General features: G+C 48.1%; 100 protein-coding genes and 4 tRNA genes (2 of these 104 running past the window's edge). 69 read left to right on the forward strand and 35 right to left on the reverse strand.

The genetic code is table 11. The annotated features are described in order from the left end of the window. The 7 genes from B7990_RS03420 to B7990_RS03450 form a co-directional block, all read left to right on the forward strand. On the forward strand, window positions 1-284 hold the 3' portion of the coding sequence (locus tag B7990_RS03420) for an FtsX-like permease family protein (protein ID WP_088639622.1). It extends 964 nt beyond the left edge of the window; 284 of the gene's 1,248 nt are visible here — the last part of the coding sequence; its start codon lies off the left edge, out of view; its stop codon occupies window positions 282-284. Next, window positions 277-957, forward strand: a complete 681-nt coding sequence (locus tag B7990_RS03425; protein ID WP_088639623.1) for an ABC transporter ATP-binding protein — start codon at window positions 277-279, stop codon at window positions 955-957. The genes B7990_RS03420 and B7990_RS03425 overlap by 8 nt, the downstream gene beginning before the upstream one ends. 14 nt (window positions 958-971) lie before the next feature. After that, window positions 972-3,488 (forward strand): ATP-dependent Clp protease ATP-binding subunit, encoded by a 2,517-nt coding sequence (locus B7990_RS03430; protein WP_088639624.1) that lies wholly within the window; start codon window positions 972-974, stop codon window positions 3,486-3,488. 170 nt (window positions 3,489-3,658) lie between these two features. Next, window positions 3,659-4,255, forward strand: coding sequence for a nucleoside monophosphate kinase (locus tag B7990_RS03435; RefSeq protein ID WP_014547240.1), 597 nt, complete (start codon window positions 3,659-3,661; stop codon window positions 4,253-4,255). 179 nt (window positions 4,256-4,434) lie between these two features. Beyond that, the gene (locus tag B7990_RS03440) at window positions 4,435-4,905 is read left to right on the forward strand and encodes a DUF4423 domain-containing protein (protein WP_254917299.1); all 471 of its coding nucleotides are present in this window, start codon (window positions 4,435-4,437) and stop codon (window positions 4,903-4,905) included. A gap of 1 nt (window position 4,906) precedes the next feature. Further along, the gene (locus B7990_RS03445; protein WP_088639625.1) at window positions 4,907-5,140 is read left to right on the forward strand and encodes a hypothetical protein; all 234 of its coding nucleotides are present in this window, start codon (window positions 4,907-4,909) and stop codon (window positions 5,138-5,140) included. 229 nt (window positions 5,141-5,369) lie between these two features. Beyond that, window positions 5,370-6,314, forward strand: coding sequence for a hypothetical protein (locus tag B7990_RS03450; protein ID WP_088639626.1), 945 nt, complete (start codon window positions 5,370-5,372; stop codon window positions 6,312-6,314). Between the two features lie 271 nt (window positions 6,315-6,585). Here the strand turns inward: B7990_RS03450 and leuB are convergent, their stop codons facing one another. Beyond that, a complete protein-coding gene (gene leuB, locus B7990_RS03455) occupies window positions 6,586-7,677 on the reverse strand; it encodes a 3-isopropylmalate dehydrogenase (protein ID WP_088639627.1) in 1,092 nt (363 codons plus the stop codon). Window positions 7,678-7,941: 264 nt separating this feature from the next. On the opposite strand from leuB, the gene B7990_RS03460 reads away from it, so the two are divergent. Beyond that, window positions 7,942-8,400, forward strand: coding sequence for a hypothetical protein (locus B7990_RS03460; protein WP_088639628.1), 459 nt, complete (start codon window positions 7,942-7,944; stop codon window positions 8,398-8,400). Window positions 8,401-8,405: 5 nt separating this feature from the next. Continuing rightward, window positions 8,406-9,482 carry a TIGR04133 family radical SAM/SPASM protein gene (locus B7990_RS03465; protein WP_088639629.1) on the forward strand — a complete coding sequence of 359 codons (1,077 nt, stop codon included), beginning with the start codon at window positions 8,406-8,408 and terminating at the stop codon, window positions 9,480-9,482. A gap of 33 nt (window positions 9,483-9,515) precedes the next feature. Here B7990_RS03465 and B7990_RS03470 read toward each other — a convergent pair whose 3' ends face one another. Together B7990_RS03470 and B7990_RS03475 are read right to left on the reverse strand one after the other, a co-directional pair. Further along, window positions 9,516-10,427 (reverse strand): tyrosine recombinase, encoded by a 912-nt coding sequence (locus B7990_RS03470; protein WP_088639630.1) that lies wholly within the window; start codon window positions 10,425-10,427, stop codon window positions 9,516-9,518. Window positions 10,428-10,446: 19 nt separating this feature from the next. Continuing rightward, the gene (locus tag B7990_RS03475) at window positions 10,447-12,444 is read right to left on the reverse strand and encodes a hypothetical protein (RefSeq protein ID WP_088639631.1); all 1,998 of its coding nucleotides are present in this window, start codon (window positions 12,442-12,444) and stop codon (window positions 10,447-10,449) included. A gap of 149 nt (window positions 12,445-12,593) precedes the next feature. Between B7990_RS03475 and B7990_RS03480 the strand changes: the two genes are divergently transcribed. The 7 genes from B7990_RS03480 (at window position 12,594) to B7990_RS03510 (ending at window position 17,877) form a co-directional block, all read left to right on the forward strand. Beyond that, window positions 12,594-12,666 (forward strand) — tRNA-Lys (locus B7990_RS03480). A gap of 146 nt (window positions 12,667-12,812) precedes the next feature. Next, window positions 12,813-12,885, forward strand: a tRNA-Lys gene (locus B7990_RS03485). A 146-nt stretch (window positions 12,886-13,031) separates the two neighbouring features. Further along, window positions 13,032-13,104 (forward strand) — tRNA-Lys (locus B7990_RS03490). 184 nt (window positions 13,105-13,288) lie between these two features. Next, a complete protein-coding gene (locus B7990_RS03495) occupies window positions 13,289-14,209 on the forward strand; it encodes a sugar phosphate nucleotidyltransferase (protein WP_088639632.1) in 921 nt (306 codons plus the stop codon). A gap of 69 nt (window positions 14,210-14,278) precedes the next feature. Further along, window positions 14,279-15,376, forward strand: coding sequence for an exo-beta-N-acetylmuramidase NamZ domain-containing protein (locus tag B7990_RS03500; protein ID WP_088639633.1), 1,098 nt, complete (start codon window positions 14,279-14,281; stop codon window positions 15,374-15,376). 57 nt (window positions 15,377-15,433) lie between these two features. Beyond that, window positions 15,434-16,513 (forward strand): ABC transporter permease, encoded by a 1,080-nt coding sequence (locus tag B7990_RS03505; protein ID WP_074208624.1) that lies wholly within the window; start codon window positions 15,434-15,436, stop codon window positions 16,511-16,513. A 281-nt stretch (window positions 16,514-16,794) separates the two neighbouring features. Then, complete coding sequence (locus B7990_RS03510) at window positions 16,795-17,877, forward strand: ABC transporter ATP-binding protein (protein ID WP_254917300.1); 1,083 nt, start codon at window positions 16,795-16,797, stop codon at window positions 17,875-17,877. 126 nt (window positions 17,878-18,003) lie between these two features. Here the strand turns inward: B7990_RS03510 and B7990_RS03515 are convergent, their stop codons facing one another. Beyond that, complete coding sequence (locus B7990_RS03515; protein ID WP_176407181.1) at window positions 18,004-21,009, reverse strand: hybrid sensor histidine kinase/response regulator; 3,006 nt, start codon at window positions 21,007-21,009, stop codon at window positions 18,004-18,006. A gap of 464 nt (window positions 21,010-21,473) precedes the next feature. On the opposite strand from B7990_RS03515, the gene B7990_RS03520 reads away from it, so the two are divergent. Both B7990_RS03520 and B7990_RS03525 read left to right on the forward strand, forming a co-directional pair. Then, window positions 21,474-23,186 (forward strand): EAL domain-containing protein, encoded by a 1,713-nt coding sequence (locus B7990_RS03520; protein WP_088639635.1) that lies wholly within the window; start codon window positions 21,474-21,476, stop codon window positions 23,184-23,186. A 3-nt stretch (window positions 23,187-23,189) separates the two neighbouring features. After that, window positions 23,190-23,534, forward strand: coding sequence for an Hpt domain-containing protein (locus B7990_RS03525; protein WP_088639636.1), 345 nt, complete (start codon window positions 23,190-23,192; stop codon window positions 23,532-23,534). Window positions 23,535-23,628: 94 nt separating this feature from the next. On the opposite strand, the gene B7990_RS03530 is transcribed toward B7990_RS03525, so the two are convergent. Together B7990_RS03530 and B7990_RS03535 are read right to left on the reverse strand one after the other, a co-directional pair. Beyond that, complete coding sequence (locus B7990_RS03530; RefSeq protein ID WP_088639637.1) at window positions 23,629-24,318, reverse strand: NAD-dependent deacylase; 690 nt, start codon at window positions 24,316-24,318, stop codon at window positions 23,629-23,631. Window positions 24,319-24,327: 9 nt separating this feature from the next. Beyond that, window positions 24,328-25,701: a M20/M25/M40 family metallo-hydrolase gene (locus B7990_RS03535; protein ID WP_088639638.1), complete on the reverse strand. Its 1,374-nt coding sequence runs from the start codon at window positions 25,699-25,701 to the stop codon at window positions 24,328-24,330. 203 nt (window positions 25,702-25,904) lie between these two features. Between B7990_RS03535 and B7990_RS03540 the strand changes: the two genes are divergently transcribed. The 4 genes from B7990_RS03540 (at window position 25,905) to B7990_RS03555 (ending at window position 29,485) form a co-directional block, all read left to right on the forward strand. Further along, complete coding sequence (locus tag B7990_RS03540; protein ID WP_088639639.1) at window positions 25,905-26,876, forward strand: Rpn family recombination-promoting nuclease/putative transposase; 972 nt, start codon at window positions 25,905-25,907, stop codon at window positions 26,874-26,876. Window positions 26,877-26,955: 79 nt separating this feature from the next. Further along, on the forward strand, window positions 26,956-28,131 hold the full coding sequence (locus B7990_RS03545) for a dihydroorotate oxidase (RefSeq protein WP_088639640.1): 1,176 nt from the start codon (window positions 26,956-26,958) through the stop codon (window positions 28,129-28,131). Between the two features lie 50 nt (window positions 28,132-28,181). Then, window positions 28,182-28,694, forward strand: a complete 513-nt coding sequence (locus tag B7990_RS03550; RefSeq protein ID WP_254917301.1) for a hypothetical protein — start codon at window positions 28,182-28,184, stop codon at window positions 28,692-28,694. A gap of 23 nt (window positions 28,695-28,717) precedes the next feature. Further along, complete coding sequence (locus B7990_RS03555) at window positions 28,718-29,485, forward strand: thioredoxin-like domain-containing protein (protein WP_088639642.1); 768 nt, start codon at window positions 28,718-28,720, stop codon at window positions 29,483-29,485. A 121-nt stretch (window positions 29,486-29,606) separates the two neighbouring features. On the opposite strand, the gene B7990_RS03560 is transcribed toward B7990_RS03555, so the two are convergent. The 4 genes from B7990_RS03560 to B7990_RS03575 all read right to left on the reverse strand — a co-directional run bounded on the left by B7990_RS03560 (window position 29,607) and on the right by B7990_RS03575 (window position 33,452). Then, window positions 29,607-29,682, reverse strand: a tRNA-Asp gene (locus tag B7990_RS03560). Window positions 29,683-29,855: 173 nt separating this feature from the next. Then, window positions 29,856-32,132 carry an HD family phosphohydrolase gene (locus B7990_RS03565; protein WP_088639643.1) on the reverse strand — a complete coding sequence of 759 codons (2,277 nt, stop codon included), beginning with the start codon at window positions 32,130-32,132 and terminating at the stop codon, window positions 29,856-29,858. Between the two features lie 11 nt (window positions 32,133-32,143). Beyond that, window positions 32,144-33,106, reverse strand: a complete 963-nt coding sequence (locus B7990_RS03570) for a PhoH family protein (protein ID WP_088639644.1) — start codon at window positions 33,104-33,106, stop codon at window positions 32,144-32,146. Then, a complete protein-coding gene (locus B7990_RS03575; protein WP_088639645.1) occupies window positions 33,096-33,452 on the reverse strand; it encodes a hypothetical protein in 357 nt (118 codons plus the stop codon). The genes B7990_RS03570 and B7990_RS03575 overlap by 11 nt, the downstream gene beginning before the upstream one ends. An 82-nt stretch (window positions 33,453-33,534) precedes the next feature. Here B7990_RS03575 and B7990_RS03580 point away from each other — a divergent pair, with 82 nt between their 5' ends. The 5 genes from B7990_RS03580 (at window position 33,535) to B7990_RS03600 (ending at window position 43,151) form a co-directional block, all read left to right on the forward strand. After that, on the forward strand, window positions 33,535-34,911 hold the full coding sequence (locus B7990_RS03580) for a Xaa-Pro peptidase family protein (protein ID WP_088639646.1): 1,377 nt from the start codon (window positions 33,535-33,537) through the stop codon (window positions 34,909-34,911). Between the two features lie 49 nt (window positions 34,912-34,960). After that, window positions 34,961-38,386 (forward strand): MFS transporter, encoded by a 3,426-nt coding sequence (locus B7990_RS03585; protein ID WP_088639647.1) that lies wholly within the window; start codon window positions 34,961-34,963, stop codon window positions 38,384-38,386. A gap of 114 nt (window positions 38,387-38,500) precedes the next feature. Next, window positions 38,501-39,466, forward strand: coding sequence for a hypothetical protein (locus B7990_RS03590; RefSeq protein ID WP_088639648.1), 966 nt, complete (start codon window positions 38,501-38,503; stop codon window positions 39,464-39,466). Between the two features lie 115 nt (window positions 39,467-39,581). Beyond that, a complete protein-coding gene (locus tag B7990_RS03595) occupies window positions 39,582-41,912 on the forward strand; it encodes a DUF6055 domain-containing protein (protein WP_254917303.1) in 2,331 nt (776 codons plus the stop codon). A gap of 162 nt (window positions 41,913-42,074) precedes the next feature. After that, complete coding sequence (locus tag B7990_RS03600) at window positions 42,075-43,151, forward strand: sialate O-acetylesterase (RefSeq protein WP_088639650.1); 1,077 nt, start codon at window positions 42,075-42,077, stop codon at window positions 43,149-43,151. Window positions 43,152-43,273: 122 nt separating this feature from the next. On the opposite strand, the gene B7990_RS03605 is transcribed toward B7990_RS03600, so the two are convergent. Then, window positions 43,274-44,653 (reverse strand): TrpB-like pyridoxal phosphate-dependent enzyme, encoded by a 1,380-nt coding sequence (locus B7990_RS03605; RefSeq protein ID WP_088639651.1) that lies wholly within the window; start codon window positions 44,651-44,653, stop codon window positions 43,274-43,276. A gap of 347 nt (window positions 44,654-45,000) precedes the next feature. Here B7990_RS03605 and tgt point away from each other — a divergent pair, with 347 nt between their 5' ends. Beyond that, complete coding sequence (gene tgt / locus B7990_RS03615) at window positions 45,001-46,149, forward strand: tRNA guanosine(34) transglycosylase Tgt (protein WP_088639653.1); 1,149 nt, start codon at window positions 45,001-45,003, stop codon at window positions 46,147-46,149. A 126-nt stretch (window positions 46,150-46,275) separates the two neighbouring features. On the opposite strand, the gene B7990_RS15070 is transcribed toward tgt, so the two are convergent. Both B7990_RS15070 and B7990_RS03620 read right to left on the reverse strand, forming a co-directional pair. Further along, entirely contained in the window at window positions 46,276-46,410 is a 135-nt protein-coding gene (locus B7990_RS15070; protein ID WP_254917304.1) for a hypothetical protein, read from the reverse strand. Between the two features lie 362 nt (window positions 46,411-46,772). Then, entirely contained in the window at window positions 46,773-47,351 is a 579-nt protein-coding gene (locus tag B7990_RS03620; RefSeq protein ID WP_088639654.1) for a DUF2806 domain-containing protein, read from the reverse strand. A gap of 319 nt (window positions 47,352-47,670) precedes the next feature. On the opposite strand from B7990_RS03620, the gene B7990_RS15190 reads away from it, so the two are divergent. Both B7990_RS15190 and B7990_RS03630 read left to right on the forward strand, forming a co-directional pair. Next, complete coding sequence (locus B7990_RS15190) at window positions 47,671-47,952, forward strand: type II toxin-antitoxin system RelE/ParE family toxin (RefSeq protein ID WP_088639655.1); 282 nt, start codon at window positions 47,671-47,673, stop codon at window positions 47,950-47,952. Window positions 47,953-47,961: 9 nt separating this feature from the next. Next, on the forward strand, window positions 47,962-48,258 hold the full coding sequence (locus B7990_RS03630) for a HigA family addiction module antitoxin (RefSeq protein WP_088639656.1): 297 nt from the start codon (window positions 47,962-47,964) through the stop codon (window positions 48,256-48,258). 42 nt (window positions 48,259-48,300) lie between these two features. Here the strand turns inward: B7990_RS03630 and B7990_RS03635 are convergent, their stop codons facing one another. Then, window positions 48,301-49,506 (reverse strand): GIY-YIG nuclease family protein, encoded by a 1,206-nt coding sequence (locus B7990_RS03635; RefSeq protein WP_088639657.1) that lies wholly within the window; start codon window positions 49,504-49,506, stop codon window positions 48,301-48,303. A gap of 306 nt (window positions 49,507-49,812) precedes the next feature. On the opposite strand from B7990_RS03635, the gene nirJ1 reads away from it, so the two are divergent. The 4 genes from nirJ1 to hemC all read left to right on the forward strand — a co-directional run bounded on the left by nirJ1 (window position 49,813) and on the right by hemC (window position 54,593). Next, entirely contained in the window at window positions 49,813-50,985 is a 1,173-nt protein-coding gene (gene nirJ1, locus B7990_RS03640; RefSeq protein ID WP_088631244.1) for a putative heme d1 biosynthesis radical SAM protein NirJ1, read from the forward strand. Window positions 50,986-51,098: 113 nt separating this feature from the next. Beyond that, window positions 51,099-52,256 carry an Lrp/AsnC family transcriptional regulator gene (locus B7990_RS03645; protein ID WP_088639658.1) on the forward strand — a complete coding sequence of 386 codons (1,158 nt, stop codon included), beginning with the start codon at window positions 51,099-51,101 and terminating at the stop codon, window positions 52,254-52,256. A 24-nt stretch (window positions 52,257-52,280) separates the two neighbouring features. Beyond that, a complete protein-coding gene (gene hemA / locus B7990_RS03650) occupies window positions 52,281-53,564 on the forward strand; it encodes a glutamyl-tRNA reductase (protein WP_088639659.1) in 1,284 nt (427 codons plus the stop codon). A gap of 12 nt (window positions 53,565-53,576) precedes the next feature. Next, on the forward strand, window positions 53,577-54,593 hold the full coding sequence (hemC, locus tag B7990_RS03655; RefSeq protein WP_088639660.1) for a hydroxymethylbilane synthase: 1,017 nt from the start codon (window positions 53,577-53,579) through the stop codon (window positions 54,591-54,593). Window positions 54,594-54,741: 148 nt separating this feature from the next. On the opposite strand, the gene B7990_RS03660 is transcribed toward hemC, so the two are convergent. Further along, complete coding sequence (locus B7990_RS03660) at window positions 54,742-55,299, reverse strand: CMP deaminase (protein ID WP_088639661.1); 558 nt, start codon at window positions 55,297-55,299, stop codon at window positions 54,742-54,744. A gap of 54 nt (window positions 55,300-55,353) precedes the next feature. On the opposite strand from B7990_RS03660, the gene cobA reads away from it, so the two are divergent. The 8 genes from cobA to B7990_RS03700 all read left to right on the forward strand — a co-directional run bounded on the left by cobA (window position 55,354) and on the right by B7990_RS03700 (window position 63,455). Next, window positions 55,354-57,093, forward strand: coding sequence for a uroporphyrinogen-III C-methyltransferase (cobA, locus tag B7990_RS03665; protein WP_088639662.1), 1,740 nt, complete (start codon window positions 55,354-55,356; stop codon window positions 57,091-57,093). After that, window positions 57,093-58,064, forward strand: a complete 972-nt coding sequence (locus B7990_RS03670; RefSeq protein ID WP_088639663.1) for an NAD(P)-dependent oxidoreductase — start codon at window positions 57,093-57,095, stop codon at window positions 58,062-58,064. The genes cobA and B7990_RS03670 overlap by 1 nt, the downstream gene beginning before the upstream one ends. Before the next feature lie 69 nt (window positions 58,065-58,133). Next, on the forward strand, window positions 58,134-59,273 hold the full coding sequence (locus B7990_RS03675; protein WP_088639664.1) for a DNA cytosine methyltransferase: 1,140 nt from the start codon (window positions 58,134-58,136) through the stop codon (window positions 59,271-59,273). Beyond that, window positions 59,260-59,865, forward strand: coding sequence for an Eco29kI family restriction endonuclease (locus B7990_RS03680; RefSeq protein ID WP_088639665.1), 606 nt, complete (start codon window positions 59,260-59,262; stop codon window positions 59,863-59,865). The genes B7990_RS03675 and B7990_RS03680 overlap by 14 nt, the downstream gene beginning before the upstream one ends. Window positions 59,866-59,919: 54 nt before the next feature. Then, the gene (gene hemB / locus B7990_RS03685; protein ID WP_088639666.1) at window positions 59,920-60,885 is read left to right on the forward strand and encodes a porphobilinogen synthase; all 966 of its coding nucleotides are present in this window, start codon (window positions 59,920-59,922) and stop codon (window positions 60,883-60,885) included. A gap of 74 nt (window positions 60,886-60,959) precedes the next feature. Next, window positions 60,960-61,772 carry a mechanosensitive ion channel family protein gene (locus tag B7990_RS03690; protein WP_088639667.1) on the forward strand — a complete coding sequence of 271 codons (813 nt, stop codon included), beginning with the start codon at window positions 60,960-60,962 and terminating at the stop codon, window positions 61,770-61,772. 9 nt (window positions 61,773-61,781) lie between these two features. After that, entirely contained in the window at window positions 61,782-63,068 is a 1,287-nt protein-coding gene (gene hemL, locus B7990_RS03695; protein WP_088639668.1) for a glutamate-1-semialdehyde 2,1-aminomutase, read from the forward strand. Window positions 63,069-63,167: 99 nt separating this feature from the next. Further along, a complete protein-coding gene (locus B7990_RS03700; protein ID WP_141099207.1) occupies window positions 63,168-63,455 on the forward strand; it encodes a hypothetical protein in 288 nt (95 codons plus the stop codon). A gap of 195 nt (window positions 63,456-63,650) precedes the next feature. Here B7990_RS03700 and B7990_RS03705 read toward each other — a convergent pair whose 3' ends face one another. Genes B7990_RS03705 through fabF form a run of 4 tightly spaced genes read right to left on the reverse strand, consistent with a single transcriptional unit; the run spans window position 63,651 to window position 67,573 of the window. Then, the gene (locus B7990_RS03705) at window positions 63,651-65,384 is read right to left on the reverse strand and encodes an AMP-binding protein (RefSeq protein ID WP_088639670.1); all 1,734 of its coding nucleotides are present in this window, start codon (window positions 65,382-65,384) and stop codon (window positions 63,651-63,653) included. 18 nt (window positions 65,385-65,402) lie between these two features. Next, window positions 65,403-66,173, reverse strand: coding sequence for a polysaccharide deacetylase family protein (locus B7990_RS03710; protein ID WP_088639671.1), 771 nt, complete (start codon window positions 66,171-66,173; stop codon window positions 65,403-65,405). Window positions 66,174-66,176: 3 nt separating this feature from the next. After that, window positions 66,177-66,308 carry a hypothetical protein gene (locus B7990_RS15075; protein WP_254917305.1) on the reverse strand — a complete coding sequence of 44 codons (132 nt, stop codon included), beginning with the start codon at window positions 66,306-66,308 and terminating at the stop codon, window positions 66,177-66,179. A gap of 14 nt (window positions 66,309-66,322) precedes the next feature. Next, window positions 66,323-67,573, reverse strand: a complete 1,251-nt coding sequence (gene fabF, locus B7990_RS03715) for a beta-ketoacyl-ACP synthase II (RefSeq protein WP_088639672.1) — start codon at window positions 67,571-67,573, stop codon at window positions 66,323-66,325. A 203-nt stretch (window positions 67,574-67,776) separates the two neighbouring features. Here fabF and B7990_RS03720 point away from each other — a divergent pair, with 203 nt between their 5' ends. The 14 genes from B7990_RS03720 to B7990_RS03785 all read left to right on the forward strand — a co-directional run bounded on the left by B7990_RS03720 (window position 67,777) and on the right by B7990_RS03785 (window position 79,493). Beyond that, window positions 67,777-68,130, forward strand: coding sequence for a hypothetical protein (locus B7990_RS03720; RefSeq protein WP_088639673.1), 354 nt, complete (start codon window positions 67,777-67,779; stop codon window positions 68,128-68,130). Window positions 68,131-68,351: 221 nt separating this feature from the next. Beyond that, window positions 68,352-68,702: a hypothetical protein gene (locus tag B7990_RS03725; RefSeq protein WP_088639674.1), complete on the forward strand. Its 351-nt coding sequence runs from the start codon at window positions 68,352-68,354 to the stop codon at window positions 68,700-68,702. Window positions 68,703-68,842: 140 nt separating this feature from the next. Further along, the gene (locus B7990_RS03730; protein ID WP_088639675.1) at window positions 68,843-69,163 is read left to right on the forward strand and encodes a hypothetical protein; all 321 of its coding nucleotides are present in this window, start codon (window positions 68,843-68,845) and stop codon (window positions 69,161-69,163) included. 95 nt (window positions 69,164-69,258) lie between these two features. Further along, complete coding sequence (nirJ2, locus tag B7990_RS03735) at window positions 69,259-70,248, forward strand: putative heme d1 biosynthesis radical SAM protein NirJ2 (RefSeq protein WP_088639676.1); 990 nt, start codon at window positions 69,259-69,261, stop codon at window positions 70,246-70,248. Between the two features lie 139 nt (window positions 70,249-70,387). Continuing rightward, window positions 70,388-70,708, forward strand: coding sequence for a hypothetical protein (locus tag B7990_RS03740; RefSeq protein ID WP_088639677.1), 321 nt, complete (start codon window positions 70,388-70,390; stop codon window positions 70,706-70,708). A gap of 1 nt (window position 70,709) precedes the next feature. Further along, complete coding sequence (gene tadA / locus B7990_RS03745) at window positions 70,710-71,309, forward strand: tRNA adenosine(34) deaminase TadA (protein ID WP_254917306.1); 600 nt, start codon at window positions 70,710-70,712, stop codon at window positions 71,307-71,309. 23 nt (window positions 71,310-71,332) lie between these two features. Beyond that, a complete protein-coding gene (locus B7990_RS03750) occupies window positions 71,333-72,172 on the forward strand; it encodes a hypothetical protein (RefSeq protein ID WP_088639678.1) in 840 nt (279 codons plus the stop codon). Then, a complete protein-coding gene (locus tag B7990_RS03755) occupies window positions 72,169-72,885 on the forward strand; it encodes a right-handed parallel beta-helix repeat-containing protein (protein ID WP_088639679.1) in 717 nt (238 codons plus the stop codon). The genes B7990_RS03750 and B7990_RS03755 overlap by 4 nt, the downstream gene beginning before the upstream one ends. A 9-nt stretch (window positions 72,886-72,894) precedes the next feature. Further along, complete coding sequence (locus tag B7990_RS03760; RefSeq protein WP_088639680.1) at window positions 72,895-73,812, forward strand: hypothetical protein; 918 nt, start codon at window positions 72,895-72,897, stop codon at window positions 73,810-73,812. Window positions 73,813-73,819: 7 nt separating this feature from the next. Further along, on the forward strand, window positions 73,820-75,664 hold the full coding sequence (locus B7990_RS03765; RefSeq protein WP_088639681.1) for a fimbrial protein: 1,845 nt from the start codon (window positions 73,820-73,822) through the stop codon (window positions 75,662-75,664). Window positions 75,665-75,666: 2 nt separating this feature from the next. Then, window positions 75,667-76,317 carry an OmpA family protein gene (locus B7990_RS03770; protein ID WP_088639682.1) on the forward strand — a complete coding sequence of 217 codons (651 nt, stop codon included), beginning with the start codon at window positions 75,667-75,669 and terminating at the stop codon, window positions 76,315-76,317. Beyond that, window positions 76,317-76,982 carry a hypothetical protein gene (locus B7990_RS03775; protein ID WP_088639683.1) on the forward strand — a complete coding sequence of 222 codons (666 nt, stop codon included), beginning with the start codon at window positions 76,317-76,319 and terminating at the stop codon, window positions 76,980-76,982. Before B7990_RS03770 ends, B7990_RS03775 begins: the two co-directional genes overlap by 1 nt. A gap of 39 nt (window positions 76,983-77,021) precedes the next feature. Beyond that, a complete protein-coding gene (locus B7990_RS03780; protein WP_088639684.1) occupies window positions 77,022-78,326 on the forward strand; it encodes an FISUMP domain-containing protein in 1,305 nt (434 codons plus the stop codon). A gap of 342 nt (window positions 78,327-78,668) precedes the next feature. Then, entirely contained in the window at window positions 78,669-79,493 is an 825-nt protein-coding gene (locus tag B7990_RS03785) for a TIGR02172 family protein (protein ID WP_254917307.1), read from the forward strand. Between the two features lie 6 nt (window positions 79,494-79,499). Here B7990_RS03785 and B7990_RS03790 read toward each other — a convergent pair whose 3' ends face one another. The 3 genes from B7990_RS03790 to B7990_RS03800 form a co-directional block, all read right to left on the reverse strand. Further along, window positions 79,500-80,816, reverse strand: coding sequence for a glutamate-cysteine ligase family protein (locus tag B7990_RS03790; RefSeq protein ID WP_088639685.1), 1,317 nt, complete (start codon window positions 80,814-80,816; stop codon window positions 79,500-79,502). Window positions 80,817-80,932: 116 nt separating this feature from the next. Then, window positions 80,933-82,435 (reverse strand): RimK family protein, encoded by a 1,503-nt coding sequence (locus B7990_RS03795; RefSeq protein WP_074208927.1) that lies wholly within the window; start codon window positions 82,433-82,435, stop codon window positions 80,933-80,935. Between the two features lie 186 nt (window positions 82,436-82,621). Next, a complete protein-coding gene (locus B7990_RS03800; protein ID WP_088639686.1) occupies window positions 82,622-83,632 on the reverse strand; it encodes an Rpn family recombination-promoting nuclease/putative transposase in 1,011 nt (336 codons plus the stop codon). A 224-nt stretch (window positions 83,633-83,856) separates the two neighbouring features. On the opposite strand from B7990_RS03800, the gene B7990_RS03805 reads away from it, so the two are divergent. Further along, on the forward strand, window positions 83,857-85,260 hold the full coding sequence (locus B7990_RS03805; protein ID WP_088639687.1) for a hypothetical protein: 1,404 nt from the start codon (window positions 83,857-83,859) through the stop codon (window positions 85,258-85,260). 31 nt (window positions 85,261-85,291) lie between these two features. Next, on the forward strand, window positions 85,292-88,690 hold the full coding sequence (gene mfd / locus B7990_RS03810) for a transcription-repair coupling factor (protein ID WP_088639688.1): 3,399 nt from the start codon (window positions 85,292-85,294) through the stop codon (window positions 88,688-88,690). Here mfd and B7990_RS03815 read toward each other — a convergent pair. After that, the gene (locus B7990_RS03815) at window positions 88,655-89,410 is read right to left on the reverse strand and encodes a TatD family hydrolase (RefSeq protein WP_088639689.1); all 756 of its coding nucleotides are present in this window, start codon (window positions 89,408-89,410) and stop codon (window positions 88,655-88,657) included. The two genes, mfd and B7990_RS03815, sit on opposite strands and share 36 nt — an antisense overlap. 142 nt (window positions 89,411-89,552) lie before the next feature. On the opposite strand from B7990_RS03815, the gene B7990_RS03820 reads away from it, so the two are divergent. Then, complete coding sequence (locus tag B7990_RS03820) at window positions 89,553-89,750, forward strand: hypothetical protein (RefSeq protein ID WP_088639690.1); 198 nt, start codon at window positions 89,553-89,555, stop codon at window positions 89,748-89,750. A gap of 237 nt (window positions 89,751-89,987) precedes the next feature. On the opposite strand, the gene B7990_RS03825 is transcribed toward B7990_RS03820, so the two are convergent. Next, complete coding sequence (locus B7990_RS03825; RefSeq protein ID WP_088639691.1) at window positions 89,988-91,526, reverse strand: SPOR domain-containing protein; 1,539 nt, start codon at window positions 91,524-91,526, stop codon at window positions 89,988-89,990. 120 nt (window positions 91,527-91,646) lie between these two features. Between B7990_RS03825 and B7990_RS03830 the strand changes: the two genes are divergently transcribed. The 6 genes from B7990_RS03830 to B7990_RS03855 all read left to right on the forward strand — a co-directional run bounded on the left by B7990_RS03830 (window position 91,647) and on the right by B7990_RS03855 (window position 97,021). Further along, a complete protein-coding gene (locus B7990_RS03830) occupies window positions 91,647-92,726 on the forward strand; it encodes a hypothetical protein (protein ID WP_254917308.1) in 1,080 nt (359 codons plus the stop codon). Continuing rightward, window positions 92,719-93,168, forward strand: a complete 450-nt coding sequence (locus B7990_RS03835; RefSeq protein WP_088639692.1) for a hypothetical protein — start codon at window positions 92,719-92,721, stop codon at window positions 93,166-93,168. Before B7990_RS03830 ends, B7990_RS03835 begins: the two co-directional genes overlap by 8 nt. An 8-nt stretch (window positions 93,169-93,176) precedes the next feature. Continuing rightward, window positions 93,177-94,175: a hypothetical protein gene (locus B7990_RS03840; RefSeq protein WP_173465894.1), complete on the forward strand. Its 999-nt coding sequence runs from the start codon at window positions 93,177-93,179 to the stop codon at window positions 94,173-94,175. Window positions 94,176-94,308: 133 nt separating this feature from the next. Further along, complete coding sequence (gene gatB, locus B7990_RS03845; protein WP_014544977.1) at window positions 94,309-95,766, forward strand: Asp-tRNA(Asn)/Glu-tRNA(Gln) amidotransferase subunit GatB; 1,458 nt, start codon at window positions 94,309-94,311, stop codon at window positions 95,764-95,766. A 119-nt stretch (window positions 95,767-95,885) separates the two neighbouring features. Then, window positions 95,886-96,209 carry a hypothetical protein gene (locus B7990_RS03850; RefSeq protein WP_254917309.1) on the forward strand — a complete coding sequence of 108 codons (324 nt, stop codon included), beginning with the start codon at window positions 95,886-95,888 and terminating at the stop codon, window positions 96,207-96,209. Window positions 96,210-96,286: 77 nt separating this feature from the next. Beyond that, complete coding sequence (locus B7990_RS03855; protein ID WP_088639694.1) at window positions 96,287-97,021, forward strand: IMP cyclohydrolase; 735 nt, start codon at window positions 96,287-96,289, stop codon at window positions 97,019-97,021. A gap of 96 nt (window positions 97,022-97,117) precedes the next feature. On the opposite strand, the gene B7990_RS03860 is transcribed toward B7990_RS03855, so the two are convergent. From B7990_RS03860 to glgC, 6 genes are all read right to left on the reverse strand, one after another. Further along, window positions 97,118-98,509 carry a GntR family transcriptional regulator gene (locus B7990_RS03860; RefSeq protein WP_088639695.1) on the reverse strand — a complete coding sequence of 464 codons (1,392 nt, stop codon included), beginning with the start codon at window positions 98,507-98,509 and terminating at the stop codon, window positions 97,118-97,120. 3 nt (window positions 98,510-98,512) lie between these two features. Continuing rightward, entirely contained in the window at window positions 98,513-99,844 is a 1,332-nt protein-coding gene (gene trmFO, locus B7990_RS03865; RefSeq protein WP_088639696.1) for a methylenetetrahydrofolate--tRNA-(uracil(54)-C(5))-methyltransferase (FADH(2)-oxidizing) TrmFO, read from the reverse strand. Between the two features lies 1 nt (window position 99,845). After that, window positions 99,846-100,301 (reverse strand): hypothetical protein, encoded by a 456-nt coding sequence (locus B7990_RS03870; protein WP_014544981.1) that lies wholly within the window; start codon window positions 100,299-100,301, stop codon window positions 99,846-99,848. A 17-nt stretch (window positions 100,302-100,318) separates the two neighbouring features. After that, window positions 100,319-101,371 (reverse strand): IMP cyclohydrolase, encoded by a 1,053-nt coding sequence (locus B7990_RS03875; RefSeq protein ID WP_088639697.1) that lies wholly within the window; start codon window positions 101,369-101,371, stop codon window positions 100,319-100,321. A gap of 123 nt (window positions 101,372-101,494) precedes the next feature. Next, a complete protein-coding gene (locus B7990_RS03880; protein WP_088639698.1) occupies window positions 101,495-102,316 on the reverse strand; it encodes a NifU family protein in 822 nt (273 codons plus the stop codon). Between the two features lie 325 nt (window positions 102,317-102,641). Further along, window positions 102,642-103,892: a glucose-1-phosphate adenylyltransferase gene (gene glgC / locus B7990_RS03885; RefSeq protein ID WP_014544985.1), complete on the reverse strand. Its 1,251-nt coding sequence runs from the start codon at window positions 103,890-103,892 to the stop codon at window positions 102,642-102,644. A 286-nt stretch (window positions 103,893-104,178) separates the two neighbouring features. Between glgC and B7990_RS03890 the strand changes: the two genes are divergently transcribed. Further along, window positions 104,179-106,041, forward strand: a complete 1,863-nt coding sequence (locus B7990_RS03890) for a phosphoenolpyruvate carboxykinase (GTP) (protein ID WP_088639699.1) — start codon at window positions 104,179-104,181, stop codon at window positions 106,039-106,041. A 143-nt stretch (window positions 106,042-106,184) separates the two neighbouring features. Here B7990_RS03890 and B7990_RS03895 read toward each other — a convergent pair whose 3' ends face one another. After that, window positions 106,185-107,051, reverse strand: a complete 867-nt coding sequence (locus B7990_RS03895; protein WP_088639700.1) for a hypothetical protein — start codon at window positions 107,049-107,051, stop codon at window positions 106,185-106,187. Between the two features lie 360 nt (window positions 107,052-107,411). On the opposite strand from B7990_RS03895, the gene B7990_RS03900 reads away from it, so the two are divergent. Then, entirely contained in the window at window positions 107,412-110,231 is a 2,820-nt protein-coding gene (locus tag B7990_RS03900; protein WP_254917310.1) for an alkyl/aryl-sulfatase, read from the forward strand. Window positions 110,232-110,286: 55 nt separating this feature from the next. On the opposite strand, the gene B7990_RS03905 is transcribed toward B7990_RS03900, so the two are convergent. After that, complete coding sequence (locus tag B7990_RS03905; RefSeq protein ID WP_088639702.1) at window positions 110,287-111,171, reverse strand: DMT family transporter; 885 nt, start codon at window positions 111,169-111,171, stop codon at window positions 110,287-110,289. Window positions 111,172-111,301: 130 nt separating this feature from the next. Here B7990_RS03905 and B7990_RS03910 point away from each other — a divergent pair, with 130 nt between their 5' ends. Continuing rightward, a complete protein-coding gene (locus B7990_RS03910; RefSeq protein WP_088639703.1) occupies window positions 111,302-112,798 on the forward strand; it encodes a glycoside hydrolase family 30 beta sandwich domain-containing protein in 1,497 nt (498 codons plus the stop codon). Between the two features lie 213 nt (window positions 112,799-113,011). On the opposite strand, the gene B7990_RS03915 is transcribed toward B7990_RS03910, so the two are convergent. Then, complete coding sequence (locus tag B7990_RS03915; protein ID WP_088639704.1) at window positions 113,012-113,503, reverse strand: DUF3368 domain-containing protein; 492 nt, start codon at window positions 113,501-113,503, stop codon at window positions 113,012-113,014. 2 nt (window positions 113,504-113,505) lie between these two features. Beyond that, complete coding sequence (locus tag B7990_RS03920) at window positions 113,506-113,778, reverse strand: UPF0175 family protein (protein WP_088639705.1); 273 nt, start codon at window positions 113,776-113,778, stop codon at window positions 113,506-113,508. 322 nt (window positions 113,779-114,100) lie between these two features. On the opposite strand from B7990_RS03920, the gene B7990_RS03925 reads away from it, so the two are divergent. Next, window positions 114,101-114,832 carry a homing endonuclease associated repeat-containing protein gene (locus B7990_RS03925; RefSeq protein WP_088639706.1) on the forward strand — a complete coding sequence of 244 codons (732 nt, stop codon included), beginning with the start codon at window positions 114,101-114,103 and terminating at the stop codon, window positions 114,830-114,832. 346 nt (window positions 114,833-115,178) lie between these two features. Here B7990_RS03925 and carB read toward each other — a convergent pair whose 3' ends face one another. After that, window positions 115,179-115,343: the 3' end of a carbamoyl-phosphate synthase large subunit gene (carB, locus tag B7990_RS03930; protein ID WP_088639707.1), read on the reverse strand. 3,099 nt of this gene lie beyond the right edge of the window; 165 of the gene's 3,264 nt are visible here — the last part of the coding sequence; its start codon lies off the right edge, out of view — the gene reads right to left on this strand; its stop codon occupies window positions 115,179-115,181.

A 115,343-nucleotide genomic window follows, 5' to 3' on the forward strand; every position in this document is an offset into this window, starting at 1 on the left:
CGGGCGTCATGCGCGTGTTCATGCTGATGGGCAGTTTCATTGGCGTGGGCGGTACCGTTGTGGGAGGGACTATTGGTCTTGTGCTTTGCAAGTTGCAGGAGGCCTACCACTTCATTAAGCTTCCGGGCGATGTGTACGTGATTCCGTATTTCCCGATTTCGGTGCATGCGATTGACGTGATTTTGATTTTTGTGATTGGTATTGTTTTGTGCGTGTCCGCGACGCTTTTGCCGGCATGGAAGGCAAGCCGTTTGGATCCTGTGGGGGCGATTAGACATGAGTAGTTTATTGCAAACTGTTGACCTTCGCAGGGTTTTCTCCGAGACGGGTGAAGAACTTGAAATCCTTAAGGGCGTGAACTTCTCGATGGACGCGGGCGAGCTTGTGGCGCTCACGGGTTCGTCGGGTTCCGGTAAATCGACTTTCTTGAATTTGGTTGGAATGCTCGATACGCCGACTTCGGGCGAAATTTTGTTTAAGGGAAAGCCGCTTAGTAAGTTCAATAGCGAAGAGCGCGATATGTACCACCGTTCGCATGTGGGATTTGTTTTCCAGTTCCATCATTTGCTCACTGAATTTACGGCGCTCGAAAATGTCTGTGTGCCGGGCCGCATTCTCGGGACTCCCGAAAAGGAATGCCGTGAACGCGCCGAGATGCTCTTGGAAACGGTTGGCCTCAAGGAACGCCTCAAGCATTTGCCGCGTGAACTTTCGGGCGGTGAACGCCAGCGAATTGCAATTGCGCGCGCTCTCATGAACAATCCGTCGCTTGTATTCGCGGACGAGCCGAGTGGCAACCTGGACGAGGCAAATTCGATGAAATTGAACGAACTCTTTGGTGAACTCAACGAAAAGTTCCATCAGGCGTTCTTGATTGTGACGCACGATGAAAAGCTTGCGCAGTTTGCCAAACGTCGTGTGATTATGCATAATGGCGTTATTCAGAATGCGGAGTAGGCGGAAGGTAATTTATGGCAGATATCAACGGTATTTTTTCAGCTAAGGCAAAAGCCGCGCTTCAGGCGGCACGAATTGCGGCCCGTAATCTAGGGAGCGATAGCGTTACAGTTGAACATTTATTATTTGGTTTAGTTCGCGAAGATTCGGGCTTTGCTTCTGAAACATTGAAAGCCTTGAAGGTGAATCTGACGGATTTGAGCGAAACGATCCAACGTGCGCTTAGCACAAGTGGCGGTCTGATGACTGTTGGAGGGGATGCTCATGGCGGCCTTCTGACTTTTACTCCACAGTGCAAGGCGGTTCTTTACAATGCTGCCAAGATTGCAAAAGAGGAAGGTGTTCAGTTTATTGGTCCTGAACATTTGATGCTTGCCATTTTGCAACAGACTGATTCTCCGGCTGCGGCAACGCTTTCGACGTACAACGTGACGTTTGAAAACTATCAGGAAATGCTGATGCAAATAAAGCATCAGGCTGATGGTCAGCCGATGGATGAGGGTCAGCCTGAAGAGGAACCTCGTGAGCGTTATACGCAGACGCGTCAGGCATCTCCGCAGTCCCGCTCCAAGACGCCGATTCTCGAACATTTCGGTCGTGACCTCACGGCAATGGCTCGCGCAGGCAAGCTCGACCCGATTATTGGTCGTGAAGAAGAAATTGAACGTTTGATCCAGATTCTTTGCCGTCGTAAAAAGAACAACCCGGCGCTCATTGGCGAACCGGGCGTGGGCAAGACTGCAATTATTGAAGGGCTTGCACAAAAGATTGTGCAGCGCAAAATCCCGGATTTGCTCGCGAACAAGCGCGTGGTGACGCTTGACGTTGCCGCAATGGTGGCGGGTACAAAGTACCGTGGCCAGTTCGAAGAACGCGTGAAGGGGCTCATCATGGAACTCCAGCGCGTCGGCAATTCCGTGATCCTCTTTATTGATGAACTCCATACGATTGTGGGCGCAGGCGGTTCCGAAGGCAGCCTCGATGCTTCGAACATATTCAAGCCCGCTCTTGCTCGTGGTGAACTCCAGTGCATTGGCGCAACGACTTTTGACGAATACCGCAAGTACATCGAAAAGGACCCGGCTCTTGAACGCCGCTTCCAGACGATTGTCGTAAATCCGCCGACGGTTGAAGATTCCATCCAGATTCTCGATGGACTTCGCCCGAAGTATGAACAACATCATAATGTGCGTTATACGCCAGATGCGGTGCGAGCTGCTGTTGAACTTGGCGAGCGCTATATCAACGAGCGCTTCTTGCCGGACAAGGCAATTGACGTGCTCGATGAAGCGGGCGCTCGCGTACGCCTGAATTCCATCAAGATTCCGCAGGACTTGCAGAACATGGAAGACGAGCTTGGCGAATGCCTCCAGAAAAAGGAAGAAGCTGTCGCCAATCAGGATTACGCCTCTGCTGCGAAGTTCCGCGCCCGCGAAGAAGAATTGCAGAATAGCATTGCTGAACGCAAAAAGCAGCTTCAGAACGAGGTCTCTGAAACGCCGATTGTCGATGAGAACGTGATTCGCGATGTCATCAGCAAGATGACGGGAATCCCTGTCCGCAGGCTCGGTGGTGAAGAAGCGAAAAAGCTTTTGCATCTCGGTGATGAAATCAAGCAGCGCGTGATTGGCCAGGATCAGGCGGTAGATGCGATTGTGAAGTCCATCCGCCGTAGCCGTGCAGGCATCCGCAACAACAAGCGTCCGATGGGTAGCTTCTTGTTCCTTGGTCCGACGGGTGTCGGTAAGACCGAATTGGCGAAGGTCCTCAGCAAGGAACTTTTTGGAAGTGAAGATTCGCTTATCCGTATCGACATGAGCGAATACATGGAAAAGCATAGCGTGAGCCGCTTGATTGGTGCGCCTCCGGGATACGTGGGCTTCGAAGATGGCGGTGGCCAGCTGAGCGAAAAGGTGCGCAAGCATCCTTATTCTGTGGTGCTGCTCGATGAAATTGAAAAGGCTCATCCGGATATTTACAACTTGCTTCTCCAGATTTTGGACGATGGCATCTTGACCGATAGCTATGGTCGCAAGATCAACTTCAAGAATACGATTATCATCATGACGAGTAACGCCGGTGCCCGCGAAGTCCGCCATAGCAGTGGCATGGGCTTTACCAAGATGGGCGAGACTGACGATTACGAACGCATGGAAACCGCCATTCGAGAAGAAGTCAAGCGTGTGTTCTCTCCGGAATTCCTGAACCGCGTGGACGAGCAAATCGTGTTCCGTGCGCTTTCCAAGCATGACCTCGTTTCTGTCGTGGACATCCAGATGGGATTCTTGCAGAAGAATCTTTCCGATCGCGGAATCCTCTTGGAAATGAGTCAGGAGGCAAAGGAATTTGTTGTAAACCACAATTACGATTCTTCGCTGGGTGCACGTCCGATCCGTCGCTCGATCCAGAATCTGGTGGAAGACGAAATCGCCGAAGGGCTTTTGCTCGGAACGATGACGGACTTTTCCACGATTTCCGTGGGCGTCGAAAACGGCAAGCTTTCTTTTAAATGTGAGAAAATAAAATCTTAGAGCTATGGGCTATGAGGTCGGCACGTTGTGCCTCTGAGCACACTCCGCTTTGGGCTTTTCTTATTACAATAGCCCATAGCCCATACCTCAAAGGGGCGTAAGCCCCGCGCCCATACCCTAATTTTTCTATATTTGTCGCGAAAATTAACAATCAACCTATGAGGTTATAAATGTCTCAGATTTCTGCTGTTCTTATCTTCGGTGCTCCGGGTTCTGGCAAGGGCACTGTGGGCGCAAAGCTCGCTGCAACGACCGCTCTCAAGCACCTCTCCACGGGCGACATCTTCCGTGGCATCGCTCCGTCTAGCGAATCCGGCAAGCTCCTTGCTTCTTACTCCAGCAAGGGCCTCCTCGTCCCGGACGAAGCTACCGTTGAAATCTTCGGTCGCTTTGTCGAAGGCCTCGTGAACACGAACAAGCTCAACCCGGAAAAGGACACCCTCCTCCTCGACGGTATTCCTCGCACGGTTGCCCAGGTCGATCTCATCAAGCCGATCGTTGACGTGAAGCACATCTTCGTTCTCGACATCAAGGACGAAGCTACTATCGTTGCTCGCCTTCTCAACCGCGCCAAGATCGAAGGCCGTAAGGACGACGCTGACGAAAACGTCATCAAGAACCGTCTCAAGGTTTACAAGGAATCCACCGCTAAGGTTCTCGAAAAGTACGATCCGAAGATCATCAGCCACATCGTTGGTGACAACACTCCGGACGAAGTCTTCCTCGACGTGCTCAAGGCTTACGTGGACTTCACGAAGAACGCCTAATCCGTTCACTGAAATTTGTTCAGAATGCACCTTGCCCCGCGGCAGGGTGTTTTTTTTTTGTGTGGGTGAGTCATATACGAAAAATCTTTAAATTTGACATCGCGAAATTGGCGGGGCTTTCTTCACCGACTTACTTGCGGCTTGTGAGCGAAGGCTAGAGCAACTTGAGTCGAGTGTCGATGAACCGTATGATTTCGGCAATGGGGCTTGCGGGTTTTGAAGCGGACTACTTTAAGGCGCTTGTCAATTTTTGCAATGCCAAGGGTGATGATGCCAAAATGCCGTATTGGAAAGAAATGCGTCAGATTGCTAAACTGAAAAAAGGTGCGGACGGCTCGTATCGTGAGACCGAAAAGAACGTGACCGCGTCAAAGGAAGGCTTGGCCTATGCCGTACACTCTATGCAACGCCAAATGTTGCGACTTGCCAGTGAATCCATCGAACGATTTGAACCGCAAGATCGCAGCGTGTCAAGCGTGACCCTTACGGTCAACCGCGAATGTTACGAACGTATTGCTCAAGAAATCGATGCGTTACGCAAAAAGATTGTTGCAATGGCTTCGGAAACAGAAGATGTCGATCAAATCTATTATTTGAATGTGCAACTGTTCCAGATGACCTGGAAATTAAAAAAAGATGAGGAGGCTTAATATGAATAAAAAGCTCTATACTTTATTTGCTCTCGGAACGCTTCTCTTTGCGGCATGTTCCGACAATGCATCGATTTCGGGATCGACGAATGTCCCGAATATGGTAAATCCTGACAATGTAATAGTTCCCCGTTCAATGGTGCTATGCAGCCAAAGGGGAAAGTCTGCGGATTCATCGCAGGATTGCTGGGATGGCGAAATGTGGAACTCTACTTTGCGGGTAAAGATTCTTTAGGTCATGTCCAAAGTGCAGATTTGAGTGATTTGAATGGACTTTGTATTGAATATTCGGGAAAGTTTGCTCATTTAAAAGGCTTGCGATTCGTGATTGAATCTATGCATGAGACTGAAGCCGATTTGGAATATGACTTTAATATATTGAGCTTCGGTCACTATTTTTATAGTTGTTTTTTGTATATAAACTTTATATATTATGTTACATAAATAACATAAAGGAGTTTTATATGAATTATAAAAAGATCGGTCTTGGCCTTTCAATATCTGTGGCCATGTGCTTTATGGCGTGCGGCGAAAGTTCCTCTCCGAACGGGCCTGAAAATCCGAGCGATCCGGAATCTTCAAGCTCTGTTAAGTCCTCTCCGGCATCTAGTTCTGATGTAGCAAGCTCTTCGAGCGTTGCCGAAACTCCTTCGAGTTCTTCAGTTGAAGAAGCAAAACCTTGCTCTTTTGTTGCAACGGATGATGCCTGGACCGTTTCGTATAAGGGTAGCGATAGCAAGAATAATGCAAAAATTACGACCGTCTATGAAATTAGCGGCAAAGATCTCGTTATTCGTGATTCTGTCCGGTACACGGGCAGCATGACAAGCATGATGTGCAGCATTGATCCTGAAGCTACTTATAAATCTGATGATGGAGTCTTTGCTGGCGGGCGTACCTGCGATAGCGATGGAAATACCGTTGTCGAAGTGACGACTACGACTCAGAAGGACTTCTTTGCGACCATTTCCCGCGAAGAGTTCTTCAATTCCGTTCAGAAAGCTTGCAAGGCCGCTGTCGATGGCGGCAGTTTCGAAAAAGTCACTTTTAATGTGCTGACGAAATGTAGCTTTACCATGGACGATGATGAATGGAGCTATTTCTATAAGGATGAAGATATTAAGGGCGATTCGATTCCCATGAAAAAGCTTCTGTTCCCAGACCCGGAAGATGGCCGTTATGTCAATATGAAATACTCGATTTATCCGATGTCGCATATTGAATGCGTTTCCAAGAACTTTGCCGATTTCAACGGTATCCACTACTGCTCTGCTGATGCTTACTTGAACATCGCTTCTTCTAGCACGACGTTTGATAAGCAAACGCTCTACGATATCGAATTGAAGGCTTGCAGGGACCATTTATCGCCAGATGTCGGCGTTCCTGATGATAATGGCGCTCAAGATTAATTGATGGAACTTCGTTCATAAAAAATAGGCTCCCTTCGGGGAGCCGTTTTGTATAAAGAAAGCCACTGGCGATAAACCAGTGGCAAATCTTTTGCAATTAAGCGAGTGCTTTGATCTGTGAGCCTCAAGCGACTCGTATTGCGATTTCATCGCATAAATCGGCGCCTCAACAATAGAAACAAGCAAGCTTGTTTCTGCTGTACTCGGCTTGGGTTTATTTAACGAGTCGTGGAGGCGAAAGCACTTGCCTGTCGTAGGTTCTTAGTTACACTTAGGCAAGTGCGGCTATGATAGCGTCACCCATTCCAACTGTGCCGACCTTGGTGCAGCCTTCCTGGTAGATGTCGCCAGTGCGGTAGCCCTGGGCAATCACCTTTTCGCAAGCAGCTTCGATAGCCTTTGCAGCTTCTTCTTCCTTGAAGGTGTAGCGGAGCATGAGGGCCACGGAGAGGATCTGTGCGAGCGGGTTAGCAATACCCTTGCCAGCGATATCCGGAGCGGAGCCTCCTGCCGGTTCATAGAGACCGAAGCTTCCTTCGGCGATAGAAGCGGACGGGAGGAGACCCATGGAACCGGTGAGCATGGCGCATTCGTCGGTGAGGATGTCGCCGAAGAGGTTCGGGCAGAGGAGCACGTCAAATTCACGCGGGCGCTTGAGGAGCTGCATGGCAGCGTTGTCCACGTAGAGGTGTTCGAGAGTCAGTTCCGGGTAGTCCTTGATGACTTCGTTCACGACTTCGCGCCAGAGCACGCTCGTGGTGAGCACGTTGGCCTTATCGATAGAAGCGACCTTCTTGTTGCGGAGCATAGCGGCGTCGAAAGCGAAGCGAGCGATGCGTTCGACTTCGTAGCGGCTGTACTTCATGGTGTCGAAACCGATTTCTTCCTTGGAACCCGGAACGCCTTCGCGGCCCTTCGGCTGGCCAAAGTAAACGTCACCCGTCAGTTCGCGGACGGTGAGGATGTTGAAACCGTCGCCAACGATGTCAGCGCGGAGCGGGCATGCGCCTGCGAGTTCCTTGTAAACGCGGGCCGGGCGGAGGTTGCAGAAAAGCTTGAAGTGCTTGCGGAGCGGGAGGAGAGCGCCGCGTTCCGGCTGGAGGTTCGGCGGAAGGTGTTCCCACTTCGGGCCACCGACAGAACCGAAAAGAATACAGTCAGAAGCTTCACCGAGCTTGAGGGTGCTTTCCGGCAGCGGAGAACCGCTTTCGTCATAGGCGGCACCACCGACATTTGCCCATTCGGCGTTCACGTCGAAACCGAACTTCTTGGAAACGACGTCCAACACGCGGACAGCTTCTTTCATCACTTCCGGACCGATACCGTCGCCCGGGAGCACTGCAATCTTGTAATTCTTGCTCATTGTTAATCCTTGTTTAAATTTGAACGAGGTAAAGATAGCAATTTAGAGCGTAGAACTTAGAGCCTTGTGCTTAGAAAAGTTGTTTTATTTGATTCTGGCTTTATGATAATTCGTTGGCTATATTATACACCAAATAAAAAAATTGCCTTTTTTCTGGCTCTAAAATCGAAAAAACGCGTTGATTGGATTTGTTGAGGGATTGTAGAATCTTGTTGAATTACATATATTAAGAGGGTATGGTCAGTAACTTTTGGAGGGCTTATAATGTATAATCACTGGAAAAAGCTTTTGCTTGCTCTGACGGCGTTCTTCTGGAATGCCTGTGATAATAATTCTTCTCCGACGAAATCCAATGATGCCCCTGATTCCAGTTCGAGTTCATTGACCGATGTGCCTGTTTCTAGTTCTTCTGTCTCTGAAAGTTCGAGTAGTGATGGGCTTTCCGAGGCCGCTCCTCTATATGGAATATTGATGCAAGCTATCTGCACAAGGACAGAAGGTGATTCTGTCTTAAAGTGTTCTGACGGTGTAACCTGTGTTGAGTCTGTTAGTGAAACGGAAAAGAATAGTTCATGTTCTGAAACTGGGTTGTGCGCCAAATACGGTGTTGTTATCATCAAGAATAAAACCTACAATTGCGATGACGGCATGGTCTATAATGAATCGGAATTTAGGGCCCTTTACGAAACGATGACGGTTGCACCAAATTTGGATCGTGAATAAAAATTGTGCATCTTGGCCTAAAAAAGAAACTTGCGCTTGAGGCGCACCGCCTTTATCGTCATAGCGAAATCAAGGCGCATAAGCTCTCGTATTTTTTCTGGGAATGTACACTGCGGTGCAATTTACATTGTCTGCACTGCGGTAGCGATTGCGTTTCTGAGGCAATCCCTGATATGCCCCGTGAAGATTTTTTCCGGGTCCTGGATAGCCTAGCTCCGCATATTGATCCGGCTGATTTTGCTGTTGTGATTACGGGCGGCGAGCCTTTGATGCGCGCAGATCTTGAAGAATGCGGCCGAGAAATCAAGAAGCGTGGTTACCCGTGGGGGATGGTAACAAATGGACTTGGGCTAACTCCCGAGCGCTATACAAGGCTCTTAAATGCTGGGCTGAAATCGCTTACGATCAGTCTTGACGGTCTCGAAGATAATCATAATCTGTTTCGAGGGAATCCGCATAGCTTTGAACGCGCTGTACGGGCGATAAACATGGCTGCGCATACCGACGGCATTACGTTCGATGTCATGACTTGCGTGAATCGTAAAAATTTAAAAGAACTGCCTAGTATTTTTAATTTGTTATTGAATCTGGGCGTCAAGCGTTGGCGTGTTTCAAACGTGTTTCCCAAAGGCCGTGCCAAGGATAATCCGCTGTTCATGCTCTCGAATGATGAGTTTAGGCAGGTGTTTGAATTTATCCGTGAAGCGAAATCGAAAAAGCTCATGAATGTGAATTACGATTGCGAAGGATTTCTCGGAAGTTACGAGCATGTTGTTCGCGATTATCCGTTCTTTTGCTGGGCTGGCGTGAATATAGCTTCTGTACTATGTGATGGGAGCATTTCGGCATGCCCGAGCTTGCGGGGCGATTACATCCAGGGGAATATCTATACGGATGATTTTTGGGATGTATGGCAGAATCGCTATCATGTCATGCGGGACCGCAGCTGGGCTAAAACTGGCGAATGCGGCGATTGCAAGTATTGGCGCTATTGCGAAGGCTCCAGCCTGCATCTCCGCGACGAGAAAACCAAAGAATTAGCTTATTGCCATGTGAAACGGCTTGAAGCCACGGGTGTTTGATCTTCTGTCTTGGATGGCTTTAAAGCTTATTTGTTAGCTATGATTGTTGTTGGTGTGCTGCGCTAGTTCTCGCGGGTGGAAACTGCGGTGTTCGACCTTGATGAATTCTTTGTCGATGTGCGTGTAAATTTGCGTGGTGCCTATGTCGGCGTGTCCGAGCAGTTCCTGCAAAACGCGCAAGTCCATTCCCGCTTCCAGGCAGTGCGTGGCAAAGCTGTGGCGGAACGTGTGAGGGGACACTTGCTTGTTCAAGTGCATCGTATGTTGTTGTACGATTTTCCAGGCCCCCATGCGGGTCATCGGTTTTCCGTGCGCGTTGAGGATGATGTTGTCTGTAGAAGGGTGGGTGAGGGGGCGGCCCTCTTCGATCCATGCGCGGAGATTTTCTTTCGCCTTGCTGCCGAGCGGCACTAGGCGTTGCTTGTTGCCCTTGCCAATGGGCATGAGCCAATCGTTTTCAAGGTCAATCTGCGAAAGCTTGATGCCAAGCGCTTCAGAAATGCGCAATCCGCCGCTGTACATCAGCTCGAACAAAGCGGTATCGCGGAGCGGGTTCTTGCCGTTCGCGGCACTTTCGAACACACTATCGATTTCTTCACGGGTCAGGTACTGCGGCAGGTAATGCCCAAGCTTTGGCGTCGAAAGCATGGATTCTGTGCTGTAGTCGTACTCGCCCTCCCTCTGCATGTACTTGAGGAACCCGCGCAAGCTTGAAAAATGCCTCGCCACCGATGTTGGGGAATATTCTTCCTGCCCCGCAGTAAGCGTCAGAAACTCATCGAGTTTTTCGGGCTTTAAGTCCTTGAGGTCAATTCCGTTCTCGTCCAGCCATGCGACAAAATGACGCAAGTCTTCTTGGTAGCTCTGTATCGTCACCGGGGAAAGATTCCGCTCGACTCCCAAGTGCGAAAGAAAAGCGTCCAGACGGTTGGAATTGAGGCTCATTTTAGCACGCTATGTAAATTTAATCTTCTTCGTCTTTTTTTGAGGGCTTAGCGCAGCGGTCTGTAGCCCAGTTGGTCGACTTGAAGCAGGCACTTCTGGTGTAGCAACATCCGTATGCATTTTTATTGCCAAGATCTTCGCAATGGCAAGCAATTCCGTCACCTTCCTTCTCTTCGTCAACAAGTTCACCGTTAGCGCAGACCACCATGTATCCGCCAGTGTGATAACTTGTGTTGATGCAGGTTTGGAGGGTATTGTGGCAAACTCCGAAGTAGGTACCCTGGATATTGCATGTTACGTGTCTCGTCTCGTTTGTAAGGTCGAATTCGAAATCTTCCACGCGTTCATCAGGAGAGGAGACTGGTTTGTGATTATTCCAGTTGTACCCGTGAACGGTTTTGGCGGCCATCTTTTTACTAGGAATCAGTTCCTTCCATTTCTGTTTCGTCTCGAAACTTCTGAACGGCGGATAGTCGGGGTCTTCTTCGGCAAGGATTTTCTTGCAACGTTCCTCGTCGTAGCAGGGGTTTGGATTGGAAGGCGCTATGCCCATTGGCTCACCCCAGCAGGGATCACAATCAGAACATTGATCCGTGTCGCATTCGTTCTCCATCTTCTGTGGATCGGTGCCTTCTCTACAAGCGACGGGACATTTGTAATACTCCTTGTCGAGCGGGTCGAACTTGTTATGGAGCCTTTCCCATTGCCCGTCGACGCACCTGTACATGACAGCGTTGTTGTTGATGTCATTGTCGCATCTCAGTTCGCCGTTAAGACATTCGCCGCAGATAGCCTTGTCGGTACGGCACGACTTGTTGCCGCATATGGAAACGGCCTTCTTGGCTTCGCCGGCGACGCACTCGTAGACGGTTCCCTTTCCGGCTTCATCGTTGGTGCATGTGTGTTCGTAGTTCGTGCACTCGCCGCAACCGTTGTCGCGCGGGTCGCAGGATTTTCCGTTACAGCTCTCGGTCACCTTCTTGCCCTTTTCGCAGCGGGTGACTGTCGCCTTAAAGTTTTTGTCCTCGGTACAGGTCTGCACGTCGTTGAGGCATTCGCCGCAATCCGTGCCCTTTTCGTTACAGGAGACCAAGCCACACGAGCGGTTCACAAGTACCCCCTTCACGCATTCCTTGACAATACCGATTCCCGTGGGGCTGTCGGAGCAGGAGTTTGTGAAACTGTCGCTGCACTCCTTTTCAAAGACATCCTTATTTGCACATTCCTTGCTTTTAATATTGCAAAGAACGCCCTCGTCACAAGTAGTTCCCTTGCAAACGCAGGCTCCGTCTTTCGCGGTACCGCCAGAAGCCTTGCACAAGTCGGCGAATGTCGGGGCGGATGCCGCAGAAGATGAGCTGAGCTTGGGCTGGTTTCCGCAAGCGCCCGTGACCGTGTTGCAGACGGCTCCTTCATCACAGACATCTTCCTTGCAAACGCAGGCTCCGTCTTTCGCGGTACCGCCAGAAGCCTTGCACAAATCGGCGAAAGTCGGTGTTGCAGAGGAGGAACTTGATTTAGAGTTTGAAGAAGCTACAGAGGAAGAACTTTTTTTGGATGCCGAAGATATATCGGAGGGCTTGCTACGGTTTCCGCAGACACCCGTGATTGTGTTACAGACGGCACCAACGTCGCAGAGTTCTTTTTTACAGACGCAAGCTCCGTCTTTTGCGGTACCACCAGAAGCCTTACAGAGTTCCGTAAAATTCGAGAGTTCGTCCTTACCCTTGGACGAGGAACTGGCCCTGCTACTAGATGATTTTGCAGAACTTAAAGAATCTTTCTTGGAAACAGGAATCCAGTTTTCGTTGTGGCAGTAGTAATCGGCGTCTTCTTTTTGGGCGTAGACGGTATCGCCTTCGTTTTCATCGCCGCATTTCCCAAGTTCATAGATCGAGTTGACCTCCGTAATGATTTCCCTTGGAAGTGTCTCGTCGCTGGATTCATCGCTGCAGGCGACTAGAACCGTCGCAACTGCTGTGGCAACGAACAAAATGTTTGAAAGAACTTTCTTCATGATTCTCCCCAATGATCAGGATAAAGAAATTATTGACAAAAATTTAGATAGAAAAGCCATGCATGTCAATTTTTTTGAAAAAAAATCGCCCTATCCCCTTGCCAATCGCTTTTAATATTTCTAACATTGAGCGCGTCCTAAGCGACTATGGATGATTAGCTCAGTTGGTAGAGCAGCTGACTCTTAATCAGCGGGTCGCAGGTTCGACCCCTGCATCATCCACTAAGCACTAAACCGCAAGGCTAGGTGCTGCAAATACAAAAGCGTCAGACAAAGCTAAGCGTTTTTGAAAGCGAAAGCGGAATCTAACGAACTTTGAAACTGCGGCTTTTGATTTTTGCAAAAAGACATTGCTGAAAGGCGACTATGGATGATTAGCTCAGTTGGTAGAGCAGCTGACTCTTAATCAGCGGGTCGCAGGTTCGACCCCTGCATCATCCACTAAGCACTAAACCGCAAGGCTAGGTGCTGCAAATACAAAAGCGTCAGACAAAGCTAAGCGTTTTTGAAAGCGAAAGCGGAATCTAACGAACTTTGAAACTGCGGCTTTTGATTTTTGCAAAAAGACATTGCTGAAAGGCGACTATGGATGATTAGCTCAGTTGGTAGAGCAGCTGACTCTTAATCAGCGGGTCGCAGGTTCGACCCCTGCATCATCCACTAGACTCCATCTAAAAAGGTGGAGTCTTTTTTATATGTTGTTGTAATTTTTTTTCACATGATGTGTATGGAAAAAGACTTAGGGGTTGTTTTTATATTAGAAACTGGATTATTTTAATATATTTTTTTTATATTTAACCTCAAGTAAGGGTGTTTGAATACACTATATAAAAAGGGTTTTTGAATGAAAATTGTTCTTCCCGTTGCTGGCAATGGCATCCGCCTGCGTCCGTATACGGAAAATATGCCGAAATGCTTACTTCCTGTTGCTGGTAAGACAATCATAGATTGGATTGTTGAAGGTGCTCTTTTTTTGAAGCCTTCCGAGACGATTTTCATAACGGGGTATAAGGCATCCGTTGTTGATGACTTTTTGAAACGGAAACCGGAATGGGGCGCTGTGCGTACAGTGCTCCAGTCGAATCCGCAGGGGTTAGGCGAAGCGATTAGCCTTGCTCTTCCGTATGTGAATGATGATGAACCGCTCTTGATTATTCTAGGGGATACGCTGTTTGAGGCAGACTTGTCTATTCTGGACAAGGCTACGGAAAATATTCTCTACACGTTCAAGGTTGCAGACCCGAAGCGTTTTGGCGTGGCTGTGACGGATAAGAATGGCCATATTGAACGTCTTGTAGAAAAACCGCAGGAATTCGTTTCGGACGAAGCTATTGTTGGTATTTATTATATCAAGGATGTCAAGGCTCTTAAGGATGCCTTGAACTACCTCATGCAGAACGACATCCGTACGAAGGGCGAATTCCAGTTGACGGATGCGCTTGAGCGTATGATCCAGGGCGGCTGCAAGTTCCGTACGGCTCCGGTCGAAAAGTGGCTGGATTGCGGCCTTGTCGAGACTTTGCTTGAAACGAATGCGCATGTTCTTGAACGCAATGAAAAGGTGGCTCCGAAGTTTGAAGGGTCTGAAATTATCATGCCCTGCCACTTTGGCAAGAACGTGGTCGTCAAGAATTCCAAGGTCGGTCCTAACGTGTCGGTTGGGGATGGCTGCGTGATTGAGAATTCTGAAGTCTGCAATGCGATTCTCTGGGACAGCGTGAAGGTTCTGGACAAGAAACTTGAAAAAGTTGTGGTCCACGAATAAAATCAAAATAGACGCAATATAAGTCTTTGTTTATAAGCCCCTTTTGGGGGCTTTTTCTACTTTTAAAATATGGTTACGTTAGCTCTTTCTCATTTTGAAAAAAGTTTCCCGGCGGCTCTTCGTGGCAAGCGCCTGGGTGCGGTTCTCCATCCGGCTTCGGTCTGTGCCGATTTGAGTTATACGCTTGACTTGCTCAAGGATTTGGACGGCAAGCTCTTTAAGCTTTCGGCTTTGTTTGGCCCGCAGCACGGCATCAAGGGACACACGCAAGACAACATGATTGAATGGGAAGGCTACGAAGATCCGGAATTGCATATTCCGGTTTACAGCCTTTACGGTGAACATCGTGAACCGACCGCAGAAATGCTTTCGCATGTGGATGTGATGCTTGTGGATTTGCAGGATGTGGGCGCGCGTTACTACACGTTCATTTGGACGCTTTTCCTCTGCATGAAGGCTTGCGAAAAGGCGGGGATTCCGGTTGTTGTTGTGGATCGCCCGAACCCGATCAACTGTGTCGATGAAGAAGGTCCGGTACTTGACCTCAATTACACGAGTTTTGTGGGTTTGCATAGCATCCGTACGCGCCATGCAAAGACGATTGGCGAACTTGCCGAACAGTTCAAGGCCGAACGATTCCCGAAGTGCGAACTTTACGTGATGCACATGGATGGATACGATAAGCGCATGTGGTTTGATGAAACGGGACTCCCGTGGATTTTGCCGAGCCCGAACATGCCGACGCTCGATACCGCAATTGTGTATCCGGGCATGTGTTTGTTTGAGGCGACCAACGTGAGCGAAGGTCGTGGCACGACGCGCCCGTTCGAAATTTTCGGAGCGCCGTTTATCGATGCGGTTAAGCTTTGCAAGTACATGAACGGGCTCAAACTCCCGGGCGTGTATTTCCGCGAAAACTACTTCCAGCCGACGTTCCACAAGGGGGCGGGGCAGATTTGTGGCGGTGCGCAGATCCATGTGACCGACCGCAATTCGTTCCGCAGTTTTGAAATGGCGGTGAAGCTGTTGCAGTACATTTTCAACGAATACCCGAAGGACTTTGCGTGGAAGCAGCCTCCGTACGAGTACGAGTTCCACAAGCTGCCGATTGATATTTTGCTTGGCAACGGGACGTTCCGCAAGGAATTTATCGAGTCGAGTATTTAATGCTTGTTGGTACTGCCACAAAAACAATGCGAAAATGTGCCGAACCTTGTTTAATCTATGAAACTTAGACTTTCGACAGAAACTTTGAATCGCCTAAAGCGCTTCCGCAAGAACAAGCGCGCCTTTTGGTCGCTTGTAATTCTGGTGGTGGCTTACCTGCTTTCGCTCACCAGCCCGTGGACGGTAAATGACGAGCCGTTCTATTTGCGTTACAACGGCAAGAGCTATTTCCCGGCGTTTGCGCGTTACAGCGAAGCGGACTTTGGCGGCGAATACAAGACGGAACAGGATTACGCAAAGCTCTTCGCTGATGTCGCTGAATGCAAGCAGGACGAAGAAGACGGATTCCCGCGAGCTGGTGGCTGCCCCGAGATGTGGACTCTCATGCCGCCTGTGCCGCACGATCCGCTGAAGGCGGATCTGAGCGAGGAGGGAACCCCTCCATTTGCGCCGAGCGCAAAGCACTGGCTCGGAACGGATAGCAATGGGCGAGATGTCCTCTCGCGCTTGATTCACGGGTTCCGCATTTGCATCAGCTTTAGCTTGCTCTTGACCGTGCTTGGAACGTTCCTTGGCATTGTGATTGGCGGTATCCAGGGCTATCTCGGGAAGTTCTGGGATACGGGCATGCAGCGTATGATTGAAATCTGGTCTTCGCTCCCGATGCTTTACGTTGTGATTCTCATTGGCAGTATTTACGGCCGCAGTTTCTGGCTTTTGATTTTGATTATGGCGGCGTTCAACTGGCTTTCGCTCAGCTATTACATGCGTGCGGAATTCCTGAAGCTCCGCAGCATGACTTACGTGATGTCGGCGAAGGTGCTTGGGCTTGGACATCGCCATATCTTTTTCAAGGAAATCTTGCCGAATGCAATGACTCCCGTGGTGACGCTTTTCCCGTTCACGCTTATCGGTGGAATCGGAAGCCTCACGTCGCTCGACTTTTTGGGCTTTGGGCTCCAGCCGCCGACGCCGAGTTGGGGTGAACTCATGAGTCAGGGCCTTAACAATCTTTACGCTCCGTGGATTTCCGTGAGCACTGTCGCGGCGCTCTTTGTGACCCTCCTCCTTACGACTTTCGTCGGCGAGGGGGTGCGAGATGCAATGGATCCGAAGTCGGGGGATAGGTATGTATAGAGGTTTGAGGTCGGCACGGTGTGCCTTTGAGGTATGAGGTCGCGGCGTTGCCGCTTTGAGGTATGAGTGTCGTAGGACAAATGCGTAGGTCGAGTGTCGCGGCCAAGCTTGCTTGGACATGACCGAGGCCAGCATTTGGTACTTGAGCGAAGCGAGAGTACAAGTAGGCAGTAGGAAGTGTCATCCTGAGCGAAGGGCGAAGCCCGAAGTCGAAGGATCCAGGGAAGTGGTTAGTGATTAGTGGTTAGGATGTGATGGATAATGTAATGAGAGTTTAGCATATGAGCAATGCAGTTTTGAGATTACATGATGTTTCGGTGGCGTTCGGGTTTGACAAAAACGGCAATTCTCGTGACGGCAAGCAGCCGTTGCAAGTGACGGATCGCGTCTCGTTCGATATTTTCCCGGGTGAATTTTTTGCGTTGGTGGGCGAGTCCGGCTGCGGAAAGAGTGTGACCGCGATGAGTATTTTGCGCCTGTTGCCGTGGCCGAGCGCAAAAATTGTGAACGGCGAGATTTTGTTCGATGTGGGGGCGAATGATGCGCAGACTCAAGATGCGCGCGACCTCGTGAAGCTCCCGCTCAAGGACTTGCAATCCGTCCGCGGTTCCGAAATTGCCTGCATTTTCCAGGAACCGATGCAAGCGTTGAACCCTGTCGTCACTATCAAAAAGCAACTCCTCGAAGTTTTCAAGTTCGGCGCAGTCTCGAAAAGTGCGCAGTCCCAGAATGCGCCGTCTAAACAGGATTCCGCGCCATCTCGGGGTGCGCAAAACGATCTCCTCGACCTTATCCGCGAGCAGCTTCGCTTGGCCGGTTTCACCGATCCCGACCGCGTCTTAAATTCTTACCCGCACGAACTTTCGGGTGGTATGTTGCAGCGCGTTTGCATTGTGATGGCTCTTTTGCCAAAGCCAAAATTGATTATTGCTGATGAACCGACAACAGCTTTGGATGTGACCGTGCAGGCTCAAGTTCTTGCCGTGCTCAAGGAAATGGCGGAAAAAACGGGAACTGCCGTTTTGCTGATTACGCACAACATGGGTATCGTTTCGCAGTATGCCCATCGCGTTGCCGTGATGTACGCGGGACGCATTGTCGAAGAAGGTCTTGTCCGTGAAGTCATCAATCATCCGATGCATCCGTACACGCAAGGACTTTTGGCGGCGATTCCCGAAAGCCATAGCGACTTGCGCACACTAGCGTCTATTCCTGGTTCCGTGCCGCACCCGAAAGACTTTGCCAAAGGTTGTCGCTTTGCCGACCGCTGCTCGCATTGTGCTGATGAATGTAAAACAGAAACGCTCCCGCCGAAAGTGGCAGAAGCGAATCACTTTGCTTATTGCTTTAATTATGAGAAATAACTGGACCTTTCAACCCTAGCGGGTTTCAAGGTGACGGAGAATCGGCGCGTCTTGGAGTGTTCGTGAGTCGGCGCATGTTGGGTTGCGCTCGACTCTCGTGGCGCTTGCGATTCCTGTAATTCTTGATTACAGCATTCCCTCTAGCGTTTCGAACAAGATTTCCGGTTTCACGGGCTTGCTCAAGTGTGCGTTCAGGCCTGCTTGCAAGCTGCGCTGCACGTCTTCATCGAATGCGTTTGCCGTGAGAGCGATAATCGGAATTTTTTTGGCGTCGGGACGATCCAGTTTGCGGATTGCCGCTGTCGCTTCGAGACCATCCATTTCGGGCATTCGCATGTCCATGAGAATGGCGTCGTAATAGCCGATTGGTGATTTTTGGAACATCTCGACGGCTATTCTTCCATTTTCTGCATGTTCAGTAGTCACTTGACGCATTTTGAGGATCTCGATCATAATCTGGGCGTTCACTTCCATGTCTTCGGCAAGGAGGATGCATCTTCCAGAAAGTTCAGCCTTCGTTTTTTGCGGTGCGGTGTGCTGGCGTTTCTTTTTGAGGATGTCCTTGAGTTCGTCCAAGAGATTGTCGGTCAATATAGGCTTTGCGATAAAGCTATCGACGCCTGCGGCATGCGCTTCATCCAAGACATCGTCCCAGTTGTATGCTGTGAGCACGATGATTGCTGTATCGTCGCTTGTAACTGCACGAATTTGTCGAGCCGTTTCCACACCGTCCATTTCGTTCATCTTCCAGTCCAAAACGACAAGGCTGTATGGGTTGCATCTTGCGTGGCGGAGTTTAACCATCTCGACGGCTTCTCGTCCTGATGGGGCTGTTTCGACAGCAATTCCCGACTTTTCAAGAACAACCTTGGCGTGCTGCAAAGCGACGTCGTCATCATCGACGACGAGGACGCTCATTTCGCTCGGACGGATTTCCACATCATTGCTTTCGACAACATCGGAATGGCCAGAATTCAAAAGCGTGAGCGTAATCGTAAATGTCGTGCCCTTGCCTTTTTCACTATCGACTTCGATCTTGCCGTTCATCATGTCGACAATGCCCTTGGTAATGGCAAGCCCAAGTCCACTACTGCCGTACTTGTTTGTCGTTCCCGAGTTTTCCTGGCTGAACGGTTCAAAGAGCTTGGGTAAGTATTCCTTGCTCATGCCGATGCCGGTGTCGCTAATCTTGAAGGTGAGCGTTGAATTCTTATCGAATTTAGCGGTCTTTTCAATACTGAAGTTGATGCTACCGCCCTTGGGTGTAAATTTGACGGCATTTCCGAGGATATTGATGAGAACTTGTCTGATCTTTATGCCGTCGCCAATGTAATAGCTATCGAGTTGTCTTCCGACATTGCAACTGTACTTGAGTCCTTTTTCTTCGCATTGGCCGTTGAAAATGGTGTTTACTTGTTCAAGAAGCTTGGAGAAGGAGAATTCTTCGTTTCTGATGGTCATGCGTCCGCTTTCGATTCTGCTCATGTCTAAAATTTCATTGATGAGGCTCAGAAGGTGTTCTGCAGAAGAACCTATCTTTTCGAGATAGTCGCGCATTTTAGGGCTGATGTTTTCTTCGTGGAGTGCGAGACTGTCAAGGCCGATGATGGCGTTCATCGGGGTGCGGATTTCGTGGCTCATGTTCGAGAGGAATACGGTCTTTGCCTTGTTTGCTTCTTCGGCGACTTTGAGCGCGTCAATGAGCGTCTGGTTTCTGGCGAGGGATTCGTGCATTTCTTCGTCTATGTCTGAGAATCCGACGCCGATAATGCGGAGCGTTTCGCTGTTCTCGTCATCTCGTACGCCTGCCATGCGAAGCATTTCGTAGCTTTCCTTGCCGTCGCGGATGACCATGTAGCGTAACGCAATGAGTGCGTTTTTCTGCAATCTCCTGACAATGTTTGCCGGGTCGATAAATTCAAGAAATTTCTTTTGGTATTCCGGAGCGACGTATTTATGGGCGTATTGAGTAAACGATTCGCTGAATTTAAACTTGTCACCCTTCTTGAATGGTGTTGGAACGGAATCGTTTTTGCGATAGCAAATAGAGATGTCCTCTTCCAGGTCTACATAAAAAACGCTTTGGTAATCTGATGCCATTGCAGTAATCATGTAACTTTGTTCGTTACGCTTGCGCTCCTGGTCGATGAGTTTTTGCTGGAGTTCCAGTTCGTCTTCGAGTTTCTTTTGTTTGATTCTGTTTTCGGCATCGGCGACTTCGCGTTCCATCTTGAGCTTTGCCGTGCGTTGCGTCTGTATAAGGAAGAATACGAATAAAATAATTATAGCGAGCAAAACTATAACAGCGATGATGAGGTTTCTTTCGAGAATACCTTCTGAAATGGAACTCATCTGTTCTGTGGATACGTTGTTACGGACAAGGTATGTAAGCATCCAGTCTGTAGATTTGACAGGCATGTAGTAAACGGTTTCTTGCATGCCGTTGTATGTAAATGATGTAGAACCTTGCTTGTGGGCAGCGAAATCTGCGCGAATCTTGTCAATGGTATAACCGTCTTCAAATGTGGCGTGTTCCATGGCTGTGAACAAGTTTTCATCGTTGGTGAGTCCGCCGAGAACCATGCTCTTAAGCGATTTGCCGTCTTTTGTATAAATGTTGCAGGAGGCTGCGCTGTTTGTGTCTAGCTGTAGGGATACTCCTTCAAGTAGACGTGCGATGGTAATTTCCATAAAGGATACAACAAGCTTTTTCTTGTTGTAATACTTGTTATTAATAGGGATCGCAACGATAAGTGTCTTGTTTTCGTCTTCGGCTTTTTTTAGTGAGATTTCTGGTTTGGAAAGATTTTTGTAATCGAAATCGTAAAGATCAATGTCGTTACGTATTCCGTTGGATGTGTAAATGAGACCGTTTGAGTCGACGAAGGCAAATCTTTCCAAACCATAGACGTGCTTTAAACGATACTGGTATGATTGAAAGTTTTTTTCGCTTGATAAATTTTCTGTTGTCAAAAGTTCAACGGCGAATTCAAGGCTGTTGATATAGTCTTCAAGTTTTGACTCGACAAACTGTTCTCTACGTCCGGCTAGTTCTTCCATGAACATAGAGCTTATATTTTGTACAGCGCTATAGCCTAGGAATATAACACCGACGATTAGGGCTATAGCCATAATGATATTTCCAATGGCTGTTTCTTTTACTCCGTTGCCTTTTTTCCACACCATATAAACAGTCCCTTTAAAAGTTAGATTGTTTTTGTATTAAGTATGCGCAAATATAAGTAACGTTGTGCTAAAAGTTGTCATTGTAATAAAATAAACAGCAATATTACATAAATGTAAGAAATTTTAATGCAATGACATAATTTGTCACGTAATTTTTTTGAAAAAATAATAAAAAAGAAATACTCATACGGGATTTTAATGTTTAAATTTGTCATGCCTTTTAAAAAAATGGCCATTGTGGATGAAAAAATTGAAATGAATTGTGCTTTCCGATGTCGAAATTTATGTGATACTACCAACGTCCTATAAATGAATCTTTATAGTGAATAAAATGTAACTAAAAAAACATAATCTGGTTTTTTGTCTAGTTTTTACATTTAGACATATAAATTGGATTGGAGATTGCCCACATGGATTTTGTTGGACAACAGGGTGTTTTAAAACGTCGTGTACTTGTAGTGGACGATGAAATGGTAAACCGTGAAATTTTAGGGAATTTCCTTTCAACGGTTTACACAGTCGATTATGCGAGCAATGCGAAAATCGCGCTTGGGATGTTGATGAATCCCGATGTCGAGTATTCACTTGTGTTGCTGGACTTGATTATGCCAGTTATGAGTGGCATCGAGTTCCTGGAACATCGCATTGAAAGCGATCGTCTCAAGTCGGTTCCTGTTGTCGTAATGACGTCAGAAAAGGCTTTTGAAATCAAGTGCCTAAAGCTTGGCGCTGCGGATTTTATCACAAAGCCATTCAATTTGCCCGAAGTTGTATTGGCGCGTTGTGAACGCATTATTGAGCTTTTTGAAAAGAAAAGTATCATCCGCAATACCGAAAAAGATGTACTTACAGGACTTTTGGCAAAAGACTACTTCTTTGAGTATGTACGCCGTTCAGAACTATTGGGTAAACAGATTCCCCGTGATGCCTTGGTCTTCGATATTGAGCGTTTCCATTTGGTGAATGAATTTTGTGGTCGCGTTTTTGGCAATATGCTTCTTTCCAAAATCGGAGAAGCCTTGATTTCGATTCTTTCGAAGATGAATGCATTTGCATGCCGCGCCCATGCGGATACGTTCTACATTTTCGCCGAACATCAAGAAGATTATTCGGAATTGCGTAAAGCTTTGGATTCTGTGATTACAAGCTTCTTCCATATTAGCAATATTCGAATTCGTTACGGAATTTGGGAAAATGTCAGCCGCGAATTTGAAATTGAGGTCTGGTTTGACCGCGCAAAGATAGCCTGTGATTCCAATCGAGGCAATTCATCGAAATGTATTGCTCGTTACAATAATGAGCTACATGCAAAGTATATTTTCGAAGAAACGCTTATTCACGATTTAGATGAAGCCATTGCCAATAGGGATTTGAAGGTTTACTATCAGCCCAAGTATAGCGTTGTGGGTGATGAACCACGTTTAACGAGTGCTGAGGCGTTGGTGCGTTGGATACATCCGAAACTTGGTTTTATTAACCCTGGCGAATTTATTCCTTTGTTTGAGTCAAATGGGCTTATCCGTAAAGTGGATAATTATGTATGGAAAGAGACTGCTGCGCAAATTCGCCGCTGGAAGGATTTGTATGGTGAATCTATCCCTGTGTCAGTAAATGTTTCTCGTATCAATATTTTGGATCCTGACCTTGAATCAAAACTGGAAGAAATTTGTTCAAGGTATGAAATCTCTACGAACGAAATCATGCTGGAAGTCACTGAAAGTGCTTATTCCGAAAATACGAGTAGACTCGTCGAAGTTGTGGACAAGTTGCGTAAAAATGGATTCCGCATTGAAATGGATGACTTTGGTGCCGGATATTCATCGTTGAATATGATTACCACAGTGCCGGTTGATGTTTTGAAAATAGACATGTCTTTTGTTCGTAACATGGAAAAGGACGAATGCAACTTGAAACTCGTTAAAATCATTATCGAAATAGCGAAGTTCCTCAAGATTCCATCTGTTGCCGAGGGCGTTGAAACAGAATCTCAGCTGAATATGTTGAAAAGTATGGGCTGTGACATTATCCAAGGGTATTACTTTTCTAAACCAGTTCCCGCAATGGATTTTGCATCGTTTATTGAACATGAAATAAAAGTCAAAAATACGAAAAAGGGGGATTAACCTGTGATTACTATTGAAAAATTGAATTCTTTTGGTGCTGATACTACAGATGGCCTTGAACGTTGTTTTGGAAATGAATCTCTGTATTTGAAATTGGTGACTACAATTCCTGAAGATTCTACTTTTGAAAGGTTGAACCAGAAAATTGCTGAAAAAAATCTTGATGGTGCGTTCGAAGCGGCACATGCGCTAAAAGGTGTGCTCGGAAATCTTTCGCTAACTCCGCTTTATGAGATTGCGGTAGAGATTACGGAACTTTTGCGTAATCGTACGCAAATGGACTATAGCGAGCTTTTGGCCAAGTTTTTTGCCAAGAAAGACGAACTTGGCAAGCTCTGTGCTGAATAAAAATAGTCAATGGTCATTGGTCAATAGTCGTTAGAATTATAATCATGAAATTCGTCAAACTATTAACTAATAACTAATGACTAATAGCTAATAACTACTTAAATTCTTCGCACCACTTGGGAACGACTTCGGTCGCTTTCCCTTGAATGACGACGTCCGTGTACGGGTCGCCATAGGGCGCTTCTAGATTTAAGCAAGTGACTTTTGCGCCGTACGAGTGCGCAAAGCTCTTGAATCCTGCCGCTGGATACACAACGCTGCTTGTGCCGATGTAGGCGAACTCGTCGCAGTTCATGAGCGCTTCCTGAATTTCGTCCATGTACAAAGGCGTTTCGCCGAAGAACACGATGTCCGGGCGCACGGGGCTTCCGCAAATCGGGCATTTGGTGTCCAACGTTTCTTCACCTGTGAATTCAAATTCATGCTCGTTCTTTGTGCAACGGAGTTTCATCAAGTCTCCGTGCATGTGCAAGACTCGCTTGCTTCCTCCACGTTCGTGGAGGTCGTCGACGTTCTGCGTTACGAGCAAGAATTCGTCGCCGAGGCGCTCTTCGAGCTTGGCAAGCGCGATGTGCGCCGCATTCGGCTGGTGTTCGGGGAGTCCCTTTCGCAAGAAGTTGTAAAAGTCCTTGACGCGCTTCGGGTCGCGCTTTAAAGCTTCCGGTGTGCAGACGTCTTCGATGTTTTCGTGTTCCCACATGCCGTCGTTTCCGCGGAATGTGCGGAGGCCAGATTCCGCGCTGATTCCAGCGCCTGTCAGTACGACGAGTCTTTTACGTTTCATAGATCCTCCTTACGAAATGGAAACAAAGAAAAGCGCTTCTGCAACGATTCCGCTTTCGAAATCGGGCAGGTAAAGGCTTTCATTTTCGCCGTGGGCGTTGCATTCCGGGTCTTCGAGGCCCGTGAGTAAAATCGGAACGTTGCCGAGCGTGTTGCGGAAAAGTTCTGCGCCCGGGATGCTTGCGCCGCAGCCGATGAACTTGGTGGGGGAGGCGTAAGCGTCCGCCATGGCGTCGCTCATCATCTTGAAGAACGGGTGATTCGTGTCGGTGACAAACGGGTTCGCGCCGTCTTCCTTGTCGATGGTGATTTCCATGTTGTTCGGAACTTGGGCCTTGAGGAAGTCGGCGAGCATGTCGGTGCATTTCACGGCGTCCATGCCGGGAGCAAGGCGGATGCCGATTCGGGCATAGGCGCTGTCTTGCAGCACGTTGCCGGCATTTACGCGGGAGCCTGATTCAATCGTGCTCACGATGATGCTTGGGCGGCGCCACAGCGAAAGCAGAATTTCGTCTTCGGGAACGTTCAATTTCACTTGTTCAAGAACGCCGCCGTCGTTGCGGAAAATTTCTTCGGTCATGCCGAGCGACTTGTAAGATTCGAGTTCTTCCTTTGTCGGCGGGATAATGTCATCTTCGTAATGCGGGATGAGGATCTTGCCGTCCTTGTCGGTGAGGCTTGCAATCATGCGGCATAGCGCCTGGGCTGGGTCGGGGATCGGGCCGGACCAGGAACCGGAATGGAGCGGTGCCTTTGTCGCGCGGAGCGTCACGTTGATGGCGCTCATGCCTCGGAGTGTCGTCGTGATGGAGGGCGTTCCCTTCGCGAAGTTTCCGAGGTCTGCGATAATGACGGCGTCGCTCTTCAAAAGTTCTGCATGTTCCGTGAGAATCTTTTCGAAGCCTGCACTTCCTGATTCTTCTTCGCCTTCGATGATGAACTTGAGGTTTGGACCATTGCCCTTGAGTTCGCGGCGGACCTGTTCAAGTGCGGCGAGGTGCACGATGATGCCTGCCTTGTCGTCAGCTGTGCCGCGTCCAAAGAGGCGGTCGCCTTTCTGCGTGGCTGTAAACGGAGGCGTGTCCCACAAAGCTTCACGCATTGGCGGTTGCACGTCGTGATGGGCGTACAAAAGAATGGTCGGCTTGTCCGGGCTGGTGAGGCTTTCGGCGTAAACGCTCGGACGTCCGCTTGGTGGCATCAAAAACTGGATGTTGGTGAGTCCTGCCTTCGCAAACATTTCCTTGACGGCGTTCGCGGAGTCCAAAACAAATTTCTGGTCAAAATTGTCGAAACTGATGGACGGAATGGCTACCAGGCTCGAAAGCATGTCGATATAGCGAGGCATGTTTTCGTGAATATCTTTCTTGATTTGATTTTGCATAATTTACTCTCTTGTCTAGTAAGAATTATAAAATTTTTCGTGGCATGGCAATAGGTGGTTTGTTGGCTTTCTACAGATACTGCCTTTAAATAATTTCTTGTATTGTTTAAAAGATTTTACGAAATAAACCTGGAATAAAATTGCGAAAAAAGCGTGTTAATAAAGCGGTTTGAGATGTTCTCGACCGTAAAAAAGGACATGCTATGACATTGGAGAATGAACAGGTTAAAAATGAAATTCCAGATTCTGTGACACGTGACATTGCCCACGAATTCAATGCGATCGTGGATTCTGTTGATGAACAGAGCGACTTTATTCATGATAGGTACTTTAGATTTGCTTTTGCGGATCCTGAGCGAATGGCTGAACTGCTGAAGCTTTTTTCGCGGCGAAACGCTTCGCTTAGAGAGTTCTTGGACACCATAGATCTCAAAACCCTTCGTGGAACTCCTGAAAACTTTTCAAGCGACAAGCATACGGGCTCTGCAGACCTAGTTTTTGAGGTCAATCTTAAGGATGGCGGTGTTACGGGACTCTATGTAGGGATTATTGCAGAGCATAAGTCTACAAGTAAGGATAAGGTGCTTCTTCAAATTTCTGAATATTATCATCATTTGTTCTTGGAACGCAAGAAGGATGTTCCTGTGGTTGCCTTCATTGTCTATAATGGTGAAGATGAATGGAATCCGTTGGCGAAAACTCATTATGCTGAATATCCCAAGTTCTATCATGATATCGGCTATCCTTTTAAGGCTGTATTTTTAGATGTTGGACATGCCATTGATGATGCTGAACTGAAGGAATTTTCACCGTTCACACTTGTCGCTCTGACTGCGATGAAGTATATTTTTGATGTAGAGAAGTTTTCCATATCTTTTCGTGAGGCGGCTGCGCACTTGCTTAGGCTGCAGAATACCGATGAAGGTAGGGATTTTATTAAACAGTCGCTTTCGTACTTTTTCTGGAAGTGGCCTTACAAAAGCGAGGTAATCAAGATGGATAGTCCAGAGGCTTTGAAAAATAAGGGCTACGAATCCTTTGGTGAACACTTTTTTAATGAGGGTGTCAAAAAGGAACGTGAAAGGATTGAGGCTCTAGATGCCAAGAGGGCGGATTATCTTCGTTCAATTGGTGTTTCTGAAGAAAACATTGCTACGATGCTTGCTCTCAAGTAGCGATGTTTAGATAGCCTTATTAAGTCTATAGCTTAAAGGCTCCTCGTCAGGGGAGTCTTTTTTTTCTATTTTACTACACATGAGTAATAATTGCATCAACCACGAATATTACATGCGTCCTAGTGACCGTGTTCTTGCGCTTATTCGCCGCATTTTTCACAACAATCCCGAATTTCGCCATGATTCTTTGAAGCATGTGGCTCGCTTTGCCCCGATTATTCCGTTCATGGGTGGTCGCCCGGACTTGAGCAAGACTCTGAATCGCGTGGTGACATTTGCGGACGGTTCGAATCCGCTCCATTTCGGTTGCCCGATTATGCTTGCGGCTGGTGCAAACAAGACGGCGAAACGCATTTGCGATTTTGCCAACATGGGCTTTGGCGGCATCTCCGTCGGAACGGCAACACGCCACGTCCGCGTGGGAAACACGTACAGACCGCGTATCGGTTTTATCGAGAATGACCGTGCAATTCATAACAGTATGGGCCTCAACAACGATGGCGTTGATGCGGTGACTCGTCGCGTGAATACCCAGATTACTGCAGCTCACAGGGCTGGCATGTGCGTGGGCATCTCTGTTGCTGAAACGCCGGGCATTACGGACGAAAACGAAAAGCTTCAGGACATCGTCGAAAGTTTCTCTATCGCTTACCGCGTGGCAGATTACGTTGAAATCAACTTGAGCTGCCCGAATACGGGGGAAAACCGCCTCGATCTCGACATGACACTTGTCAATAAGATTTTTACGGCCATCACGGATTACCGCAACAAGCAGCCGGTCCGCAAGGCCATTTATGCTAAACTCAGCCCAGATATGCCCGAAAATCACACGGCGACGATCATGGACATGCTGGTGAAGGTGGGCGTGAACGGCGTCGTCATGGGCAATACGTACCCGACAAAGAAGGTCACGGATCTCCCGGTCCACGTGAAGTACGACGATTTGACGCCACTCCGTGCCGATAACGATCGCGGTGGCATGTCTGGCCGTCCGCTTTACGAAAATACGGTGCGTAACGTCAAGTTTATTCGTGAACATTACCCGCAGATGAGCGTTATTGCTTGCGGTGGCATTGATCACGGCTACAAAATTTACGACCTCATCAAGCTCGGTGTCGATGCTGTGCAGTGCTACTCTGTGGTGGCATTCCGCTGGATGGCGGCCCATGCGATGCGCAAGGAACTTGAAGAAGCTCTCTCGAAAGACGGTTACAGGACTCTCGCCGATTACGACGCCAAGAATCCGAAGGGTTAATCACGTTGATGTTCCGGAGCGTTAAAATATTCCTCGTAGCACTCTTGCTTATGTGTGTCCAGTCTTTTGCTGGATACTTTATTGAGCAGCCCTACGAAGATGCTTCGGCGTCAGATTCGCTCTCGTCGTTCTCGTTTGGCGGTGAGCTGGAACTCGTTTACTACCTAGGTTCCGTGCATCCTGGCATTTTGCTGAGCGGAGAGTATCGCTTTCATAAGCGCCATTCGGTGGATCTGTTTGGCGTGGCGATGTTCTCGGGTGATTATCTTGAAATTGGTGCGGATTGGAGATTTTTTTTCCGTGGCACTCGCGAAGATGATTTTTTGCGCTTGGGCGTTTCTTTTATCTCGTTTGAACGTGATGACCAAAGCTATTTTCCGCCGCGTGTGACGCTTGGATATGGCCGCGATATTCTGTTTTTCAAAAATGCGAGTTTCTTAAGCCGAATAGAGATCTCTGCAAGTTACATTATCGGCAAGCCGCTTGTTGAAAAGGGTGGTGAATTTGTCAATCGTGAAGCCCATTTTACAGCCGGCCTCAATATTGGTTTTTACCTGTTCTGATAAAGCTCTATAGAGGATGTTTTATGTCTAAAGTCGTTCGTGCAATTCTTGCAATTTCTTTCTTGTCTGTTTCTGCGTTTGCTGGGCCTTGGCTTGGGCTGATTTATAAAAAGTCTCTTTACGAAAATCATTTGGCGCTTCTTGTTTCGGGGGTGCATCCTGAATCGGGCTGCCTCTCGGCTGGCGTTGTTGCGGGTGACTTGGTCATTGGCTTTGACGGCAAGGATCTGGTCAATGTGGCTCAGATGCAGAATGTCCTGAAAAGCGCGTCCGTAGGTTCGCATGTGGCTATCGAGATTTTACGCGATGGCAAGCGCATCCCGCTCACGGTAACGCTTACGGAACGCCCGGATGATATCTCGAGTCTCACGGGTTCTGCGATCGGAAGCAAGATGGCTGAATTCGGCAAGAACTTCTACAAGAACGGCGAAAAGAGGCTTGAGGCCCCGAAGGCAACGCTTCTGGATTTCTGGGCGACCTGGTGTGGGCCTTGCCGCAAGACGCTTCCTGTGCTCGCACAGATGTACAACAAGTATTCTAGCCAGGGACTCGAAGTCATTGGAATCTCGTCCGAGCAGACAAAGCCGCTCCTTGCATTCTACAAGAAGCAGCATGCTTCACCGTATCCGCTTTATCGCGATGCGGACCAGGGACTCTGGCGCCGTTACGGGATCCATGCTGTTCCGACGCTTATGCTTCTTGATTCTAATGGTTATATCAAGCGCGTATGGAGCGGTGCGCCGAGTTTCGAAATGCTTGAAAAGCTTGTTCTTGAAGTTCTGGAAAAGTAGTTGGTTTCAGATTAGTAATTGGGGCGGACGTGTCCGCCTTTTTTTGTAGTAATCTTGATTGAATCGTGCTAATGTATTCTGGAAATAAAAAAGAAAGCTTCTCATCGAGAAGCTTTCTTCGCGGGATAGACGAGGCTTGAACTCGCAACCTCCGGCGTGACAGGCCGGTGCTCTAACCAAAATTGAGCTACCACCCCAGTGGTCTTGTTCTGGTCTTTCAACCGAACGAACCAAATATAAAAAGAATTAATTCATGTGTCAAGGGATAAGGATGCTTTTCTTTAATTTTTTTCTTTAAAAAAGGAGATGCCCTGTCGGAGCAGGGCATGACACTTTAATTAACTAATAACCAATGACTAATGACCATTGACTATCTCTGTCCAGGGTATTTGACACGCGTATGGTATGTGCCGTCGAGACTGTGGAGGAACGCTTCCTCGAGCTTGGAAAGTTCCTTTACAGACAAATTGCTTTCGTTGAACTGCCCGTCCATGAACTTGTCGAGAATCGTCTTGTGGATCATGGATTCGAGAGCTTCAGAAGATGTATCTGCCATGGAGCGGCTTGTGGCTTCGATGACGTCTGCCAGCATAAGAATTGCGGTTTCCATGCTTTGCGGACGCGGTCCTTTATAGCGGAAATCCTCTTCCTTGACTTCTTTACCCGTTTCTTTTGAAAGTTCCATCGCCTTGTGGTGGAAGAACTTGATGAGTGTTGTGCCGTGGTGTTCCTGGATGCCTGTGGCGACAAGTTCCGGAATCTTGTATTCCTTAGCAAGAAGGATTCCCTGGGTGACATGCCCAGTAAGGATCTTGACGGACTGGTACGGGTCCAGGTTGTTGTGCGGGTTGACGCCTTGCTTTTGGTTTTCCGTAAAGTATTCGGGGCGCATCGTTTTGCCGAGGTCATGGTAGAGCGCCATCACGCGGACGAGGAGCGAGTTTGCGCCAATGCTTTCGGCGACGCCTTCGGCGAGGTTTGATACCTGGATGCTGTGGTGGAACGTGCCGGGAGCGAGTTCCGAAATGCGCTTGAGGGCCGGGCGGTTGAAGTCTGACATTTCCATGAGCGTAAGCACGGTCGTGATGCTAAATACCTTCTCGACGACATGGATCAAGAGCACTGATGCGACTGCGGTGAAGATGATGATGTTTGCGCTTGCGGCGATGAGTGTCTGGTAGAACGTCGTGAAATTGAATCTGTTGCGCAGGAGAAGCATGATGCTTATGGAGGCTGCGGCAGCAATGACGCCTGCAATCATGCTCCAGGCAAACTGTACACGGTAGCGCATGCGGAAAAGCGGGGCAATCACGGCGATGTTCACGACCAGGCTTGTGAGTGTTGCTGCAAGGTCGTAGCCGTTCAGGATTCCGTAGAAACCGGCGGAGAATGTGGCAAACGCAAGGCCCATGCGGGCATCGTAGAGCACGACGGCGATCACGGGGGTAAATGTAATGGGGTAGAGCCACATGAAGTCGATGGCGTCGGGGAGGATGCTTTCTGGCCTGCTGAGTGTACCCGAGAGGTTGTGGATAATCCAGAAGGCGAGGAGCTGCAACAGCGTAAGGAACATGAGACTCCACAGCTGGCGCGGCGTTTTGAACATGGTGCGCGTCGGAGTGTAGAGCCAGAACATGATAAGAAGCGTAATGATGATGACAAAGACGAGAACGTTGCCGTAAGGTGCCGTGAGCATCTTCGAGTTTTCTTCGTTCTGCTGGGCCATCTGGAGCGCATCGATCTTTTCAAGGATCTCTTTGGTGATTGGGGCGCCCTGCGTTACGATTTCCATACCGCGAGGAACCATGCCCTTGATGAGCGTGACCTTGTTGCTCGCGTCGAGCTTGCGGGCTTCGGTTTCTTTCTCGAGATAGAATACGTTCGGGCTTGTGAAAACGTAAAGCGCTTCGTAGAAGGCGCTCTGTAGACCCTGTTCCGAGGAGAATGAACTCTGCAACTGGCTGAATGCTTCGTCGATACGGCGCTGCATTGGCTGGATTTCGCTAATTTCAAGTGTACTTTCTTCGTTGTCCTTGATGAGCGAAATGTTTGGCTTGTTGTAGATGAGGTTCTTGATCTGCTTGATGTTGTAGCTGTTGCAGAATAGAGTTACTTCAGTTTCTGTTTTGGCAAGGAGCGTGTTCGAAACGCCCTTCTGCATCATCTGGTAGAACACGGACATCAAGGAATCGCGGGCGACGGCATTTGTGCTGAGCGGCTTGATGGCAGTGATGGAGAGTCTCTGCTTGAGCTGATCGTAGATGCTCGAGGCTTCCTTGATTTTTTCTTGCATGGAGGCGCTTCCGTCATCCCTGCTACTGCTGATGATGGCCTGCATCTTGCCGTACTGCTCGAGCTTCTTGAGGTACTGCTGTAGTTCTCTCAGCTGTCGATTCGTTTCGTCGGCGTTGAACTCAAAAATGGCGTTGATCTTGTCGGCGGCGCGGGCCTTCTCGTTCTGGATTTCCTGCTCGGTCTTCGGGACTTCGAACTTGAACGGGGCGACAATCGTCCTTGTACTGAGCTGTCCCAAGTGCGGGCGCTCGGCGCGGAGTGCGATATTCTTGTCCGGGAATAAGAGAATGGCGATGAGGATTAAAAGAATCCAGCCAATAAACAGATGAATTTTTTTCTCTTTCTTGTTCATTTACTTCTCTTCTATTTTTTTTGCTCGTTCTGTTCGTAAGCTAGCAAAATGTCCTTGACGAGATGATGACGAAGGACGTCGGTGGCGCTAAATTCGACTTCGGCAATTCCCCGAATCCCTTGGAGTATTTTCATCGCGTGTTCAAGACCGGATGTTTGGCCTTTGGCAAGATCGATCTGGCTTGTGTCGCCTGTGATAATGGCCTTGCTGTGGGGGCCGAGTCGGGTGAGGAACATCTTCATCTGGGCGATGGTTGTGTTTTGCGCTTCGTCCAGGATGATGAAAGCTCGTTTGAGTGTACGGCCGCGCATGTAGGCGAGCGGGGCGACTTCGATGGCGCCCGTTTCTTCGTAGCGCTTGAGCTTTTCTGCGGGCAGGAGTTCGGATAGGCTGTCGTGGATCGGGCGGAGGTAGGGGGCGATTTTCTCTTTGAGGTCGCCAGGCAGGTAGCCGAGCGATTCGCCAGCTTCGACGGCGGGGCGCACAAGGCAGATGCGTTCGGCTTCGCCGCGTTCAAGGCTTGCGACGGCAAGCGTTACGGCAAGGAATGTCTTGCCTGTACCTGCGGGTCCCTTCGCGAATATGATATCGTTTTTCTCGACGGCCTTGACCAGTTCTGCCTGTGCGGGCGTCTTCGCGGAAACGCTGATGCCGAACCTGTTCCTAAAGACAGGGCTGTCGGGAATGAGTTCGGTGTAGCTCGTTTCTGCCGCTTCTTTAGGGCCGAGCATGCGTTCAAGCTGGCTTGCGTCTAGAATTTCGCCGTTGCGCGCGGCGATCTTGAGCTGGTCGAGTACCGAGAGTACGCCTGACATGTCCGCACCCTCTTGAGGAACTAGATCTAGCCCCGGAAGTCTTGTGCGTATTTCAACGCAAAAACGGCTCTCCAATAACCGGAAAACCGTTTCACGTTCGCCTGAAATAACTCGTTTCAGGTTGTCAGACAGTGAGTAATGCCTTATATTACTCTTCATCTGTAGAAGGTTGCTGAATTGGGAGACCGAGCTTGGTCTTGGCCTCGAAGATTTCCTTGCGGAGCTTGTGGTTGTCTTCGTTTGCTGCAACGGCTTCGTCCTGAGTCTTCTTCAGAGTCTTTTCGTTGATGACTTCCTTGGGCGGTTCCTTCTTGGCCTGTGCTGCCGGCTTGGCGGCTTCAGCCTGGTTTTCGTTGTAACCCGTGTAAGAAGAGGATTCAGAAGCGGATTCATTGCTTCCCGTATAGCCTGTATCGCTGCTGCCAGAGTTGGAAGAACCTGCGCAAGCCGTGAAAAGTGCTACAGAAAGAGAGGCGAGAACTAAATTCCATTTTTTAAGAGACATTATTAAGCTCCATTCTAGTCTTTGATGGCTAAAATATATATAGTTGTGGCAGAAAAAATGTTAAAAAAGGTAAAATTTGACTATGCAATCACGAAAAAATGACGCTCAGGCCTACTCTCAGGTCTTTTTGTCGTCCAAAAATTACGATTCCAAGAAAATTTATGCGAAAAGGCGTTTGTCCTTGATGAAAAAATTGGATTCGTTCTGTGTTTTTGCCGGGATGGCCGTTGAACCGGGGGGCGAGGAAGCCTTTGTTCAAACTTGGACGCGCTTTGTGCAGGATCCGGCTTTTTTGTACCTGACGGGTGTGAACCAGGCGGGGTGCTATCTGGTGTTTGACCCGCGCGCTTTGCGTTCGACGCTTTTTGTGCCGCGTAAGGACCCGTTCAAGGAATTCTGGAACGGCAAACGCCTTGGCTTTGTTGAGGGCGAGAATGTTGTTGCCCGCTTGACTGGCGTAGAAGATGTCCGACCGGTTGAAGAACTTTGGGATTTCGTCGAGTCGCTTGCGAAAAAGTATGCGAACGGCAAGAATGCGGTGGACCATGCTTATGCGTTCTATTACGAGAAGTTCAAGGGCGATCACAACGAAAAGCTCAAGAATGATTTGAAGAAGGTTCTCCGCCGCTATAAGTTGAGCGTCAAAAGCTGTGCCGACATGCACTTCGAAGACCGCCTGGTGCTGGAACCGGAACGTATCGCCGATGCCCGCGTGGCGCAAGAGATCACGGACGAGGCTTTCCGTGCGCTTTTGCCCGAGATGAAGAACATGAAGACCGAGCGCGATGTGGCTCTGTTCCTCAACTACGAGATGCAGCGCCGTGGCGATGGCGATCTCGCGTTCCCGACGATCATTGCGGGCGGCAAGAATGCCTGCTGCCTGCATTACGTGAAGAACGACGAGCCATTGCGCGATGGCGAACTTGTGCTCTTTGACTTTGGTGTGAGGTTCGGGACGCTTCACAGCGATATCTCGCGTACAATCCCTGTAAACGGCAAGTTTGACCCGCTTCAAAAAATGTTGTACGAAATCGTGCTCGAGTCTGCGAAGGTGTACCAGCGCGTGGTGCGTCCGGGCGTTGCGCTCAAGGAAATCGGCATGATCTGCTGGGAGTTCATCATGATGGAACTCGACCGCCGCCTTGTAAAGGGGGCGAAGGGGAGTTTCAAGCTCTTGTACGACAAGAGGCCGCATGGGGTGAGCCACTTTATCGGGGAGCATATCCATGAGGGCGACCCGGGTTCCCGTTCCCTGGATGTGGTTCTTAAGCCGGGGATGCTCATCTCTTGCGAGCCGGGGCTGTACGGAGATTTTACGGCGACAATTGACGGCAAGCGTTACCGCGAAAGTATCGGCATCCGCATCGAAGATGATTTAATTATTACAAAAAGCGGTTTTGAAAATATTTCAGAGCATATTCCGCGCACTGTAGGGGATATTGAGGCGCTAATGAAGTGATTTTTCTATCTTTTGACAAAAGGACATTTTGCAAAAAAGGGTTTTGTAAATGTGGAAAGTTAAAGGTTCTGTAAGATTCTTCTTATCTATCCTTGCAACAGCTTTTGTTCAGGCGGGTGTGTTTATTTACGCCCAAAAAATTCTGTCGGGATCGTTCTTTGCGAAGGATGGTATCATCTGGCAGAACTTCATGCTTCAAATATTCTTCCTCGCGCCATACGTGCTGATGGTGTTCTTTGCGGGGTTCTTCACCAATAAGTTCTCGAAGAACAAGGTGATGGCGTGGTCGTCACTCATGATGACGCTGTTTGTGATCGCGCAGTCTGTGCTCGTGACGGTCGATTACCCGCGAATCGCATTCTGGCTCTCGATCGGGCTTAGCTGCGGATTTGCGATCCACAGTGCGGCTAAGTACGCCATTATCAAGGAAATGTTCGGTGTGCGCAATTTGAGCTATGCGAACGCATTCCTCCAGATCTTCAGCATTAGCGGTATTATCGCGGCGTCCTGGCTTGCGATTGTCGGCGTGAACCTCATTAACCTCGACCAGCTCGTTTCTTACGAAGCCGTGCGTCGCATTACGGAAAAGTCCGTCGTGATTCCGTGGATCTTGACGGCGGTGAGCGTACTTGGTACGGTTGCGAACTTCATGATTCCGCGCGTGAAGTTCGAAGACTTGAACGTGAGCGTTGACAAGGTCAAGCGCCACTTGAGTCTCGGTTTCCGTGTGCCGACGCTCCGTGCCTCCATCATCGCCCTTTCGATGTTCTGGGCTTTGGCTCAGGTGTTCGTGCTGATTTACCAGGACGTGTCCGGTTCTTCGACCGTGAACATGATGCAGGACTACATGTCGTTTGCGATTGTGGGACTCATGGTTGGTACGATTGTGGCTGCTCACTTCTCCAAGGACTTTATTGAATCCGGCTTTGTGCCGCTTGGCATGTTTGGTGCTTCGATCTGCATGTTCCTCGTGCCGTTCCTTGTGCATCCGGTCGCCCTCGTGCTTCTTTACTCCTTGACCGGTTTCTTTGGTGGACTTATCCTTGTGCCGGTGAATGCGCTGTTGCAGTACAACACACGTCCGAACAACTCCGGTTCCGTGATTGCTCTTGCTAACTTGATCCAGGCTGTGGTGCTTGTGGCGTTCCTGTTCGTGTTCACGATGATGGTCCGCAACACCGATATTCGTCCGCAGTATTACTTCATTGGTCTTGCCGTGATTTCTGTGGGTGTGTTTATCTGGTCGATTTACAATTTGCCGCAGGCTATGCTGAGAACGCTCCTTCGCTTTGTGTTCAGCCGCTATAGAATCCGCGTGTTGAACGTGCAAAACATCCCGAACGAAGGTCCGATTCTCTTGGTCGGTAACCACCACAGCTTTATTGACTGGGCTATGGTGCAGATGGCTTCTCCGCGTCCGCTTTGTATTGCGAGTAACAAGGACCATTTTGACAAGTGGTACTTGCGCGCCGTGCTCAAGCGCTTGGGCATGATCCGTATTGATAACCGCAATCCCAAGGTTGCGATGGATAAGATTCATGCTGCCCTCCTCGCAGGTAAGGCTGTCGTGATTTTCCCGTCGGGCGAAGTTTCCAAGTCTCCGCACGTGGAACCGTTTACGATTGACTATTCCTCCGCTGTCGATGGCACGAAGGCTCAGGTAATTCCGTTCTACATCCAGGGCTTGTGGGGCACTAACTACAGTTACAGTTCTTCGAACATGTTTGGAGCCTCTGCGGAGCGTTCCGTGACTGTTGCTTTCGGCGATGCGCTTCCGGCCGATACTCCGCCGAACGAGATTCGCGCAATTCTCCGCCGCATTTCCATTGATGCTTGGAATTACGCTGTTTCGTTTGTGCACCCGATTGCCGATAGCTGGATCCGCACATACAAGAAGTATGTGAAGAACGGTCCTGCAATTTATAGCCCGGATGGCGCTCACTTCTCGGGTTACAAGCTGATGGGCGCTGTGATGGCATTCCGAGGCTACCTCAAGAAGACGCTTGGCAAGCATGAACAGAACGTAGGCATTATGCTTCCGCCGAGCCCTGCCGGTGTGATCGTGAACCTTGCACTCTGGGTTCTCGGCAAGACGAACGTGAACTTGAACTATACTTCGTCTGTCGATAACGTGAAGTTCTGCTGCGACCGTGCTGAATGCTCGACGGTTATTACGAGCCGTCAGTTTGTGCAAAAGCTTAAAGGGCGTGGCAACGACTATTCGCAGGTGGCTTCGGACAAGGTGCTCCTGCTCTATGCTGAAGACATGATGAAGGAAATCCCGAAGGTGAAAATTGCGGCTTTCCTCGTACTTTGCATGATTATGCCGAGCTGGTTGATTCGCCTTCTTTTCGTGAAGCATCGTTCTATGGATGACAATGCTGTTATCGTGTTCAGCTCAGGTTCCGAAGGAACGCCGAAGGGCGTGGAACTCACGCAGCGCAACATGATGGGCAACATCCAGCAGCTCGCCTGTATCTTGAATGTGAGCCGTGGCGACGTGATGCTTTCGGAACTCCCACTGTTCCATAGCTTTGGCCTTACGGTGACGACGCTCTTGAACCTTACGGAAGGCTGCCCGATTGTGGCTGTGGCTGACCCGACTGACGTGAAGACGATGTCCCGAGTCTGTGCGGAATTCAAGGTGACGATCATGGTGGCGACCCCGACGTTCTTGCGTGCATTTACGGTGAGCCGTTATGTGCATCCGTTGATGTTCAAGTCTGTGCGTATCATTATTGCCGGTGCTGAAGCGCTCCGTCCGGAACTCTCGACGGCGTTCCGCCTCAAGTTCGGTAAGGAAATTTACGAAGGTTACGGCTGTACAGAAACAGCCCCGGTGGCTTCTGTCAATACTGAAAATACGTTGTTCGACGACTACACCACGTTGCAGGTGAACAACAAGCCGGGAACTGTAGGCCCTGCACTTCCGGGAACGCAGTTCCTGATTGTGGACCCCGAGACGAATGAACCTTTGCCGACGGGCGAAGCGGGCATGATCCTCATTGGTGGTTGCCAGGTGATGAAGGGCTACCTCAAGGATGCAGACCGCACGAAGAGCGTGATTGTGCTGAAGGATGGCGTTCGTTACTACCGTACGGGTGACAAGGGCTATCTCGATGAAGACGGTTTCTTGACGATCGTGGACCGCTACAGCCGCTTTGCAAAGCTTGGTGGCGAAATGATCAGCCTCGGTGCTGTCGAAAAGAAGATCCAGGATACGCCGGTATTGCAGGGCTGCGATTACGTTGTTACGGCTATTCCGGATGCCACGAAGGGCGAAAAGATTGTTCTTTTGTACCAGGGCGAAAAGGATCCGAAGGACGTGCTTTCGGAACTTCGCGCAAGCGGTATGCCGCCTCTCATGCTCCCGTCCGCGGCGTTTAACGTCGATGTGATGCCGAAGCTTGGTTCTGGCAAGGCTGACTTCGTGACCGCAAAGAAGATGGCGAAGGAACTGGTGGAGAAGAAGTAGGCGGCGGAGCCGCAGTTATTAGTCGGTAGTTGTTAGATTAAAGTTAGGCGGCTACGCCGCGATTATTAAGACTGATGACCATTGACTAATGACCAAAAGACAAGAAGGAAAAAAATGAAATCGTTTACTCCCATACGCACGGTGCGTTTCATAGCTTCGCTTATTGCGATTTTTGGCATGATTCTTTTTGCCTTTGAACGCGTGTTGACCATGGTTTATGGTATTGCCGCTAACGCCGTGCGGACGGGGAACGGACTCACCGATTCGTTTATGGTGCGCTTTGCATCTGAAAATTTTTCCGGGGTCAAGAAGCTTTTGGGCGTTTTGGATCAAGTCAAGGATTTGCTGCCACTTGCAAATAAGGGCTTGCTTGTCTTGTTTATTGTAAGTGTGACTTTGATGGTGATTGCCGCATTTGGTTTAACTTTCCCGCGCCAGTTTGGCCATGTGCTTGTGGCGATGAAACTCCTCAAGTGGCAGGGGGGCTTGGCTGCTGTAACCTCTGTGGCTAGCGATGCTCCGCATCCTGTCATTAGTGGAAAGGGAGTCTCGAAAAAGTTCAAGAGTGTATCGAAAGGTATCAAGAGGCTGTGGGGCAAAATAGTTGCTTGGTGCAAAAAGGCTGTAGCTGCGATAAAAAAAGTTCAGGTGAAATATTGGATTTTTATTGGATGCTCGATTGTTTTTATTCTTGTTCTCGTATTCGGTGTCCGCGGTTGCTCGACGGTTAGTGTTTTTGGCGGCTCGCAGGCCGTGACCGATGAACTGACGGAACAGGCTTTGTTTTACATTCGTGCACAGAAATCGTATTTTGCAAAGAATAAGGCAATCGGTGGCCCGAAGGCGCTCCAGATGTCGGATTCCCTTACAACGGATTATTTTACGTATCGCGTAAATGCAAGCCGCTTTACGGCGACATTGAACAAGGACGTCAAGGATTGCCCTGCCGGGAGTCGCTGGTCGGTGAGTGCAAAGACCGAGGGCTTCTTTACGGTTGATTTGAAGCTTTATCGCGCAGCACCCAAAGACACCAATTGCGTGTTTATTCATCCTGACTTCAAAAATCTCGGACGAAAGTAACCCCAAGCGGGTTGTCCCAAGACAACAATTTGCTAGTTGATTCTTGCGCATGAGGGGGCGAGAATATATATTAGTAGTACCCTAGAATGTTCTAGGGTTGTTTATGGGTGGTGGTATGAAATTTCCGCAGATTATTTGTGTCGCGGCCGTTATGTCGTTTGCTGATGTGACTTGGGTCCCGCAGTGTGAAGACAACGGCTTTACGTTGATTCGTTTTTCAGAACATTTTGAAGTATGTAAGAAACCGACGACAGATGATGGCTCGGTAAACAATGTCTCAATCCCGACTTCGGATGCCGACGGCGTACTCCAATCGCTTGAAAAGGTGTATTCGTTCTACATTGATTCGCTTGGCTGGATGCTGCCTTTCCCGAAAAGCCCGGATAAGAAACTCAAGAGCAACATCTACGTGTTCGACAACTCCGTGATGGCGGCGCTCTACGGCGGTCAGGATTATGTGAAAGCGTTGAATGGCGAGTATGGACCTGGCATGTGGATTGGCGTGGGTTCATTGAAGGATTACTGGGGCACGTCGCATGAATTTGCGCATGGATTGCAAGGTGTTGCTGGCTGGCTTGGCAATAATAGCCATTCAGGCTGGATGGCGGAATCGCATGCAAACTGGATGGCGCACCAGTTCAATCCGAATGATGCCCATTGCGCAGAATACTTGATCAATTATCCGTACCTCTATTACGGTTCTACGCGCGACCGTTATTGCAATTGGCAGTTCCTGGAACATTTGAAGGAGGAATTTGGCGGTGGCAATAAAGGCGCTCACGAAGTCAACCGCATCTGGATGGAATCGATTCGCGATGGCGAAGACGGTCGCATGGAACAGACTCCGTTTAGTGCGATGATGATGGTTTATGGCTGGACGCTGGAACAGCTGAATGATCAGTTTGGCAAGTTCGCGATGAAGAACGCCACGCTTGAGTACACCCCAGCAAAGAAGACTTTGTACAAAAAGTCCTGGGGCGATTATGAGTTCAAGACTCGTCGAACGCACGATGGCTGGGGCGATCTGTATCGCAGGCATTCGCGTGTGACCATGCTGAATAAGATGAAATGCGAGGATGCAGTCGGAGATTGCGCGGACCGTTACATTTCGCCGAGCTACTGGGCGCCGCAGCGCTGGGGGTACAACCTGGTGCGCATTTATCCAGATTCGGCAGGGAAGGTGACGGTCAAGTTCCGTGGCATTGTGCAGGAAAAGCCGACGGTCAATGGCTACACTTGCTTTGGCGATAACACGGACTATTACAAGGGCAAAACTTACAAGTGGTGCAATTACGCACCGGACAAATTGCCGAATCCAGCTTCGGGTTGGACGGTTGGCTTGGTGGCGGAAGGTGCTGATGGTACGCCGCGTTACAGCGAAATGAAGCACGGCACAGGATTCAATCTTGAAATCGAAACGAAGGAAAGTGATAAGGCTTTGTGGCTTGCCGTAACGGCGACTCCGACCGAGATGCAGACGATTTTGTGGGACCAGTTCTATTACAGCATTTATCGCTATCCGTACATGATTGAAGTTGTGAACGGCGCGCCTGAAGGTTATACGAAAGATTTCTGGAAACCGGCTGGATTTAACGGAACGACGGCTTCGGGGTATGCGCAACACGCCAATGGCGGAGGCTGGGTCAGCAACAAGGCTAAAGTTGCAGCTACGGCTTATGTGGGTCCCGATGCGGTCGTGAACGGCGGTACAGTTTCAGGAAACGCCCGAATCGAAGATTTCGCCGTGATAAACGGCGGAACGATTAGCGATAACGCCGTGGTTCGCGGTCGAGCGCTCGTGACTGCGGGAAACATCAGCGGCGATGCCGTGCTCGAAGATGATGCCTGGCTTGTGAGCGGCACGATTAGCGGCAAGGCTAAAGTCGGTGCGATTTCGATTATCGTGAATACGACCGTGACCGACAACGCTCAAGTCTATGGCGTGATGTGGGCGGTAAACGGCAAGAAGCTTTCCGGCACGGCCCAGCTTCGCGGCGACCTCGAAAACAACTTCACGAAGGAACTTGTGAAGGGCGTGTTCTACGGCATGGTCGATGACGGCATGCTGAACAATGCGAACTACGGTGCAAACCTCACGACGCCCCCGACCGATGCGACCGCAAGCATTGAAAATGCCAAGTGGTACGCAGTTGCGGATGATTCGACACAGACTGATCCGGGACCTACAACAGGTATTGCTTCTGGAAATGCTTATAAAATGCAGCGCGGGTTAGGAACTCTTTCGCAAAATGCTTCGAATGAATCTCTTGATGTGTTTGATTTGAACGGTAGACACCTTGGTCTTGTGAAAGTTCTTGCGTCTGAAAACGGTGCGCTTGGCAACAAAACATTGCAAAAATCGCTCCGTGCTGCGGGATTCAACGCGGGTATGTATCTTGTTCGTGCAAAACATTCGCAAAGATTAATTCGTGTAAACGTGCGTTAAATGCTTGATATTGCATAGATTGAGTAAACACATTAAACCCTTGCAGTTTTGCAATAAAATAAAAATAGGAAACCTCGAAACGGGGTTTCTTTTTTTGTTATAATTAAAGATAAGGGTTGTATAACTTGTCACGTTAGTGACAGCTTTTTGTTTGGAGGACAAATGCTAAAAAAAATCCTTAAGTCCGTTGTTGTTACAAGTGCCGTACTCGGTGCGGTAAGTTTTGCACAGGATCCGAACTTGCATATTTATCTTGCTTACGGGCAGTCGAACATGTCCGGGCAGGCGACAGTAACCGATAAAGACCGTGTGCAGGACCCGCGATTCTTGGTGTTGCGAGCCGCAAATCATTCCAACCAGAAGGTGGGCGAGTTCTATCCGGCCGCACCACCGATGGGGCATAGCCAATCCAAGGTGGGGATTGTTGATATCTTTGGACGCAAAATGGTGAAGGAACTTCCGGACAGCATCAAAATTGCCGTTGCGAATGTCGCCATTGGCGGGCAGAGCATCGACTTGTTTGACAAGGACCGCAACAAGTCTTACGTTCAAAGCGCAAAGAACAAGGGCGATACCTGGTGGATTCAGTACTTGGACGAATATGGCGGTGATTTGTACAAACGCATTGTGGAGATGGGCAAAATCGCAAAGCAGAAAGGCGTCATCAAGGGCTTCTTGTTCCATCAGGGTGAAGCGGACTACCAGATGAACGACTGGCCGAAACGCGTCAAGAAAGTTTATGACGACTTAATCAAGGAACTGGAACTGGACCCGGAAAAGACTCCGATTCTCATTGGAGAACTTGCTCCGACTGGCGATTTGGGCTGGCGCAATGAAGCGGTAAAACAAGCGGCTGACTTAATTCCGAATGGTCATCTGATTTCGGCTCAGGGTTGCCCGGCGCTTAAAGAGGCGAGCTATACTTTGCACTTCACTCGTGAAGGGTATGAAAAATTTGGCGAACGCTATGCGGAAAAAATGCTTGAAATTCTTAAATCGCAGGAACCAGCTCCGGATTCTTCTAAAATAGATTCCTCGAAGGTCGTGCGTACAGATTCGACAAGTCGCGATTCTACATCATCGGACAGTACGAACTCTATTCGTAACATGGCTGTTGTTCGTGCCGTAGATTCGCAATCGCCAAGACTTTTCTATGATGTTTATGAACAAAGTTTGTTCGTGCGCTTCAAGAAAGACGGCGTAGAACATCGCTACCGCTTGACCGGGCGGAAAAAATAGAATTGACGTGATTGTAAAATGAAAAACGTCCAGCGAGCGCTGGACGTTTTTGCTTAGATTCCTGGATCCTTCGGCGTTGCCTCAGGATGACTCAACTAAGGCAACAGAGTTGCCAAGTTTCGTTACACCTTCGGAAGCTGGGCGAGGCTCTTGGCGATGTCTTCATCCGTCGGGATGTAGTCGCTCATTTCGCCGTCGTTGAACTTTTGGTAAGCCACCATGTCGAAGTAACCCGTGCCGGTAAGACCGAACACAATGTTCTTGGCCTGGCCGGATTCCTTGCACTTGAGAGCTTCGTCGATTGTTGCACGGATAGCGTGGCTGGATTCCGGAGCCGGGAGGATGCCTTCGGTCTGTGCGAAGAGCTTTGCAGCTTCGAAAACTTTAGTTTGTTCAACAGACGTTGCACGCAAGAGACCCTGATCGTAAAGTTCAGAGAGAATGCTGCTCATGCCGTGGTAGCGCAGTCCTCCAGCGTGGTTTGCGGACGGAATGAAGCTAGAACCGAGCGTGTACATCTTGGCGAGCGGGCAGACCTTACCGGTGTCGCAGAAGTCGTAAGCGTACTTACCGCGAGTGAAGCTCGGGCAGCTTGCCGGTTCCACAGCGAGAATATCGTAGTCGGCTTCGCCACGGAGCTTTTCACCGATGAACGGGCTCACGAGACCACCGAGGTTAGAACCACCGCCTGCGCAACCGATGATGAGGTCGGCCTTCACGCCGATCTTGTCGAGTGCGGCCTTCGTTTCGAGACCGATGACGGACTGGTGGAGGAGCACCTGGTTCAGCACGGAACCGAGAACGTAGCGGTAACCCGGCTGCTTCACAGCGGCTTCAACAGCTTCAGAAATGGCGCAGCCAAGGCTACCCGTGGTGCCCGGAAATTCGGCGTTGATCTTGCGGCCGATGTCGGTCGTCATGGACGGGGACGGGGTAACGGAAGCACCGTAGGTGCGCATGACTTCGCGGCGGAACGGCTTCTGTTCGTAAGAAACTTTCACCATGTAAACCTGGCAGTCCAGTCCGAAGAAAGCGCTGGACATCGAAAGGGCGGTACCCCACTGGCCTGCACCCGTTTCAGTCGTCACGCCCTTGAGGCCCTGCTTCTTAGCGTAGTAGGCCTGAGCGATAGCGGAGTTGAGCTTGTGAGAACCCGAAGTGTTGTTGCCTTCGAACTTATAATAGATGTGTGCCGGAGTGCCGAGGGCCTGTTCGAGGAAGTAAGCGCGAACGAGCGGGGACGGACGGTACATCTTGTAGAATGTGCGGATGTCTTCCGGAATTTCGATGTAAGCGGTATCGTTATCGAGTTCCTGCTTGATGAGTTCATCGCAGAAAACTGGCTGCAGGTCTTCGAAAGTCACCGGCTTGCCGGTACCCGGGTTCAGAAGCGGAGCGGGCTTCTTCTTCATGTCGGCGCGGACGTTATACCATGCCTTCGGAAGTTCATCTTCGTGGAGATAAGTCTTGACCTGACCATCGATCTTGAGCGAGTTTCTCATATTGTATCCTTTAAATTTGTGTAACCGCATCCAATTATATTAAATCGAATTTGCGTTGACAACAGCACTTGTGCAAAATGACCAATGTATATGATTAACATTGATTGGCTGTGGTGCTTTCTTGAAATTTTAAAATTTTTTAATATATTGTTTCTATCACCATCATAAACATTAGGAGCTCCTATGGCCATTGACCACAATCTCTTAACGGGACAGTTTCGTCCTCTTGGCGAAAACAAAATTGAGCATACCCTTTCTGCTAGCCAGAAGGTTTTGCCCACACATACGGGGAAAAGCGCAATGCGCCATTTGACCCCGCGAAACCGAAAGCCGAAACTTGAAAAGTCGTGAAGCTTAACGAAAATCCTTTTGAACTGTTAAAGAAATCTGCAAAGTCCAAGGCGCGTCTTGGCGTTATCCATACGGCGCATGGCGATGTGACGACACCTGTTTTTATGCCGGTGGGCACTGCCGCGACGGTCAAAGGGCTTACGAGCCGCGACATCCGCGAACTCGATGCAGAAATCATCTTGGCGAATACGTACCACCTCTATTTGCGACCGGGCACAAAGCTCATTGCTGAGGCGGGCGGCGTGCAGAAATTCATGAGCTGGAACAAGCCGATGCTTACGGACAGTGGCGGATTCCAGGTGTGGAGTTTAAAACAGTTCCGAAAGATTACCGAAGAGGGCGTCCAGTTCAAGAGTTTGCTGGACGGTTCTCGTCATTTGTTCACGCCGGCGAGCGTGATGAATGCGCAACGCGAAATCGGTGCGGATATCATCATGGCTTTTGATGAATGTACGCCGTACCCGAGCACGGTTGATGAGGCCGAAAAGTCGCTTGCGCTCACGCTCAAGTGGATGCGCGAGGCGAAGGAATGGCTTTTGGCAAATCCGCCGATTCACGGTTATCCGCAATTTTTCTTTGGAATTGTGCAAGGTGGCATGCACAAGGAATTGCGACAGAAGTCTATCGAGGCGCTCAAGGAAATTGAGCCGGATGGTTATGCGATGGGTGGGCTTTCGGTTGGCGAGCCTGTCGAGACGATGTATGAAATCGCAGACTTTTGTACAAACTTGTTGCCCGAAGATCGTGCCCGCTATGTGATGGGCGTGGGAACGCCGTGGAATTTGCTGGAGCTTGTGAAACGTGGCGTAGATATGTGCGATTGCATTTTGCCTGCGAAAAATGCACAGGATGGATTAGTTTATACGAGCCGAGGCGTGCTCCGCTACAAGGGCGCAAAGTTTGCACACCAACACGATTTGCCGCTCGACCCGAACTGCGATTGCTATTGCTGCCGTAACTATAGCCGTGCGTATTTGCGCCATCTGTTCAAGGAAAAAGAACCGCTTGGCTGGACGCTTGCGGCGATTCATAATTTGCATTTCTACATCCACTTGATGAAGTCCGTGAAAGCTCATATCGCAGACGATACTTTTGAAGATTGGGCCGAGGAACAAGTGAAAGTGCTGCAGGGGAATGCGGGGTAAAAGGGCGGAGAAGCACAAATCTTTAAACAGTTTTGTGCTTTGAACAATGAAATGTGATGAATTAGGCAGGGCTTACTGTTATTTGTCTACAAGGCCTTGATTTCTTCGATAGTAAATCCGGTCTGCTTAGAGATAATGTCCAAAGAAACACCATCGTCGCGAAACCCCTTTGCCATCGCTTTTTTTCTCTTCGAATGCCTTAGCCTCGGCTTCCTTTCTTCCTTCTTCCTTGCTTTCGTGAAGATCAAATTCGTAAGTCATATACTTATTCCTTATGAAAGTATCGGTCTTGTAAAAGGACACCTGGTTGTTTGTTGAACGAAAAATGCAAAATCAGTTTTCTTCGATTATGTCTATATTCTCGATGTTGCTAAAATTTTTCCAATTGCTGTACACATAATTGAATATTTCATCTGAATAATTTGGGCTACATATTTTGAGTAACTCTCTACCTGATTGAGTAAGGATTGCCTGTCCGCATTGAATTTTGTTTTCTTTTGGAAATTTGAAAGAAATACGTACTTCTTTGTTGTTGTAAAAAGCGGATGTGTTTTGAGGTAGCTCAGAACACATATAACCAAAGGTTGCTCCACAAGAAAGAAGACCTAAAGTATTCAGTCTATTTACGGATCCAAAAGATAGGCCAAATTTTTTACAATTTCGTCATCGAATTCATATAAGAAAATGTGATCGCTGTCATCTATTTTGAATGCAAATGATGCAACTTTCATAAATGTGGTCGCGTCCTCTTGGCTCATTTCACTTAAAATTCGTAAAGTCGATTTTGAAAAACTCCCGTGATTGTTGGTTTCTCCCGCTAGAATCTTGGCCCAGATTGTTTGTAATTCGTTGTCAGAAGCGCATTTTGCACGTTCAAAAAAGAATAGTAACCATTCGTTGCTAAGTTTACTTGGATCTGCAGATTCGCTGATTTCAGGGAATGTTTTATCAAGTATGTTTTCTATATTGGTTTGCTTAATCGATTCTTCTATAATAAATCTTTTCAATGCTCTTCGAGAAAGATCGTTAAGCTTTAATTGGTTTGTTGCTGTAATAAGTTCTGCGTCAGCTTCAGCTCTCGCTTTTCTCCTGATTCTAGTCGGTTCGTATAAGATTCCTGCTGCATTTGCAATCTTGGTGATGAGTGTGTTTATCGGCTCTGCAAGTTTGCCAAGATTTACGAGTGAAAATCCTTCTGCCATAATTTGACTCCATAAAAAGTTTTGCTATTTAGAATCCTCGTCGGAAATATAACCTTTTTTTCTAGTGATGTTGGTGTCTAACCCACACTCTGTATTTCCCAAACTGGAGTCTGTGGCACTGAGGTTCGATGTGATTTGTATAATAGAATTGCTTGTATGCTGAAATACGCCCTATTTGAAAAAAAATCACAGTTCATGCTAACGGTTGTTTGCAAAATTTGGCAAAAATGCGTTTTTGCTGGTCTTATTTAGTAAATTGTATTATGTCACATATGTTTATACCCACTTGACATATACATATTAAATAGGTATATTAAGGATGATTCAAAGTTTTGCGGATCGAGAAACTGAACTCGTCTATTATCAAGAATTTTCTAGACGATTGCCGAGTACAATACAGAAGGTAGCTTTAAGAAAATTAATGATGATAGACAATGCGAAATGTCTTGACGATTTACGAATCCCGCCAAATAATCGTTTGGAATTGCTCCATGGAAGTCGAAATGGGCAATATTCAATACGCATTAATGATCAATGGCGAATTTGTTTTTTGTTCAAAGATGGACATTTTTTCGATGTAGAAATAGTTGATTATCACTAGGAGCAAATTATGAGTAAGCATATTGAAACACCGACTATTGGGGAAATTCTTAACGAAGAATTCTTTATTCCCATGGGACTGTCTGCTTATAAGGTCGCTCAGGCAATCAATGTCCCGGTTTCAAGGATTCAGGATATCCTTCATGACCGTAGGCGAATTACGGTTGATACATCCTTAAGACTTGCCAAGTTCTTTGGAGTTTCCGACAACTATTTTATTTCTTTGCAAGATGATATTGATATCCGTAATCTTAAAGTTAAATTGGCTGAAGAACTGGATAAAATCAAGACTTTTGTAGTTGCGTAGATAGATTACTGGGAAAATATATTCTTTCATTTGAAAGATCGGCTAATCCAATGAGCGTAATTCGATGTTTTTGTGTTTTTTGAATTCTTTTACGACATCATTCCATGGATCTTCTATTTCACCACAATAAGGAATGATGCATAATGTATCAGGATATGCCTGAGCAAATTTTAGGATGTTTTCATTTAGTGAAAAAACTACTTCATGTGCATTTGGATGTTGTTTTTGTAAGGGTCGAAATTCTTCAATGATGAAATCGGGATTCCATTGAAATAAATTATAGAATCGCTCATTGAATGTAAAGCCTGTGTGAACTTCGTTGCAGAATTGTATTTCGTCGCAATACTGGAAACAGTTTAATTCTATTTTCCCATCATTTAAACTCGTTAAACAAAGGGCTTTATCATCAAGTTGACTTTCGAAATTAGCCAGCCAATTTAATCTGTCTTTAATTTTATTGATTTGAATATAATTTGATTCGTTTAATATGTACTTTGAAAAAGGATCGTTTATTGCGTCCTGTATACCATAAGCAAATGATCCCATGGTATGTTTTGCAAAATAATCAAATCCAGGTAAATCGTTAAGATAAATTGGTTCTTTGCAGAGGAATCTGGAGCCATCTAAGGAATATTCCTGACCATGCATTGATTCTGTGAATGAAACTTCTTCGATTTGGGTGTATTCCCACAAAAAGAAATCTTTTTTCTTATGACCATATTGTTTTATACCAACTATTAAATAAATTTTCTGGCCTTTCATATTTAAGCAAACTCTTTTTCTTGATACGGTATGCGAAACGTCGTCTTCAGTTTTGTATAAAAAAGAGTCTTCTCCAGGTAAATAGCCTAAAGCATCATAATTGTGATATTGTACATAGCAATGTTGTTCATTTAAATTTTCTTTACGAGGCCACATCCTGTCTGGACTTGGCGGGCACATCATTCGATTGTATTCTGGTTGTAATTCTTCTATTTTGGCGTATTCGTTTTCTGTTAAGCTTTCTTTATCGCATTCCAAAAGAATTTCAAATTTGAAATTCCCATAAATTCCAGGTTGTGAAACCTGTTGGGTCAGACCGTATTTACAGAATGCTCTGCGGAGCGGATTTTCTTCATCAATATTTTTGATTTTATCAAGTGATTGTGTATGCTGCTTCCAACGGTTGGAAATATTGATAGACTGGCCGATGTAGCTTTTGCCATTAACCAAGTTTGTGATTTTATAAATTCCGCAGATTGATTTCATAGATCTTAAATTACATTTTTATTTAGGAAATAAGGGAATCTTTTGCAATTTGCGTTAGGGATAGTGACCCCTTGGGGCGGAGACTTGCTTGCAAGGCTCCGTTGCAAGAGTGGCACGGGTGCACCGGTTGTGCGCACGAGACGCCTTGCAATATAGCCCGACCTGTGCATGCACGGGGAACGCTCAAAGCGTAAAAAAGATATTTGAAAAAGAGAATCGATTTCTCCGCCGTATAACAATAATTTCAACTTAAAAACACAAGTTCGGTTTTCTGAGAGTGTGTCGAAAATTTCTAAATTTGGGCGCATGATCAGTATTACTAAGCTTTTGATGGACACCCCGAATTTTGGGGATTCTCTTCGTTATCAACCTCATGCGCACAAGGCGACAAATGGTGTGGGCGCAGGACGTGGCCCGGTGGTGGTGTGGAATTGCACCAAGACTTGCAACCTGAAGTGTGTGCATTGCTATGCCCGTTCAGAGGCGATTAAGTACCAGAACGAACTTACGCACGAAGAGGGAATCAAGCTTATTGATCAGCTTGCGGATTTTCATGTGCCGGTGATTTTGTTCAGCGGTGGCGAACCGCTTTTGCGCCCGGACTTTTTTGAACTCGCAAACTATGCGGCAAGCAAGGGCATCCGCCCGACGATTTCGACGAACGGCACCTGCATCACGCCGGATGTGGCTCAGAAGCTCAAGGCGATGGGCGTTGGCTATGTGGGCATCAGCTTGGATGGTTGCGAAGAGACTCACGACAAGTTCCGCGGCAAGCAGGGCGCGTACCAGATGGCTTTGCGCGGAATCCGCAATTGTGTGGCGACGGGCCAGAAGGTTGGGCTCCGCTTTACGATTACGAAGTACAACTATCAAGACTTGAACGCCATTTTCGATTTGCTCGAAGCGGAAAACATTGATAGAGTTTGTTTCTATCACCTTGTCTATAGCGGTCGCGGAAGCGCAATGGTCGATAACGACTTGAATCACGAAGAAAGTCGCAAAGTGATGGACTTGATCATTGATCGCACTTTGGACTTTAAGAAGCGCGGCGTGAACAAGGAAATTTTGACGGTCGACAACCATGCCGATGCCGTTTATCTGTACCAGCGCATGAAGCGTGAAGACCCGGAACGCGCCGAAAAGATTTTGGATTTGATTAAGATGAACGGTGGCAACCGCAGTGGCATGGCATTTGGCAATATCGATAGCATCGGTAATGTGCATCCGGACCAGTTTACGCAATATATCACGCTTGGTAACGTTCGCGAACGCAGTTTCGGAGACATTTGGACAGACTTGTCAAATCCGATTATGGCTGGCCTCAAGAACCGCAAACCGCTTTTGAAGGGGCGTTGTCCGAAGTGTGCTTACTTGAATTTGTGCAACGGCAATTTCCGCACGCGTGCCGAAGCCGTTACTGGTGACTTCTGGGCTGAAGATCCGGCTTGCTATTTGACCGATGAAGAAATTGGATTATAAAAGTCGGCAGTAGACAGTAGGAAGTAGGCAGAATAATTCGGAGTTAGGAATTGTTTATGTGTCATCCTGAGCGTAGAGCCGAAGGCTCGAAGTCGAAGGATCCAGTTATTTTAATGAATGATTTAAATCAAAAGCTTCTCGCGATTATTCAAGACGGCTTTCCGTTGGTGGAACGCCCGTATTTGCGTTTGGCGGAAATGTTAAATGTCTCGGAACAAGAAGTTTTTGATGCCGTAGAAGGTTTGCGTTCGTCTGGCTTAATTCGTCGCATCGGTGGCGTTTACGATTCCAAGAAACTTGGCTTTATTTCGAGACTTTGTGCAGGGAAAGTACTGACTTCGGAAAATGATTTTTCGGCAGAACATCATGCGCAAACACCGATGGAAAAGTTTGCTGCCGTCGTGAATGACGAACCTGCAATTACGCACAATTACATCCGTAGTCACGAATATAATGTTTGGTTTACGGTCATTGCCGAAAACGAATCCGCAATCCAGTCCGTTGTGGACCGCGTTTGTGCAGAAACTGATTTGCATGATGTTCACGTTCTCACCGCCTCCAAGAAGTATAAAATCAATACGGTGATGTCATTAGACGAGAGACGTGGTTCGGCAGGCTCACCAACCTTGACGAAAGACGAAAGAGGCGAGTGTGCTCCGGCTTTGCGTCATTCTGACAACCAAGTCCCGCGTCATTCTGACAACAGTACCATACGTCATTCTGAGCGCAGCGAAGAATCCAGTAAATTCTTGGGAAAACTCACTGACTCAGACAAATCCCGTATCCACTTTGCTTGCGACGACATCCCGCATACGCTCACTCCGTTCAAGGACTGGGGTGTTTCTTGCGATGAACTTCGCGAAGACATTGCTGCTAAACGTATGCGCCGCTTTGGGGCGATCCTCCGTCATCAAGATGCGGGATTCCCCTGCAATGCGATGGTGTGCTTTAGGTTAGACGAGAGACGAACAACGAGCGACGAATGTGAATTGAATGAAATGCTTGCGGAATCTCGTCATTCTGAGGACCGAAGGGCCGAAGAATCCAGTAAAATTAAATCTCTTGCGAAAAAGCATTTTGTTTCGCACTGTTACGAGCGCCCGTCTTTTAAAAGCTTTCCTTACAATTTGTATGCAATGATGCATGCGCAGACGCCCGAAGAATTGGACGGTTTCATCAAGGAATCCGTGGCTTTGCTTGATAACCCGGAATACGTCGTTCTCCATTCCCTCAAGGAACTCAAGAAAACGAGCTTTAGATTTTTTGCGTAGTCCAATCTTTTCTATCTTTGGACTATGCGCAAAATTTACATGGCAGGCATGAGCCACAAGGTGGCTGAAATCGCGATTCGCGAAAAGTTTTATATCCCGATGGATGTAAAGACTGAGGCGTTGACGCATTCTCCGTTTGATGAACTTTTGATTTTGGCAACGTGTAACCGCACGGAAGTCTATGTGGCGAGCGACCGCGGAATTACGGATGGTGAACTCGTTCGTTATGTGTGTGGACTTGCCCGTCAAGACTACGATGATTTTGCGAAGTTCTTTTATTTTAAGTCGGGTGACGATGTTGCACACCATGTGATGAATGTGTGTGCCGGTCTTGATTCTGTCGCCATGGGTGAAGATCAAATTTTGCACCAGATTGGTCGTGCGTACGAGACGGCGCACCAGCTGAATGCAACGGGCAATACGCTGAACAAGCTTTTCCAGAGCGCCATTCACACGACAAAGCGCATTAAGACCGAGACGAACTTGAGCAAGCTCAGTTGCAATATTCCGTTCTTGGCGATGAAGCAAGTGCAGAAGACTTTTGACGATCTTGAAAATCGTACCGTGTACATCGTGGGGCTTGGCGAAATGGGTTCGCTGATGCTCAAGTATGTACAAGAGAATACGACCAAGATTTTTGCAAGTAGTAAGACTTTTGCGAATGCCGAAAAATTTGCGGATGTTCTCACGCCTGTGAAATTCGAAGATCGCTACGATGTGCTTGGAAAGTGCGATGTCGTGATTCTCTGTAGCGCTTGCCAGGAACCGATTGTCACGAAAGATGAATTTGTTAAGGCTCTTCAGGTCGCGGAATCTGCTGAAACAGTTCATTCAACGCGCTTGATTATTGATCTCGGTAGCCCGCGCAATGCTGAAGCTTCTATTGGCGAACTTCCTGGCGTTGAATACGTTTGTGTTGATGACCTCGAAAAAATTGTTTCTGAGAATCGTCGTTTGCGAATGATTGAACTTGATGCCGCACAGAAAATCTTGAAAGAAGGTCTTGACGAATTTTTGCATTGGAACCGCATGGATGAGGTATCCAAGCAAATTCATTTGCATGCCGAGAAAATGCTCACGACGGCAAATGAAGAATCTGAAAAGTTGTTGCGTTCCATGCCGGAACTTTCAGAAGATGACCGCCACCGCATCCAGATGATGTACGAACGCTTTGCGAAGAAAATGGCAAATGACTTTTTGTATAAAGTCAAGGCCGAAAATTCTCCCGAAGATGTGCAAGTGTTCCTGAAGTGCTTAGATTCGAAATCTAGTCACGCCGTACATGATGCGGAATCTCCTAGAAATTAGAGGAGGCTTGCTGTGAGTGACTTGAAATTACGTATCGCAACGCGCAAGAGTGCATTAGCTTTGGCGCAAACCACGATGGCGGCAGATGCTATTGTCGCTGCGAATGCTGCGAACGCAGAAACGCTGACATATGAACTTGTCTCCATGACAACCGAAGGCGACCGCCGTTTGGACAAGTCGCTGGCAAGCTTTGGCGGCAAGGGTGTGTTCATCAAGGAACTCGAAATTGCGCTCCTCGAAGGTCGTGCGGATATTGCGATTCACAGCTTGAAGGATATGCCAGCCGAAGTGCTGCCGCAGTTCAAGCTTGCAGCAGTCCTCAAACGCGAAGACCCGCGAGATGCTTTCCTTTCACGTGGTGGTGCTGCTGGGGTCCGCTTTATGGATTTGCCGGCTGGCGCTCGCGTCGGTACGGGAAGTATTCGTCGTGTAGTACAGCTCAAAGCGCTCCGCCCGGATTTGGAATATGTGCCGATTCGCGGAAACATCCAGACTCGCATTGGAAAGCTTGCAGAACTTGATGGCGTTGTGTTGGCGGCTGCGGGTCTTAAGCGCATGGGCCTTGCTGACCAAGTAACGGAATATTTTAGCACGGAACAAATGCTCCCTGCTAGCGGTCAGGGAATCCTTGCGATTGAAACGTTGAATGATGAAACTGCTCAAGAAACGCGCAACTCTCGTCGTACGGACATTGTGCAAATTCTCGCTCGTGCAAATGATGTTGCGACATTCTGCATTGCCTCTGCTGAGATGTCGTATTTAAAGGCTCTCAATGCAGGGTGCCAATTCCCGGTGGCTAGCTTCGCTGAATTTATTTCTGATGATAGTGCTGAAGATCGCGGCACTTGTGGCGCACTCGAAGAGAATGCGCGGACCTTGAAAATCCGCGGCATCTACTGGGACGAAAAGTCTAGCCGTCTGCTCCGTGCAGAAAATTCGGGTGCAATTGATTTGAACTCTGCGGACTCTGTCCAACAAGCCAAGAATTTGGGCGTTGAACTCGCTTGTGCAATTCAAAAACAATTGTAACTTGCTTTGTCATTCCCGACTCCGTTCGGGAATCGCCATCTTGTATCGCAAAAAAAATATCCCGCGCATTTAGGATGTGCGGGATTAATTTTGTATAGTCAAACCTTTTCGTTATTGCGAGTCGCGAAAAGACGTTGCAATCTACATGTTACTTCTTTTCAGGCTTTGACACAACAGGCTTGATCCGTTTGCCGCAAAGCGTCACGATAATTCCTGCCTGTGCGAACATGTAGTAAGCCGTGTCGCGGCTGTTGTTCAACGTGGACTTCGGATCGTAATCGTCCTTGGTCACGAACACTTCGGCAACGCCCGAAAGGCTGATGTCCAAAGAGCAGCGTTCGCACGGGAAACCAATCACGTAAAGCTTGGAACCCGGAGGAACCTTACCGCGGGCATAGTGGAGCGCGTTGATTTCGGCGTGGACCATGAACGGATACTTGTTCGCTTCGAATTCATGGTGGCTCAAAAGCTCGCCTGAGTCGGCGTCTAGCAAGTCGTAAGCGAGAAGTTGCTTTTCGCGCGTGTACGGAACGGTGTCGTCGTCAAATCCGGCGGGAGCGCCGTTGTATCCCGTGCTGATAACGCGCCCGTCGGCGCTCACAAGAACGGCACCCATTTGGGTATTTTGGTCTTTGGAAAGGCGTGCCTGGGCACACATCATCTGCGTATAGACTTCGTCGCGGAGCTTTGATCTAGAACTATTCATGCTAAAAAATATAGGCAAAATTTTAATGGCGAAGTTTTTCTAAATTTGGTTTCGATGGAAAATTCGAATCATTTTGGCAAAGTTTATTTGATTGGCGCGGGCCCGGGCGATCCTGGACTTTTGACCGTGCGCGGAAAGTCGATTCTTGAAAAAGCCGATGTTGTGGTTTACGATCGTTTGGTTTCACCAGGCGTACTCTCGTTATGTAATCCGAAAGCAAAGATGGTGGATGTGGGCAAAATGCCGACGCACCACAAGGTGAAACAGTCCGAAATCAATAAGCTCTTGGTAAAATTTGCACTTGAAATGCCGGGTGCGACTGTTGCGCGTTTGAAGGGCGGCGACCCGTTTGTGTTCGGTCGTGGTGGCGAAGAGGCTTTGGAACTTGTCGCTGCAGGCGTCGAATTTGAAGTTGTGCCGGGCGTGACCTCTGCCATTGCTGTGCCTGCCTATGCGGGCATTCCCGTGAGCCATCGTGGAATTGCAACAAGTTTCCATATCATCACCGGGCATGAAAAAGAAGTAGACAGTAGGAAGTCGGAAGTAGGAAGTGATTCTGTCATCCTGAGCGAAGTGCGTAGCACGAAGTCGAAGGATCCAAGCCAGAATCTCTCGCTAGACTTTGAAAATCTCGCGAAGTGCCAGGGAACGCTCATCTTTTTGATGGGCATTGCCAATATGGACTTTATCGCACGTCGTTTAATTGAGTGTGGCAAAGACCCGAAGACTCCGCTTGCATTTATCGAAAAAGGGACGACCCCGAACCAGCGTACCGTTATGGCTACGCTTGAAACAGCGGGGGAGACCATTGTCCGTGAAAATGTGACGGCACCCGCAATTACGATTATGGGTGGAGTAGTTGAACTTGGTAAAACTCTTGCGTGGAAAAAGAATTTGCCGCTTTCGGGCAAGCGTTTGGTTGTAACGCGAGCTGCAAAGCAATCTAGTGGGATTACTGCTCGACTGACAGCCCTTGGTGCCGAAGTCATCGAAACTCCGATGATCGAAACGCGTTCTTTGGGAAAGCCACAAACCGTGTGTCATCCTGAGCGGAGCACCGTAGGTGCGGAGTCGAAGGATCCAGGCTTGCAAGGTTCAGTCGATTTCAAATCTCTCGCGAACTTTGACATTCTCGCTTTCACAAGTACGAATGGTGTTGAAAGCTTCTTTAAGCAGTTGTTCGCTGCGGGTTATGATGTGCGCGTCCTTGCGGGCAAGAAAATTGCGAGCGTAGGGAAGATTACCGAAAAGAAGTTGCTTGAATTCGGCATCCGCTGTGATTACGTTCCCGAAGACCACACTGGCGAAGGTCTTGGCTTGTTGTTGCGTGACGTGGTTGACAAGTGCGAGCATGTCATCCTGAGCGAAGAGCGTAGCTCGGAGTCGAAGGATCTAGTAGAGTCTCGTATTCTTCTTTTGCAAGGCAATCTCGCAGACGATACTTTGCTCAAACTCTTGCCGAAAGCAACTCGTTGGACGGTTTACGAAACGCTTCCGGTCGCTGAACTCCCGGATTGGAAACGTGAAGCCATCGCCAGTGCCGATGCCATCGTCTTCGCTAGCTCCAGCGCCGTCGAGAATTTTAGCAGTGTTATCCCTGCGGCCTCATCTGTCATCCCCGCGAAGGCGGGGATCTCCTTTGACCTTTGCCCCCATACGTCTTTCTGCATAGGTCGCATGACTGAAGCTTCCGCGAAAAAGCATGGCTTTGAAACGATCACCTCAGACGAAACGACGATGGATTCCCTTGTGAAAAAAATTGTGGAATATTACACGATGGGGGAGAATGCTTAATGAAAGCCATTCTTATTATCGCTCATCATTGCATTTTGCCAGGTGCGTACAAAGGATTCGAAGAAATCCTCGACCGCTTGCATCATGATTTGCCCGGTACGCGCGTGGCGAGCACGAGTTTGTTGGATTTGGAAAACGACCTCCGTACGCTTTTGCGCGAAGATGTGGAATCGGTGACGCTTCTGCCGTATTTGCTGTTGAACGGTCAGCATTCCAAAAACGATGTGCCGCGTGTTGTTGCAAAATTGCAGGCTGAATTCCCGCAAATTCCGATTACGCTTCTGCCTTGCCTTGGCGATTGGAAAGAATTTTCGAGTATGGTGGTTGCTGGAGTCCGCTCCGCTCAGAACGCGTGTACTTGTGCCCCTTTGTCATCCTGGAGCCACGAATGTGGCGATAGGATCCACTCAGAGCGAGCCCATAGCTCAAACCTCTTTTCCATCGAGTTGAATCTTGAAGGGCGTAACGTTCTCGTTGTGGGCGGTGGCCGCATTGCACTCCGCAAGGTGAAAACGTTAATCCCGACAGGTGCTCACATCACAGTAGTCGCTCCGCAATTCGACCCCGAATTCAATGCGCTTTGTTGTCATTCTGAACGAAGTGAAGAATCCAGTTGTTTCTCGAATTCAGCATCTGTAGAACCCTCTTCTATCACACTAAAACAGCGCCCGTACGAACCGCTTGACTTACGTTGCGTTTTCATGGTATTCATTTGTACCGATCAGCCCGCTGTCAATGCGCAAGTTTCTAACGATGCCCGCGCTCGTCGCATTCTCGTGAATAACGCTTGCGATTACCTCGACGGCGATTTCATTGTGCCTGCCCGCATGGACTTTGGCGAAAACATTGCCGTGACCGTCTCCACGCAGGGCCGCGCTCCCTCGCTCGCGAAAAAGCTCAAGCAGAAAATCCAGACCGAATGGGCCGATGACCTTGAGCAAATTGAAAAAGATTTTAATTGTTCTTTTTAATGTTTTTTGGTTTTTTGACAGAAAAATGACAAAAACAATTTGTATTTTGGTATAAAAAAAGAGGATGAAATGAAATCAATAGAATTGTTTGCTGGTGGTGGTGGTCTTGCTTTGGCGTCATCTTTATCAGGTTTTAGACATTCTTTTCTTGTTGAGTGGGATAAAGATTCTGCGAAGACTCTTGCGCATAATTTTTCTGGTCTCAATTTACGTTCATCTTCATCTATATTCAATGGTGATATTCAGTCTATAAATTTTTCTGATTATTCAGGGAAAATAGATTTATTGTCTGGAGGACCTCCATGCCAACCCTTTTCAATTGGAGGAAAGTCCAAAGCTTATAATGACAGACGTGATATGTTTCCTGAAGCAGCCCGAGCCTTATCAGAAATCAAGCCCAAAGCTTTTGTTTTTGAGAATGTTCGAGGATTATTGCGAAAAAATTTTTCAAAGTATTTTAATTATATACTTCTGCAATTAACTTATCCTGAAATAAGTAAACGAGAAAATCAAACGTGGGAAGATCATCTTGCTATTTTAGAGAAACATCAAACAAGTCGTTCTTTTTATAATGGGTTGAAGTATAATGTTGTGTTTAGATTAGTTAATGCTGCGGATTATGGTATCCCTCAAAAGCGAGAACGTGTTTTTATCGTTGGTTTTCGAAGTGATATTAAGGGTAATTGGAGCTTCCCCGAAACAACGCATTCTAAAGAATCTCTTGAGTACTCCAAGTATGTGACAGGAGATTATTGGAAAAGACATTCGTTGCCTTTTCAGAGAAAAAGTGATTGCACATTAATGATTCCTTTTGAAAATGGAAAGAAACCTTGGGTCACTGTTCGAGATGCCCTTTCAGATTTGTTAGATAACAAGGTGAATGGAAAAATAATTCCAAATCATGTTATTCAACCAGGTGCTAAGCAATATGTGGGGCATACCGGAAGTTCTTTGGATGAACCTTCTAAAACGATAAAAGCCGGTGCTCATGGTGTTCCTGGTGGTGAGAATATGATAATTCTTGATGACGGGTCTGTCCGTTACTATACAGTTCGTGAAGCTGCTAGAATACAGACCTTTCCAGATACTTATGAATTTCCATGCTCATGGACAGAAAGCATGCGACAAATAGGTAATGCAGTGCCTGTTCAGTTAGGTAAAATTGTCATAGACTCTGTTGCAAGGATGTTAAAAAATGCAAGAATCTAAAATATTTAATCCGCTAGATAAGGAAAATTTAGGGAAAAGCGTATCTTCAGCCATTCTTTCGCAACCTGTTTACTCGTTGTCTGATTTGAAAGAATTTGTTGGTGCTGGTGTATATGCTATTTACTATAAAGGATCTTTCCCTTTGTACAAAAAACTTTCAAAGAAAAATCAATCTGAATATCTTTGGCCTATATATGCTGGAAAGGCTGTTCCTCAAGGTGCTCGAAAGGGCAATTTAGTTTTAGATTCTTTGTCGGGAAAAGATTTATTCAAAAGATTAAATGAACATCGCAAATCTATTGAAGCTTCTGAAAATTTAGAAATAAAAGATTTTTATTGTAGGTATTTGATTGTTGATGATATTTGGATACCTCTTGGGGAATCTGTTTTAATACAGCAGACTAAGCCTCTTTGGAATAATGTTATTGATGGATTTGGAAATCATGATCCTGGTAGTGGTCGCGGGAAACAATTGCGTTCTCCATGGGATATGCTTCATCCCGGAAGAGAATGGGCAAAAAAGCTGCCCGTTGGTAAATCAGTGTCCGAAATTGAACAGTCTGTTAACGATTTTTTTAATGCCAATTTCTAAGTGTAGTTTACTTTTTATCCTAAAATTTATCACATATAACATAGATACTAAATTATGATTATTCGTCCTCGCCGTTTACGTAGAAATGAAGTTATCCGCAACATGGTTGCAGAAACTGCTGTGAATCCCGATGCCCTCGTTTACCCGATGTTCGTGGTTGAAGGAACGGGAATCAAAGAAGAAATTCCGTCCATGCCGAACCAGTTCCGGTTCTCGATTGATGAAATCTTGAAGGAACTCGAAAGCTGTGTTGCGCTTGGCATCAAGTCTATTTTGCTGTTCGGTATTCCGAATCACAAGGACGAGATGGCGACTTCGGCATACGATAACGATGGCATTGTGCAACGAGCCGTGCGCGCTATCAAGGCAAAGTTCCCGAATTTGTATGTGATTACGGACGTGTGCCTTTGCGAATACATGAGCCATGGTCATTGCGGCATCATTAAGGATGGCGATGTGGATAACGATCCGACGCTTGAACTTTTGGCAAAGACTGCGGTCTCTCAGGTGGCAGCCGGTGCAGACATGGTGGCTCCGAGTGACATGATGGACGGTCACATCACGGCTCTCCGCGAAGCTCTTGACAATGCTGGCTTTACGAATACGCCGATTATGGGTTACAGTGCAAAGTTCGCAAGCGCTTATTACGGCCCGTTCCGCGATGCGGCTGATTCCGCTCCGCATTTTGGCAACCGCAAGAGTTACCAGATGGATGTGCGCAATGGTCGCGAAGCGCTCCATGAAGTAGAACTCGATCTTGAAGAAGGTGCAGATATCGTGATGGTAAAGCCTGGCCTCGCATTCCTCGATGTGCTTCGCCAGACGGCTGAAATCAGTAATGTGCCAGTTGCTGTGTATAACGTAAGTGGTGAATATTCGATGGTCAAGGCCGCTGCAAAAATGGGCTGGATTGATGAAAAATCGATTATCCGTGAAAACATGATTGCGTTCAAGCGAGCCGGTGCCGATATCATCATCACGTACCACGCTAAAGAAATCTTGGAAAATAAAATTCTGTAAGGGAGATGCTCGCTTACTTCGGCTGCGCTCAGCACAGGCTCCGGCGGGCATGACAATTAAAAAGGGATGCAGTAATGAAAGAATTTGATTTGTTCTTGAAAAATCTTGGCGTTTCAAATGCTCTTGCTCAGGACATCATTGAAATTGCGATCGTGCTTGTTGCTATCGTCATTGTTTTGGCGATTATCAAGTTTATTCTTAGTTTTGCCATTAAGAAGGGCGCTGACGAGTCGGTAAAGCCGCTACTTTATTCGCTATTCTCTTATGCGATTTATATTGTCGGCTTGCTCATGATTCTGCACATCCTCGGTGTGAACACTGCTGGAATCGTGACGGTGATCGGTGCGGCATCTCTTGCTATCGGCCTTGCTTTGAAAGATACGCTTGGCAACATAGCTTCGGGAATCCTCTTGCTATTCCTCCATCCGTTCCGTGCTTCGGACTATATTGAATGTGGTTCCTTGAAGGGAAAAATTGTGGGCGTGGGCCTTTTCAACACGACGCTTATTTCGCTGGATGGTCTTTACGTTTCTGCTCCGAATAGCACTTTGTGGGGTTCGCCGATTATAAACTACAGCCGTAATCCGACTCGCCGTTTGGATTTGTCTTTTGGCATTGATTACGCTGATTCTGCGGAAAAGGCGATGAACGAAATGAAGCTGCTTGTCGATAATGATCCCGATGTTTTAAAAAATCCGGCTCCAGCATTCTTTGTCTCTGCGCTTGAGGATAGCTCGGTGGCGGTCAATTTGAGAATTTGGGTTAATACATCTAAGTATTGGGATATGCGTTGCAAGTACATGAAGCAAGTCAAGGAACGATTTGACGAAGTCGGTATTTCCATCCCGTTCCCGCAGCGCGTGGTACATATCGTTAAGGAAGGATAGATAATTTATATGAATCACTCTTTAAGCGAAAAGTTGTTTGCAGAAGCAAAAACGCTCATGCCGGGTGGCGTGAACAGTCCTGTACGTGCGTTTAGCAATGTGGGGGCGACGCCTCCGTTTATCAAGCGAGCCAAGGGCAGCCACATTTACGATGTGGATGGCAACGACTACATTGATTACGTGGGCAGCTGGGGCCCGATGCTCCTGGGCCATGCGCACGATGCTGTAATTAAGGCGGTTGCCGACACGGCTCAGAATGGACTCAGCTTTGGCGCTCCGTGTGGCTTGGAATCGGAACTCGCGAAGCTCGTGATGAGCCTTGTGCCGAGCGTCGAGATGATTCGCATGGTGAACAGTGGAACCGAAGCGACGATGAGTGCAATTCGTGCGGCTCGCGGTTTTACGGGTCGCGATAAGATTGTGAAGTTCGAAGGTTGCTATCACGGCCATAGCGATAGCTTGCTCATCAAGGCGGGCTCGGGAATGCTCACGACGGGCAAGCCGAGCAGCAAGGGTGTGCCTGCGGACTTGGCAAAGTACACGCTCACGCTCCAGTACAACGATGTGGCGGGCGTTAAGGAACTTTTCGACAAGATTGGTGACGAAATCGCAGGTGTGATTGTAGAACCGGTGGCTGGCAACATGGGCGTTGTCCCTGCGAAGCCGGAGTTCTTGCAGACGCTTTCTGAAGAAACTAAAAAGCATGGCGCTTTGCTCATTGTCGATGAAGTCATGACCGGTTTCCGTGTCGGCATCCATTGTGCACAAGGTCTCTATGGCATTAAGCCGGATCTCACCACGTTCGGTAAGATTATCGGCGGTGGCATGCCGGTGGGCGCATATGGCGGCCGCTTGGACGTGATGCAGCAAATTGCGCCGCTTGGTGGAATTTACCAGGCGGGCACACTTTCGGGCAATCCGGTCGCGATGGCGGCAGGTCTTGCAACGATGCGTGAACTTTCAACGCATCCTGAACATTACGTGCATGCCGAATCCATGACAAAACGCTTGATTGCAGGGCTTAAGACCGCTGCAACCGAAGCGGGCATTCCGCTTGCGACAAACCAGGTCGGTTCCATGGGCTGTATCTTCTTTACCGAAGGGCCGGTCACATGCTTTGCCGACGTGCAAAAGTCCGACTTGGAACTCTTCCGCCGTTACTTCCTTGGAATGCTCGATGAAGGATTCTACTTTGCGCCGAGCCAGTTTGAAGCCATCTTCGTGAGCGCCGCTCACACCGAAGACGAAATCGACCGCACCATTGAAGCCGCTCGAAAAGTGTTTAAAGCGCTGTAGTTCTGGAATGTTAAATTTTTATTATTTATTTTGATTGAATTATGTTATATATTATGGGTATCATAATCAACAAGATGGAGAATAAAAATGAAAAAAATCATGATTCTTGCAGCTATTGGAAGTGCGGTCGTTCTCTCTGCTTGCGCTGCCGCTTCTAAAGCCTCGTCGGTTGTTACTGATGCCAGCGATTGTACGGTTTCTAGTACCGATAACTCGGCTACAGCCACAACGAAAGGTGGCTCCGTTACATTCACGCAGACTGAAAACGGTTATTCCATGACTTATGGCGGTGTCCTAAGCTCCCTTGAACCAAAGGAATTTGATGTAAAGGTAGGTAAGGAACAGCTGCTTGATATGGCAAATAAATACTGCGCTGATAACAAGTAAAGTTTAAAAAAATCCGACTTCTTTAGAAGCCGGATTTTTTAATGTCGCCCGCCCGTCTGTCTGCGACGGGACGTTTTTCGTTATTTCATGTCATCCTGAGGCGAAGCCGAAGACTACTCAGAAGGCGAGTGTTGCAAAAATGAGTGAACTCATTTTTATAACCGAGCCGAGGAGTAGGGGCTTTGCCCCATCCAGTTACTTCTCGTTGTTTGCAACTGTTTCGCTTGCTGCGTTTTCCGCATTCGCTTCGTCCGGCGCCGTCACATTCTCAGCCGTATCCTTGTCGCGGATTGTTGCGCGGCGAATCTTTCCGCTGATCGTCTTCGGCAGTTCCGTCACAAAGTCAATGATGCGCGGACTCTTGTAGCTTGCGGCAATGTTCTTTGCAAAGAGCTGGATTTCCTTCGCAAGTTCCTTGGATGCTTCATAGCCCTTCTGCAAAACGACCGTTGCCTTGACCGCCTGCCCGCGAGACTTGTCTTCGACGCCCGTGACAGCGACTTCCAATACGGCTGGGTGCTTGTGCAGCACTTCTTCCACTTCAAATGGGCTGATGCGGTAGCCGGAACTCTTGATCAAGTCATCGGTACGGCCCACAAACCAGAAGAATCCGTCTTTGTCGCGGTAAGCCGTATCGCCAGTGTGGTATACGCCGCCTTCAAAGACTTTTTCGGTGCGTTCTGAATCGCGATAGTAACCGCCGAACATGCCAAAGGGCTTGCCTTGGTCAATCTTGATGATCAGTTCACCGACTTCATCGGCAGCGCAAGGTTTACCTTCGGCATTGATGATTTCCATCTGGTAACCCGGAGAGGGCTTGCCGATAGAACCCGGGTGCGGTTCGCTAAAGCCAAAGTTGCCCGTCGTGAGCGTGAGTTCGGTCTGTCCGTAGCCTTCCTGCATGCGGATGCCCGTCTGCTCGAAGAACCTGTTGTAAATGTCCAAGTTCAAAGCTTCGCCAGCGGTCGTGCAGTACTGCAAACTTGAAAGGTCGTACTTGCTGAGGCCATGCTGCAAAATGTAGCGGTACACGGTCGGCGGTGCGCAGAATGTCGTCACCTTGTATTCCGCCATTTTCTCGAGGAGCTTGCCCGGGATGAACGTGGTCATGTCGTAAGTGAATACAGCACTTCCTGCAATCCATTGCCCGTAAATCTTGCCCCAGAGAGCCTTGGCCCAGCCTGTTTCGGCGACGGTCAAATGGCGGCCTCCGTCCACAACATGCTGCCAGTACTTGGCGGTCACAATGTGTCCGAGCGGATACGTATAAGTGTGTGCCACCATCTTCGGGTTTGAACTTGTGCCACTCGTGAAATAGACGATCATGATGTCGTCGTTATGCGTTGCGGCATCGCCAACGGGGCGTTCAAACGTCGATGGGAAAAGTTCATAGTCATCGTAGAAGCTGATCCAGTTCTGGCGAGCGGTCTGGCCGACAGTCACGAGCTTTTCGACCGATTCGCACTTGGACTTTGCTTTGTCCACTTCCTTTTGCAAGGCGGGATCGTCATACGTCACGACCATCTTGATTTCGGCGGCGTTGAATCGGTATTCCAAATCTTCGGCGGCGAGCATGTTAGTTGCCGGGATGGCAATCGCGCCAATGCGGTGCAGCGCCAGCAAGAAAAACCAGAATTCATAGCGGCGGCGCAAAATGAGCATCACGCGGTCGCCTTTTTTGATTCCTTGTTCTACGAGGAAATTTGCCGTGCGCTGGGAGGCAAGTGACAAGTCCTTGAATGTGAAAATGTGGTCTTCGTCGTTGTCGTCGCACCACACGAGGGCTTCGCGCTTAGGCTCCGTCTTGGCATATTCGTCAACAACGTCATAAGCGAAGTTAAAATCGTTTGGAATCGTTATCTTGAAATTTTTATACAAGTCTTCATAAGACTTGTAATCAATTTTAGATAGAAACTTATTTAAAATCATCTGTGCGAAGTCCTGAAATTACAAGTCCTTGTACATGATTTTTTCGCGCAAGGTCGAAATGTAGCGCACCATGTTCAAAATGCGTTTTTCGCCAATTGTCCTGAAGTCTTTATCGTGGAACACCAGACGATGGACTCCACCCGGCAGGAGCATACGGAGGCAGGCGTAGGTCTGTGCAATACCGAGGAGCGGAGTTGGCAAAATCGAGAAGCTAAGCGTTGCAGAGTTCGTCTTCTTGATGTTGCCTTTGACTTTCTGGTAAATGCCGTGGAAATCTTCGTAGTAGTCGAAAATTTCAAGAGCCTGTTCCTTGAGGTACTTGTTGCCAAACCAGACCGGCGGGATAAAGCCGGAGGGCTTGCCGCTGCCGTGAGCCTTCCACAGTGCGAGACTGCGCTTGAGGAGTGCTTGCGTGAAGCGCTCGTCGATGCCTGCAAATTCCGCTTCGTTGTTCGAAACGAGGAGCGCGAGCTTGCCTGCTATGCTACGATTCAGCGAAAGATCTGCGCGGTGACGTGCACCGTGGAGCATGATCTCGTAACCTTCCTTGACGAACTTGTCGAGTTCTTCGCGGAACTGTTCGGCTTCGGATTCCGGGGCAGCACCAAATGCGGGGATGACCGCAATGCTGATAGGGGAGCCTGCCGCTTCTGCAAGCTTTCTAATCTGGACGGATGCCTTCTTGAAGTTGTTCACGCTAAAGCTATGGTAGCAAAGAATGAACTTCTTCTTCTTCTGGAAGGTCGCTTCGGCCGCTTGGATGTCGGCGATATCTTTATTCTGTTCCATAAGCTACTCTTGATCCTTAGATTTGGTAGAAACTTCTTCTTCCAACTTCTGCGAAATGAAGAGGTGGTAGAAAAAGAACAGTATTGCGCTGCAAATGGTTGCTTTAATCCAGGATTTGAAAAGCCAATCAGACATAGCGGCTCCTTTGTTTAATCTTTAAACTTCTTGATGACGACAATGCCGTTGTGACCGCCAAAGCCAAGCGAGGCGGACACTGCAACATCGATGTTCCCTTCGACGCCCTTGTGCGGCACGTAGTCGAGGTCGCATTCGGCGTCCGGGTTGTCGAGGTTGATGGTGGCGGGATAGAACGAATCGCGGATGGCGAGTGTGCTGATCATCGCTTCGATAACGCCTGCTGCACCGACGCAGTGGCCGGTCATGCTCTTGGTGCTGGAGACCTTGATCTTGTAGGCGTGTTCGCCGAGCGCAATTTTCAGCATCTGCGTTTCGGTGAGGTCGTTCAAGTGCGTCGAGGTACCGTGGGCATTGTAGTAGTCCACATCCGTTGGGGCTATGCCCGCATCTTTCAATGCCTTGACCATAGCCTTCGCGCAGGTTTCTCCACCCGGGCGCGGGCTTGTGATGTGGTAAGCGTCGGCAGAAGAACCGTAACCGGCGACCTCGGCGTAAATCTTTGCGCCGCGGGCCTTGGCGTGTTCGAGTTCTTCGAGCACGAGAATGGCTCCTGCTTCACCCATGACAAAACCGCTGCGGTCCTTGTCGAACGGGCGAGATGCCTTTTCGGGGGTATCGTTGAACTTGTCGGTGAGGGCATGCATGCCCGCAAAGCTCTTGATGGAGTAGTCCGTGATGGCGCTTTCGGAACCGCCGGCGAGGCAGACGTCAAGTCTGCCCGAGCGGACGGCGTCAAGGGCAACGCCGATGGCGTCCGTGCCGGAGGCACAGGCGGTGCAGACCGTCCAGGCGGAGCCTGTGATTCCAAGTGCGATGGAGACGTTTGCGCAGGCTTCGTTTGCAATCAGTTCGGGCATCGCAAGCGGCGAGACTCGGCGGCGGCCACCTTCGATGTACTTGAAATAAGTTTCTTCGACAACGTCCATGCCGGCAAGGCCGTTACCGGCGACAATGCCTGTGGTGTCCTCGGCGAGCTTTTCTCGGCTGAGGCTTGCGTCCTTGACCGCTTCGTTAGCGGCGGCGACGAGAAACTGCGTGAAGCGGGCCATGCGGCGGGCTTCCTTCGGGTCGATGCCGTGTTCTTCGGGCTTAAAATCCTTGACTTCTGCCGCAATTTTCACCGGGCAGTTTGTAGCATCGAACAATGTGATCGGACCGATGCCGCACTTGCCAGCCTTGATGGCGTTCCAAAGTTCGGGGGCGGATTTACCTACGGGGGTCACCGCACCCATACCAGTAATTACAATTCTTCTTCTATTCATAAAAATCTACAGTGTCATTCCCGCCTTAGAGCGGGAATCTCCATTTTCGAATCATTCTTTTCTAAGATAGTATTTTTAGAATGGTAACGTTAATTATATAGTATTATAATGGGTTATATTGCAAAAATGACGTGAAAATAAGGCTTTTTTTGAAAATTATTTTGTTATTTTATGATAAAAATTAACCTCTCGAAGGAGAAATCATGAAAAAAGTCGTTCTTGGTACTGTAATTGCAGCAGCTGCACTTTTTACAGGTTGTGAAGACGTCAAGGAAGTTACATCCTGTGATCTGAAGGGTTATGTTCTAGGGTATGACGTGCACGCGTGTGTGGAATCTGAGGATGATGCTTATATTAGGGCGGCTTGTACAAGCGAATATACTGGATTTTTGGGCTCGTCTTCTGTATCTTCTGCTGTTGTTAGTTCTGGTTGCTCGGGGCAGGCTACGAAAATCTGTAACTCGGTCCAAAATGGTGTAGAATTGACTTTATATATGTATGGATCTGCGTTTAAGAATGTTGATTGCAAAGATTATGAAGATTATGCTCATAAGTGAACCTAGTTGATTTGTAGGCTTTTCGGTTCATTTGGTTTTAAAGTATTTTTTTTGAAGATTATTGTAAAAAGAATGAACATGCAATATGGCAAATTGGCTTTTTTTTGAGAATTTTAGACGTGTAATGTAAATTTTTATAAATGATTGTCGTGAGTTTATTGTTTTTTTATAAATAATTTGTAATTTTTGCACAAATGTTATACACCAAAAAAGGAATTAATATGAAAAAAGTTGTTCTCGCTGCTGTGATTGCTTCTGCTGCTATTTTTGCAGGTTGCGAACTCAAGGCTGTTGATGATGTCACGTCCTGCGATGCAAAGGCTACCGCTTTTGGCATTTCCGTTCATAACTGCATTGAATCCACAAATGATGAATTTATCAGGAGCGAATGTGCAGATACCCGTGAAGATTATTCTGGCTATGGTTCTGCTACTGTTGGTTCTGGCTGCTCTGGTAGCGCTGTTAAGACTTGCGATTTCCGCGTCGATGGCACGGCAGTCACAGTCTATATTTATGATCAGGTTACTGCACTGAAGTCTTGCGATGCTATCAGAGAAGGTTTTTACGACTAATTTGTTGTTATAGCTTTGATAACATTTTACCCGGCTTTTATTGAGCCGGGTAATTTTTTTTTAGTTGTACATTTTTCTGTTCTGTTGTACTCTGTTTTTGTAATTTATGCGCAAATTCAAATCAAAAAAAAGGAGTACATATGAAAAAAATGATTCTTGGTGCTGCCATTGCGACGGCATCGTTATTCACAGGCTGCAAACTTTCTGCGGCTGATGATCTCACATCTTGCGACGTCAAGAGTACGTTCATAATCGATACTCATCAGTGTGTTGAATCTACTGATGCAGATGCAATCACCAGGTTCTGCTCTGAACAGAGATCAAAGCTGGTGACTGGTTCTGCAATCACTTCGGCTTCTGCATGTCCTGGTGGTGCTAAAAAGACCTGTAATGGCAAGTATGGTACGTACTACTTGTACGATGACTTCTCTGCAGTCACATCTTGCGATAATTATAACTAAAATTGACGATGATCGTTCTTTGATGTGCCCGGTTGTAAAACCGGGCATTTTCTATATTTGCTGGCGTAAAAAACAATTTGAATGAGGTCTATGGCATGATCGTCTCTTGGATGACAACGAATAAGTGTAACTTGACGTGTAAACACTGCTATCAGGACGCAGGCGAAAACAAGTCTGCCGAACTCACGACATCAGAAGCGCTCAAGCTCATCGACGAGATTGCGAAGGCCGGATTCAAAATCATGATTTTCAGCGGTGGCGAGCCGATGACTCGCCCGGACATCGTTGAACTTGTGGCTCATGCCCGCGAACGTGGACTCCGCCCGGTGTTTGGCACGAATGGAACGCTCATCACGCATGATTTGGCTTTCAAGCTCAAGGAAGCGGGGGCCATGGCAATGGGCATCAGCGTTGATAGCATTGACCCCAAGCGCCATAACGATTTCCGCGGCCTTCCGAACGCCTTTGAACTCACGTTGATGGGTATCGAAAATTGCAAGGCGGCTGGCCTCCCGTTCCAGATTCACACGACCATCATGGACTGGAATCAGAACGAAATTTTTGACATCATGGACTGGGTCAAGGAAATCGGTGCCGTGAACCACCAGATCTTCTTCCTCATTCCGGTGGGTCGTGGTAAGGAAATCGAAGGTCATGCGCTTCGCGTTGCCGAATACGAAGGACTTCTCCGCAAGATTATGGAAAAGAGCCGCACACTCGGTATCCCGGTGAAGCCGACTTGCGCTCCGCAGTTCCTTCGCATTGCAGACCAGCTCGACATCAAGACGCGTTACAGCCGCGGTTGCCTCGCGGGTCTTGACTACTGCATTGTAAGCCCGATTGGCAAGGTGCGCCCCTGCGCCTACATGATGGAAGAAGCGGGCGATGTTCACGATACGCCGTTCGATGAAATTTGGGCCAATGCCGAAATCTTCAAACAATTGCGTACAAAGGCTTACAAGGGCGCTTGTTCCAAGTGCAAGTTCAATGACCGCTGTGGCGGTTGCCGCGCCCGAGCCGCTTACTACCATGACGGTGACTTCATGCAAGAAGATTCGTATTGCGCGTACGGGAGAGGGCTGTAGTTTAGTAGGAAGTAGACGGTAGGACAAATGCGTAAGTCAAGCATCGCGAATGCGTCATCCTGACGACCGTAGGGAGGAAGGATCCAGTCGCATTCTTTATTACTGTGTCATCCAGAACTGTTTTTCTTAGGAGTTAACGATGATAGATTTTTTGAATTATACCAAAGATACAATTGCTTGGATTATCTTTCTTATCAATAGTTTTGTAATTTTTTTCTTGACGGATAGAGGGCGTTTCACAAATCATCCATCCATAAAATGGAATGCTCGTTTTGTCCTTTTAGCCGTATTTTTTGGAGAAATGTGCATTTTTTTTAGAAAGTTTCCGTGGGATTTTGAATATACAGGTATGAGAATTTTTTTATCTATACTATTTTGGTACATCTTTCTTTTTCCACAATTCTTTTCCGTCGATAATCCTAAACAAGAGCAGATAAAGAACAAAGACAACAAATCTTAGTATGAACAACATAACCGATAACAGCGCAAATCGATCTTCTGAAATTTCACTGGATCCTTCGACTTCATCACTTCGTGATTTCGCTCAGGATGACAAATCACGTTCGTCTTTTTCTCAAGATGATGTTCGCTTTATGCGCATGGCGCTTCGTCAGGCGCAGATTGCTTTTGACATGAAGGAAATTCCGATCGGTTGCGTTATCGTGAAAGACGGAGTCGTGATAGGGAAGGGCTACAACCAGGTCGAACAGCTCAAGGATGCAACCGCCCATGCCGAAATCATCGCGATTGGAACTGCCGCAAGTACGCTCGATAACTGGCGCTTGGACGGCTGTACGCTTTACGTTACGCTCGAACCATGCCCCATGTGCGCAGGCGCTATACTCAATAGCCGAGTTTCCCGCATTGTTTACGGTTCTCCGGATTCCCGTTTTGGCGGTTGTGGCACGACGATTGATGTCATTACCGGCAATGCCCTCAAGCGCGCGGTTGAAGTCACGGGCGGCGTTCTCGCCGATGAATGCCTCGGACTTTTGAAAGGCTTTTTCCAGCAGATGCGCCTCGAAAAAGGCGATACTGGCGCAAAACCTCCTACTCCGTAATATTTTTTACTTAAATTTAAGGCATGAATTTTACCAAGTTTAGCGCTATTTCTGCGCTCTCTGTTGCGCTTTTTTGCCTTTGTTCCTGCGAACGGAACGAGATTCATCTTTCTTTTAACACGCAAACCGTTTCCCCGCAGACGTTCGTTCTCGAATCGACGTTGAACGCAAGCATTCCTGGCGATTCCGTCAACGAACCTGAATCCATGCGAACACACGTGAATGTCCGCAGCACGATGAGTCTCCTCATGTCGTATGACGATGGCTCAGGCCGCTTCGAAATGAAAATCGATTCCGTCGATTACACAAGCGACAAGCGCTCTGTCGATGAATTCCGCAATATCGAAAAGTATTTATCTATTCAGAATTTCCAGTTCAAGCTTGATCATGATGGCATTATCACGGACCCGACCATCGAAAACGCGCTTGATATGCCGTCCGAAGATGACCTGAACCTCATTCCGCTTTTCCTCAAGGCTCAGCCTCTTCTCCCTGAAAAGCCGGTGAAGCTTGGTGAATCCTGGGAACGCCAGATGCCGATTTTCGGCAAGGGCAATAGCTCCACGACTGTTTATAAAACGTTCACGCTGCAAGACGTTTACCTCCAGGATGGCGTGCGTATGGCTAAAATCCACATGGGCGTGAAATACCTTGAACTCCCGGATACGACTTCGAATTTGCAGCTGAAGAGCAGTGACTATGTCGTGGGCGATGGCATGGTTCTCTTTGATGTCACTCATGGAATCATCTCATCTGCCGAAATGAATCTCGTGGCTGTTATTGATGTGTGCGACCTCGTTGCCGGTGATACGCTTTCAAGCATGAATGTCAATCAGAAAATCACGTTGAGGAACATTCAATGAAAGATTTAATCCGTTCCTCTCTTGTTGCTGTAGCGACAATTGCCTGTGCGGCTGTTGCTTCTGGCATGCCGTTCCCTGTTGCCGAAAACAACAAGGTCTTTTTGCAAGAAAAAGACAGCCCTTATGTGCTCGAACAGGGCGTGGTTGTTGGTGCTACAGATACACTTGTTATTGAACCGGGCGTGACTGTCTTGATGGGCGAGTTTGCAAAACTCATGATCCAGGGGTCGGTAAAAATTGCAGGTACGAACGATAAACCCGTTATTTTTAGTGGCGCTGATTCTGTGGCGAACTGGAATGGTTTCCACATCATGTCTAGCGTGGTGCCGTTTGAAATCAAGAACCTGACCGTCGAGAATGCGTTTCGCAATACGATTTTCCGTTCTAGCGGAACTCTCGAAAACGTCAATTTCTTCAATAACTATTATGGCCTCTGGGTGGATGAAAGCCCCAATGTAACGCTTACGCGTTGCACGTTTGCTCATAACCGTTACGCCTTGTCTGTGAGGGCTGGTCGTGTTGTTTCGAACGGCACAAGCATCTCCGAAAATGTCTACGGACTTTATCTCGAAACCGAAGGCAAGCTCGATGGTGATTCGGATTTGATCCGCAACAACCAGGAATCCGATATCCGCAGTGAAGCCGCTGATTTGAAGACGAGTAAAAAGCGCGTCCGCCGCAACGTGTGGCACAACATCGAAGCGCGTTTCTAAGAGGTTGTCGTGGAAGAAGCTTTCCGTAGAGCCATACGTAAGATGACTGGGGCAAGCGTTCGCTTGGCTGTGCGTCCGAATCGCTCGGCTATTGTCGCGACGCTTTCTCAGTCCATGATGGTCACGTGGTCGATTGCGCTCTTTGAACATCTCGATGCCATGCTTAACAATCCGGCTGCAAATGTCGGCAGTTCCGAACTCATCTCATACAGCGAGTCTGCCTGGAAACTTTGCGAATCGGGATTCCCGCAGATTTTCAAGGATTGCGAAAAGCTTTACAGCGAGTTCCGCGCGAAGTGGATCCAGCGCTTTTCGACCGATGAAGTCTTGCGACTCTTGCTCGAAGGTGGCGATTTCTTGGTCCACGACGAAGAAAAGGGCTGGGCCTTAACGGTCAAGAACAACAAGCAGGACATCAACAACTTTTATTCGGCGACAATTCACTTGCTCGTGAGCGATGCAGAACCTTTGTTTGTGCGTATGCACGGCCGCGTGATGCAGTTACAAGAGAAGCTCTGCAAGTACTGGCTTTCTGAAAGTGCAGTGGACCCCGTATCGAAGCTATTGCCTTGCCTCGAAGCCTCGCTTCGCGAAAAAGAAAACGCCATGGTGGTCTCGCTACGTACGTCCTTGAACTCGCTTGCGAAAAAGCGCTTTGCGGCGGCTTTTGCCTCTAAAGGCCCGGTGCGTTACTATTCGTCCGCGATGTCCTGCGCCCGCAATGTGGGTCGTTACTGGAACCCGCATTACGCATACGAAAACTGCTTCCTTGCGTTTACGGATGATTTTTGTGATTACGCCCAGGGGCTTACGACTCAGGTTATCGAGTGGTACCAGAGCAAGTGGTCCCTTTTCCTTCGCGGGTTCTCTCGCGGTCAGTTGAACTTGTTTGAAACAGTCGCTCCTTATCAAGCGCAGAATGTGTAGGTAAAAAATGAAAAATGCATTCAATACGATTCTAATTTTGACGGTGGTGGGTTTTGTAGCCCTTATCGCAGGCGCTCTCTACTTTGGCGCCCCGGCGTTTGGCTGGATCATCATGATCGCCATCATGGCTGTTTACTTGGTGGAGCAATTTTCTGCCATCCGCAAGATGAAGCAGATTATCACCGAAGACGAAATTATCGATTCTTGCGAAAAAGGAAACGCTTATCCAGAATCTGGAACGGGCGTTGTCGCGAAGAGAATTGAACTTGCAAAGCGTCTGTTGCAAAAGAACATCCGCCTCGATTCCCCGATTGCTTTTGACGTGCTCTCGTCGGGGTCTTCGATTCCGCTCAACCGCAGCGTGGGTTCGACGGTCATTCTCCTTGGCCTTATGGGTACGTTCTTCGGCCTTATGCAGTCTGTGGCGACCGCCGGTGGTGCGATTGACAATTCTACGACTCAGGGAACACTCGATACGATTCAGGTGCTCTTCCAGAACATGAAGGGCATTTTCGGTACTAGCCTTTGTGGTTTGTTTGCCGCCTTGATTCTGGGGGCAAGCCGCACGGTGCTTAGCTCCAAGCGCGATGAATTCATGGCGCACCTCGATACATTCACGCTAGACATGCAAGAAGATGAAGCCGCAGAAGGCGTGATTGAAGAAGACAAGAACGAGCTTGAACGCCTCTTTGAATCTGTCGAAAAGAATTTGTCCGTGATTGCGTCTTCCGTGAAGGAAGGCTTGGCTGGCGTCGTTTCGATGGTGGGCGAGGAACTCTCTACTATGACCTCGAAGTTGAACCAGGATGTTGTGGAATCTGTCCAGAAGGTTTCTACTGAAATGACCTCCTCTATTAAGGTTATGAATAGCTCACTTGAAGGTGCTGTGGCGAATGCCTTCAGCCCGATCAATGAAAATATCGGTGCGCTCTCCAAGTCTGTTGAGGCTATCCCGTCGAAACTCGATGATAAACTCAATGGTATTTCTGTCGCCTTGAATGCTAGCCTCGAAGGTCTTTCTTCAGGCGTAAAGTCTTCGCTTGATGGAGTTTCTGGCAATGTGGAATCGGCTCTTTCCAAGGTCGCCGTAGATGTCAAGGCTGGCCTTGATGGCGTTGCTTCCGATGTTAAAGCAGGGCTTCAGGATGTGGCGAAAGGCACGATGGATGTGGCATACCTTACAAAGGATGCAATGGACGAAGCTTCTAAGAGCATTGGTGATTCCGTTGCCGAACAGGTCAAGCAGTCCAGCGAACAGTGGGAAAGCTTTATGCAGCGCCTCGAAGACAAGACGACTGCCAACGTGGATTCCCAGCGCGAAGGTCTTGAAACGCTCAAGAACGTGGCTCTCCAGGTTGCCGAAAAGGCTCAGGCCGGTTCTGCAGAACTCTCCCAGAACGTCTCCGAAAAGCTCGGTGCCCTTTCCTCCGACATTCTCGGCGCATTCCAGAAGCTTTCCGAAACGTCGAGTGTACTTCTCGAAGCTCAAAAGGCTCTTACCGAAAGCATCGACAATCGCGTGGTCAAGGAAAAAGAAGCCACGGATGCTCTTGGCGGAAACATCGTGGAAACCGCAGAACTTATGCGCGTGAACCAGTCCGAACTCAGCGCGAACCTCGAAATGCTGCGTAGCGGCCTTGAAACGATTCTTGAAAAGCTCTCCGGTGATACCGCAGAACACGAAGAAGAAGACAACTTTGTCGAACACTTGAACCAGTCTCTCGAAGCCTTCCACGAACGCGCGAGCGAAGTGCTCATGGAAAATGCGGTCAAGACTCAGGAAATCTTGCTCGAAGTTCTCGAACAGACACAGCGTTCTGCAATCCCCGCTCAACCTAAAGCTGAAGGTTAATCATGCGTCGCAATAGAGACGAAAATAGCAATCCATGGATGGCGTACACGGACTTGGGCGTTGCCCTCGTTTCGCTCTTTATCCTTGCGTTTGTGGCGATGGCGACCCTCAAGGAACAGAAAGCGGAAGACCTCACGCGTACAGAAGAAGAAGTGCTCAGCTGCCAGGAACAGATGCGTAAGATTGCGGCAGAACGCAATGCGCTTTTGTCCAAGAGCTTGCAGACCTCCATCGAAGCAGGCCTTATTGCGCTCGAAGATGGCAAAATCCAGATCCAGGCGAGCTTCCTTTTCCCGATCAACGGTGCAAACCTCACCAAGGAAGGCGAGGGCGTGATCCGCGGCATCAGCAAGGGCCTTTTGGAAGCTCTTGATTCTACTGACGTGATCATGGTGAGTGGCTTTACGGATGATATTCCTTTTAGCGGCTCGACATCGTATACGAACTGGAACCTTTCTACGGAACGTGCCGTGAACGTGGTCAAGATGCTCGTGAAAATGGGCTTCCCGCCCGACAGGCTTTTTGCCGCAGGCTTTGGCGAACACCGTCCGAAGTACCCGAACGATAGCGATGAACACCGTCGCTTGAACCGTCGTGTGGAAATCGGCGTGACTCCGCTCCAGTCGAACAAAACAGCAGAGGTGACGCCCTAATGGAAGAGCTTGCCGAAAAACTATCTGGAATCAAGGAGAGTATTGATGCCATTCGCAAGACTGGCAAGCTTTCGCATTGGCGGATGGTTTATGCGGATACGCTTTGCACACGTGCCCAGGAATACGTGGCTGTGGATCGCTATCCAGAGGCGAAGCTCGTTGCTGAAAAGCTGGAGCGTTGGATTCATGCGCACAAGCCTGCTCTCGAGACGAACAAGGCTGATACGCGCCCTCCGATGATTTTCTGGAATGTGGACTTGCTGAACAAGATTGTTGCACGAATCCGTTCGACACTTGAAACGAAGAAAATGCTTGTTCCGGCGACCGAACGCGATTCCATCAACCGTCGCCTGAATCTTGTCGAAACCTGGATCCAGAAGGGCGAATACCTTGTGGCGCACGATGAACTTTTGGCGCTCCGCAGTGCCTTGATTGCGCGACTCCGCCGAAGCTACCGCGCCCGAGTTGTTGCCACTTCGGCCTATAGCGGCGGCTTTGTTCAACCGACAAGTTCTATGGTCGGCCTGTACAACTCGCTCCATACGCTCGAAGAAACGTTCCACATTGTGGGCGAACACGACCCGATCTGGATCGAAGATTTTCTCGAAATTTACAACGATTTGTTCAGAATCGTGGATAGATTAGTACCCCAGGAAAAAAAGTAATTGTATATTATTCATAGCTAAACTTTATAAGGAATAGTTATGAGTACAATTTTTAATTTCAAAAATTTCATCACCTTGGCGGCTGCGGCATCGCTTTTTGGTGTTGTGGGGTGTTCTTCGCAAGAAGAAATAACTTTACCCGGTTCATCCAGAGCTGAAATTAAAGATGGTAAGCTAATCGATCCTCGCGATGGCAATGAATATGGAGTCGCCAAGATTGGCGATCTCTTTTGGATGACTGAAAATTTGCGTTATGCAGATTCTACAGCTATGCCAAGTCTCAAGGAAAATTCCTGGTGTCATCAGGATGATAAAAACTGTTCCAAGTATGGTCGCCTGTATTCCTGGACTGCGGCTATGAATCTTGAAAAAGAGTACTTAACGGTTCCTTTGTTTGCCGCTTATACAGAAACCCAGGGCGTTTGTCCTGATGGCTGGCGTGTTCCGAATACGACGGAATGGGAAAGAATGCTTGCCTATGTGGATTCTAATAATGGTGGTGAAGGAAATGGCACTAGCCTAAAATCAGTCGATGGTTGGGATAAAGCGGATAGCGTAAACACTCCGGCAAACCGTTTTGGCTTTAATGGTAAGGCTTCCGGGCGTCGCAATAACGATGGCGAAACATTTATGAGCGTAGGCAAATATGCCTTTTTCTGGTCTGCATCAGAAAAGGATGATGGAACGGCTTATGGCTGGCATTTACGCCATGACATGAATGAGTTCTTGCCCGGTAATTTTTACAAGGATCATGGAATGTCTGTGCGCTGTGTTACCGATTTGAGGTCGGTTGATTATTCAGGTGCTTTGGATTCTTCGTATCTTGAAAAGATTCCGCATGATTATGGCACTTTGAAAATAGAAGGTAAAACATACAGGACAACGACAGCTTTTGGAGTTACATGGATGGCTGATAACATGAACTTGGATGTAAAGGGCAGCCATTGCTATAACGATGAAAAGGCAAAATGTGAAGAATACGGTCGTCTTTATACGCTTGAGGCTGCGAAGTCTATTTGCCCAGAAGGTTGGCGCTTGCCGAAACGCTCCGATTATCATGCTTTAGTCCGCAAGGCCGGATCCGCTTCTGCATTACGCTCGGTTGACGGATGGAATGCCAAGGCTTCTAAGGGCCTTAATTTCTGGGGCTTTGATGCAAAGCCTGCTGGCGGCAAGGATGGTGGTGATTATTTTGATCTCAAGTCGAGCGCGTATTTCTGGATCGACAATGAATCGGATAATGTTGCTATTGCTTTGTGGATCAATTATTATGAAAGTGCCCCCACGGTCATTGAACGCCCTGCAACAAGCGAGTTTTCTGTACGTTGCGTCAAAGAGGAATAATTAAAAATAGAATTTCAGAATTGCAAAAAACGAGTCCTTGCGGACCCGTTTTTTTTTGCATTGTAGTAACAGTGTTATGGTTTGAATGGCGGAATATAATCATCGCCATCGTTACTGCGACTATGCGGTTCCATATACACCCTCCTTTTCCTTTTTGATGCTTCAAATATATTTAGTCATGTGTCTTTTTCTATGTGAACAATATCACTGTGTGAGGATGTTCACTTTATCGATTCTTTGAAAATTTCAAAAAAATGGCAAAAAGCAAATTTTTTTGTGATTTGCGTCTAAAAATGGTTTATTTTTCTTTTTATGGAGAAAATAAATTTATCAGAATGGACGATGTTTAGCAATCGTCATAATTCCGAGAACTTCAATAGTCCGGATGGCAAGTGGATGCTGAAATTAGGCTTTCCGGGTTTTTGCTCGACAAAGGAAGAATTGCTCCGTGAGCAGAATATTTGCCGGAAGGTGGTTCCGCTTGGAATTCCGACGCCACGAGTTGGCGACATTGTCGAACAGGATGGACGTCTGGGGTTGATTTATGAGCGCATCGATGGCAAGCGTTCTATTTCGAAATGCGTAGGCGAAGACCCTGAAAGACTTGAAGAATATATCAAAATCTTTGCGGATAATTGCAAAAAATTGCATTCGACATCATGTGCTCCAGGGGCTTTTCAGGATGCGGAAGAAAAATATTCCCGATTGCTGGATTCCTCGAAAATGATTGTTGGAGACGTTGCCGAATATGCTCGGCAGCTGATAAAAGATACGCCAAAGGTTTTGCGTTGCCTTCATGGGGATTTGCAGACGGGCAATTTAATTATTAATGATAATGGGGCATATTTTATTGATCTTGGCGAATTTGCATGTGGCAATCCACTTTATGATTTAGGTTGTTATTACTATTTCTGTCATTATTTGCCAGATGATTTTTTATTGGCGGCGCATTATATGGATGCAGCGACCATGCGCAAATGTTGGATCGCATTTGCAAAGTATTACTTTGGTGCGGATAGTCCTGAAATTTTATCTTTGGTAGATGCTCGCGTCAAGCCGTACGTGCTGTTCCCGATTCTCGATTTTGAGCACTTGCTGGCTGAAAGCGAAAATTTAAAATACCTGGAAATGAATTTCCAGGTAGCTAAAAAAGACTTGGGATTGTAAGCGATATTACTCGTTAATTCCATAGAGCCGGTTGTGCGCAAGGCAATTGGCTAATTTTTTGTATTCCGTGACGAATGCTTCGTGGGCGGGGGCATCGCCGAGTGCTCTGTAGAGGGCACTGGAGAGCGTTCCGCGTTCGAGCATCTTTTCCATGAAGCTTTGTGAGACTTCGGTGAGGTCGTTTTTCACGACGCTGTAGATGTGCTTCCAGATGTCGCCAGCGGTAACCGTGGAGGCTGTGGAAGTGGTCGCGGGGGAGGTCGCGAAATTCATGCCAAATACGGAGAGGTATTCTTGCCAGTCGATGGTCGCATTTTCGGCGTCTTTCACGGTCTTGGCGAGCAGTTCGGCAAGGCGTGTCGTGTCAAAATTGCGCAAGAATTCGCGGTATTCCTTGAGCGTATGTGGCACGGAATTTGCGGCGGATGCGTTTTCGCGAGATGCCGCGAACTTGCCGTTCACAATCGCCTTGAGTGTTGCTATTTCAAGCTCTACAATGGCGATGTCGGCATTCGGGCATTCCTGAATATCGACAAGGCGGATTTCGATAGCCCCGCGGTCAAAGCGGGCGATGGCACCACGACTGTTCAAGAAGAAATGATTGAGCAAGTGTTCGGTATCGTACGGGGCGATAGCCTTCTTAACTTTGTCAAAAATCATCTTATTGTATTCATCGTAGCTGTACGCCTGTTCCGGGATGACTTGGCCTGTGATTTCAGGGACCTTGTCTTGGTTGTGGCGATAAACTTCGATGCGGGCATCGCGATAGCCGGTGTATTTGCCGTCGAGATACGGGCTGCTTGCGGCAATGGCTGGAATCAGCGGCAACAGCAAGCGAATTGCTGCGTGGAGTTCACCAAATTCTTCGTCGCCGTCAAAAGAAAGGTTCAGGTGCGTACTTTGCAAGTTCGCCCAGCCATGACCTTTGCAGTTGAAAATGCGGTCGTAAGTCTGGTAAATATCGAGGCAATCGTACGGCCAAAGTTGCATTTCTGCCGGATCCATGAACGGATGGCAGGCGCTTGGCAAAAGCATCGCGTTGATCTTTTCGAGCTTCTTGTTCGCACGGCGAATCTCGTGGAAGAATCGCTTGCCAAGTCCGTCAAAAGTGGACTTGGGGTGTGCGCACTTGAATTCCAGCACGTGGCTTACGAGTTCGTTCGAAAGTCCGATATCATCGTATTCAACATCTGAAAGTTGATTGCCGTCCTTGTCTTTTCCGAGCGGGACATCGGCGCGAGGCAGCACGTTGAGCGTGTCGCGATCGACAATCATGAATTCCATTTCAACGCCGAAGCGTTCCCAAATTTTAAAGTTGCTCATAGTAAGTAAATTTATTTGATTTTATTGTTATGTCATGCCCGCCTCCGCGGGGATGACAAGTAAGAAAAAACGTTCCTATTGCATTCCTGTCTACTTCCTACCGTCTACTTCCTACTTTATAAAAACATATCCCTTTCGTGTTGGAGCACTTTCTGTTGTGCTGCGTTTTGGCGGTCTTCGATGCGGTGGCGCAAGCTCCTCATGATGGCAAGATAAATCTTCTTTTTGCCAACTTGGTCTTCGATCCCGTGGTCGATACTCGGGTTGTCATTCACTTCGATTACAACCGGATGACCGTTGATTTCCTTGAGGTCCACGCCGTAAAGCCCGTTACCGATAAGGCTTGCGACGCGGAGGGCCGTTTTCACGATGCCGTGTGGAACGCTTTCAATCGGGAGGCAATCCCATTTGCCACAAACAGCGTTTTTGTCTTTGCTATCCCAGTTGTAAATTTGCCAGTGGTCCTTTGCCATGTAGTATTTGCAGGCAAAGAGCGGCTTTCCGTCGAGAATGCCGATTCTCCAGTCAAATTCCGTGGGCGTAAATTCCTGTGCGATGAGCAAGTCGCTGTGCTCGAACATTGTGTCGAGAATTTTTTCGAGTTCTTCCTTGTTGTTCGCCTTTTTGACGCCCATGCTGAAGCTTGAATCCGGCGTCTTGATGACCATCGGGAATCCGATTTCCTTAGCGAGTGTGTGGCGGTTTTCGCTGTGGGCGATAATTGTCTTCGGGGAGGGAATCTTGCCGACCGTCATCAATTCTTGCAAATAAACTTTGTTGGAGCAACGTAAAATGCTGTCAGGGTCGTCAATGACGGCGATGCCTTCGCTCTGGGCGCGGCGTGCAAATGCGTATGTGTGGTGGTTGACGTTTGTCGTTTCGCGAATGAAAATGGCATCGAATTCACCGACGCGATGGTAGTCCGTCTTGGTAATCATTTCCACGCGGAAACCCGTGTCTTGCGCGGCTTCGATAAAGAGCTGGATGGCTTCCTTGTTGCTCGGCGGTTCCACTTCTTCGGGGTTCGTTAAAATGCCAAGGTCATACACGTAGTCTTCCGTCTTGGGGGAGACGTAGCGGTCTTTCTGGAAGTATTCAATGGCGAACTGGTCTACCATTTCCTTGTGCGTTTCGGGAATTTCGTCAACGCTAATTGGGCGGATGGACTGGATAAACCATTTTTGCTTGAAGACAAATTTTGCACGCAGGAGCGGTGCCTGGAAAACGCGGTAAAGAGCCTGCGATAGTTCTAGGTATTGCGCACTGACGTTTTGCCCAAAGTAAATGGAAAGCACGAATTCCGTGCCCGTCAGCTTGTGCAGGCTCTTTTGGATCAGCTCGTCGATTTCATCGCTGATGATTTTCACGACTGCCGGGGCCTTGAAGTCGCGGATGTTCTTGACGTTCGGGATGACCTTGTGCCCGCGCGCTTCGGCAAGCAGGCTTACATAATAGCCCTTGCTCTGGTAGCTGTAGTCTTTGCACAAGTTGAAAACGCGAACGTTTTTCTGAGTTGTAAATTCTGGATTAGTAAGGTAGTCTTTTGCCGAGACGATTTCGGCTTCGGGAATGTGGAACTTCCAATTCTTTGGCGTGTTCACGACAATTATTTTTTTCATAATGTTTGCACGTGTGGCGTCTTCATGGCGAAGTTGCGTCGTGCGTGCCAAAAACCTCTTTGCTTTTTGACGCTATAAAGATAGCTCAATATTTCAAGAAATGTAAAGCGGCGTTGAAAAAAGGTTAAAAGAAAACGGGCTGGAAATGTCCAGACCGTTTAAGGATGTATAAAAGATTTCTTAGTATCACAAATTTGCTTTTATTGCGAGAACTTCGGATTCAGGGAGCTTGGAAATTCGCATAACTTTTTCCACTGAATCGCCATCCGCAAGCATGGCTGCTGCCATTTCACGAAGACCTTCGGCTCTTCCTTCGGCGCGTCCTTCGGCTCTACCCTCTGCTCTACCTTCGGCTCTTCCTTGAACTCTTCCTTCTGCACGTCCCTCTTCGAGGCCTTCTTTACGGGCGTGTTTCTTTTCAACATAGAGTTCGTACTTGTGGTCGCTCATTTTCATAGCCTCGCTAACAAGAAATTCTTCTGTAAATATACTCAATTTAGCTTTTTCCTGCAATAGAGCGAATGGAGAGCCTTCGGGGACGGATACGGGCGTTTCGTTGTTCAATCCATCAATTACGCGGAGCCATTCAGCGATTCGGCTGTTGTCGGTGGCGAAGTTCCCTTTTAAAAATTTGGGAATTTCAACGAGCGTAATGGTTTGCTTGTCGTAGAATTCTTCGTTTTCCTGATTTTTGAGGCGAATACAGTGTCTGTAATTAGGTGAATTGGGGAATCCGTCAAACATTTGGAGACTGATAAGGTTCAGATTCTGCAAAGCGTAGTCTTCTCCTTTGATGCGGCTTGCAATAGTGTGTTTTGCCGTGTAAAGAACCAAACGGCCGTTGTACGAATCGTCCTCGACATGTTGCACTTCAAGTACAATTCGGTCAAGCCGCTGATCGGTAGCCACGATGTCCGATGTGATACTTTTGCCGAATGCATCGGGGAGGGCTGGGTTTATATAGGCAAGGTTGTTGATGCAGTCACTTCCGATGAGTCCAAGAACCGCATTGAGAAAATCAATGGTAATTTTTTCATTCTCAGGACTCCCGAAAAGAATTTTAAACACATTGTCATTGTAGATGTACATGAACTTATAGCGTTCATTGTATTTAGCGATGCAAGCGGCTGTGTTGCCACCTGCTTTGTGTGTTTCGCTAATGTCCTTGAGCATTGCTGCATATTGTTCTTTAGTCATAGATCTCCTTTTCTGTCGAATGGCGGAAAAGCGTGTACGTCTAAAAAACGTACACTTTGAGTGTATTGTTGTTGATGAATCATTTAAAGCCGATACACTTCAGTGCTATCGGGATATGTATCGCAGCGTATTCCGCATGGGTCTTCCAAGGCAGGGGTGGTCTAAGCCACCGCTTCCGTCAATACCGGACCTACAACTGCGAGAAGGAATGTTCCCGCTCGTGGATGCGTACGCCTCTGTCAGCGGGCCTTTCTCGTCGTATAATAAAAAAGATAATTGAAAAACAACGGGTAGTAGGGCGCGTTGCGGACGATAAAACACTAAAAATACACATTTTCAACGTGAAAAAATGTATCTTATTTTATATGTGTATGCGAAATTGTCTTTTATTTGTTTTGCTGTTGAATGTCTTTACATTTGCGGCTTCGTGTAATATTTATCCGTTACCCACATTTGCCGATTCTCCCGAAAAACAAACTTTGGCGAAAGTTAGAGATTCTCTATTAACGTCCTTGCAGGTCCAGGATTCGAATGAAGTTTTTCGACTTGTAAATGTGTTGAAAAATTCTGGTTATGACGAACGTGCGTTGGATAATTATGAACTGTTGCAGATTTATCTTATGATGAATCAATATGATTCAGCTTTAGTTACGTTGGTAAGAGAACATTACCGTTATATTACTGATAGTTATGTTGATGATGAAAGTGGTTGTTGTAGTCATGTCGCTCCATATTCTGCTTTTGATGATAAACTAGTTGATTATCTTAATAAAAAAATAGATTTGACAAAAAACGCAAATTTTCAGAAGTTGTTAGAGCGCATATCAGATGGAACGGCTAAGCAGGAATATAGGGATTTCGCTAGTTTGATGAAAGTTATATTGAAACATACGAGCTTAAGAGATAAACATAAATATTGTGATGCGAGCCATGATTGGAATTGTCAAGAAAATAGAGATGCTGTTCAACGAGTCCGTTTTTTGGGGTATTACACTACGGATGATGTAAAAGATACTCTTTTCTTTGATTCGTTGATAGAAAAATTGATTGCTTTCCAAAACAAATATCCTGAGTCAGAATTTAATCCTTGGGTAATGAAACAAGTGGAGTCGAAAAAGGTTTCTCGTGAATTTGATTTTAAACGTAGGCATTATTATAGAGAACGTTTTTATACAGGCGGTATAGGAGGAGAATATTTTATTGGTCCATCAAATTCCAGTTTTGAATTGAATGTTGTGCTTCAATATAAGCGTTTTATTTTAACGGCTAATTATGGGCAGGATGATGATTTCCTGTATGGTTGGAATGTCTTGCTGGGTGTAGATGTTTTTGAAAATAAGTTCTTCAAAATTGTTCCTTTTGTCGGTGGATATGATCCTTGGATGGCGGGCTTGCAATTTGAATTTAGACCATGGATTTCTGAAATGGGACATGATGCTCCAATTGGTGGCTATTTATCTCTTAAAGCTAAGTATGTGTTTAAATACGGTGAAAATGGTTGTGAATCGGGGACTGCTAAAGATGGCGTAATGCGTTGTTATGTTGATGGAATTCCTGCAGGTCGTGAAAGTGATAAAAAGCTAGCTAAGCATAGATTCTATCTTGGTGTTGGTTTCCATATTTGGTAGCGTTTAGAGATTTTTTTCTACATTTCCCTCTATGCTTACCATTTCGGAATTCCTTCAAGAAAATTCGTTCCCTGCGATTTCGCTTTTTGAAAATGCTGATAACGAGGCCATTCACGTCAATGGTGCGTCGGTTCCGCTTGCCTCAATGATGGTCGCGAACCGTTTCTTGAAAAGTCCGCAGAACATTCTGGTGATTGCGAAAGATTACCGCAGTGCCGAAGTCTGGGTCGAGAATCTCGAAAGCATGGTGGGCGAGGAGTTTGTTCGCTTTTTCCCGTCGCTCGGGTTGAAACCTTACGAAATCAAGGTGCCGTTCGAGGGCGTGCTTGAAGAACGTCTGAAGTTCTTCCGCGATGTTTCGCATACCGAAAAGCCGTTCGTTGTCGTTTGTCCGCTCGATGCATTCTTGATGAAGCTTCCGGAACCGGGCGAAATTATGCGTCAAGTGCGTTCGCTCAAGGTGGGCGACCAGCTGGAGCCTTCGTCTTTACGCCCGTGGTTCCTTGATCACGGCTTTACGGAACAGCCGATGGTAAGCGGCGTGGGCGAGTTTTCGATTCGCGGTTGCATTGTCGATGTGAACTGCTTGCTTTATCCGCACCCGATTCGTATTGAATTTTATGGCGACGAGATTGAATCCATCCGTGCGTTCGATATTTTCTCGCAGCGCTCGTTGGAGCAGATGACGCATATCGAGTTCTTCCCGATGGGGGAATTTACGGTGCCAGAATCGGTGATGGCGGGCGAGGAATGTTCTACGGAAGCGCTGTGGTGGCATCGTCCGAATCACCAGCGTTTGGTGGCGAGCCTCCTGGATTACATGCCACGTGCGTCGCTTGTATTCGAGGAACTTTCGTTGCTTTCGGAAACGGCTTCAAAGATGTATGGTGCGTTCCGCGGTGCTTATGATGAAGCCCGCGTAGCTGATGCTGGAATTGCGGCCCCTGCGGATATTTGGTTCAAAATTGGCGAACTTTCGCGTTTGTTCGTAGGCCGCGCGTCGCTGGATATGACGCGAGTCAAAGTCGATGACGGCAACTGGCACGAAATGCACATGCGTCCGCAGGACTTTACGTCGAACGGCACAGATGCCGTCGCAAAAGAAATTGAGGAATTTTATGACAAGGGCGGACGCATTTATGTGATGGCGCAGACGCTTGGCGGCGTGAACCGCTTGCGTGAAATTTTTGATGGCTTGCCGGTCGAAGATTATTTTATCGGAAACTTGAGCGAAGGCTTTTGGCTCGAAGACGATAATGTCGCGTTCCTCACGGAATCGAGAATTCTAAACCGCCATGCGAACAAGGCCCGCAAGCACAAGATTGCGGGATCGGTGACGAATGCGTTGATGGTGGAATCGCTCAACCGCGGTGACCTCGTCGCTCACGAAGACCACGGCATCGGCCGCTACTTGGGACTTGTCCGTGTGGAAGTCAACGGCGGTATGGTTGACTGCGCATTGCTTGAATACGATGGCGGCGACCGCTTGAAGTTCCCGGTGTCGGACTTGCAGAAGATTGAGCGTCTCGATCGTTCCGAAGATGTCGAAACGAAGCTCGACCGTCTTGGCAGTAAGACTTGGGAAAACATCAAGAAACGCGTCAAGGAAAAGGTCATCAAGATTGCGCGTGACCTCGTGGAACTTTATGCCAAGCGCGAACTCGTCGAAGGTTTCGGTTTCCCGCCCGATGGCAACATGCAGAAGGAATTCGAGGAATCGTTTGAATACGATCCGACGCCAGACCAGCTCCGTGCTACGGCCGACATCAAACGCGATATGGAAAGCCGTCGCCCGATGGACCGCTTGATTTGCGGTGATGTGGGCTTTGGAAAGACCGAAGTTGCGATGCGAGCGGCGTTCAAGTGTGTGGCCTCCAACAAGCAGGTCGCTATTCTCGTGCCGACCACGATTTTAGCAGCGCAGCATTATGAAAATTTCTGCGAACGCTTTGCCGCCTATCCAGTCAACATCGCCTTGATGAACCGCTACAAGAGTGCCAAAGAAAAGAAGGAAATTTTCAAGCAGATTGCGGAAGGTTCCGTGAACATCGTCATCGGAACGCATGCGCTGTTGTCGAACAAGAGCGAGTTTAAGGACTTGGGACTTTTGATTATCGACGAAGAACAAAAGTTCGGCGTGAAGCAAAAGGAAAAACTCCGCCAGCTCCGTCTTGCCGTCGATACGCTCAGCATGAGTGCGACTCCGATTCCGCGTTCGTTGCATTTGAGCATGACGGGCGTTCGCGACATTTCACTTATTAATACGCCGCCCATTAACCGTTTGCCGGTGGAAACAAAGCTGATGCAGCGCGATGACGAAGTCTTGAAGAACGCGATTCTCGATGAACTCGCCCGTGGCGGCCAGGTGTTCGTGGTGAATGACCGCGTACAGACGATTACCAAACTTGCCGAAGATATCGAAGCGATGGCTCCTGAAGCGAAGGTTGCTGTGGCTCATGGTCAAATGGAAGACCACGAGCTTGAACGCGTGATGGATGCGTTCCTTTCGCGTAAGTTCGATATTCTCGTGAGCACGAGCATCATTGAATCCGGCTTGGATGTACCGAACGCAAACACGATTATCATTATGAATGCGCACCATTTTGGCATTAGCCAGCTTTACCAGATGCGTGGTCGTGTGGGCCGTAGCAGCGTCTTGGCAAAGGCGTTCCTCGTCATTCCGCAGCGCGGTGAAATCTCGCAAGAATCGATGCGCCGCCTTAAGGCTTTGGAACAGTTTACCGACCTCGGTAGCGGTTACCAGCTTGCTATGCGAGACCTTGAAATTCGCGGAGCGGGCAATTTGCTTGGCCAGGAACAGCATGGTTTTATTGCCGAAGTCGGCTTTGAAACGTATGTGCGTCTGGTGCGCGAAGCGGTCGAAATGCTTCGCGGCGGAGCTCTCGAAAAGCCAATACAACCGCGTGTGGAAATCGGCGTGGATGCTTACCTTCCCGAAGATTACGTGGAAGATGGTCTCACGAGAATCTCGCTGTACCAGCGTATTGCCCGCATCACGTCGCAGGCGGATGTGCAGAACATCGAAAGCGAATTGCAGGACCGCTTTGGCCCTGTGCCGACACCGGCGAAGATGCTTTTGCTCGTGACCGAACTTGGACTTTTGGCAGGTCGCTTGCGCATTCAGGGGCTTGCGCTCCGCAAGGGCGTCATTGTTGCGACATTTGCAGAAACGCCGTCGCCGGACCCGCGTGTGCTTGGTGAAATCAGCAGCCTTTGCACATGTAGTATGCGTTACCTGGGGATGTCGCCGTTGCAGGCGGTGTTTGAGGTCGGGCGCGGAACTCCCGTGGAAATGGCAAAAAAGACGCTCGAAGTGTTCCGGGCGTTTGCAAATATTCAAGTTCAGGCGGCGACCGTCAGGTCGGCAGATCCGTTACTCACGGCACTTGGCGTAGGCGAGTCGAACTGATTCCAGACGCCCTTCAAGTTCTTCAAGAAGCTCTGCCGGTTCCAGAAACGATTCGTCTGCATCGGTCTCGAAGAATACGTTGCTTTCGGGAATGAACTTGATGGCGGCTGCGGTCGATTTCTTGCGGAAACTGTCCTCGTGCAGGGAAAAGAGAGCTCCATAGGAGAGGGCTTTTTTCACGAAATTTGCATCCCCGCCAAAACGGTGGAAAATCGGGCGTGGTGCTTCTTGAAGCCGCGATAGCACGTGTAAATGCTCCGCCTCTTGACCTTGTGAAATCTCTTGCGGAAAACCGGCTTCTGTCAAAAGTTTCAGCACATGCATATAGTCCCCAACGCAATGAATTTGCAAATCACGCTTGAGTTCAAGGGCGAGTTTGGCCTGTTCCAAAAAAATCTTGTCCTGTGTGCCGTCGTTATATCCTGGATAGCGCTTGTCGATACCCGCTTCGCCGACCATGGCGAGCGGGTCTTCTTTGAGATGTTGGCGTAAATCAGCAAGCGTTTTATCCGTCACTTGCGTTGCAATCATTGGATGGAGGCCATAAGAGACCTTAAAGGGCTTTATTTCCGTTGAAAAATCCACTTTTAGCTTGTTGACCTCGTCCCATTCCCAGGGTTCGCAGGCAATAGCGACAAAATCGTAATTTTTGTCTAAAAGCAGCTGTGTGAGTTGCCTTTTTTGGGGTAATCGAGCCAAATGAATGTGAAAATCGAACATAATAGCCCCCTATAGCTTTAAAATACAAAGAATTTATGGAAAATCAAAATTATTCGCTTGTTTTTTCGGGCAAAAAAGCCTAGTTTAAGTCTGTTGGTGCGCCAACCCAAGTTTTTGTGAACTCATCATTAAAGGAGTCGCTATGCGCGATTTACTAGAAAAAGCTCTGAATAAAGGTTTGACTGTCTGCTTTACATCTGAAAATGGCTTTGATGTCATTCGAATTTCTTCCGGTAACGAAGTTGTTGCAAGTTGCAGTCTTGGGTCGAATAGCTTCCGCGCTTCGGTCGAAGAATCCCTCCAGTCGCTTTTGCTAGACTTGGAACGCAAGGGCTTTTAGCTGTGGGCGCGGTCGCCTTGGCGACCTTTGAGCAATGGGCTAGCAACCTTCGGTTGCTTTGGGCTTTATCATATGAAAAATCCTGCGAGTTCATCGCAGGATTTTTTGTTTTATGACATTTGTGCAATAGGACCGAGCGGTCTCCAGTGAGCAAAAAGCCCCTGTTATCAAACAGGGGCTGTTGCGAGAGCGAGGTCCTGACGAAATCTAGATCAGCGAAAGGACCGAGCGGTCTCCTTAGTTTATACGGCCCACAAGGTTGCCAGAGAGCATGAAGTCCTTAGAAGCCTTATAGCTGTGGAAACCTGCAGAGAGGGAGAAGCGGTCCGTGAGAGCCTTTTCAAGGTAAATGGCTGCAAGAACATCCTTTACATGCTTGGTGTGGCCTTCATAGAACCCATGTTCTTTACGGTTATAGACGTATTCGGCTTCGAGGATAACGCGGTCAACAGTCTTGAAGTTGAGTTCGATGCCGCCAGTAACAGGCACGGCAAGGTCGTCAGACAGATCCATCAAGGCTGCTTCGCCAAACAACGTGAGGAAGTTTGGAATGATCGGAGCGCGGACCTTCAAGGATGCATTGTGGAAAATCTTTGCATCGTTGTCGTGAACCTTGTCAAAGATGTTGCTGCGGTAGCCGAGCTGGATATCGAACAATTCAAGGCTCGGGAGGTCGTGGAAGTTGAATACGACGCGGAGGTCACCCTTGTTGAGGTAGGAAGCCTTGCTGATGAAGGAAAGGGCGATGTCCATGTTTTCGTTGGCGATGAAGCCGAATTCAAACTGGTTTTCAGGATCCTGGGTAGAAAGGAAGCCGTTCTTGTAGCCATCGATGTAGCCACCGAAGTAGTCTCCGTTCTTGTCAGTGTTGTCCCAACGACCGACCTTGAAGCTGAACCAGTTCTTGCTCTGGTATGCCCAAGCTTCGTCGAGCGAGAAGTAGTCTTCGACGCTGCTCATTTCTTCGTTGATGTTGTCGGTCTTTAGGTCGCCCGGGTAGAATGCAAGGGCGACTTTACCCTTGAAATTTTCCGTTTCGGCGAGAATGGCGAGATTGGCCTTGCCGCTCCATTTTTCGAGGTTGTTCGATTCATCGTCATCTTCGGAGGTCCAGAAAACCTTGCCAGCTTCGAGTTCGAAGTCTGCATTGATATCGAAGTTGATTTCGTTTACAGTGAACACTGCATTTTCGATCATCTTCTTTTTCTTGCGGTTTGTGGTCGAAGAAGGTTCTGTGGCGGCGACTTCTTCAGCAGGTGCAACTTCTGTCGGAACTTCAACTGCCGGGGCCGGTTCTGCCTTGATTTCCGGAGCCTTGACTTCTGCAACCGGAGCCGGAGCTTCTGGAGCCTTGACTTCTGCAACTGGTGCGGGGGCTGCTTCTGGAGCCGGTGCTACGGCGGCCGGTGCTTCAACCGGTGCAACTTCGGCCTTGGCTTCTTCTACCTTTGCTTCAACGGCTTTTGCCGCTTCTTCAGCTTTGGCTTCGGCTGCTGGTCCTTGTTCGGCTACAGCGGCTTTTGCATCTGTCGTTGTCTTTGCTGCTTCTTGAACCTTTGCGTCTGCGGTGGCCTTTGCGTTATCTACAGCCTTGGTTGCATCGGCTTTTGCCTTTTCGACCTTGGCTTTTTTCTTTGCGGTTACAGCTTTTGCTTTTGAAACAGCTGCTTTTGCTTCTACGGCCGGTTTTTCTGTTGCTGCTTTAACATCTTCTGCTGCGGGAGCTGCAAAAACGAATGCTGCCAGCAAACAGGACGCAAGAAACATTTTCTTCATTTGGATCTCCTTGGTATAAATCCGGGTTTGAATACTCGATTAAATGTTAGCAAAATAATCTTAATCTTTTTTTTACTACATATAATGCCCCCAATAATCTAATTTAAATATCCAAAAGAGGTGATCGTTTTGAAAAAATTATTGTTGGTGATGTTGGTGGGTTTGTCGGCGAGCGTGTTTGCTCAAATGAAGCTAGATGTCTATAAGAAGATTAATGGTGCTGTAGACGAAAATCGCCCCCTTGGATATTTGATGTCGTCCGATGCCATCAAGGAACTTCCGATTCCTAAGGACCGCATCGAGCACGAAAGCTACGTGGATGTCCAGGAGAAGGTCCGTGGCAAAAATGGAAAATACCAGACGGTCACCAAGAAGCAAAAGGTGGTGACTTACGAAGAAGTGGAACCAAAAGTTCCACCTCGCTATGTGCCGGTAAATTGCAAGTTTGGCGATGTCTGGGTCAAGCGTTCGGAACTGGACCGCTTTATGCAGGAATACGTGGACTTGAGTGGGGAATACGTCTCTGAAACGGGACGTGTTGTGCTCAAGAGTTCGCCGAGCAATGCGAGCCGCTTTAACATCATCGTGCAGAACGGCAAGGACGATAACGTGGCTGAAATCGAAATGGGCAATCTTGAAAAGAAAAACATCAATGGCCATGCGCGTTTTGTCTATAAAGAAGATGGCTGCGCCGTAGGCGTGGATGTGTTTAACCGTGTTGTCCGTGTGGCCCAGCGTGGTTGCGAAGATTACAATGCCGGCGAATACACGCTTGCGGGGAATTATCCGACGTTCAAAGGGAACAATCGCATCGTCGAAACGTTTAATTTGGATTCCTATAGTTTTTCTTACCCTAAATACCTCTGGTGTGCGAGCGGTTATGATACGTGCGAACCGCTGAAAGATGAACACGGAATTGTGAACATCACCTGGAGCAAGGATGGTCACGGGACGATTGAACGCAAGGCGGGGAGTACGGTGCATACGTACCGTGCGATGGAACGCGTGATCCCGCACAAGCGCGACTACTTTATGGGCGAAAAGCCGATTGCGATCAAGACCAAGCGCACCGACATGAGCGGTGAATGGATGAACTGGTATTTCTATCCGCGCGCAGGCCGCTTCAAGATGATGCGATCCGGGCAGCGCTATGATGCCGCTTACATGGAAATTTACGAACCGGTCAAAGAAGATGATTAAGTCGATTGAACAGAGTCGTATTTTGTTTTTGGATTCGGGGCCGCTCGTTAGGCTTTTGCAGATGCACCCGGATTATTACCCGATTGTGTCGGGTGTGCTCGATGGCGTGTACGAGAACAATGTGCAAGTCTTGGTTTCGTCTGTGACTTTATTTGAAATTTGCAAGAAGGCGTATGGAGCAAACGACGGTGTGCTTGCTAGGCAGTATCGTGAATTCTTCGAGAAGTCCGCGAATGTGCGCCTTTGTGAAGTGAATGCTGATGTGTCTCTCAAGGCGGCTGAACTTTTTGCGGCTGCAGCCCGTACAAACCACAAGCTGACCGAAGCGGAATCGCTGCGCTTGGCGACTGCTTTTGTGAATGGTGCCGATTGCATCCTTACGGAATGCGCAAACTTCCGCGATGCAACCGATGCACTCGTCGTTACGTTAGACGAAATTTAATAGCGTTTTTGTATATTCTGTTCATGCGCTATTTTTTGCTTTTGCTTATAACTCTATTCTTTGTGGGCTGCAAGGATTCTTTGCCCTTAAGAGAGTCCTCCCTGCATAATATAACCGAAGGGTGTGCCTTTTCTGTTCATGGATATGAATTACTCCATGTTCGTCTTAATGGCAAATGGGATTCGTTGATGGCGGCCTGCGATACTGTTTTTGTTGTGGATACCATTCCTGTTTATGATACTCTATACAGCGATACTGTTTTTGAACGTTACACAAGCTTTGTTTTTGGCCAGCGGGACAAGGGGGCGCTAGATACGATAACGGCTCTGACGGAGGATTCCCTATTTTCAGGTAGAAAGTGCGGAGAATCGGTATATTGTCGGCTAGATTCGTTGGAGAAAACTTTTTCATGTGTTCAGTCTTCGCACAAATGCCCTATTGTTCGTTATAAAAAAAGGCTCCCGATGATGGTTGTTGACATAAACAGTAACGGGGCGAAATGTGACAAGCGGAATAAAGTTCTTTGCATCAGGGATTCGATTCTCGTGGATTCGTTGATTCGCGGAACTGTTTCGAAAAAGGTGACGACGTACTTGAATTACGGCAAAAAAGCATGGACTGATTACGTTCCTTGGATAAACGCGCCTCTTTTTGATAAAGATCGGTTCCGTGCGGCTTTGGATACTTTAGATTTGCGCCATCCGACTTTTGGTATGGATACGCTTGAATCTGGGTATTTTATTTATTGGGAAGGCTTGCCGCAATGGGTAAAGCGGGGAAGTATTGATTCGAAGGTGAAAGCTGTTCATTACGTATATGCGTCCTCAAAAAAGCGGTTTCCTACAGATTATGTCAAGGAACCATTTTTCTTTGTCAATGGGCTAGAAAAGCCTTTGGAAAAAGATACTCTTGTCACTTGGACTTTGAAATACCATTATCTGGACGGTAATTTCGAAGGGAATTCTGATTCACTATCAATCGTCACGTTGTTCAAGTCTGGAAAATAAAGGCTTGTATCTTTTCGGGTCGAGGGTGATGAATTGACTTTGTTGCTTTTTTTGTGGCTTTTCTAAGTTCTAATTTCAAAGCTCTAAGTTCTAATTACTATCTTTCCCCGCGTAAAATTTATTGGAGTTTAACATGTCTAATTACTGTCCTGTTATTGGTCTCGAAATCCATTGCCAGCTTGCCACTAAGACAAAGATGTTCTGTGGCTGCGAAATTGAAGTGAACACAAGCCCGAACAAGCACGTTTGCCCTGTTTGCCTCGGTATGCCGGGTGCAATGCCGGTGCCGAACAAGAAGGCTGTGGAATACGCCATTCGCTTGGGTCTCGCTCTCAACTGCGAAATCGATTTGAACGCCATGTGGACTCGTAAGAACTACTTCTACCCGGATCTTCCGAAGGGTTACCAGATCACGCAGACGGGTGGACTTCCGGTGTATGACCATCCGATTTGCAAGAACGGCTGGCTCGAAATCGTGAAGGCCGACGGCACCAAGAAGCGCGTGGGCATTACCCGTATCCACATGGAAGAAGACGCTGGCAAGCTCATCCACGACATGAGCCCGTCCCAGAGCCATTTTGACGCAAACCGCTGCGGTACGCCGCTTTGCGAAATCGTGACTGAACCGGACATCCGTAGCCCGGAAGAAGCCGTGCTCGTCTTGAAGAAGATCAAGCAGACGCTCGAATACACACGCGTTTCTAACGCCAACATGGAAAACGGCAACATGCGCTGCGATGGTAACATTTCCCTCCGCGCATCTGAAGACGCTCCGTTCGGTATCCGCGCCGAAATCAAGAACTTGAACAGCTTCACGAACCTCGAAAAGGCTCTCTACTGCGAAATGAACCTCCAGGCATCGACGCTCGATGCAGGCAAGGAAGTCGAACAGTGCACCAAGCGTTATGATCCCAACGCGGACAAGACGATTGTGATCCGCTCTAAGGAAGACGCTCACGACTACAAGTACTTCCCGGAACCGGATATGGTTCGCCTCGTGACCGACCCAGCCTTCGTCGAAGAAATCCGCCGCACCCTTCCGGAACTGCCGGATGCACGCCGCGAACGCTTCATGAAGGACTTCGGCGTTTCTGAATACGACGCCCAGGTGCTGACCGAAGACCGCGATGTGAGCGAATGGTACGACACCGCCGCCAAGAACTGCAAGAACGGCAAGGTGCTCGCCAACTGGGTCATCACGGAACTCCTCGCTAAGATGAAGGACCTCGAAGGTGGCCTCTCCGCTCTCAAGATAAAGCCGGAACAGCTCTGCGCTCTCGTGAACCTCATTGCAGACAACACCATCAACGGTAAGATTGCAAAGACGGTGTTTGCAGAAATGTTCGAAACGGGCAAGGATCCTGAAGTTATCGTGAAGGAAAAGGGCCTCGTGCAGGTGACCGACACTGCCGCTATTGAAGCCGTTGTTCGTGAAGTCTGCGCTGCTAACGCTGCCCAGTTTGCTGAATTCAAGGCAGGCAAGGTCGCTCTCAAGGGCTTCCTCGTGGGTATGACGATGCGCAAGTCCGGTGGCAAGGCTAACCCGGGTCTCGTGAACCAGATTCTCGACAAGCTCGCTAAGGAAGGGTAATAAGACGAGAGAACGCTCGCTACGGCGGGCTACAGACGAGAGACGAAAGAGTGCTTTTTTCGAAATTGAAAAGACGTCATTGCGAGCCCAAGGTCACTGAGCGTAGTCGAAGTGGGGGCGTGGCAATCCAGGGCAGTTTGTTGCTCGTGGTTTTGTTCGCACTCTTCCTTGCTTTCCCGTCCTCTGCCTCTGCAAAGATGGACCGTTCGGACAGTTCCTATGTCAGTACGCTGAACATGACCGACGAGCAGAAGGAAAAGGTCTACGGCGTTGATTCTGCGACTCTCGCCAAAGGTCCGACGCTCCAGGAACTTAACGAAGAAAATCCGACTTACGTTAAACGCGAATACGACCACAAACAGCAAGTCGTGGTCGGCAGCGTGGTGATGTTCTGCGTTGCCCTCGCGATGGTCCTGATGAACAATTACAATCCAAAAAGGTAGTTATGAGTTTGAAGTTACTAGAATTTCATTTCTAGATTTACTAGTAACTAATAACTATTAACTAGTAACTAAACACTATGAACTACACAGAAGAAGCAAAACAGAATTTCAACGACCTCTCCAAGAACCCGTATCCGGGCCGTGGCATCGTGCTTGGCACAAGCGCCGATGGCAAGTCCTATGTGCAGGTTTACTGGATCATGGGCCGTAGCGTGAACAGCCGCAACCGCGTGTTTGAAATCGAAGCCGACACTGGTTTTATGAAGACCAAGGCTTTCGATGAATCCAAGCTCACGGACCCGCACCTCATCATTTACTATCCGGCTCGCCACACGAAAGACGTGCAGATCATCACGAACGGCGACCAGACGGACACGATTTACAACGCCATCAAGCTTGGTGGTACGTTCGAAAGCGCTCTCCGCACTCGCCAGTACGAAGACGACGCTCCGAACTTCACGCCGCGTATTTCCGGCATCCACTACAAGAATGCTGAACCGGCTGTCTACAAGCTCTCCATCCTCAAGAGCCGAAACAACAGCGAAGACGCTGGCTGCGAACGCATGACGTTTGAATTCGAAAAGGCTCTCCCGGGTCTTGGTCACTTCATCAGCACGTACGAAACCGATGGCAAGCCGATTCCCTCTTTCAATGGCTTCCCGAAACTCATGCCGATTTTCAACACTGCTGAAGAAACGCTCAAGGCTTACTGGGACGCTCTCAACGCTGATAACAAGGTCTCTTTGATGGTCAAGTGGATCGACCGCGAAACCTTCGAAGCCAAGACGATTATCGTGAATAAGAACGTGTAAGAGTTAAGAGTTCCGAGTTACTAGTTACTAGAAAATTTCATATAAAGATATTCTATTAACTAGTAGCTAAGTTCTAGTAACTGCGGCGAAGCCGACTTACTTCTCAATGACCTGCCCCAGAATTTGGTGCAGGCGTTTTTTGTTCCCGAAACCATCGGGATTTTCGATGTAGTAGAAAATTTGTTTGATAAGCGCACTCGTGTTGAAATCGTACGAGGCGATTCGGAGCAAGTAGCTTTCGGCGGAGTTGTCGAATCCGAGAACGTTCGGGTCGGCTTTGTCGCCCGGCAATGTGCAATCGCCGTCATCGCTCATTTCGTAAAAGAGTCCTGCGACTTCATCGTTCACACAGACCCAGCAGTTGCAATCCCCAGGCACATTCTTGGCGAATTGCAAAAGCTTTTTCTTCACGAGGTTACGGGCGTATGATTCGACGGAAAATCTCGAAACTTTCTGCCTTGCGATTTCCTTGTAGTCCCACGGGCTTGCAAATTCGTCATCGGTAAATGCAATGACTTCTATCCCCGAATTCATGAGGCCCGTCAAGCGGTCCTTGGACCAGGAACTGTTATGGTACGGCGAGAAATAGCAGACCTTCTTGAAGCCTTTCTGCAACAGGTATTTGCCGAGCTGCTGGCCTGGAATTTCTCCGAATGTCGAGTTGAAAAACGCCCAGTTGTTCTTGCTCAAGAATCTTGGCGGGATGTTCTGCAGCGGGTGCTCCCACCAAACGGAAACGGGGTATTTTACGCCGTAAAAGAGCTGCAAAAGCGCATGTGGATTCTGCACCAAGAGCGTCGAGAGCACTGCACCGATGGCGTTCGGATAATCTGTCAGGTGGCAGACTTTTCCGCTGCGGTCAATGAGCTTGCCGCTTTCTTCGTTGATGCCGAGCAGAATGAGCTTGAAATGCTGTTCACCGGCAGTCTGGTAAACGAGGCGCAAGAAGTCGAGTTCTCGTTCGCTTTCTGCGGTAAAGCCGCCCCAAGAATTGCATCTCGTGACGAACAAAATTTCGCTGAAATTCTTGGTGGTCTTTGTCTTGAGCGGGGAGGCAAATGCGTACAGGCGCCCACGGCGCACAAGAATGCCCTGGTTCACTTTGTGGATCAGGAACTTGCGGAGAATCGTCTGCGATACGTTATAGCGGTCGGAAAGTTCCTTGGCGAGCGGCAGATTCTTGTTCGGGTCGAGGAATCCTTTTTCCCAGTCTGTAGAAAATTCGCGTTCAAGGCGCTCGAGCACGGTCTCGTGATGAACCGTCTTTGAAAGCATTTGTGCAAGATCATTGGCGTCAGGAGCCTTGCCCCAGAAGAATCCCTTGCCGCGGATGCTGTAGATGAGTCCTTCTTCGGAGAGCTGCTTGAGCACTCCTTGAATGGTTCCCGACGAGACTCCAAACGTTTTCATCAGCTTGCGCACGGACGGGAGCATTTCCCCGTCCTTCAGCTCTTGCTGCAAAATCGCTTGTTTGATCTCGTCGCGCATATTTTATGCCTTGTTTCGGGCCGCAATCCATTCGCGAACGGCTCGTTCGGCTCGTTCGGCAAGAATTTCTTTCTTGTTTTTTTTCTTGAGTCCTTCGTGATGGGGGAGGAGGCCGAAGTTGAAGTTCATCGGCTGGAAGTCCTCGTTCTCTTCGACAAGGCGGTTCATCAAGGAGCCGATGCAGCTTTCGTCTGGAAGCGGATCGGAATGCCCATGCAAAATCGTCTGAGCCATGTTCCAGGCGGCGTACCAGCCAGTTGCCACTGCTTCGGTATAGCCTTCAGAACCCGTAATCTGGCCTGCAAACCATGTGGGCGGAATGCCCTTGGCGCATTCAAGTTCCGGGCGCAAACGGAGCGTTTTATCGAGGAACTTCGGCGATTCGATGAACGTGTTGCGGTGCATGCAGCCGAGGCGCGCAAACTTTGCGTTTCGCAATGCGGGCACCATGGTAAAGATCTCCTTTTGCGTACCCCACTTGAGGCGCGTCTGGAAACCGACCATGTTGAACAACGTCTTCTGCTTGTTTTCGGCACGGAGCTGGATCACAGCATACCACAGATGTCCGTTGTTTCCAAGCCCAAGCCCGATGGGGCGCATGGGCCCGTGGCGGAGAGTTTCGTAGCCACGACGCGCCATTTCTTCGACCGGCAGGCAACCTTCAAAAAGTTCGCGTTTTTCGAACGGGCGCGGTTCTGTCGCTTCTGCTTCGCAGAGCTTGTTTACAAATTCAGTATAAGTTTCCTTGTCCAGCGGGCAGTTGATAAAGTCTGCCGTTTCGCCCTTTTCCCAGCGGTTCATGTAGAACGCATGGTTAAAGTCAATGCTGTCCGTCTCGACGACTGGCGCAATTGCATCAAAGAAGTGCAGACGGTTACTGCCAAGGCGCTTGAAAATATCGTCGGCGAGAGCATCACTTGCCAAAGGACCTGCGGCAACAAGCGTCGGGCAATCGCCTTCGAGGCTCGTCACTTCTTCGCGGTGCAGTGTGATGTTCGGGAATTCTGCAATCTTCTTTTCGACAAGTTCACTAAAAATGTCGCGGTTCACCGTCAGGGAATCGCCTGCTGGCACTGCCGCTTCACGCGCGCAATCCAGGAGGAAACTCCCGAGCAGAGTGAGTTCCGCTTTTAAAAGGCCATGGGCACTAGTTATGCCTAAAGCCTTGAAACTGTTAGAACAGACGAGTTGGGCTAGGTGTCCATCCCTGTGGGCGGGCGTCTGCCTGTTGGGGCGCATTTCGTACAAATCTACCTGAAAACCACGGCTTGCCAATTGTAAAGCCGCTTCGCAGCCTGCAAGACCGCCACCAATAACACGTACTCGTTCGTTCATTTTAATTCACAACAATTTTTCTATAGCTCTTCGCGTTACCGATCCAGAGCTTGACCAACAATTCTTCGAGGGATGCAGTGCTTACGCATTCCGGGTCCGCATCCTGAATTTCGTCCGAAATAAGATTCGCCTGAGTCAAGTTCAGCATGCCGTAGTACAAAGCCTCAAGCAACTGAGACAAGAACTCGGGCGAAACCTTAGCGACAGACTCCATATCATTCAATGGCGGGAGCTGCGTTTTATCCGGCTGGAACTGATCCAAGTTATCCATAGTCCACATGTCGGTCGCCTTGCTCATTTCGGGCGAGGGCGCAATACCGCTAAGCTTGGAACGGTAATCACTCCATTCCTTGGCGGTTGTTTTCCCGGCCTTGCGGACAGACTTCAAGAAGGAGAGGACTGCGTAATACAGGTCCTTCTCCCTTTGGTTTGATTCTTTCTGAGAAACTGGAATCATTCTTACCTTATAATGAATTAGTGGCGGAAATGGCGCATTCCGGTGAACACCATCGCAATGCCGAACTTGTCTGCAGATTCGATGGAGAGGTCATCCTTCTTGGAGCCACCCGGCTGAACAATGTAACGGACGCCAGCATCGTGTGCGGCTTCGACGTTGTCCGGGAACGGGAAGAATGCGTCAGAACCCATAACGACTTCGCCGAAGACCTTCTTTTCGAGAGCCTTGAGACCGGCTTCGTTCACGAGCTTGCCGTTTTCGTCGAAGAATTCCTTTGCTTCCGGGAGGCGGGCGACGTTGTCGCGGACTCGCGGCTGGCAGAGGCGGAGGTTGGAGTCGATGCGGTTCGGCTGGCCTGGGCCAAGACCCATCACCTGGAAGTAACCCGGCTTGTATTCGTAGCACATCACGATAGCGTTAGACTTTGTATGCTTGGTGACGAGCCAAGTGAAGCGGGCGAGGTCTTCCTTGTTCTTCGGGAACTGGGCCTTCGTCACGCATTCGAACTTTTCCCAAGTACCGATGTCGCGGTCCTGGACGAGCATGCCGCCGATCACGTGCTTGTAAACCTTGCAAGGCGTAGCCTTCTTGATTTCGCCAACTTCGAGGAGGCGAATGTCCTTGGACTTGTTCTTGAGGAATTCGAGAGCGTCGTCATCGAAAGCCGGAGCGAGCAAGATTTCAACGAACTTGCCCTTGAGGAATTCGGCAGTCTGGAGATCGACCTTGCGGGTCACTGCAATTACGGAACCGAAAGCGGACACCGGGTCACCAGCCCAAGCGGCTTCGAGAGCTTCACGGAGCGTTTCGCCCGTAGCAAGTCCACACGGATTCATGTGCTTCACGATCACGACAGCATTGCCGTCGCTGAATTCGCGAGCCATTTCGAGGGCTGCGTCAGCATCGACGATGTTGTTGAAAGAAAGTTCCTTGCCCCAGAGCTGCTTGGCAGAAGCGAGGTTTGCTTCGGTGCAGGTCGGGTCGCGGTAGAATACAGCGGACTGGTGGGAGTTTTCACCGTAGCGCATCGGCTGCGGGTCAACGAATTTCAAAACGAGTTCTTCGGACATATCATTTCCTTTGTGGATTTTTCCGAAGGAAATATAGAAAAAATGCCCACGCACGGTGGGCACAAAACTAATAACTAAAGACTAACAGCCAATGACCATTGACTAATGACTATCGGCTAATAATTAGAACAAACTAGCGGGAGGATTGTTGTCGTCCAATCCTGGAACATCCGGATTCTGGGGGATGTTTGCAAGTGGGTCTTCCGGTTCAACGATCAAGTTGTAATAGACATTGTTCTTGAGCTCGTCTTCGATGTAGAAGAGTGTGCCGCCCATTGCGCTGCCGCATCCGGCGCAAGCACCCTGGTAACGGATTTGCAGGCGGTTGTCGTCTGTCAAGTCGAGAATCTGCACATCGCCACCGTCGCCTTGGAGCGTTCCGCGGACGGTCTGGTGGAGCCATGCTTCAATCTTTTCGATCTTTTGAGCCTTGGTGAGCGCGTTCCATTCGGCATCGGCTTCGGCACGGCCTTCTGCGGTTTGCGTACGGTACTTGATGCGTTCCATCTTCTCGCGAACGATAATTGCTGTAGCTTTCTTTTCGGGGTAGACGAGCAGAATTTTCGAGATGAGCGTGTTCATCTGCTTGATTTCTACGGCGTCTTCCGGGATGGCTCGCACGTCCGGCGTGTCGCGCAGTTCTTCTTCGAGGCTTTCGGCGGTAATCTTGCAGGCGTCATCGACCGTCGCCATCTGAATCTTGCGGCAGAACGAATCGGCAAGGGCTGTAAAGAGCGGGCCGCCGTACGTAAAGAATCGCGTTTCCAGAATTTTGTCGCATTCCGGGTCGATCATCAGGTAGACCTTGAGGCTCGCTTCCTTCACATCGACTAGGGCGAGGCCTTTTTCATCGGCTTCAATCTGGAAAATAGCCCCACGGTACTTGGGTGCTTTGGCAATATCTTGTAATTTCTGAGAAAATTTTGCGCTTTGTTCTTCGTTCATGCGCGCTAATTTAGAAATTTATGACGCTTTTGGGGAGGGTTTTGTAAAACCTAGCGTAAATATAGGGTTTTGGTATGAGAAAAAGATATGCCCGCGCTATGGCGGGCACTCTAAATCAGTATCACCGTCATGTTGAGTGGCTTAGCCACGAAACATCCAGTTATTTCTTGTCATGCAAGATTTAACTGGATCCTTCACCCTTGCTGGGTTCAGGATGACGCCGAGGGGCGCGACGCTCGCCTCCTACGCGTTGCGCTTTTCAAGCGCTAGCCTTAGCGGCTCGGTCATAGAAAAATGCAAGCATTTTTCTGCGACTCTCGCCTTATCAGGCTTTAATTATAGTATCCTTGGCGAGGACGACGATGCCGGATTCGGTCACGTGGAAGAGCTGCTTGTCGCGTTCCAGGTCGTAACCAATCTGGAAACCGGCCGGAATATGCAAGCCCTTTTCAACGATGGCGCGACGCACCTTGGCACCCGGGCCAATCGTCACGTTCGGGAAGAGGATGGATTCTTCGACGAGAGCGTCCTTCTGGATGGTGACACCCGGCGAGAGAATGCTCTTCACAACCGTACCACCACCGATAATGCAGCCTGCAGAAACGATGGAATCGACGGCTGCGCCCTGATGGCTTTCGTTGTCGCCCGCAAAGAAACGTGCTGGCGGCTGGTTCCAGTTGTATGTGCGGATCGGCCAGTAGTTGTTGTAAAGATCGAACGGCGGATTTTCAGAGCAAAGGTCCATGTTGGCTTCGAAGAATGCGTCAAGCGTACCCACGTCGCGCCAGTAGCCCTTCGTAGAAGCCTTTTCGCCACGCACGATGTTCGTGTTGAAGTCGTAGACGTACACCGGGTATTCCTTGTACAAGCGCGGAATGATGTGTTTGCCAAAGTCCGTTGCACCGTCGTTTGCGCCCTTCAAGAGTTCGCGTACGAGGAACTTGCTTGTGAAAAGGTAGTTGCCCATGCTGGCGAGGCACCAACCCGGACGGTTCGGCATCTGCTTCGGTTCCTTCGGCTTTTCTTCGAAACCGATCATGCGGTTGTCCGCGTCAATCTCGATAATGCCGAATTCGCGAGCTTCTTCGACCGGCACTGGAATAGCCGCAATCGTGAGGAGGGCCGCACGGCTCAAGTGGAAATCAATCATCTGGTTGATGTCCATCTTGTAAATGTGGTCGCCACCGAAAATTGCCACGAGGTCCGGGCGTTCGTCGGTAATCAAGTTGATGTTCTGGAAAATGGCGTCGGCAGTACCGCGGTACCATTCATCGCCAGTGCGCATCTGTGCAGGAACAAGGTCTACATACTGGTCTAGGCTTGCGTTCAGGCTCCAGGCGGCAGAAATGTGCTTGTTCAATGAATCGCTCTTGAACTGCGTCAAAACCTTGATCTTGAAAATGCCGGAGTTGATGAAGTTGTTAAGAACAAAGTCGATAATGCGGTAGGTTCCGCCAAAGTGTACGGCGGGTTTTGCACGGTCGCGGGTGAGGGGCTGCAGACGGCTCCCTTGTCCACCAGCCATGATCATGCAAAGGATATTCTTTTGATGTTCTCTTGAGTATGACCAGCTCATGAAATTCCTCTGTAAATTCTATTTCGTAATAACTGCCCATAAAATACCATTTTTTTTGCTAAAAACATTAAAATTTTGAATTTTTGTTAAAAAAAACAAACCGAAATAGGCGGTTCGCGGTAAAAAACGTTTTGAAAGGGTGGTACCCGTTTAAAACTTCCTACTGTCAACTTCCTACCGCCAACTAATCCCTAAAATTCATTGACCAATACCCATATTTTTTGCTATCTTGTAGCGCGTTCGAAATATCTCGAAATCTAACACGTTAAACCAATAGGAGCTCATAATGAGTCTTACTCTTAACGATATCAAGCACCCGAAAATCAGTACTTGGGTGAATGAAATGATTGCCATGTGCGAACCGGACAACGTCGTCGTCGTTGATGGTTCTCAGGAAGAATATGATGCCCTCATGCAGAAGTGCGTCAAGGCTGGCCTCGCAACGAAGCTTGCTAAGAAGGAAAACTGCTACTTGTTCCGTTCTCTTCCGTCTGACGTGGCTCGCGTCGAATCCCGTACGTTCATCTCCTCCGTCAAGGAAGAAGATGCAGGTCCGACCAACCACTGGATCGACCCGTCTGAACTCAAGCAGACGATGCGTAAGCTCTACAAGGGTTGTATGCACGGCCGTACCATGTACGTGATCCCGTTCTGCATGGGCCCGCTCGGCTCCCCGATTTCCAAGAACGGTATCGAAGTCACTGACTCCGAATACGTCGTTCTCAACATGGACATCATGACTCGCGCTGGCAAGAAGGTTCTCGATATCTTCAACGCTGACGTGAACGCTGAATTCGTTCCGTGCCTCCACTCCGTTGGTAAGCCGCTCCGCGAATGCGAAAGCGACAACGGCATCTGGCCGTGCGCTGACGTTGAATATAAGTACATCACGCAGTTCCCGGAAGAACGCCTCATTTGGTCCTACGGTTCCGGTTACGGTGGAAACGCCCTCCTCGGCAAGAAGTGCTTTGCTCTCCGCATTGCTACCGTTCTCGCTCGCGACGAAGGCTGGCTCGCTGAACACATGCTCATCCTCAAGCTCACCAACCCGAAGGGCGAAGTCAAGTATGTGACTGGCGCATTCCCGTCTGCTTGCGGTAAGACGAACCTCGCCATGCTCATCCCGACTATCCCGGGCTGGAAGGTCGAAACCATCGGTGACGACATTGCATGGATGAAGTTTGGCAAGGATGGCCGCCTCTATGCTATCAACCCGGAAGCTGGCTTCTTCGGCGTTGCCCCGGGTACTTCTGCAGAATCCAACAAGAACGCTCTTGTTTCTGCTGAAAAGAACACGATCTACACGAACTGCGCTCTCACTGAAGACGGCGACGTGTGGTGGGAAGGCATCGGCTACCCGGCACAGGGCAAGCTCGTTGACTGGAAGGGCAAGACCCGTGACGCTCTCCCGAAGGACAAGGCTCCTAAGGGCGAAGAAATGGCTCACCCGAACGCTCGCTTCACCGCTCCGGCTAAGCAGTGCCCGTGCATTGCTAAGGAATGGGAAGATCCGGCAGGCGTGCCTATCTCTGCAATCCTCTTCGGTGGCCGTCGTCCGTCCACCATTCCTCTGGTCCACCAGTCCCTCAGCTGGAACCACGGCGTGTTCCTCGGCTCCATCGTTGGTTCCGAAATCACGGCTGCCTCTACGATTGACGCCTCTCAGGTCGGTAAGATCCGTCGCGACCCGTTCGCAATCCTCCCGTTCTGCGGCTACAACATGGGTGACTACTTCAAGCACTGGATCGAAATCGGTCAGAAGTCCACTGAAGACAAGCTTCCGAAGATCTTCTACGTGAACTGGTTCCGCAAGGATGCCAACAACGAAAAGCTTCCGGGTGGCTTCATGTGGCCGGGTTACGGCGACAACAGCCGCGTGCTCGCTTGGATCTTCGACCGCTGCAACGGTGTTGACAACGCTGTCGAAACTCCGATCGGTTACATGCCGAAGGAAGGCGCCATCAATACTGATGGTCTCGCTGACTACTATAAGGAAACCCTCCCGCAGATCACGAAGGTTGACGTGGAAGGCTGGAAGAAGGAACTCGCTGACGTTAAGGAAAACCACTATCCGAAGTTCGGCAAGCACCTCCCGAAGGAACTCTCCGAAATCATCGACATGATCCAGGACCGTTTGAATAAGGCATAATTGTTGCCGCGGCCTAAGGTCGCGACACTCTGCTGTGTCTAGTTCCTAGCGAACTTAAATACCCTTGCGATGAAAGTCGCAAGGGTGTTTTTGTATAAAGTCGTTGGTTTGGCTTTAGAGAAGCTTTGTTCTAAAACTCTTCCTTATTCAAATTTTGTCGTTATATCAAGCGTATCGCCGCGACCATATTGGTCCTTGTAGACAAGTTTCCACGAAATTGTGGTGTCTTTATAGGCTTGAATTGTTGTATTGATGAGTTCGTAATTGACTACTTTAGCTTTTTCCGGCAAAGACGAGTAATAGCATGTGCCTGGGTAGAAGTTGTACATTATTCGTGACGAATCTTGTTGACATGTCTTTTCACCTGTAGTCTTGTTTGTAAATAAATTTAATTGAATATACCAATCTTTGGGGCTTTTGTGTGCTTCCGGAACATAAGCGTCTTCGAGGTCCAGAGTTAGGCTATCCGGCAAACCAATAGCTTCCAGATAATAATTTGAACTGAACGAGAGTAGTATTGAACAAGGGTTTCCAGAAATTTTTGAAAAAAGCTTTGCTACGGAATCTCGTTTGAATGTTGGTATTTTTGCAGTGGGTATGTAATGGACTAAAGCTTCTTTGCCAAAGTTTAAATTCTGGTAAGTCGTATCGTAAATGGTGTCTTTGTAACCGGGGCATTCGATAGGATTATCATAGGCGTCTTTACAATACAATACTCGATCATAAACTTGATCACAGTCGTAATTGGTCACTCGACGGCAACTAAAGCTAGAATCTTTAACGTTACAATCCGAAGCGTTCCATTCGCTTGTATCTCCGTTAAATTCCTGAATGCGGTATATCGTCACATTTTGGTGTAGTGTGCTATCTGCAATCGAAGCGTAATCTTCAAGGGGAATCTCTTTTGCGGGTTCCGCGCTATGGATCCTGTTTTCGTCATTTGTACATGCAAATAGACTAAATGATAGGCAAATTAATGATATAGACGTGAATTTACAGGATGTCTTCATTTTTTACTCCAAGTGGAAACTCCTTCTGTAAATAAAAATAGATAAAGTTCGTACGAAAAACAATAATTTGTGTGAACGGATTATAAAGAAATTCAGTAAAAGATGTTTATAAGATAAACCTAATACTATAAAATAGCCCAAATAGGCTATTGAGTTTGTTGTAATGTTGTGGTAATTTTATTGTATCATTGTAATTCATAACAAGGTTTATCTATCGAGGGAAAAATGGAAGAAAATGAAAATAAGTTAGCGTCAAGTGTATATACGCGTATAAAAAATCATTATGAAGCGTTGCGCAGTGATATTGGGCATGATCAAAGACGCTCTTCTGAATACGGCTTTGCAAATTGTAAATGTTGCATGACGAATTATCCAGATATTCAATCTGTTTGGTCTCAGAAAAATTACAAGTTTTTAGAAAACGCATATGATCCTAAAGATTGCAATGATGCCAACAGTCATTTGTGCGTTCACCCGAACCTCTGGGAAAACGGTGCCAGTAACCATTTATCGGGTGTGTTTGAAGTTTTAAAGGATAAAATTTATCAGGTTCGTGGGTATGACATGTCCAACATTACTTTCGTAAGGAGTAACCCTAATGGGAACGATGCTCCTCGTTGGTTTGTTATGGATACGCTGATGAGCAACGAATGTACAGACGCGGCGATGATACTGTTTGAACGGTACTTGCGGCAGGATTTGTTAAAATCAACGTATCCTGATTACATGCTGAAAGGTTCTGTTGTCGGCATGATTATCAGCCATTCCCATATTGACCATTATGGCGGTATGGAAACCGTTATGGATTACTTTATCGATCCCAAGAATCCTGACAATAAAGGGAAAATCATCGAAAATAGCGATGATGAAGATGATGGGAAAAACACCGAAAATGCCAAAGAATCCAAGGATGACGTAAAAAAAGTCGCCAACTGTTTTATCCTTGCGCCCGCAGGTTTTTACGACCATGCCGTCAGCGAAAATGTTTACTTGGGCAATGCCATGGGGCGCAGGGCCTCTTATCAGTATGGAAGTTTCATCAAGCCGAAGAACGATAATGATCTCTGCGGCGAAATCAGTATCGGCATTGGGCAAGGGCAGTCTACCGGGAAACCTTCCGCAGTGGGTCGGCCGACAATCGAAATTTCGGAAAATGTCAAATTGCAACTTGACGAAATTGTTGTTGAATGCCAGTTGACTCCGGGAACAGAAGCTCCTGCCGAAATGAACAATTATATTCTAGATTATAAGGCTTTGTGGCTTGCTGAAAACTGTTCTGGTACGTTGCACAACCTCTACACTCTTCGTGGTGCAGAAATTCGCGATGCAAAGGCTTGGGCGCATTTCTTGATGGAAGCCGCCGTTAAATATGGCAATGATGCCAAGGTTATTTTCCAGAGCCATAACTGGCCTCACTGGCAAAATGATACAACTGGAAAAGTTGTAAACAAATCGGTTCCTACAGTTGATATCCGTAACTTTATTATCGAAACTGCGGCCATTTACAAGTACATCCACGATCAGACGCTCCTTTATATGAACATGGGCTACAAGATGAATGAGGTCGCGGACATGCTCGTATTGCCGAGGGGTATGCAGAAAAATTGGACCCTTAAGCCATTTTACGGGACGCCTGTACATAATGCGAAAGCCGTGTATCAGAAATATCTTGGTTGGTACGATGCCAATCCGATCCACCTTCAGGAACTTCCGCCAGAACAGTTGGCCAAGGAAACTCTTCGTTATGTGATGGCCGGGAGCCGTGAAAAGATGCTGTCCATGATTGGCGAAGATATCGCTAAAGGCAACTACTGGATTGCGGCCTACATGTCGAACCAGATGATTCTTTCTGGCGACTGCGACGACATCGCAGACAATGTCAGGAATCTTTGCGCTACAGCGTTGCGACAGCTCGGTTACCAGAGCGAATCGGGAACTTGGCGTAATGCATACTTGAGCGCTGCATACGAACTTGTTAACCCCAAGCTTCAGCCGGATCAGGATAAGTCCGACCAGTTGGCTCAAATGCCTCCAGAAACATTACTTGATTATATATCGATTTTCTTTGACGGTGAATTGGCGGCAGCAAAAGTCGATTGTGATAAAGTCCTTGCGGTCCTGAAGGACAATAATTATACGTATTTCACGTTTGTCGTTAAGAACGGTGCAATTCTCTATTACGAAATCACGGCTAATGAATATAACAGCTCTAAAAGTAAAATTGATGTCACTTTTGATGAACTCAAGAGCGTTGCTGTCGGCGCGTATAAAGGTAAATGTGGTGTCCTTCGCGATATATCTAACGCCTTGATAAATGTCGCAAGTTACAAGCGCTTTAAATATTTCGATATAGTTGGTCGGCATGATAGCGAAGTGATGGTGCGTAACGGTAAAACTTTTGATTTGAAAAAAGAAGTATATGACTGCATCCAGCTGCTTGAAAAATATGTCGGAAAGCTCGAAAATGAAAAATCTGTTGTTGTTCTTTCTAACGTTGATAAGCTTTGCTGGCACAATTATTACCAGCTGTTGAAAAAGGACACTCGTGTTACTCTTGATGGCGATTTCTTCATCCCAGGTGACGAAACCATGGGCATTGGAAATGATGGCAAATTTATGCAGTATGAATTGTACTATACCTTGTACACTCTTTATAGATACTTGTACCGTAGCTATTTAAAGAATGATTACGGCTATAAAGGGAACAACTTTGACGAAGAATCTTTTGCAAAGTTGAAACAAAGTATTGTACTGCTTGAAACGTATGTTGCCGATTATTACCTTGGTGATTCTGAATCGAAAGTTTATTTTGAAAAGGGCGATTTTGAAGCATGGCGCTACCTGAACAATTATACCACTCCATTGTTGGAACAGTCCCCGTTCAGAATTGCAAATTTCTTCAAGGAACTTTACAAGCGCTATAAAGAGCTTTCGTGCGAAATTAAATCTACCGTGAAAAATTTCTTCTTGGAGTCCATCAAGGGCAATAAAGAATGGATCAAGGTCTATAATGCATCACACAGCAGGATCCAGTGCAACAATGTTGAATTGAACGGCGTAAGCCAAAATGATTCCATTGTTGTCGATGTAGCCCATATCAAAGATGTTGCAATTGTAGAATCTTTCTACGAGACTGGTAAAGAGAAATTTGTCACTGGTAGACTTGTCTATCGAAAATAGTTGAATTTACTCCTAGCAGTAAAATCCTAGACCGTAGTTTTATAGACTACGGTCTTTAACGTTTATTCAAAATGACGACTGCCGAGAGAATGAGGAAAATGCCGAGTCCAGAGAGCAACGTCAATGCTTCAGAGAAATAGGTGATGCCGACAATTGTCGCGACCATGGGTTCGACGGTAGCGAGAATGCCCGCCTTGCTCGCTTCTACATTGCGCAGCCCGAGTGTGTACAGAAGGAACGGAATTACGGCCGTGAGTAGTGCCGTGAGTAAGCTCAATAGAACGAGTCCGTTAAAGTCCGTGGCGTTAGAAAATTTGGATAACATATCGACAGGATGGTTGATGAACCAAGACCCGATGGCGGCAATCAAAAATGTATAGGTCGTGACGGTGTAGGGCGAATACTTGCGTAATGCGACTGTCCCCAGGATGCTGTAAAGTCCATAGCCAATGCTGGAGCCAAGACCGAACATCAGCCCTGTTGCGGTAATCCCACCGCCGGAAAATCCTGAAACTAGGACGCAGCCGGCAAAAGCCAAGGCGAGTGCGATGACCTTTCGGCTGTTAATCTTTTCGTGGAAGAGTACCGCCGACATCAGCATAATCCAGATGGGCGAGGTGTACAGGAGTATTGCCGCCGTAGAAAGAGGCATGATCGTGATGGCCGAAAAATAGCAGACCGTAAAGAGCAAAATGCTCCCGAGGCCAAGTCCCAGGAAAAGCGGAATGTCCCGCAGAGAAATCTTGAAACCAGCGCGATTCTTGATGAACAAAATCAAGGAAAAGAATAAAGCGGCAAGCGTAATTCTTATGGACACAATCTGGATGGCGCTAAAGCCGAATTCGGCAAGCTTCCGGACGAAAATGCCCATGCATCCCCAAAAGCTAGCAGCAATAATGATTAGAATCGGTCCGATTTTTTGATGTGTCAATTTATCCATAGGACATTAAATCTAGTATATATAAAGTTTTTGCTATTGTCATTTTATCAAAACGAATTCGATTTTAGCTGTTTAAAAAGCGATTTTCCAAATTTATTTTATAGTAAGTTAGGTTCAAATGGGAGGCTTTATGACTTTTTCAATTAAGGGAATTTCTCTTTTTGTGGGTTCCATCGCATTTTTTGGCACCCTTGCCAGTGCTGCAACGATAAACGTTGACATAGGCAAAGAATACCAACGTATCAGCGGCTTTGGCGCCGCATCAGCATGGGCCGGTTCCATCACCGACAAAAATGCGGCCTTCCTTTGGGATTCCACTAGCGGCGCAGGACTTACGCTGCACCGCATCCGTATCGCCCCGGACGGCACCACTTCCGAAACAAGTATCGCCAAAAAAGCGAGTGAATATGGCGTCAAAGTCTGGGCTGCCCCATGGACATCCAGATACACCGTAAATTACGACGGCGACAAAAAGCATTTGGATTTCAATCACGCCCAGGACTGGGCAAACACCATCTTGAAGTTTACGCAAGATATGCGTAAAGCTGGAGTCAACCTGTACGCGATTTCGTCGCAAAACGAACCCGACGGCACCGGCGATAACCACTACGAACCCGATGAATTGGCCCGTTGGGTTGGTGACTATCTTGGCCCGACCCTTGATACCACGGGCATCAAAATCATTGGCACAGAAGCCATCAACTGGTACGGATTTCCTAATTACAAAAAAGCATTCTTCAACAATCCCGCCGCCTTAAAATACACGGACATTTTTGGAACGCACGAATACGGTGGAGACCCCGCCGCTTACCCTGAAATTCACGAAGCCGGCAAGGAATTCTGGGAAACCGAAGTCTACGATCTCGGAAGCAATAAGGAAGACGTTGGCATGGGAAGCGCACTCCGCGTTGCAAACATGATCCACGATGCTCTTACAATTTCGAATATGAACGCTTGGCATTTCTGGTGGATTTATTCTTGCAGTGAACCCAGCTGCGGCAACGGAGCCCTCTGGCCGCAAGGACAAGGCAACCCCGACAATGTGGAGCCTACCAAGCGACTCTGGGTCATGGGGAACTTCAGCCGCTTCGCGCGACCCGGCTCTTGGAGAATCGACGCTACCAAGAATCCCGAAAGAGATGTAAAGGTCACCGCCTACCGCGATTCCCTCAAGACGAAAATCGCAGTCGTCATTCTCAATTCCAAGAACGAAGAATTCAAGGCGGACTTTGACTTCGGAAGCACAAAAATTGGAAACTTCAAGCCTTACGTCACCGATGACAACAACAACCTCAAGGAAGGGAACGAAGTCAAGGTAGACGATACAAAGTGCAGTTACAGCGCCCCAGCCCGCAGTGCAACGACCGTCGAATTCATTCTATGGCAAGAGCCAAAGGTCGAGCCTCCCAAAGATTCTACAGCATCAATTGCTTTCGGTAGACTTTCTGTTCCCCAAAGCCGTCAAAGCTCATATAAAGTATTTAGCCCGATTGGCTCGTTTATCGGCGAATTTCAGGCCGAACATATCGGCGAACTCCGCAACGCCATGACAAGCGCGGGCTTAGGTCGCGGCGTATACATGGTTAAATGCGGGAATGCAAAGACGCAACGGATGGTGTTGAGATAGCGCGATTACCATCGGCTCTCGATAAATTCCTTGAAAGGCTTTGTTAACGGATCGTTGCTGTAGCTTTTTCAATTTCATCGAAAAAACGTTTGGTGGCGTCTGCATTGGCTTTGCGGGCGTCTTCAGCGGCTTCCCTCATAATTTGGGCAAGCTTTTCGTCGCAACACTCGTTTTACACGTTTTTCCTTGGTGAGAGTCATCAGCGGGATAAAGCTACTTCAAGTTTTCTATAAAAGAATTGAGAAGCGTTTCGCTGATATGCCTTTTGGACATCCGAAGAATTTCTGCGCAAGCCAATGCTTCTTCCTTATTTAACAATCCATTCTCGTTGGCGGCAATCAAGATTCCAATCGTGCCGGTGATGCGAAGCTTCATCGTCGTGGCTACATGCCTTGCACGAACTTCATCAACAATCAAAAGATCGCTTTTGTTTTCGTCAGAATAAACGATGGCTTCGCTTTCGCCAAGGTCTAAGCCCGTTATACGCATCAGCATGCCGACGGCATTGCTGTTGCTGACAGAAACCCTTTTGAAAAATTCACAAGACTTCACCTGCTCGGCTTCTTCTAGAAACGCCTGGTTTGAAGTCAATTCTTCGTAAACGGCCTCAGGAAGCAGGACCTCGCCAAACAGTTTTCCAAGAATGTCAAGACGGTTGATTTTAAGGAAAGAGATTATCGGAGTTGCATCAGATACGACAATCATTCTTACCTCTTGGAAAGGAGTTCCATGACGTTGGCGGCATCCTGCTTGGCTTCATCCCAGCTCTGGTCGATATAGGGAATGCCCTCGCTTCCGTATAGTTCGATAAGTTCCCATTTGGAAATGCCCAAAATTTCAGCGGCACGCCCATGGGAAATAGTCTCGTTCTTGATAAACGGATACAACAGCAACGCATTGCGACGGAGTTCGTCGCTCTTGTTATCGCACACCATAAGGTCTGCAATATCTTCTGGAATGTCTATTGTTACTGTCTGCATAGGATTCCTCCCTCCCCAATATACATTTTTGGGGGCGAAAACGCAAGTTTGGGAAGATGTGGCGTCTAAATACGCTTGTTTCTATGCAAAACATTCACAAATTTGTACAACTTTGTCTCGTAAATTACAGAAAATGGGCGTTTCCACATATATATGTGCGGTCGGGCTATATTCTAGGGGCAATCGCCTGCGCTTACGCTTGTCGCCAGCCTCCTAGAACCAAGCCTCGCTCCGCGAGTCTTGTCCCCAAAGGGTCACTATCCCTAGCGCATAAAATATTTTTAAGTCCAAAAAATGTATATTGAGAATAATCAAAGTGAGAATGGCTATGCCGCAAACCGATATCAATAAAACTTTTAATTTCGTTTTAGATGAGTATAAAAGAAATACTCCAGACAGTGAGTTGATTGATGATGTTAAAAATGTTGCTGCAAAACTGGACAAGAAATCGGTGACAATAGCTGAATATGAACAGAACGGAAAATTCCACCCTTGCACATTGCAACGCCGTTTTGGTTCTTGGTTTAAGGTTCTAGAAATTTGCGGCTTAGAACCCAGTAGAAGTAAGCTAAACATTTCTAAGGAAGAACTGTTTTCTAATTTAGAGAGAATTTGGATTAGCTTAGGAAGGCAACCGAGATATAATGAAATTAAAAAGCCTTTTTCAAAATATTCTGCGGGAACATATGAAAATAAGTTTGGTAGTTTTCATGAAGCTTTAGAGTCGTTTGTTGCTTATATGTCAAATGGGTCTGAAAGTAGCCAAAATGATTCGAGTGAGAATGTTTCTTTTATTGAAAATAAAACGGCTTCAAAGATTGCTCACAAAACAAAAAGGGAAATATCCGACAGACTTCGTTTCCAAATTTTAATGAGAGATGGTTTTACATGTAAAACTTGTGGACGTAGTCCAATTAATGAAAAAGGTGTGAAATTACATGTTGACCATATTGTTCCTTGGTCCAAAGGCGGGGAAACAATTCCAGATAATTTGGAAACAAAATGTGAACAATGTAATCTTGGCAAAGGGAATGCTTTTGTTGACAAAAAATAGAAAAGATTATAAAAAAGGAATTTCGTAACGGAATTCCTTTTTCTATGCTAAAGGAGATTCCGGCACGGAGGCCGGAATGACATTTGTGAGCAGGGGCAAGCCAGGCGTTGCGGGCTGGCGTCTGAAGCCCGCTAGAAAAGGTAGCGGAAGACCCGGCTTGGGTGGGGTATAAAAAGGAGAAGCCCGCTTGCGCGGGCTTGACACTAAGGGTGGGACGGGGCTGAAGCGAGGGGACAACTACATAAGGCGAGCGTCGTGCCGGCAAGTTTACTTGCAGGCATGATTGAGCCGAACAGTTGGGACTAAGCGAAGCGATAGCCCCACGCTTTCCCCTCTTCCATCCGCCTTACTTCTTCACATGCCTGTGGTACTCCTGCAAGCTGCATACTTCGAATCTTCCGAAGTCGTGCTTGTCCATGAGGCCTTCCACGGTAGAGGTGAGGGCGGCGATGGTCGTCGTGATAGGAATGCCCGAGACAACGGCCTTGGAGCGCATCTGGATTTCGTCGAC

Source organism: Fibrobacter sp. UWB4 (assembly GCF_002210345.1).
GTDB lineage: Bacteria > Fibrobacterota > Fibrobacteria > Fibrobacterales > Fibrobacteraceae > Fibrobacter.

What these genes read in the sequence shown, in the direction of transcription:
- B7990_RS03425 (WP_088639623.1), top strand. Translation starts at nt 277, where the DNA reads ATGAGTAGTTTATTGCAAACTGTTGACCTTCGCAGGGTTTTCTCCGAG.
- B7990_RS03430 (WP_088639624.1), top strand. Translation starts at nt 972, where the DNA reads ATGGCAGATATCAACGGTATTTTTTCAGCTAAGGCAAAAGCCGCGCTT.
- B7990_RS03435 (WP_014547240.1), top strand. Translation starts at nt 3,659, where the DNA reads ATGTCTCAGATTTCTGCTGTTCTTATCTTCGGTGCTCCGGGTTCTGGC.
- B7990_RS03440 (WP_254917299.1), top strand. Translation starts at nt 4,435, where the DNA reads ATGAACCGTATGATTTCGGCAATGGGGCTTGCGGGTTTTGAAGCGGAC.
- B7990_RS03445 (WP_088639625.1), top strand. Translation starts at nt 4,907, where the DNA reads ATGAATAAAAAGCTCTATACTTTATTTGCTCTCGGAACGCTTCTCTTT.
- B7990_RS03450 (WP_088639626.1), top strand. Translation starts at nt 5,370, where the DNA reads ATGAATTATAAAAAGATCGGTCTTGGCCTTTCAATATCTGTGGCCATG.
- leuB (WP_088639627.1), bottom strand. Translation starts at nt 7,677, where the DNA reads ATGAGCAAGAATTACAAGATTGCAGTGCTCCCGGGCGACGGTATCGGT.
- B7990_RS03460 (WP_088639628.1), top strand. Translation starts at nt 7,942, where the DNA reads ATGTATAATCACTGGAAAAAGCTTTTGCTTGCTCTGACGGCGTTCTTC.
- B7990_RS03470 (WP_088639630.1), bottom strand. Translation starts at nt 10,427, where the DNA reads ATGAGCCTCAATTCCAACCGTCTGGACGCTTTTCTTTCGCACTTGGGA.
- B7990_RS03475 (WP_088639631.1), bottom strand. Translation starts at nt 12,444, where the DNA reads ATGAAGAAAGTTCTTTCAAACATTTTGTTCGTTGCCACAGCAGTTGCG.
- B7990_RS03495 (WP_088639632.1), top strand. Translation starts at nt 13,289, where the DNA reads ATGAAAATTGTTCTTCCCGTTGCTGGCAATGGCATCCGCCTGCGTCCG.
- B7990_RS03500 (WP_088639633.1), top strand. Translation starts at nt 14,279, where the DNA reads ATGGTTACGTTAGCTCTTTCTCATTTTGAAAAAAGTTTCCCGGCGGCT.
- B7990_RS03505 (WP_074208624.1), top strand. Translation starts at nt 15,434, where the DNA reads ATGAAACTTAGACTTTCGACAGAAACTTTGAATCGCCTAAAGCGCTTC.
- B7990_RS03510 (WP_254917300.1), top strand. Translation starts at nt 16,795, where the DNA reads ATGAGCAATGCAGTTTTGAGATTACATGATGTTTCGGTGGCGTTCGGG.
- B7990_RS03515 (WP_176407181.1), bottom strand. Translation starts at nt 21,009, where the DNA reads ATGGCTATAGCCCTAATCGTCGGTGTTATATTCCTAGGCTATAGCGCT.
- B7990_RS03520 (WP_088639635.1), top strand. Translation starts at nt 21,474, where the DNA reads ATGGATTTTGTTGGACAACAGGGTGTTTTAAAACGTCGTGTACTTGTA.
- B7990_RS03530 (WP_088639637.1), bottom strand. Translation starts at nt 24,318, where the DNA reads ATGAAACGTAAAAGACTCGTCGTACTGACAGGCGCTGGAATCAGCGCG.
- B7990_RS03535 (WP_088639638.1), bottom strand. Translation starts at nt 25,701, where the DNA reads ATGCAAAATCAAATCAAGAAAGATATTCACGAAAACATGCCTCGCTAT.
- B7990_RS03540 (WP_088639639.1), top strand. Translation starts at nt 25,905, where the DNA reads ATGACATTGGAGAATGAACAGGTTAAAAATGAAATTCCAGATTCTGTG.
- B7990_RS03545 (WP_088639640.1), top strand. Translation starts at nt 26,956, where the DNA reads ATGAGTAATAATTGCATCAACCACGAATATTACATGCGTCCTAGTGAC.
- B7990_RS03550 (WP_254917301.1), top strand. Translation starts at nt 28,182, where the DNA reads ATGTGTGTCCAGTCTTTTGCTGGATACTTTATTGAGCAGCCCTACGAA.
- B7990_RS03555 (WP_088639642.1), top strand. Translation starts at nt 28,718, where the DNA reads ATGTCTAAAGTCGTTCGTGCAATTCTTGCAATTTCTTTCTTGTCTGTT.
- B7990_RS03565 (WP_088639643.1), bottom strand. Translation starts at nt 32,132, where the DNA reads ATGAACAAGAAAGAGAAAAAAATTCATCTGTTTATTGGCTGGATTCTT.
- B7990_RS03570 (WP_088639644.1), bottom strand. Translation starts at nt 33,106, where the DNA reads ATGAAGAGTAATATAAGGCATTACTCACTGTCTGACAACCTGAAACGA.
- B7990_RS03575 (WP_088639645.1), bottom strand. Translation starts at nt 33,452, where the DNA reads ATGTCTCTTAAAAAATGGAATTTAGTTCTCGCCTCTCTTTCTGTAGCA.
- B7990_RS03580 (WP_088639646.1), top strand. Translation starts at nt 33,535, where the DNA reads ATGCAATCACGAAAAAATGACGCTCAGGCCTACTCTCAGGTCTTTTTG.
- B7990_RS03585 (WP_088639647.1), top strand. Translation starts at nt 34,961, where the DNA reads ATGTGGAAAGTTAAAGGTTCTGTAAGATTCTTCTTATCTATCCTTGCA.
- B7990_RS03590 (WP_088639648.1), top strand. Translation starts at nt 38,501, where the DNA reads ATGAAATCGTTTACTCCCATACGCACGGTGCGTTTCATAGCTTCGCTT.
- B7990_RS03595 (WP_254917303.1), top strand. Translation starts at nt 39,582, where the DNA reads ATGAAATTTCCGCAGATTATTTGTGTCGCGGCCGTTATGTCGTTTGCT.
- B7990_RS03600 (WP_088639650.1), top strand. Translation starts at nt 42,075, where the DNA reads ATGCTAAAAAAAATCCTTAAGTCCGTTGTTGTTACAAGTGCCGTACTC.
- B7990_RS03605 (WP_088639651.1), bottom strand. Translation starts at nt 44,653, where the DNA reads ATGAGAAACTCGCTCAAGATCGATGGTCAGGTCAAGACTTATCTCCAC.
- B7990_RS15070 (WP_254917304.1), bottom strand. Translation starts at nt 46,410, where the DNA reads ATGACTTACGAATTTGATCTTCACGAAAGCAAGGAAGAAGGAAGAAAG.
- B7990_RS03620 (WP_088639654.1), bottom strand. Translation starts at nt 47,351, where the DNA reads ATGGCAGAAGGATTTTCACTCGTAAATCTTGGCAAACTTGCAGAGCCG.
- B7990_RS15190 (WP_088639655.1), top strand. Translation starts at nt 47,671, where the DNA reads ATGATTCAAAGTTTTGCGGATCGAGAAACTGAACTCGTCTATTATCAA.
- B7990_RS03630 (WP_088639656.1), top strand. Translation starts at nt 47,962, where the DNA reads ATGAGTAAGCATATTGAAACACCGACTATTGGGGAAATTCTTAACGAA.
- B7990_RS03635 (WP_088639657.1), bottom strand. Translation starts at nt 49,506, where the DNA reads ATGAAATCAATCTGCGGAATTTATAAAATCACAAACTTGGTTAATGGC.
- nirJ1 (WP_088631244.1), top strand. Translation starts at nt 49,813, where the DNA reads ATGATCAGTATTACTAAGCTTTTGATGGACACCCCGAATTTTGGGGAT.
- B7990_RS03645 (WP_088639658.1), top strand. Translation starts at nt 51,099, where the DNA reads ATGAATGATTTAAATCAAAAGCTTCTCGCGATTATTCAAGACGGCTTT.
- hemA (WP_088639659.1), top strand. Translation starts at nt 52,281, where the DNA reads ATGCGCAAAATTTACATGGCAGGCATGAGCCACAAGGTGGCTGAAATC.
- B7990_RS03660 (WP_088639661.1), bottom strand. Translation starts at nt 55,299, where the DNA reads ATGAATAGTTCTAGATCAAAGCTCCGCGACGAAGTCTATACGCAGATG.
- cobA (WP_088639662.1), top strand. Translation starts at nt 55,354, where the DNA reads ATGGAAAATTCGAATCATTTTGGCAAAGTTTATTTGATTGGCGCGGGC.
- B7990_RS03670 (WP_088639663.1), top strand. Translation starts at nt 57,093, where the DNA reads ATGAAAGCCATTCTTATTATCGCTCATCATTGCATTTTGCCAGGTGCG.
- B7990_RS03675 (WP_088639664.1), top strand. Translation starts at nt 58,134, where the DNA reads ATGAAATCAATAGAATTGTTTGCTGGTGGTGGTGGTCTTGCTTTGGCG.
- B7990_RS03680 (WP_088639665.1), top strand. Translation starts at nt 59,260, where the DNA reads ATGCAAGAATCTAAAATATTTAATCCGCTAGATAAGGAAAATTTAGGG.
- hemB (WP_088639666.1), top strand. Translation starts at nt 59,920, where the DNA reads ATGATTATTCGTCCTCGCCGTTTACGTAGAAATGAAGTTATCCGCAAC.
- B7990_RS03690 (WP_088639667.1), top strand. Translation starts at nt 60,960, where the DNA reads ATGAAAGAATTTGATTTGTTCTTGAAAAATCTTGGCGTTTCAAATGCT.
- hemL (WP_088639668.1), top strand. Translation starts at nt 61,782, where the DNA reads ATGAATCACTCTTTAAGCGAAAAGTTGTTTGCAGAAGCAAAAACGCTC.
- B7990_RS03700 (WP_141099207.1), top strand. Translation starts at nt 63,168, where the DNA reads ATGATTCTTGCAGCTATTGGAAGTGCGGTCGTTCTCTCTGCTTGCGCT.
- B7990_RS03705 (WP_088639670.1), bottom strand. Translation starts at nt 65,384, where the DNA reads ATGATTTTAAATAAGTTTCTATCTAAAATTGATTACAAGTCTTATGAA.
- B7990_RS03710 (WP_088639671.1), bottom strand. Translation starts at nt 66,173, where the DNA reads ATGGAACAGAATAAAGATATCGCCGACATCCAAGCGGCCGAAGCGACC.
- B7990_RS15075 (WP_254917305.1), bottom strand. Translation starts at nt 66,308, where the DNA reads ATGTCTGATTGGCTTTTCAAATCCTGGATTAAAGCAACCATTTGCAGC.
- fabF (WP_088639672.1), bottom strand. Translation starts at nt 67,573, where the DNA reads ATGAATAGAAGAAGAATTGTAATTACTGGTATGGGTGCGGTGACCCCC.
- B7990_RS03720 (WP_088639673.1), top strand. Translation starts at nt 67,777, where the DNA reads ATGAAAAAAGTCGTTCTTGGTACTGTAATTGCAGCAGCTGCACTTTTT.
- B7990_RS03725 (WP_088639674.1), top strand. Translation starts at nt 68,352, where the DNA reads ATGAAAAAAGTTGTTCTCGCTGCTGTGATTGCTTCTGCTGCTATTTTT.
- B7990_RS03730 (WP_088639675.1), top strand. Translation starts at nt 68,843, where the DNA reads ATGAAAAAAATGATTCTTGGTGCTGCCATTGCGACGGCATCGTTATTC.
- nirJ2 (WP_088639676.1), top strand. Translation starts at nt 69,259, where the DNA reads ATGATCGTCTCTTGGATGACAACGAATAAGTGTAACTTGACGTGTAAA.
- B7990_RS03740 (WP_088639677.1), top strand. Translation starts at nt 70,388, where the DNA reads ATGATAGATTTTTTGAATTATACCAAAGATACAATTGCTTGGATTATC.
- tadA (WP_254917306.1), top strand. Translation starts at nt 70,710, where the DNA reads ATGAACAACATAACCGATAACAGCGCAAATCGATCTTCTGAAATTTCA.
- B7990_RS03750 (WP_088639678.1), top strand. Translation starts at nt 71,333, where the DNA reads ATGAATTTTACCAAGTTTAGCGCTATTTCTGCGCTCTCTGTTGCGCTT.
- B7990_RS03755 (WP_088639679.1), top strand. Translation starts at nt 72,169, where the DNA reads ATGAAAGATTTAATCCGTTCCTCTCTTGTTGCTGTAGCGACAATTGCC.
- B7990_RS03765 (WP_088639681.1), top strand. Translation starts at nt 73,820, where the DNA reads ATGAAAAATGCATTCAATACGATTCTAATTTTGACGGTGGTGGGTTTT.
- B7990_RS03770 (WP_088639682.1), top strand. Translation starts at nt 75,667, where the DNA reads ATGCGTCGCAATAGAGACGAAAATAGCAATCCATGGATGGCGTACACG.
- B7990_RS03775 (WP_088639683.1), top strand. Translation starts at nt 76,317, where the DNA reads ATGGAAGAGCTTGCCGAAAAACTATCTGGAATCAAGGAGAGTATTGAT.
- B7990_RS03780 (WP_088639684.1), top strand. Translation starts at nt 77,022, where the DNA reads ATGAGTACAATTTTTAATTTCAAAAATTTCATCACCTTGGCGGCTGCG.
- B7990_RS03785 (WP_254917307.1), top strand. Translation starts at nt 78,669, where the DNA reads ATGTTTAGCAATCGTCATAATTCCGAGAACTTCAATAGTCCGGATGGC.
- B7990_RS03790 (WP_088639685.1), bottom strand. Translation starts at nt 80,816, where the DNA reads ATGAGCAACTTTAAAATTTGGGAACGCTTCGGCGTTGAAATGGAATTC.
- B7990_RS03795 (WP_074208927.1), bottom strand. Translation starts at nt 82,435, where the DNA reads ATGAAAAAAATAATTGTCGTGAACACGCCAAAGAATTGGAAGTTCCAC.
- B7990_RS03800 (WP_088639686.1), bottom strand. Translation starts at nt 83,632, where the DNA reads ATGACTAAAGAACAATATGCAGCAATGCTCAAGGACATTAGCGAAACA.
- B7990_RS03805 (WP_088639687.1), top strand. Translation starts at nt 83,857, where the DNA reads ATGCGTACGCCTCTGTCAGCGGGCCTTTCTCGTCGTATAATAAAAAAG.
- mfd (WP_088639688.1), top strand. Translation starts at nt 85,292, where the DNA reads ATGCTTACCATTTCGGAATTCCTTCAAGAAAATTCGTTCCCTGCGATT.
- B7990_RS03815 (WP_088639689.1), bottom strand. Translation starts at nt 89,410, where the DNA reads ATGTTCGATTTTCACATTCATTTGGCTCGATTACCCCAAAAAAGGCAA.
- B7990_RS03820 (WP_088639690.1), top strand. Translation starts at nt 89,553, where the DNA reads ATGCGCGATTTACTAGAAAAAGCTCTGAATAAAGGTTTGACTGTCTGC.
- B7990_RS03825 (WP_088639691.1), bottom strand. Translation starts at nt 91,526, where the DNA reads ATGAAGAAAATGTTTCTTGCGTCCTGTTTGCTGGCAGCATTCGTTTTT.
- B7990_RS03835 (WP_088639692.1), top strand. Translation starts at nt 92,719, where the DNA reads ATGATTAAGTCGATTGAACAGAGTCGTATTTTGTTTTTGGATTCGGGG.
- gatB (WP_014544977.1), top strand. Translation starts at nt 94,309, where the DNA reads ATGTCTAATTACTGTCCTGTTATTGGTCTCGAAATCCATTGCCAGCTT.
- B7990_RS03855 (WP_088639694.1), top strand. Translation starts at nt 96,287, where the DNA reads ATGAACTACACAGAAGAAGCAAAACAGAATTTCAACGACCTCTCCAAG.
- B7990_RS03860 (WP_088639695.1), bottom strand. Translation starts at nt 98,509, where the DNA reads ATGCGCGACGAGATCAAACAAGCGATTTTGCAGCAAGAGCTGAAGGAC.
- trmFO (WP_088639696.1), bottom strand. Translation starts at nt 99,844, where the DNA reads ATGAACGAACGAGTACGTGTTATTGGTGGCGGTCTTGCAGGCTGCGAA.
- B7990_RS03870 (WP_014544981.1), bottom strand. Translation starts at nt 100,301, where the DNA reads ATGATTCCAGTTTCTCAGAAAGAATCAAACCAAAGGGAGAAGGACCTG.
- B7990_RS03875 (WP_088639697.1), bottom strand. Translation starts at nt 101,371, where the DNA reads ATGTCCGAAGAACTCGTTTTGAAATTCGTTGACCCGCAGCCGATGCGC.
- B7990_RS03880 (WP_088639698.1), bottom strand. Translation starts at nt 102,316, where the DNA reads ATGAACGAAGAACAAAGCGCAAAATTTTCTCAGAAATTACAAGATATT.
- glgC (WP_014544985.1), bottom strand. Translation starts at nt 103,892, where the DNA reads ATGAGCTGGTCATACTCAAGAGAACATCAAAAGAATATCCTTTGCATG.
- B7990_RS03890 (WP_088639699.1), top strand. Translation starts at nt 104,179, where the DNA reads ATGAGTCTTACTCTTAACGATATCAAGCACCCGAAAATCAGTACTTGG.
- B7990_RS03895 (WP_088639700.1), bottom strand. Translation starts at nt 107,051, where the DNA reads ATGAAGACATCCTGTAAATTCACGTCTATATCATTAATTTGCCTATCA.
- B7990_RS03900 (WP_254917310.1), top strand. Translation starts at nt 107,412, where the DNA reads ATGACGAATTATCCAGATATTCAATCTGTTTGGTCTCAGAAAAATTAC.
- B7990_RS03905 (WP_088639702.1), bottom strand. Translation starts at nt 111,171, where the DNA reads ATGGATAAATTGACACATCAAAAAATCGGACCGATTCTAATCATTATT.
- B7990_RS03910 (WP_088639703.1), top strand. Translation starts at nt 111,302, where the DNA reads ATGACTTTTTCAATTAAGGGAATTTCTCTTTTTGTGGGTTCCATCGCA.
- B7990_RS03915 (WP_088639704.1), bottom strand. Translation starts at nt 113,503, where the DNA reads ATGATTGTCGTATCTGATGCAACTCCGATAATCTCTTTCCTTAAAATC.
- B7990_RS03920 (WP_088639705.1), bottom strand. Translation starts at nt 113,778, where the DNA reads ATGCAGACAGTAACAATAGACATTCCAGAAGATATTGCAGACCTTATG.
- B7990_RS03925 (WP_088639706.1), top strand. Translation starts at nt 114,101, where the DNA reads ATGGCTATGCCGCAAACCGATATCAATAAAACTTTTAATTTCGTTTTA.